Raw genomic sequence first — 115,343 nt, 5'->3', positions numbered from 1 at the left:
GCCACAGCACGTCACCGATCGCACCCGCTCGGACCGAGCTCTGCAACGCACGGTAACCAAGATCGTCTCGCTGGTCGGGATGGACCGCCAGGATGAGCCCGCGCTCGGCGGCCAGGCCCGTCAGCTCGTCGACTTCCCGAGTGGTCAGGCAGAACGGGTGCTCGACCACGACGTGCTTGCCGGCCTCGAGCGCCCGCACCGCCCACTCCGTGTGGGTGTGCGTCGGAGTGGCGATGATCATCAGATCGATCTCGGAGTCGTTCACCAGGTCCGCCGGATTGGCGATCCGGCGGACGGCGCGGTCCCCGCCGCGTCCCGGCGGGCGCGACGCGCCATCACAGATCGCGGCCATCTCCAGGCCTTCGGTGACGTCGACGGCCATGTGGTGGAAGGCGGCGGACTCGGCCGTCCCGAGCAGCCCCACCCGTACCGGCGGCGCGTCCCGCAYGCCGAGGGCGTGACGCAGCCAGCGTCCGATCAGACGGTGGTAGGCGGGATCGGCCAGCGTCCGGTCACCCGAACCGAGCGTGAGCATGCCCAGGCCCGTTGACGGACGCCAGGTGCACACCGGATGCACGGTCAGCTCGTGACGCACCATCAGCAGCTGTTCCACGTCGTCGGCGAGCTTGTCGGGCACGACCCACTGGTCGACCGGCCGGAAGTCACCGAGCCGGGTGGTGAACTCCGCGCCGTCCGGGCCCGGCAACAGCCACAGTTCGTGGACCGGCGTCACCTGGCCCGGCACCAGCCCGGACGCCTCCACCAGCGGGCTGTCCGGCGGCAGCGACCGCAGGGTGGGGCCGGCGAGCAGCACCGGGACGGACTGGCGGGCACGGTCGAGCACGTCCTGCTCGCCGCTGTCCAACGGTCGGTCGATGAGGACGAGCAGCGCATCCGCGGACCGCGCGGAGGTGGGCCCGAGCCCCGCACCCCTGAGATGGTCACCGAGTGCGCTGGCGCCGGGAAGGTTCGAGACCAGGTGAATCCGGGGCACGCAGGCACTGTAGTGAATTAGCCCACCGGCAAAGCGACGGGGGTCCGCTCAGGAAACACGGACGGCAAAGAGGATCAACGCAGGAGGACCAGCGTGGGAGGATCTGTGTGGGAGGCTCAGCGCGGCGGCGTACCCGTCGGATCACAGCCACCGGCCGGCGCGCCCGTCCACAAACCCCGCACCCACAGCCACAATCCGTGCCAGGTCGGTACGGGTAACCGATGTCGGTTACGACATGTCCGGACGTAGACGGCGGCGGCGATCCGGCCGGGCAATCGGCGGCGGAGCAGATTTCCCAACAGCCGCCAGGGCTGCCCGGAGATGGCCAGCCACGTGGCCACCGCCTGCGCACCCGAGCACGCCGTACCGTCCACCGTGCCGTCTGGCTTGCCGTCCGCCTCGCAGCCCGTGCGGTTGCCCACGTCGCCGTTCAYGTCGCCGTTCGTGTCGACCCACCAGACGGCCTCCCGCGCCTGCCGCTCGGTCAGGCCGAGTCCGCGCAGATCTACCGCCTGCCAGGGCTGGACGTCCGGCACCGGGCTGAGATGGCGGGTGAGAAGGGCGACGGCGGCCTGACAGAAAGCGCAGTCACCGTCCCAGACGAATACCGGGCGCGGGCGCGCGCCCGTCTTCCCGGGCGAATACCGGATGTTCCCGGGCGAATACCGGATGCCGACACCCGTGGACGTCCGGTTTTGACTCACTGGCGGCCTCCCGACCCTCGCGCCAGCGGTCCTTACGACAGCCGGCCCTATCAGCATCCGGCTCTATCAGCATCCGGCCTTATCCGCATCCGGTCCTGTCGACAGCCGGATCTGTCGACAGGTCGGCCGTCCCGACATCTGTGCGCTGTCCCGGCATCACGCTCATCCCGGCCATTCCGGGATGCGGACCGCTGGCCGCGCGAAAAACCATGGTCGCCGCCTCCGGCGGCCCGGCTGCCGTGTCGGCCCGGCCGGCAGGGGCGGCACCGGCCCGCCGGTGTTCGGGCGGACGGCCCCGTCGCGGCGCCGGCCCACCCGTTCATACTGGGATGGGTTCGGATCGACTGGGATGGGGTATGACCCTGCGACGGGTTGGGCACAGGTATGGCCGTGGTGCCGGATTCCGGCGCCATCCACGGGCGCTCTAAGCTGTTGACCGTGGACGCGACCGTCGCAGACCCCGTCATCGGACGGTTGCTGGACGGGCGCTACACCGCGCAGGAACGCATCGCGGTCGGCGGTATGGCGACGGTCTACGTCGCCCACGACAACCGGCTCGACCGGCTGGTCGCCCTGAAGGTCATGCATCCCGCGTTCGCCCACGACGAGGACTACCTCCGCCGCTTCCAGCAGGAGGCCACCGCCGCCGCGCGGCTGAACACCCCGTGCGTCGTCTCCGTTCTCGACCAGGGCCGCGATCACGGTCCCAGCGGCCCGGTGATCTACCTGGTGATGGAGCTGGTGCGGGGCCAGACCCTGCGCCAGCTCATCGGCAGCCGCGGGCGGCTGACCCCCACCGAGGCCATCGAGATCATCGAGCCGGTCCTCGAGGCGCTCGCGGCGGCCCACAACGCGGGGATCATCCACCGCGACATCAAGCCGGAGAACATCCTGCTCGGCCATGACGGCCAGGTGAAGGTCGCCGACTTCGGGCTTKCCCGCCCGCTGAACCAGGCAACCCATGCCATGACACAGGGTGTCGTAATGGGGACCGTTGGCTACTTGGCGCCCGAGCAGGTCAGTGACGGCTCCGCCAGCCCCCGCAGCGACGTCTACGCCGCCGGGGTCGTCCTCTACGAGATGCTCACCGGGGTGCTGCCCCACACCGGCAGCACCCCGATGTCCGTGGCCTACCAGTCGGTGCACGGCGAGGTCCCCGCGCCGTCGGCGGCCGCGGAGGGCATCCCGGCCGAACTGGACGCACTGGTGCTGCACGCCACCGCGCGTGACCTGGACATGCGCCCGGCCGACGGCACCGCCATGCTCGACGAGCTGCACCGCGTCCTGCCCTACCTGCCGGCGCCGGCCGCGGGCGCTGTGCACACCGCGGCGCCCGGCGGCGGGGTGCACAGCGCCCGCGGTGCCGGCGCTCGCCGGCACAGCCGCCCACGGGCGACCGCCGGCTTCGCCCTGGGGAGCCGGCGGTCGCCCGAGTGGCGCTACCGGCTCCTGTCACGCCGGTTCCGCGGCAGAAGGCCGGTGCTGGCGGCCGTGATCGCGGCTGTCGTCCTGCTCTGCGGGATCGTCGTGGCCAGCAGGGCGCTGTCCGGGCCGGGCACGGCGCCGGTCCTCCCGCTGGTGGGCCTCGACCAGGCCGCGGCGGTACAGGCGCTGACCGACGCCGGGTTCACCGTGGCCTACGACGAGGCCGCCACCAGCGACACCATCCCCGCCGGAAAGGTCATGTCGCAGGAGCCGGCCAGCGCCGTCAGGGCGGCGCGCGGCAGCACCGTGCGGATACGTCTGAGCCTGGGCCGGGCGAAGGTCCGGGTGCCGGACGTCGCCACCCTGTCGGTGGCGGAGGCCCAGGYCCGGCTGACCCGCCAGCAGCTCAACCTCTCCACGACGCCACGCACGGAGGCCAACGACACGATCCCGGCCGGCAATGTGATCAGGACGGAGCCCGCCGTCAACACCGAGCTCGCTGCCGGCGCCCAGGTGACACTGATCGTCAGTTCCGGTCCGGCCATGGTGGTCGTCCCCAACGTGATCAATGTACCCATCGCCACGGCTCAGTCCCAGCTCGGCGCTCTCGGCCTGAAGGTGACACGGCTCGACGTCAACGACGAGACCGTCCAGAGCGGGAACGTCATCCGCACCTCCCCCGACCCGGGGCAGCCAGTCGCCCGCGGCTCGGTGGTGACAGTGCTGGTGTCCAAGGGGCCGGTGGACGACGAGGACCGCGGCGACCTGGTCGAGGTGCCCAACGTCATCAATCAGAAATATCAGAACGCGGCCCGCGAACTGCAACGCCGTGGACTGCGGCCCGAGCGCAACGGCTTCGTCTTCTTCGACGACATGGTGGTCAGAAGCACGGATCCGCCCCCTGGTACCAAGGTCAAAAAGGGCACCAAGGTGACCCTCACCGTCGGATAGTCCCGGTAATCGTCACATGGCTGTTCCAGGCGGGCATTTTTCCCGGCATACTTCGGCTGTCCGGACGAATCACCCTCGGCCGTGGGGGCGGGATGCGTGCCCGAACGGGGTGTCCCTGGTCATCATGGGGACCGACGGTGTATCCGGGTGGTAGCGAGCCCCCGGTCGGCACACCGTACTAGGGGGAAACAGGGGGGACTCCGGTGGGAGTACTGCTCACGGGGCGACGAGCCGAGCGTTTCGACCGGCTGGTCGACGGCGGATCGCCGGCCGCTCACCCGGATGACCGCGAGCGGCTGGCCGTGGTCGCGGCGCTGCGCGCCCACGAAACGGTGTCGCCGCGCCCCGAGTTCCGTACGGCGCTGCGCGCCCAGCTGCTCGCCGAGAGCCTGACCGCCGGAACCGGAACTCCGGAGACCGCCGCCGCGGCCTCACCGGCGCCGGGCGCCACGACCCCCGACACCCCGAAAACCCCGGCCTCGACGGCAGACGCGCCATCGGCGAGAGGCCCGGAGTATCTCGTGCGCACGCCCGCCCAGCGGGGCCTGTTCGCCTGGGCCACCGCGTCCCGGACGACCCTCGCCCGGCCCACCGCCGGCCCGCGCCCGATCCTGCTCGGCGCCCTTGCGGCGTCGGTGATGGTGACCGGCGTCGCCGTCGGGACCCATCGGGCGGTCCCCGGCGAGCCGCTGTACGGGCTCAAGCTGCGTGTCGAACACATCCAGCTCGACCTCACCGGCAGCCCGGTCGAAAAAGCCAAGATCCATCTCGGCATCGCCCGTACCAGGCTCAGCGAAATCAATTCGATCATGGACGACGGGCGGCTGCCGAAGAAGACCGTCGAGGTGCGCGACCTGCTGGCGGCCTGGCAGCAGGAGGCGTCCGCCGGCGGGAACGTCCTGGTCACCGAGGCCCGTAACGGCAGCGAGGACGCTTTGCGGACCGTCCAGGACTTCACCGACGACCAGTCGCGGGACCTGCACATCCTGCTGGACAATCTGCCGGACGGCCCCCTGCACACCATGACCGCCGAAGCCCTCGACTACGTGCACGGCGTCCACAACACCCTCGACACCGGCGAGCGCACACCGCCCGCGAAGGACGCCCCCGGCCGGGTGGACGCCTCACGCTCGCCACGACCGGCCCCGTTCTCCGTCTTAACCCCTCCCGTGGCCGCGAGCCCCTCCGCCCGCCCCGGCGGCAGCCCCACGCCGCCGCAGCCGACCCACTCCACGGACGGCGCCCACAGCCCGCAGGCACCGGCCACGCACGCCTCCGAGCAGCCGTCCGCCCCGACCGACGCGACGCCCACCAGCGTGCCCAAGGCGCCGGAGACACCGCTGCCGGCCGATACGGACGAGCCCGTCCAACCGGTCAGCACCGGCACCGGCGGACCGGTCTGAGCACCTGTCGGCCCGGGCATTCCCAGGCGTCCCCGACAGAAGATGATCATTCGGTCTGAACACATGATCATCAGAATCGCGATCATCGGTCGGGGATCGCCTGCCGCGGCCCGGGAGGAACGCCGGCCCGCGGCCACCGCGTGGGATCACCCCGTGGGGATCAGCGGCCCTGTGAACGGGCCACGTTGATCTGCTGCAGCATCTCCGCCACGAGGAAGGCGAGTTCCAGGGCCTGACCGGTGTTCAGCCGCGGGTCGCAGGCGGTCTCGTACCGGCCGGCCAGATCCGCCTCGCCGATGCGCTCCCCACCACCGAGGCACTCGGTGACGTTGTCCCCGGTCAGCTCGATGTGGATCCCCCCGGGATGGGTGCCAAGCTGCCGGTGGACCTCGAAGAAGCCGAGCACCTCGTCCAGGACGTCGTCGAAGTGCCGGGTCTTCACACCGTTGATGTCCCGGGTGTTGCCGTGCATCGGGTCGCACGACCACACCACCGGATGCCCGGCGGAGTTGACCTTCTCGACGATCGCGGGCAGGACGTCCCGGATGCGACCGGCTCCCATCCGGGTGATGAGCGTGAGCCGGCCGGGCACATGGTCGGGGTTGAGCCGGTCGGCGAGGGCCAGCACCTCGTCGGGCGAGGCCTTCGGGCCCACCTTGCAGCCGAGCGGATTGCCGATCCGGGACATCAGGTCCACGTGGGCGCCGTCGAGGTCACGGGTCCGTTCGCCGATCCACAGCAGGTGCGCCGAAAGATCGTAGATCGAGCCGGTGGCGTCCTCCTTGCGGGTGAGCGCCCGTTCGTAGTCCAGCAGCAGCGCCTCGTGGCTGGTGAACAGCTCGACGCCGTGCAGCGTCGGCGTGCGCTCGAGATCGATACCACAGGCGGCCATGAACGACAGGGCCCGCTCGATGTCGGTCGCCATCACCTCGTAACGACGCCCGGCCGCCGAATCCCGCACGAACGCCTTGTTCCATTCGTGCACCTTGGACAGATCGGAGAACCCGCCGGTCGCGAAGGCACGGATGAGGTTCAGCGCGACCGCGCTGGCGTGGTAGGCCTCCAGCATCCGGCCCGGATCGGGCCGGCGGGCCCGCGCCGTGGCGGCGATGTCGTTGACCGCGTCACCGCGGTAGGACGGCAGCCCGGTGCTGGCCTCGATGTCGGCTGAGCGGGGCTTGGCGTACTGGCCGGCGATCCGGGCGACCTTGACCACCGGCACGCTCGCGCCATAGGTGAGCACGATCGCCATCTGCAGCAGCGTCTTCACCTTGTCGCGAATCTTGTTGGCGGTGTTCGCGGCGAAGGTCTCCGCGCAGTCGCCGCCCTGCAGCAGAAATGCCTCACCCCGGGCGACCGCCGCGAGCCGTTCGGTCAGAATCCGCACCTCGGGGGCGACCACCAGCGGTGGCAGTGTCGCCAACCGGTCGCGGACGGCGGCTAGTTCCCCCTGGTCCGGCCAGTTCGGTTGTTGTTTGGCCGGCAGGGCCCGCCAGGCGTCGAGTTCCTCCACAGTGATACAGGGTACGGCCCGGCCATGGGCGCACGTCGCCCAATCCCCGGTGTCACACCGTCCGGTGTCATCCGCCCCGTGCCACCCAACGGCATCCGGCCGGATGCCGGCTTCCCGGCCACTTTCCGGCCGSCCGCCCAGACTCCGCGGCCAATTTCAGCCGGTTCAGCCTGTTCAGCCGGTTTCCCGGCCCTTCGCGGCGGACTTCTCAGCCGAAGAAGACCTCGGCTTCGGCGTAGAGCTCCTCCGGCACCAGTTTGAGCTCCCGGGTCGCCTCCTCCAGCGGCACCCGGTCGATCCGGGTACCGTGCAGCGCCACCATCGTGCCCCAGTCGCCGTCGTGCGCGGCGTCGATGGCGTGCAGGCCGAAGCGGGTCGCCAGCCACCGGTCGAACGCCGTCGGGGTACCACCCCGCTGGACGTGGCCGAGCACGGTCGCGCGGGACTCCCGCCCCGTCCGCCCGCGGATCTCGGTCTCCAGAACGGTGGCGATCCCCTGCAGCCGGACATGGCCGAAGGCGTCGAGCTCCCTGTCCTTGACGACCAGCGAACCGGCCACCGGGACAGCGCCCTCCGCCACCACGATGATCGGCGCGTAGTGGGAGGCGAAGCGGTGCTCGACGAAGGCGCAGACCTTGTCGATGTCGAACGGCCGCTCCGGCAGCAGGATCACGTTGGCCCCGCCGGCCAGCCCGCTGTGCAGCGCTATCCATCCCGCGTGGCGTCCCATCACCTCGACGATGAGGACGCGGTGGTGGCTCTCGGCGGTGGTGTGCAGCCGGTCGATGGCCTCCATCGCGATGTTGACAGCGGTGTCGAAGCCGAAGGTGTAGTCGGTGGCGGACAGGTCGTTGTCGATGGTCTTGGGCACGCCGACGACCGGGATGCCCTCGTCATGCAGGCGGGCGGCCACCCCCAGGGTGTCCTCCCCGCCGATCGCGATCAGCGCGTCGACCCCGTGCGCAGCCAGGGTCCGCCGGATACGCGCGACACCGCCGTCCTCCTTGTAGGGATTTGTACGGCTGGATCCGAGAATGGTGCCGCCGCGTGGGAGGATTCCTCGTACCGCCTCCACCCCGAGCGGGACGGTGGCATTCTCCAGCGGACCTCGCCAACCGTCCCGGAAGCCGACGAAAGAATATCCGTAGACATCCGTGCCTTTACGGACGACCGCCCGGATGACCGCATTCAGCCCGGGGCAGTCCCCACCACCTGTCAGTACTCCGATCCGCATTCCATGCACCTCCTGGCGGGCCGAAGAAGGCGCGATCTTCCTTTTCTCGCGCCCGGCTCCCCTGATCACCCGATGCTCTTCGACCGGTGACGAGCCGCTCCTGTCAGTCCGGAAGCGTAATCCCACGGAGAGGATCGAAGAAACACATCCGCCGCCCGTGGCGCGGGAAATTCCCCGGCCCGGCGGCCGTACTTCACGGAAGTTTCGCCGCGATCCTCGCCACGATCCTCAGCGCGTGGGGGCCGGGGACGGGCAGGTCCGCAGCGGCGCCAGAACCCGCCAGCGGTCGAGATTGTGCCGGGCGTCGGCGAGCGCGTCGTGGGCGTCGGGCGGCGGGGGCGGCAGCGGTGGCCGGCCGACCTCCTCCCAGAGCTGGCGCAGATCCCGGGTGAAACGAGGAAGGAACCGGGGCAGGTCGGTCATCGTGCCGAAGAGCTGGCAGAGCACCACATGGTCGTAGGCGGCGTACCAGGCCCACAGTTCCGGCGGCCCGGCCGCGCCGAGGAAGGCGACGACGTCGGAGCGGATGCGCGCCCGCGTCCGCCAGCTCGGATCGGACGGCGGCGGAAGCTTGTCCAGGACGTTGCGTCGCACCCACGGCACGGCGAAGGCCGGGTCGAACTCGGTGGACACGGCGTAGTACTCCCGGCTGCCGTCCTCGCTGACGATCCCGATACTCACCAGATCCAGCCAGAGGTGACCCCCCTCCGAGCGCTCGATGAACTCGGTGTCGTAGAGATAGCGGCTGGCCACCGGTCCAGTCTGCCCGCCGGCCGTCCGAAGGGACGCGCTCATTCGCCGCGGGGGGAGGCCGGGCCGTGGCTGTGGTCGCGACGCAGCCTCGACCACAGCCCGGCGAGGACGACCGTCATCCCGGTGGCGCCGGCCAGCGGCAGTGCCCACAGCAGCATGCCGTTGACGTTCTCGTCAGCGCTGCGCCCATCGGCCCGGCCGGTGGCGGCCGGGCCGATGCCACCGCCGGTAGCCCCGGCCGGGGCCGTGGCGGCACCCGGGGCTGTGGTCGTCGCGCCGGCAGCCGGGCACGGATCACCAGGCGGCGGGGCGACCGGCGGGGCGCCGCCAGCGGACGCGGGCTCCACCCGGACGTCCACCCGGGCCGCCGCGGCGTCGGTGACCAGGCAGACCACACCCGCGCCGGGGGCCGAGACGACCGTGGCCCCCGACACCCGCACCAGGTAGCCGTCAGGGTAGGCCTCGGCCGGCACCCGGATCTCGGTCATCGCCCCGGGCCGGAAGACGTTCCCTGCCGGCGACACCGGCAGGTAGGACAGCGCGAGCAGCCGCCCGGACGGGTTGTAGGCCAGGCTCACCGGAACACCCGCGACCGCGGCCGGATAGGGCCTGGCCAGTGCGGCGAGGAGCGGGCCGGTGGGCGGCCGGTCGAAGAACCAGCCGATCTGGGTGCTCTCGGCGGCCGACAGCAGCCGCTGCACGGTCGCCGGATCCCCACCCGCCCAGCCGACCAGCAGCGCGGCCTCGTCGTTGGTCGCCGTGCTCGCGGTCGGGTCGAACAGGGCCGGGCCGCTGCGCCAGAGCAGATGATGGGCGTCCTCGAGCCGCACGGCGCCGGAGAGCAGCGGGGAGTTCGCCGACGCCTGGGCCGCCAGCTCGAAGCCGACCAGGCCGGCGACGTCACGGAAACGGCTCGACAGCCGCCGCAGGCCCGCGGCGAACGCCTCGTCCCCGGCTCGGGCCGCAGTGGCGGTCGGCACAATTTGGATCATTACGCGCAGGCCCTGCCCGGTGACGGTCGCGACGGACGCGGCAAGCCGGTCGAGCCCGTCACCGACAGTTGGACCAGCGCCAGCGGGCGGCCGGGCCTGGCCGGCGGCAGCAGCGGCACCAGCGGCACCAGCGGCCTGGCCGCTGAACGTTCCGTCGGCCTCCATCCGCACGCCGAGGCGTGCCGCGGTGAAGCCGGCGGCGGCCCACCGCGCGACGGTGGCCTGGTCGAGGACGGTGTCGGGGGGCACCGACACGCCGCGTACGAACAGCGTCCGGCCGTCGAGGTCGACGGCGAAGCGCCCCACGCGCAGAACCGTGCCGGCGGGCGGTTCCGGCGCCACCGACCGTACGGGCGCCGGGCTCGCGACACTCGGATCCGGTGCCGGCTGGGCCCAGGCCACGGGTACGGCACCGGCTACCACCTGGATGGCGACCGTGGCGACAGCGGTCGTCAGGGCGAGCCGCCGCGGGGCAGAGCGCGTTCCCGCCGGCCGGGCTGCCCGCGGCCGGCGCCGACGTGACGGATGGTCGAGCGCCGTGAGATCCGCCGATGCGTGCACATCGACCATCCTGCCGTGCCAGAACGACCAGCAGCCGGCTCGGGCCGGCGATCAGCCCGCCTGGCGGGTGTCAGTCTGGTCACCCAGGCCCGAGCGGCCGGCCTTGCGACCGCCCCGCCGGCGGGTCCGCGGGGCACGGGGTGCCGACGGCTTCGTCCTGGCCTTCGCCGACGACCGCTCGACCGTACGACCGGTGGCCTCGCGGCCGGGCTCCCCGTCCCCGCCAGAGGAGCCGTCAGCTCCGATCGCCGCCTCGCCCGTGGCGGCGATCTCGCTTTTGACCCGCTGCGCGTACCTGTCGACGTACTCCTGGCCCGACAACGCCATGAGCTCGTACATGATCTCGTCGGTCATGGACCGGAGCACGAACCGGTCGTCGACCATGCCCTCGTAGCGGCTGAAGTCAAGCGGCCGGCCAATGCGGATGCCGACCCGGCGGATCCTGGGCAGCAGCTTCCCCTGGGGCTGCACCTCGAACGTGCCGATCATCGCGACCGGAATGACCGGAACCTTCGACTCCAGYGCCATCCGGGCAACACCGATCTTGCCTCGGTACAGCCGGCCGTCCGGTGAGCGCGTGCCCTCCGGATAGATCCCMAGCAGTTTGCCGCGTTGGAGCACCTTCACACCGCTGCGCAGCGCCATGTCGCTGGCGGCCCCGCCGCTGCGGTCGATCGGGAGCTGGCCCGCGCTGGTGAAGAACAGCCGCTTCAACCAGCCCTTGAATCCCGATCCGGTGAAGTAGTCGCTCTTGRCCAGGAAGGTGACCCGGCGCGGCACGACCAACGGGAGGAACAGGTGGTCGGAGAAGGACAGGTGGTTGCCGGCGAGGATGGCGGGGCCCCGTTCCGGGATGTTTTCCAGTCCCTCCACCCACGGCCGCCAGAACAGCCGCAGGACAGGGGTGAGAAATGCCTTGACGACCCAGTACAACACGTCAGCTCCCGGTGTGGTCGCCCACCAACATCGTCTCGACACGCATCGGCCCGACACGCCCGCACACGGTGGCCGGGACAACCCTATGGAACCGGGGTGGCTCCGTCCACCACGGGGACCGTCGCGGACGGCCTGCCCGCCCACGGCGGCTCGGGGCCGGCGCGAACGCGGGATGCGGCGCAGCCGGCCCCGAACACGGCACCACCGAACACCGCACCATGGAACACCGCACCATGGAACGCGGCACCACCGAACATGGCACCGCTGAACACGGCATCGTGAAGAGCATGGCCTCTACCCGCCCGGCATGCGAGCATGCTGCGGAACCGGTTCGCGCGACGAAAACAGAACAATCCTCCGTCTCCACGGAGTGCGGCCGATCGCGCGCAAGTAACGAGAGGGCGGACACCATGGCAGGCGTACCACGGCGTTCGGTCACACCGGGTACTTCGGTCGTACCCGGCGCGGAGCCGTTCGAACACGACGGYGGCGACACCGGGGTGCTGCTGATCCACGGATTCACGGGCACACCTCAGAGCATGCGCCCCTGGGGCACGTTCCTCGCGGAGGCGGGCCTGACGGTCTGTTGCCCGCTGCTGCCGGGCCACGGCACCCGCTGGCAGGAGATGAACGGCACGACCTGGCACGACTGGTTCGGAGCGGCCGAGGACGCCTTCATCCGCCTGCGGGAACGCTGCTCGACCGTCTTCGTCATGGGGCTGTCCATGGGCGGCACCCTGACCCTGCGGCTGGCGGAGGTGTACGGCCCGGCGTTGGCCGGGGTGGTCACGGTCAACCCCAGCCTCGGCACCGACCGGAAGGTGGYCGCGCTCGCCCCGGCGCTCTCACGCGTGATCCCCTGCGTGGTCGGGGTGGGCAGCGACATCAAGGCCGCGGGTACGGCGGAGGTCGCCTACCGGCGCCTGCCCCTGCGGGCCTTCGTCTCCCTGCGCGAACTGTGGGCGGTGACAGTGGCGGACCTGGGGCGTGTCACCAGCCCGATCCTGACCTTCCGCAGCCGCGTCGACCACGTCGTCGAGGCCACCTCCGGACGGATCCTGCTGGCGGGCGMGACATCGTCCACCGTTTCCGAGCGCATCCTGGAGAACAGTTACCACGTCGCGACCCTCGACAACGACAGACACACAATTTTCGAGGGAAGCCTCCAGTTCGTCGACACGCACACGGTTGTCTCGGGGTGATCGAGGTGAGTCGTGCCTGACCTGCCACCATCTGCCGGTGGCCCGCCGCCGGACGCGGGTGGAGCGTCCGGCGGCCCGGCGTACGGACAGCCGCCGCAGGCCGGCCCGCCCGACGCCGAGGCGGGCGGCGCCAGCGCGCCCGGCCCCACCGACCACCGTGGGATACGCCGCGGCGATCCGCCACCCGGGGACGACGGCAGGTCGAAGGAGGATGCGACCGTTGCCGAGCCGCCGGTTACGGCCGCGGACGCCTCCGGCGGGGACAGCGACGGCGGCGATGCGGAAACGGATCAGGACACCGACCAGGACGCGGTCTTCGCCTCGCTCGTGGCCCGTTTCAACGCCGAGCCCGTGGAGCGGACCTGGCCATCCAGCGAGGACGTCACGACGCGCAGAGAGGACGTCACGGTGCACACGGAGCCTCCGGGCGCGATCGTGCGCCCGGTCTGGCGCTTACCTCTCGACCCGGGCCAGCAGAAAGATCATATTCTCTTTCCCGTGGACGACAGTGCGGCCACCGGTCCGGCCGGTGACGGGCCGAAGATCGATCCGCCGGGCATCCCGGATGATGCCGACGGCTACGACGGCCCCGATGATCCGCCCGATGACCCGTCCGACCACTACGACCCACCACCCCCACCGCCAGCACCTCGCATGAAACCCACCACCCGGTGGGCGTTGTGTTCCATCGCCGTCGGCGTCGCGATCCTGTTGGTCCCCACGATTGCCGGGATCGACCATGGCAGGCCCTATGACGTCGGAGGAGTCATGCTTGTGCTGGGCGGAGTCGCCACACTGGTGTTCCGAATGGCGGATCGGCCGCCCACCGACTCGGCGGACGGTGACGATGGCGCGGTCGTCTGATCCGGATTCGCCGGCAGGCGGACCGGGCACCCGCGTCAGGGCAGGGAAGGGGCGGCTGCGTGGAGTTCCACGAGAAKGTCGAGATACACGGTCACCTGATGGACACCGGCATTCTCGCCCGGGTGCTCGACGACGTTCTCAGTTACGGGGGCGACTACGAGATCAGGAGCATCGATCTCGGCGCGACCCACGATGACGAGTCGCACGCGACGATCGTCGTCGGGGCCGACTCGGCGGAGCAGCTGACCCGCATTCTCATGCGGATCAAGGCCTATGGCGTCAACAGTGTGGAGCCGGGTACCGCGCTGCTGCGGGCGGCCGACCACGACGGGGTCTTCCCCCCCGACTTCTACTCGACCACCAACCTGGAAACCGTGGTCCGCCTCGGCGGCCACTGGGTGCCGGTGGAACATCCCGAGATGGACTGCGGCCTTGTCGTCTCCGACGGGCGGGTACGCACCATCCCGGTCTCCGACGTCCGGGCCGGCGACATGATCGTGTGCGGCGTGTCCGGGGTGAAGGCCGTCCTGCCGGTGACCGACCACTCGACCCGGCTGTACGGCACCTTCCAGGCCCTGTCGTCGCAGTCCGTCTCGTCGTCCACCACCCTGCTGGCGCCGCAGCGGCAGGCCGTGCTGGTCCGCGCGATCGCCCGCCAGATCCGTGAGCTCAAGGCGGAGGGCTTCGGGGTGCTGTGGGTGGCCGGGCCCGCCGTCGTGCACTCCGGCGCCACCCCGGCCATGGTCGCGCTGATCGAGGCCGGCTATGTCGACGTGCTCTTCTCCGGCAACGCCTTCGCCGCCATCGACATCGAAGCGGCACTGTACGGGTCGGCGTTCGGCAACGAGCCGAGCCGCGGCAAGGGCGCCGAGCGCGGGCACGAGCAGTACATCCGGGCGATCAACACGATCCGGCGCGCCGGATCCATCGTCGCCGCCGTCGACGACGGCATCCTGACCAGCGGGATCATGCATGCCATCGTCAAGGCGAACAAGAAGTTCGTCCTGGTCGGCTCGGTGCGTGACGACGGCCCGCTGCCGGACGTCCACACCGACGTGCTGGCCGGCCAGCGGGCCATGCGCGAGGCCCTGCGCGGGATCGGGCTCGCGATAATGATCGCCTCGATGCTGCACTCGGTGGCGACGGGCAACATCCTGCCGGCGTCCATCCCGGTGGCCTGTGTGGACATCGATCCCAGCAGCGTCAGCAGGATCGCCGACCGCGGGTTCTCCCAGGCGGTCGGTGTGGTCACGGATGCCGGGCTGTTCCTGGAGCAGCTGGCCCAGGAACTGGTCGCCGACTACCGCCCGGACACCATCCGCTGATCGAGCTGGCCGCGCCGGCCCGGCAAGGCCGTCCGCGTCGCCGTCCAGCTCGATGACGAACCATCCAGTGACATATTGAATTCTTTCAACAACACAAAGTATTGCAGTGACGTTCAGCTACGGGCCAGGTCGGCGGCGCCGACGATGCCGCCCCAGGCTGCGAGCTGGGCTGTGACGATCCGTGCCTCGGGACGGTGCTGGCGGGCCGACAGGCTGTTCGCGAACTCCGCGCGGGCCGGGGCGAGAAGAAGATCACCAGCCTCCGACACCCCGCCGCCGAGCACGAAGAGACCGGGATCGAGAATCGAGGCCAGGCTGGCCATCGCCCGGCCCAGCCAGGTACCGACGTCCTCGAAGCACTTCACCGCGAGCGGATCGCCCTCCCGGGCGGCCTCGGTGACCGCCGGGCCGCTAAGAGCGCCCACCTCGCCGCCGGCGAGCTCCAGCAGGCGCCGGCCCGCCGTCGGCGAGGTCGTCACCAGCTCACGGGCCTTGCGGACCAGCGCGTTGCCGCTGCCGTACGCCTCCAGGCATCCCCGGTTCCCGCACCCGCACAGACGGCCGCCGGTCACCAACTGCATGTGCCCGATCTCCCCGCCGAGCCCGAACCGCCCCCGGTACAGCCGGCCGTCGAGCACGATCCCGCCGCCGACACCGGTCCCCACCGTCACACACACCAGATCCGGCTCGCCGCGGCCGGCACCGAAGCGGTACTCCCCCCAGGCCATCGCGTTCGCGTCGTTCTCCACGACGACCGGCAGGCCGGTGCGGGCACTCACCTCGTCCCGTAGCGGCTCGTCACGCCAGGCGAGGTTCGGCGCGAACAGCACCCGCGAGCGGTCACGGTCGATCAGGCCCGCCGCCCCGATGCCGACCGCCCGCACCGGCTGCGGCGCCACGGCCGCCCGCAGCTCGCCGACCACCTCGCCGATCAGATCGGCCACCGCGGACGGCTGCTGGCTCGGCGTCGGCCGCCGCAGCGACGACAGAACCGCCCCGGCCCCGTCGACAACACCCGCGGCGACCTTCGTGCCACCGACATCCACGCCGATCACCAGATCGGGCTGTGAGCCGTCCCTACCCGACGTTGTGGGGGTCACTCGACATCGATCCTCTGAACACGCGGCCCAGGCCCCGGCCGCTCGGTTGTCCATCCCCTCACAGCAGTGTCCTCGACGGGGCCGGTACCGGCCGTTGCCGCGCTGCCCGTGCCGGTGTCCGGACGGCCGGCGAGGACCGCCCGCACCGCCGCCGCCAGCGAGGTTGCCGCGGCGAACAGGTGCCCGGCCACCTCCGGTCGGCCCGCGGCCAGGGTGTTGACCAGCCGGCAGAGCGGACACACCTGGCACATGTTCATCGCCGCGGCGTCTGGACGGGCCTCGTGGTGGTCCTCCGGACGCAGGCCGCAGTCGCAACCGGCACCGCCGCCCGCGTCACCGCCGGCGCCGCCGGACGGTGTGGCGGCGCGGCGCCCGGATCCCGTCCGCCCGGGACCGGTACCCCCAGTATGGCCGACATGATCGTTCTTGCCGACGTGGGTGTCGTCACCGGAACGACCGTTGTGATCGGTATAGCCGGTGTGACCGCTATAGCCGGCATGATCGGCATAGCCGGCATGATCGGCATAGCCGGTGTTACCCGCGTGGGCGTGGGCGGTGTAGGCCTGAACCGCCGGATTCGTGAGCAGGAGGTCACGCACGGCCGCGGCGAGCAGGGCGGCTTCCTGGGCGAGCGGGCCCGGCGCCGGCGCGGTCATGTGCGCACCCACAGGTCTGGGTCGGGTACAAAGGACACCACCAGCCGATCGTCTCGCAGCACCGCGCCGGTGACGTCACACCGTCGCAGCGCGGACGGCAGGGTGAGCATCCGCCGCTGCGAACCGACCGAGACCATCAGCTCGTCCGCGCCGACCCGGGCAAGGGTGATCTCGGAACGCTCCACGAACGGCAGGGCGATCGAGATCGCGAAGCCGTTCCCGGCCCGTTCGACCCGCGGCGGGCCGATCCCGGTCCGCCCGCCGCCCCCGAGGACGGCGACCGGGTCGAGGGCCGAATAGGTGCCCGCGGCAAAGGCCGCGAGCTCCTCCAGGCCGACCGGCTCCCCTGCTCGATAGGCCGCGCGCAGGACCGGGATCGGCGCGAAGGACAGCTCGACGGCCGCCAGCTGGTCACGGTGGACGGCCGCCCAGCCAGCCCGCCAGGCATCGCCCCCGGCGGCGGTGTGCACCCGGTTGGCCACCATGGCGTCCACCCCGAACCCGTGCAGCGCCAGCGCGCCCACCGCCGCCCTGGTCCGGGAGACCACGACGGTCTCGGGGGTCAGCACGAGCCGCACGCTGGAGCGCGCCGGGTCGGACAGGACGTCACGGACCTCGTCCATGATCTGCTGAAGCCGCGCGGCGGCCCCGGCGAGCGGTCCGGCCACGGAGTCCGGCCAGGTGGGACGACCCAGCCGCCACGGGCTGCCGCGCAGCAGGTGGGCGAGCCGGCCGTCGATCGGGACGACCCGGCGCAGATACCACAGCAGCGTTTCCGGCAGGGTCAGCAGGCGCAGTAAACGGGCGATCGGGCCGGCGTCGACCACGACGACGTCGTAGTCCCCGGATCTGAGCTGGTCGAGTAGGTACACCAGGGCCAGTACCTCGCCGGCGCCGGGCAGCACCGTCAGCTCACCGGGCTCGATCGGATCCGCTCCGGTGGCCTCCCACAGCCGGCCCAGGGCAGCCCGTATCGTCCACCAGCGGTCCTCGAAGGCGCRCTGGGTGTCCACATGCTGGGCGAACAGGCCGGTTTCGATCTCGATGGGAGCCGTGTCCAGCGGATGGTCAAGAACCGCCGYGAGACCTCCCGCCGGGTCCGCGGACATCACCAGCGTCCGGTTACCGCRCTGGGCGGCCAGCGTGGCCGTCGCAGCGGCGACCGTGGTCGTCCCGACGCCCCCCTTGCCCGCGAAGAGCACGCATCGCACGCGTGGTCAGCTCTCGAGGTGTTTCTTGAGATCCCTCAGCGCGGCGTCGACGACACCGTTCTGCACCTTGCGCCGGATCAGGCTCGGAATCTTGACCTTCAGTTCGACGGTGAGATCGTAGGTGACCTCGGTCCGGCCGTCACCGAGGTCGCGCAGAACGTAGCTGCCGTTCTGCGCGACCAGGTTTTTTCCCTCGACGAGGGTCCAGCTCACCGAATCGTCACCGCACCAGGTGTACTCCGTGACGAATTCCTCCTTCGCCACCACCGCGTTGACCAGGAAACGGGCCCGTTGGGGACGGCCGTCCGGGCCGGGCGCGACGACCTCGGCCCGTTCCACCGGCCCTGACCAGGTCGAATATGCACCTATATCGGCAATCGCTGCCATCACAGCCGCAGGCTTGGCATTGATCGTGGTGCTGGCTCGGGCGTGCTCCGCCATTGGTGACACTGCCTCCACAACTCGCCCGGGCATACCCGACACTGCTGGCATCCCGGTTGCATCCTGGCTACTGAGACATCCAGGATCTCTCCACACGCCAGGATAATCATCCTGACCAGTCGACGAGGCTACCGGACCGGCCACGGACACGGTGGGTTACCACCGGGCGTGTCCGTGGCCGGCGGGTCGTCCGCAGGCCATCCCCAGGCCATCCACGGGCCATGTGCAGGCCATCCATGGGTCGTTGACAAATCGCCGGAGATCGTCAACAAGCTGCCGATCACATGGCCCGACACCCGGACGACCAGCGCCTGCGGCAGGCCGCCCACCGCTCGAGCACCCGCGGCGGGCCTCCTACCACTCGAGTACGAACGGCGTCCCCCGGGCTACCACTCGAGTACGAACGGCGTCCCCCGGGCGTTGAAATGCCCGACGTTGACGCAGCGCGTCGACCCGATGTCGAGCACATCACGGTACGGTTGGTGAACATGTCCAAACAGAACGTAACGAGGCTTCATGTCGTGAATGGCCTCCAGCACCGCGACGCTGCCCCGTTCGTAACGCCGGGCCACCGTGTCGTACACAAGCTCGGGCAGGTGCGGCGGAATGTGGCAGCACAGCACGTCCACCTCCCCGACCGCCGCGACCTTCGCGGCGTAGGCCTCGTCGTCGATCTCGTACGGGGTGCGCATGGGGGTGCGTAAACCCCCGCCGACGAAACCGAACCGCAGCCCGCCGATCTCGGTCGTCTCGCCGTCGAGCAGCGTGACACCGTCCCGCAGATAGTCCAGGTAGAGATGCGGGAGATCGACGTTGCCATAGGTCAGGAAAGTCGGCGTGGGAAAGGCCGCGAACAACTGTTCGTACTGCCGGCGGATCGCCTGCTCGATGATCGTCTGCCGGTCGTCGCCCAAGGTGGCCCACAACCCGTGGGACCATTCACGGGCTTCGTCGAAACGCTGCTCGGTCCGCAGCCGAATCATTTTCCCGACCGCCTCCGGGCCGAACAGGTCACCCATGATCCCGCGGCGGTGATCCCGGTAGTCCACGTAGAGAAGAAGGTCCCCGAGACAGATGAAGGCGTCGGCCCCCTGCCCGGCGGCGGCAAGCGCGTCTGCGCGGCCATGAACATCACTGACCACATGGACCCTCATACCAGCCAAGCCTACGGTCACYCCGTCCGAAAAACCCACCTGACGCAACCCGGCCCCCACCCGAGAACCCCCGCCCCGTACCCGCGCCCAGATCGACGGGCAAGCCCGCGAACGGAGCGATGACGTAACTTCCGTCTCTTTCCCGCCCCGTTTTCGACGTCACGGCTCCGTTCGCCGGGCCGGTGGATCCCGCGCGGGCGCTGGGCAGGCTTCCCGGGCGGTGCTGGTGGGGCGGTTGCTGGTGGATGTGAGGCTGCCGCTGCCCGGGTGTTCTGTGGGTTCTTGGAGGATCGCGCGGGGGCTGATCCGGGCCACGGGCCGTCGCTCGGTGAAATGCCGGATCGTTGCTCTTCGTGCGCCGTGTCCCTCGGCGGGCTCCAGCACACCGGATGGTCGCCCCGGTGGACGTCCCCAGACGCGCCTCAACGGTGTACGGAGCGCCCTGGGGAATCGGCGGACGGCGCCCGTGGCACAGCAGGCCCCACGGGTTCCGCCGGTTTCACGGAGTGCATGACCGGTTCCGCGGATTCCACGAGTTCCGCGGTGGGCGCCACGGATTCCGCCGGTTCCGCGGACCGTACGACAGGTTCCGCGAACCGCTCGGGTTGCCCGGTGGGTTCCGCCGGCCCCACAGCGGGCCCAGCGGGAGCGGGCCCAGCAGGAGCGGGCCCGGTGGATGCCGCGGGCTGCGGTGAGGGCGCCGCCGCGGGCTCGCCGGGCGCGCGGCCCGCCTCAAGGACGTCCTTGAGCACGTTGAGCTGGCGTTTGGTGTGCAGCGAGCGGTGCTGTGCCCAGCGTGCCGCGGCGCGTGGACGCAGCCGGCGGACCTCGGCCGGCCGCCCCCGGCGGGTGACGTCCGCCCGCAGGAAGACGTGCGCGACGACACCGTCGCCCCACGGCTCGAGCCAGATCTCGCTGGTCCCGACCAGCGCGCCGGTCACCGTGAAGCGCAGCCCCTCGGCGCCACGGTCCTGGAAGACGGTGAGCTCGAGATCCGGCCACAACACGCGCCACCATGCCGGGTCGTGGACCGCCGCGGACACCACAGCCGGGTCGACGGCCAGGAAGACCTCGTCAACGAGGTCGATCTGCACGGGCGAGGGACTCACGTCCGGGATCATGTCAGACAGTGGGCCCCGGCGGGCGGGACACGGCCGCGGCGGCCGTCGCGCACGGCCAGCGCAGTCGCGCACGGCCAGCGCATCGGTCGGGCCCCAGCGGCCGAGCGCCGGTGGACAGGACACGACGCGATCACGCCCGTCGCGATCACGCCTGTGCCGTGCCCGGGAGCAGCAACAGGTCGCGCAGCCTGGCCGCGAGGACGTCCCAGCGCCAGGCCTGCTCGACCCAGGCGCGGCCGGTCGCACCCATGGCCCGGGCCCGGTCGGGGTCGGCCAGCAGACCGCCGACGGCATCGGTCACCTCCCGCAGGTCGCCACCGTCGACGACGGTCCCGGTCCGGCCGTCGAGCACCGCGTCCGGCGCCCCACCGCTGCGCCCGGCGACGACCGGCAGACCCGCGGCCGACGCCTCCAGGTAGACGATCCCGAGGCCTTCGACCTCCAGGCCCGCCCGCCGCGTCCGGCACGGCATCGCGAAGACGTCACCGGCGGCGTAGTGGGCGGGCAGTTCCTCCCAGGGGACCGAACCGGTCATCACCACGTGCTCGGCCACCCCGGCGTCCCGGGCCAGCCGTTGCAGCATCGGCCGGTGCGGGCCCCCGCCGACGAGCAGCAGCGCGGTCCCGGGCACCTGGCGGCGCCAGGCCGGCAGTGCCCTGATCAGCATGTCCTGCCCCTTGCGCTCGACCAGCCTGCTCACACACACCACGACCGGACGGTCGGCGAGGCCGTGTCGCCGGCGGATGTCGTCGCGTCCCACACCCGGCTGGAAGAACCCGGTGTCGACGCCGCCGGGCAGCCGGACGAGGGCCGGCCGGCGGCCGAAGGCCGGCGCGAGCCGCGTCCTGGTGTAGTCGGTCAGGTAGGTGACGGCGTCGACCGTCCGCCCGATGCGGCGCAGCACCTGCCGCGGGCCCGGCAGCACCGCCCAACCCACCTCGTGACCGTGCGTGCTCGCGACGATCCGGCCCATCCCCGGGTCGCGGCGCAGACCGGCCGCGAGCAGGCCCAGCGGCGCGGCCGCCCCGAACCAGACGGCGTCGCACTTCTCCGCGCGGGCGATCGCCCGGGCCCGGCGCAGCACGTCCGGGACCGGCAGCATCAGGGTCGTCGGATGCCGCACCACGGGGAAGGGTGCTGCCGCGTCGAACGCTGACGCTCCCCGCCATGCGGGAGCGTAGACGATCATCTCCGTGGCAGGTAACCGACTGGCGAAGTTGTACACATATGCCTGAATTCCGCCGGGACGTGGCGGAAAGTCATTGCTTACGACCAGTACCCGCATCGGGCCATCCTCCAGCATCCCGCCAGGCCGCCCCGGCAATGGGCAGCCCGCGACAGGAGGTCTCCCGACCGGAGCGGGATGGCTCCCCCGGCGGCCACAAGGGTCAGGGGTGTAACAGCTCGCCCAGATAGGATCTCCACTGCGTGACGAAATCGGCCTCGGTGACGCCCAGGACCGCCCGCAGCGCATCGGCCAGCCGCGTCCGGGGATCGCCGCCGTCGGTCCCGACCTGCCGGTAGAACCTGATCATCCCGTCCAGGCCGACCCGGTCCGCGATCAGCCGGCAGGCCAGCCACGACTCCTGGTAGCGGACGGGGACGCTGCCGTCCGTCGCGGAAAACGCCGCGTCGTCGGGCAACGCGTCCGGTAGCCGGCCCGCGCGCACCTCGGCGGCCAGCTCCGTGGCCGCCCGGGCCACCGCCAGCCGTACGCCGGCATGGCCCACGGTCTCGGCCAGCCCCTCCACCAGCCACGTCGGGGTGCCTGCCCCGGTCACGTCGGCGCTGGCCAGGTGGGTGAACTCATGCCGCAGCACCACCTGCCGGCCCTCGACGCTCAGCCGGTCGTAGACCTCCGGGTTGACGATCACACGACCAACACCTGGCCCGTCACCTCCGATGCCGCTGTCGGTACCACCGGACGACACGCCAGGAGCACATCCACCAGGCGGGCACCCTGGCGACGCGGTGCCGCCGTCAGTGGCGTCCCCGCTGCCGTCACCGGACAGTGCCCTGGCAGCCGCGGACGCTCCGGGCCCCCGGGCCTCCCGCGGAAGCACCGCGACCGCGGCCTCACCGTCGGCGCCTGCCCGTCCTGACGCGGCGCGGAAGCCGGCGCCGCCCGCGGGAACCTCCACCACGACCCGGTCGGCCCACGGCCCGTCCCAGACCGCACGCACATAACGCAGGGCCTCGTCGGCGTCACGACGTATCTCGACCAGCCGTGACGCCGGCGCGTCCCCGACAACCGTCGGAGGCCCAGCAGCCCCCTGCCCAGCCGGCCCTGGCGTGGGCTGTAACCGGGCCGCACCGGCCGCATCCTCATGAGCGGCGTTCCCCTGATCAGCATGTTCCTGACCAGCGCGTTCCTGGCCGGCATAGCTGATGACAGCCAGCCCCACCCCGACAGCGACCACCACGCAGACCGCCAGCGTCACCACTGACGCCGCCAGCACGCGCCGCCGGAGCCACCGCCCGGCCCGACTCATCCGGCCGTGACGCGCCGCCGCTGGGGAAGGCGGTGGGCTAACCGGTCCGGCGGGCGCGTTCACGGGGGCCGTTCACGGGCCGGGGCAGCGGCAGCACCTGCGCCATCGGCACCGGCGCCGCGGGCGCGGCGTTCTCGGCATTCCTGACGTCCCCGGCCTTCCTGGGCGTCGCGGATGTCACCGGGGGGACGAACCGGGACCGCGGAATCAGGCCGCCGTCGGCAAGGGCGTCCATCGCCCGCTGCTCGCTGTCGTCCCAGTCGACGACACCGCCGACGGGCTCCAGCAGAACGTGCACCACGCAGTCCCCGCATGCGACCCCGCGCACCACACAGGTGCCACAGTCGATCAACATCGTCTCCGCCTCCCCGGCCGGAACCGGCCGCCTCGAGCCGACCCGGACGGTCATGACATGACCGCCACGGGTGACGCGACCGCGTCGGGACCCACCGTAGGCACCAGGTCCGACAACTTTTCCGCCCGACGCCATCCGACGACCCACCGAACGGCACGATGACCAGCGCAGAGGCAGGAACGATGCCGGAGCCGCCAAGGGAGCCCAGCGGCCCCGGACCAAGAACAGGACCTGGTCGCCCAGCCCTCGGCCCTGCCAGGAAGCCCGGGCGCGACGTCGCTACAGCCGCGTAAGGTCGATCTTGACACCGAATCCGGCCAGGGCACCGTGACAGTATGACTGGTTATACTCGCATCATGAAGACAGCGATCTCGGTTCCCGATGGCGACTTCGAGCGGTTCGAGCGGGTCGCAGCCCGGCACGGGATGAACCGGTCGGAGTTCTACCGGCTCGCCGCACAGCGGCTCGCCGACGAGMTGGAGGGTGAGGCGGAGCTGACCAGGCTGGCGAACGCGGTGCTCGCGCGTACCGGGCAGCCCTCCGGCGACGGGCTGTTCCTGCGGGAGTCCGAGCGGGTGCTGCGCGAAGGCACCGACTGGTGATCCGTCGCGGCGATGTCGTATGGGTGGACTTCGGCTCGCCACGGGGTTCGGAACCGGCGAAGGTCCGCCCGGCCGTGGTCGTGCAGGAGGACTGGCTGCTGGCCACGGACATCGGCACGGCGCTGGTGGTGCCCCTGACCTCGAACACCACCCTGGAAGCGTTCCCCGGCAACGTGCTCGTGCCCGCCGAGACATCCGGGCTCGACAAGGACTCCGTCGCGGTGGTCGCGCAGCTCGGCCCGGTCAGCCGCGAGTTCCTCGACCCCTATCCTGCCGGTCATGTGCCCGGCTACCTGCTGACCAAGATCGCGGCGGGCGTACGCCTGGTCACCGGCATCTGACCCGGCGCGGGCACTGGGCGCGTCGCGGCGCTCGGCGTCGCCGGGACGCGAAGCGGGCACACCGAATCCGGTCAGGGCACCGTGACGTTCCGGTCGCGCAAGCAGTAACCGCTGATCCGATGGAAGGCGCTTCGAGTGCTACCCAGCCCGCCGGTCTGATCTTTCCAAAGCCAGCGTAACGCCGTCGTCTCGGGTAGCCCGACCAGCCCTCAACGATCATTGCCCCACGGATGAGACGATCTCGGACGCGCTCCCCGTCCATCCGCCCGCCACTAACGATCTCGATGGCGTATTGCAGGCACTGTAGGTAAAATGCAGGCATGACTGCGATCACTATCCGCGACGTCTCCGAGTCGACCCTCGAAGCGTTGAAAATCAAGGCTGCGAAGGGGGGACGCAGCCTACAGACGTACCTGCTCGACCTGGTCACGCGCGACGCACGGACGCCGTCCCTGGCGGACATGATGACCCGCCTCGACCGCGAGACACGGTCCGACGTCAGCACCTCGGACATCCTTGCCGCGATCGACGAGGGCAGGCAACGCCGTTGAGCGGCGTAGCGGCCGTGATCGACTGTTCGGCGTTGGTACGGACGCTGACAGACCAGGGCGCGGGTGGAGTCGCCGTACGCCGCCGGCTCGCCAGCCTCGAGTCGCTCGCGGCACCCGGCCTACTCGACTACGAAATAGTTTCGGCATTGTTCGGGATGCTTCGAGGCAACAAGATCACCAAACGAGAAACGACGAAGGCCGTCGCCGATTACCAGATACTGCCGCTCGTGCGGCACGAGACACTGATCCTCTGGCGGCGGGTCCATGAGCTGCATCACAACCTCAGTGCGTACGACGCGCAGTACGTGGCGCTCGCCGAGGCACTGGGACTGCCCCTGATCACCAGCGATACCCGCATCGCGCGCAGCGGCGCGGCCGCGTGCGCTGTCGAGGTCTTCGCCTGACGTTGCGTCAGAACAGTCATCAGGCTGTGCGTGGACTGTCGAGTGCCGTCAGCAGGCGCTCGCCGAAGGCCGGGGTGCTGTGTGTGCATGTATATGGCGATGTCGTGGGCTGTCATGGCCGGGCCCGACCGTCCGGTCCTGCTGGCGATCGCACGGACGGCGGTGACGACCCGACCCGAGTGAAGATCAAGTTCGTTGAGCAGGAAGTCGTCGAGAGACTGCCGGGTGAGTGGTGCGGGCAGCGCGCTGGGCGGAAAATCCGCAGGGTTGTCGGTGACGATCACGTCGGCTCGGCCGGCCCATGCTGCGGCGGAGGAGACTGGCCAGGTTCACGCGACCGAACAACGGTCGGCGGCCTCGGCTCAGGTTCCGCGGCGTGGGAACGTGGCGACGAGGACGGCGATCTCGGTCTGGCCGGTGGGATGCAGCAGGTGTGCCGTCGCGGGCTCACCGGCCAGGTCGATCGTCGGGTGGCCGAAGGCGCCGACTCCCCGGCAGTTCCACACCGGGCCCAGGGCCGGGTGGTCCGCGCGCAGCAGCGCGCCGATCTCGACGATCCGCGGGTCACCGGCGTGCAGGTCGGCGGCCATGCGGAACTGCCGCGCGACCGGCAGCAGCAGCCCGGCCGCCGCTGGCGCGGCGGCGAGCGACCAGAGCACGTGCCGGCGCGCCGGCTCGTACCCGGCGGGGTCACCCCAGGCCCGGGCCCAGGCCGCGTTGGCGGCGACGATGTCGAGACGGTGGTCGAGCAGCGCGGCCGGGCTGGCCGGCCAACTGTCCAGCAGGGCGCCCAGCTCACGCAGGTGCTCACCGGGTGGAACGACGGCCGGCGGCTCGGGCGCCGAGAGCCGGCGCAGGTGTCGCCGGCCCACCTCGTCGAGCCGCAGCACCCGGCCGACGGCCTCGAGGACCTGCGCCGATGCTGTCGCCCGGCCCTGCTCCAGCCCGGTGTACCAGGTCAGGCTGACTCCGGACAGGGACGCGAGTTCCTCGCGGCGCAACCCCCGGCTGCGCCGGCGCCCACCGGCGGGCAGCCCGACGCTGGCCGGTTCGACCAGCATGCGGTGCGCGCGCAGGCAGGCCCCGAGCTCGCGGCGCCGGGCGGCCGCCGCGGCGGCCCAGGCTGTCACTTCTACTGGCACCATCAGCAGGCTCCTGGTCCGCGTACCCGCTCCCGACCATTCTGGACGTCGTGATCCGTATCGGTGTCAACCTCGCCGCCGGCCTGGGCACTCCCGGTTCCGGCAACCTCATAGACGATCTTGTTTTGACCGCCCGAGCGGTCGCTGGCGCCGGGGTGCCCACCGGCTGGCTGCCGCAGGGCTACGGCTACGACGCCGTCGGCGTGCTGACCGCGGTGGCCCGGGAGGTGCCCGGCATCGAGTTGGGCACCTCCGTCGTTGTCGTCCAGCCGCGTCATCCCCGGGTGCTGGCCGGGCAGGCGCTGACGGCGCAGGCCGCGGCACACGGGCGGTTCACCCTCGGGCTCGGCGTCAGCCACCCCGGCCTGCTGGAGATCTACGGTCAGCCGTTCCACCGGCCGGTCGCGGCGCTGCGCGCCCACCTCGACACCCTGTTGCCGATACTCGACGGACGCCGTGTCCCCGGCGCCACCGGGGTGGGAGCCGACCCCGCCGACAGCGCCGTACCCGGCGCGACGGTCCGCGTCCCGGTGCTGCTCGGCGCTCTTGGCCCGACGATGCTGCGGCTGGCCGGGGAACGCACAGGGGGCACGATCACCTTCCTGGCCGGACCACGCACGATCGGCGACCATGTGGTGCCGCTGATCGGCGCGGCCGCCCGGGGCGTCGGCCGGCCGACGCCCCGCGTCGTCGTGGGGCTGCCGGTGGCGGTGACGTCCACGCCGGACCGTATCCGCGCCGGGCTCAGCGCCGAGTACGCCGGATACGCGAAGCTGCCCTCCTACCGCGCGGCCCTTGACCGCGACGGTTTCACCGAGCCGGGCGCGATCGCCGTCGTGGGGGACGAGGACGCGGTCCTCGGCCAGCTGTCCGCCTACTCCGCGCTCGGCGCCACCGATGTGCTGGTCAGCCTGGTCGGCACGGCCGAGGAACGCGCGCGGACCCTGCGCCTGCTCGGCGCCGGCCAGCCCGCCCGGGAGCGCCCGACGGACGTCGCGACAGCCGAACAAGGTCGATCCTGACGATGAACACACGTTCCGGGGACCTGCTGCCTCCCACATCGCGGAACGAGGGGTGACGCGGACGTCGATGTCGGCATCAGGAGCCTCGGCGAGCCGTTCCAGCGCGGGAGTGTGGGCACTGTCCCACCGGCCTCGAACCGTGCCACCGCCGACATGGCGCCGTCCGGATCGATCATTGTTTGTATATGTCCGATCATGCGGCGCGAGCAATACGATCAACAATACGGGGTCGCTGGAGCGATCAGTGCCCTGACGTCCTCGTGCTCAGGAGCGGTCGAGGCGGGCCAGGAGGGCAGCGGAGGGGATCGGGCGCGCGCCCGAGCGGCGGCTGGTGTCGGCCACCTCGCGGTCCGAGGTGACGACGACGACGGGACGTCCCACCGGCTCGGCCCGCACCAACCGGACGATCTCCTCGTCGGCCAGCTGGCCGGAACGGCTGAAGAGCACCCGCACCCCGCGGGGCGCCGCCACCCCGACCGGCCTGGCGGTGACCGCGGTCGCGTCGAACACGACCGTGATCTCGCTCTCGGACGCGCGGCCGGCCAGCGCGCCGAGCCCGGACAGCAGCCGGGCGCGCTGCGCCTGCAACGTCAACGAGCCGTATCCGCGCTTGGTGACGTTGTAACCGTCCACGATGAGATGCACGCCGGGGACCGCGAGCACCTCGTCGATCACGGCCGGGTCGTCCTCGGCCAGGCCGCGGGCGCTGACCCCGCAGAACGGGTCGAGGGGCGCGGCGTCGTCCTCGCCGCGGCTGACGATGTCCGCCGGGCGCAGCACGGCGGTCGGCAGCGCGAGCTCCTTGCGGAAGCCGTTGGCCGCGGCCATCAGCGTGTCGAGCAGGACCCGCAGGCGCACGTCCTCGGCCGAGCGGGCCTCCCGGCTGCCCCGCCGGGACGCGGTCAGGGCGGCTTCGAGCTCGGCGACCCGCTGTCGCAGCCGCCGGGTCTCGGCTTCGGCGTCCCGGGCGGCGGCGACCGCCTCGTCGCGGGCCTTCTCCGCCGTCTCGACGGCATCGTTCGCCGTGTTCTCGACCCGGCGGAGCCGGTCGGAGGAGGAGCGCAGCCGGCGGCGGGCGTCCTCCACCTCGGAGCGGGCAACTGCCAGCCGCTCCCGCAACTGGTCGTTCTCGACCTTGGCTCCCTGCCGGAGCGTGTCCATCTGTTCACGCAGACGTGTGACCGTCTCGGTGGCGTCGGCCGCGCGGGCCGACGCCGCGGCTTCGGCCACCTCCTGGGCCGCAGCCTCGACCATCCGTTCCCAGCCGGGCAGTCGCAGGACGTAGGCGACGGCCGCGATCTCCTCGGGCGGCGCCGCCTCGGGCGGCCCCCCGTCGGACTCCAGCGACGCCACGAGCTCGGGCAGGGCCAGCCGCAGCCGCTCGGCGACCCGGCCGCGAAAGACCGCGTCGTTGGCCATGGCGGCCGCCAGCGGGGTCGCCCCGAGCCGGGACCGCCGGGACGGGATGAAGCGGCGGACGGCCACGAGCGTGGCCGGCACATCCTGTTCCGGGAGATCGGCAAGGGTGTCGGCCGCGAATGCCACAATCTGTGCCCGGACGCTGGAGGGAAGCGGCTCGCTCACCCGGACGCCAGTGCAAGCTCACGCGGCGCGCCGTCCAGCCTGCCGCCAACCGGCAGGTCACCGCCCGGCCTGCCGCCGGTCGCCGTGGTGCCGTCCGGTACGCCACGCCGACGATGCCGGAAGCCCGCAGCCTCCCCGGCCACCGCCCTTCGTCCCCCGCCCCGGCCGGGGCTGCCGAGACCGGCAGGACCGCCGGGAGCGGTCTGGTCACGGGCCCGCTCCCGGTGCCACAACCTCCCCGTCACGGCGCAACGGAGCGGATCCGCGCGTGTCCCCCACCGCATGCGGGTAGACGGTTCGGGAAGATCGAGGGACACGGCCAGACTCCGGGGCACGTTGGGAACAACGACGACGACACCCCAGCGTATCGGGCCAGCCCGATCCCTCCGGATCGCATGGGTTCTCGGCCGGTTCGTCCAGGTCACAGCGCCCCGGTCAGGACAGGGCCGGCCTGCCGGGAGCTACCGGGCGAGAGCGGCCCGGATGCGTTCGGCCGCGTCGTCGAGCGCGGCCGGGTCGGGGTTGTGATCGGCCGCCTCGAACGAGATGTCAGCCTCGGAGTCGATCGGAATGAGGTGCACGTGCACATGCGGCACCTCCAGCCCGGCGAGCAGCGCGGCCACCCTGCGGGGACGGAAGGCGGTGTCGATGGCCCGCCCGACCAGGGCCGCGGTGCTCCACAGCTCCCGCAGGACGTCGGGCGGCAGGTCGATCCAGTGGTCGACCTCCAGCCGTGGCACCACCAGGGTGTGCCCCGGCCGGATCGGGGCGATGGTCAGGAACGCCGCGCTGTGGTCGTCCTCGTGGACGATCCGCCCGGGCAGCTCCCTCTTGATGATCCGGGTGAAGACGCTGGCCATGCCCGGACAGTACATGTCCGGACGGTGACCTTATCTGGACGGTAACTTTGCCTGGACGGTATCTGTATCCGCACAGTAGCCGGCTGAGACCCACGCTGGCACTCGCGCCGCTCGRCCCCGCCCCGCGCTGGCAGCGTGCTGGTGCCGTGCCGGCAGCACAACGGCGGGTCGACAGCGCGGCCGCGGGCCGGGCAGCGCAACGGTACCGGCACGGCGGCGACGGGGCGCTGCCGTGGACGGGCCGGCGGCCCCAGGGTGACACACCGACACAGACCGGTCAGCCATGCGGAATCATGCGCCTGTGGCCTGGTTTGAAACGAATGGCATCCGCATGGCCCAGGTGGGCCTGGACTGCGTCAACGTGGAGCTGATGGTCGGGTTCTGGTCGTCGGCACTCGGCTACGAGGTTGCGCGGCACGACGGCGACTCGGCCGTCCTACGCCACCCGGCCGGCGCCGGTCCCAAGCTGCGTTTACGGCGCGTGTCCGGGTCGGTGCCGAGCCCGGGCCGGCTGCACCTGGACCTGTACGCGGTGGACGCCGCACGCGTGGTCGGCTGGCTGTCGTCGCTGGGCGCCCGCGAGGTCGGACGCTACACCGACGGCGCCGACAGCGGCTTCATCCTCGCCGACCCGGAGGGCAACGAGTTCCGGGTCACCACGGCGGGTCAGGACGGGTTCGCCCGGCCGTTCGCGTGACAGGCCACCGGCGTCTGGCGGCCAGCCGGTGACCGGCGGGCGCGAGCGGGAACCCGTCCCGGGAACAGGGCCGGAAAACTGTCGTGAGCAGGGACTACCGTACCCGGACATGCGCCGGTTCTTCCCCGCGCCGGGCGGCGGCCACCCGGACGCACCACCCACGCCGCCCGCCGGGCACCAGTCCCCGCTCCATCAGGGCGCCCCGGCGGGCCGCCAGCAGCACGATCATGTTCATCCCGTGTTGCCGGCGGCCCAGCTGCCCGTGCCGCCGGCGGAGCTCGGCCGTCCCCTGCGGGAGGTCACCTTCGTCGTGGTGGACCTGGAGACCACCGGCAGCCGGGCGGCCGACAGCGAGATCACCGAGATCGGCGCGGTGAAGATCCGCGGCGGGGAGGTCCTCGCGGAACTGGCGACGCTGGTGCGGCCGGACGCGCCGATCCCGCCGTTCATCTCGGTCCTCACCGGGATCACCGACGCGATGGTCGCCACCGCGCCCCGCATCGACGCGGCCCTGCCGACCTTCCTGGAGTTCGCCCATGGCAGCGTGCTGGTCGCGCACAACGCGCCCTTCGACCTCGGATTCCTGCGGGAGGCGTGTATACGCTGCGGCCATCCCGTCCCTGACTGGGAGCATCTGGACACACTCCGTATCGCCAGGCAGGTACTGGGCCGAGACGAGACCCCGAACCACAAACTCGCCTCGCTGGCCCGGCTCTTCCCCGCGGACGCCGGGCCCTGCCACCGGGCGCTGGCGGACGCGCGGGCGACCGTCGCCGTGCTGCACGGGCTGTTCGAGCGTCTCGGCGGTTTCGGCGTGACCACGCTGGAGGAACTGCACGGATTCTCCCGCAAGGTCTCCCCCGCCCGGCGGCGCAAGCGGCACCTGGCGGACGACCTGCCGACCGGCCCGGGGGTGTACATCTTCCGGGACAGCAGCGACCGGCCCCTCTATGTCGGGACGTCCCGGTCGGTACGGGCCCGCGTCCGGTCGTACTTCACCGCCGGTGAGCCGCGGCAGCGGATGGCCGCGATGGTCGCGTCGGCCGAGCGGGTGGACGCGATCTCGTGCGCGCACGCGCTGGAGGCGCAGGTCCGGGAGGTCCGGCTGATCGCCGAGCACAAGCCCCCGTACAACCGCCGCTCCCGGAACCCGGAACGGGCGGTCTACCTGAAGATCACCGATGAGCCGTACCCGCGGCTGTCCCGGGTGCGGGCGGCCCGGGACGACGGTACCTACCTCGGCCCGTTCCCCAGCATGGCCGTGGCGGACCTCGCCGCGGCCGCGATCCACGAGGCGATCCCGCTGCGCCAGTGCGCCACCAGGCTGTCACCGCGCCGGCCCACCGCCGCGTGCGCGCTGGTGGAGCTGGGCCGCTGCGGGGCGCCCTGCGACGGCCGGGAGAGCCCGCAGGAGTACGCCCGGCACGTGGCAGCGGCCGTGACCGCCATCACCGCCGACCCGCAGGTGGTCGTGGACGCCGCGCGGGTCCGCATCGCCACCCTCGCCGCCGAGCAGCGCTACGAGGACGCGGCGGTCGTCCGCGACCGGCTGCTGGCCTTCCTGCACGCGTCACAGCGGCTCCAGCGCCTGGCGGCGCTGACCGGCGTGGCCGAGATGACCGCCGCCGCGCCCACCGACGAGGGCGGCTGGGACATCGCGGTGATCCGCCACGGCCGGCTCGCCGGGGCGGCCAGCGCACCGGCGAGCACCGATCCGTGGCCCTGGGTGACGGCGGCCCGGGCCAGCGCCGAGACCGTGCGCCCGGGGCCGGGCCCCACGCCCTGCGCGAGCGCCGAGGAGACCGAACTGATCCACCGCTGGCTGACCGGCGCGGGCGTGCGCCTGGTCGGCCTCGACGGCCGGTGGGCCTCCCCGGTGACCACGGCGGCCAGGCATATCGCCCTGCTGAGCGGCTGACCGCCGCACCGGCCGCGGGGCTCCGGCTGACGCGGCCGGCTGGCCTAGGCTGCCTGGCCGCCAGGCGGCCAGGTGGCCGGATGGCGTCGGCGCCGCTACCGCGCGAGCCGGCCGAGCAGGGCGCTCGCCGCCAGGATCGTCACCCCGGCGGAGCCGATCAGGACGACGAAGTCGAGCGGCAGGTGGGAATGCGTGCCGATCAGCAGGCCGCGCAGCGCGTCGACCAGATAGCTCAACGGGTTGAGATAGCTGACCACCCGTACCCAGGACGGCATGATGTCGACCGGGTAGAGGGCGTTGCTGGCGAAGAACATCGGCATCATGATTGCCTGGCCGATGCCCATCAGCCGGTCCCGGGAGAGCACCAGCCCCGCGATCACGATGGACAGGCAGGCGAAGAACGCCGCGCCGATCACCACCGCCACCGCGGCGCCCACCAGCTTCAGCGGGTTGGCGGTCAGCCCGACGCCGAGCACCGCCGCGAGCAGCACGACGACGAACACCTGGATCAGCGCGCGCACCCCGGCGGCGAACGCCTTGCCCGTGACCAGCGCGGTGCGCGGTGTGGGCGTGACCATGAGCTTGGCCAGCACGCCCGCGTCCCGGTCCCAGATGATCTGGATGCCGTAGAAGATCGAGATGAACAGCGCGGACTGGGCGAGGATCCCCGGTGCCAGGTAGTCCAGGTACGGGACGGATCCGGTCGGGATGGCGTGGACGCGGTTGAACGTCACACCGAAGACCAGCAGCCACAGCGCGGGCTGGACGGCTCTGGTGTAGAGCTCCACCCGGTCGTGGCGCAGCTTCTGCAGCTCCACCAGGGACAGCGTGGCCAGCCGGCGCAGCAGCAGCCGGGCCGCGCCCAGCCGGCTGGTGTCGAAGTCGTCGTCGACGAGGCCGCCGGGCCAGGCCCTGTCGGCCGCGTTCCCGGCGGTCCGGGGATCCCGCTCCCCCGGAGCGCTAGCCAACCCGGCGGGCGGCACGGCGGGTGTGCTGGACGCCACGGAAATCACCTGCCTCGTTGCCGTTGCCGGCGAGCGCATCGCCGGTGTGGTGCCGGAACACGTCCTCCAGGCTGGCCCGCGCGCCCAGCGCGGCCTTCAGCTCGCCGGGCACGCCGATGACCTGCACCCGGCCGGCGTGCATCAGCGCGACCCGGTCGCAGAGGACGTCGGCCTCCTCCATGTAGTGGGTGGTCAGCAGTACCGCCATGCCGTGCTCCTCGCGCAGGCGCAGGACGTGCTCCCAGACGCTGTCGCGGGCGATCGGGTCGAGCCCGACGGTCGGCTCGTCGAGGATGAGCAGCCGTGGCGCGTTGACCAGGGCCTGGGCCAGTTCCAGACGGCGGACCATCCCGCCCGAGTAGGTGCGTGCCAGCCGGTCGGCGACGTCGGTCAGGCCCATGGCCGCCAGCGCCTGGTCGACCCGGGCCCGTCGCTGCCGGCGCGGGACGTCGAACAGGCCGGCGAACAGCGCGACGTTCTCGCGTCCGGTCAGCCCGCTGTCCGCGGAGAGCATCTGCGGTACGTAGCCGATCAGCCGCCGGGTCCGGATCGGCTGGCGGGCCGCGTCCACCCCGAAGACGAGAACCGAGCCGGCCGCCGGCCGCAGCAGCGTCACGATGACGCGGATCGCCGTGGTCTTGCCGGCACCGTTCGGCCCGAGCAGGCCGACGATCTCCCCGGGGGCGAGGGTGAGGTCGAGGGAGTCGACCGCGGTCTTCTCGCCGAACCGGTAGGTCAGCCCTCGGACGTCCAGCGCCGGCGAGTCATCCGGGGCTGGCGTGGACGCGGTCGGTGACACGGAATGATCGATGGACATCCGACCTCCATATCTTTTTCTTTCTACAACTAACTATCCACCCCCGCGGTTGTCGCGTCACCTGTCCCGGTCGAACATCCACCCGAACACCCACAAAAGGCCTGGGCCTCCCGCCTCCGGATGACGGAGGTGGAAGGCCCCAGGTAAACCTCGCGGCAAGAAGACCCCAGCCGGTCAGTGCCCGCCCTCGGGATGCTGCGAGGAGGAGCCGGTCGGCTCCGGCTGGCGTTCCTCCTCCTCGACGAAGAAGCCGCTGACAGCCCGGCCCGCGCGACGCACGAGAGCACCCTTGGCATGCCCATCCCCCGCGGACGGCAGGGCCACCCGGTCGGTCGGCACCCGGGGGTGGTCGGGCACCGGCGGCAGCTTCGGCCGGTGCTCCTCCACGAACTCCCCGTTGGGCAGCTGCTGGATGATCCCGGTCTCGATGCCGTGTTCGGCGATCTCGCGGTCACGTTCCTGCAGGTGGATGYACAGCTTCCTGGTGAGGTAGAAGACGATCGGCGGCAGGACGATGGCGCCGACCCGTCCCGCCCAGGTCATCGCGTTCAGCGAGATGTCGAACGTCTTGGCGATGACGTCGTTGCCACCCGAGATCCACAGCACCAGGTAGAACGTGATGGCGAAGGCGCCGAGGCCGGTGCGGGTGGGCGCCTCGCGCGGACGCTGCAGCAGGTTGTGCGACTCCTTGTCGCCGGTGACCTTCGCCTCGATGAACGGGTACACCGCCAGCAGGGTGAACAGGATGCCGGGCAGGATCAGCGTCGGCCAGAACACCGCCGGGACCGTGTGCCCGAGCCCGCGGAACTCCCACGGCGGGAACAGCCGGGTCGACCCGTCGAGGAAGCCGATGTACCAGTCCGGCTGGGATGCGGAGCTGACGTTCGCCGGGTCGTACGGCCCGAAGGCCCAGATCGGGTTGATCTGGGCGAGGCCCCCGAGCAGGGCGARCATCGCGAACACCAGCATGAAGAAGCCGCTGGACTTCGCCGCGAAGACCGGGAAGACCCGGTGTCCGACGACGTTGTGCTCGGTCTTGCCCGGACCGGGGAAGTCGGTGTGCTTCTGGTGCCAGAGGATGCCCAGATGGGCGCCGATCAGCGCCAGCAGGATGCCCGGCACCAGCAGGATGTGGACGACGTACAGCCGGGGAATGAAGTTCTCGCCCGGCCACTCACCGTTGAAGACGAGGAAGGACGCCCAGGTGCCGACGACCGGGATCGACTGCGCGATGGACGAGGCGATCCGCAGCCCGGTACCGGAGAGCAGGTCGTCCGGCAGCGAGTAGCCGGCGAAGCCCTCCAGGATGCCCAGCACGAACAGGCCGACACCGATCAGCCAGTTGACCTCGCGGGGCTTGCGGAAGGCACCGGTGAAGAACACCCGCATCAGGTGCACCAGGATGGACGCGACGAACAGCAGCGCGGCCCAGTGGTGGATCTGGCGGAAGACCAGRCCCGCGCGGGTGTCGAAGCTGATCTCCAGGGTCGACGCGTAGGCGCGGCTCATCTCCACGCCCTTGAGCGGCACGTACGAGCCGTCGTAGACGACCTCGGTGTTGCTCGGGTCGAAGAACAGCGTCAGATAGATGCCGGTCAGCACCAGGATGACGAAGCTGTAGAGGGCGATCTCCCCGATCATGAAGGACCAGTGGTCGGGGAACACCTTGTTCAGGTTGCGCCGCAACGCCCCCTGCGTGCCGAACCGTTCGTCGGCCGCCCGGTTGAGCGCGCGGACGGGACCCGGCCTCTTGACCAGGGGTGGCGGTGGGACGGTGGTCATGAGCGCTCCCAGAAGGCGGGACCGATGGGCTCGGTGAAGTCGCCGTCTCGTGCGATGAAATATCCGTCCGCGTCAACGTCGATCGCCAGTTGTGGCAGGGACCGGCTGGCCGGCCCGAAGATCGCTCGGCATCCGTCCAACACATCGAACACGGACTGGTGACAGGGGCAGAGCAGGTGGTGGGTCTGCGCCTCGTAGAGGCTGACCGGGCAGCCCGCGTGAGTGCAGATCTTGGAGTAGGCGACGTGGCCGTCGTAGGCCCAGTTCTCCCGGCCCGGCCGCGGCCGGTTCTCGTCCGGCCCGAGCCGGATCAGGACGGTGGCGCTGTCGGCCTTCTGGTGCAGGGTGRGCTGGGGCTCGTAACGGACCCTGCCGTCGGGCTCGGTGACCGGGACCGCCGGGAACACCGTCTCGATGCCGCCGATGGAGATGTCACCGAGCCTGACCGGGGTGYCCTCCCCGGTGACCAGCCGGGCGCCCTTCACCCAGTGGGTGTGGCCGAGCTGTTTGCCCGGCTTGCGGTTGGTCAGGTTCAGCAGCGGTACCACCAGCAGGGCGCCGAGCACCGTGCCCGCGCCGAGCAGGGTCCGGCGGATCAGCGGCCGGCGGGCCAGCCCGGTGTCGGCGTAGCCGAGGGCGACCGTCTCCTCGGTGGCGGCGATCTCCTCGTCCGCGGACCTGAAGGGGTGCCGCTCCTGGACGGCCTCCTCGTGCGGCATGAGCCGCTTGGCCCAGATGATGATCCCGAACCCGATGCCGCCCACGGCCAGGGCGAGCGCGGCGCCCAGGGCCGGGGTGTAGTACTCCTTGTGCTTGTCACCGACGAAGTTGGTGACAACGAACCCGACCGTCCCGATGATCGAAATCACGAACCAGAACGCGGCCTGCCGCTCGGCCCGGCGTTCGGCCCGGCGGTCGAGCGCCTCGGCGTGGGGATCACGTACACCCACGCCCCGCTCGGGCGGCTCGGCCAGCAGGACCGTCGACCCCGCGCGGGTCGCGTCGGTCTGGTGCTCAGGGGTACCGAGACGCTCGGGACCGTCGTCGTGGCCCTGACTCAGTTCGGGTCCGCCAGCGCTGACGTCGGACCCGGGTGSGGGCTGCCCTGACGGCTTCACCGGGTGCTTGGCCCTGTCGAAGATGCTGCCGCCGCTGTCGTCGGGCGCGCCCGGGCCGGCGTTGTCGTCGTCCTGCTTGCTCATACCTTCTGCCTCGCTCCGATCCACAGGCACACCGCGAGCAGGCCGCCGATTCCGACCAGCCAGGCCAGCAGCCCCTCAGGAACCGGGCCGTACTTACCAAGACCGTGGCCGCCGGCGGCCGGAGCCTCGCTGACGTGCCGGATGTACTTGGCGATCGCGACCGCGTCGGCCTCGTCGACCTGCCCCGGGCCGAACAGGGGCATCGACTCCGGACCGGTCCGCATCGCCTCGATGATCTGAGTCGGGGTGGCGTGGCTGAGGTCCGGCGCGTACTTGCCGTAGGTCAGCGGCGCGCCCGCACCCGCGGCCTGGTGGCACTGGGCGCAGTTGGCCCGGTACAGCTCCCCGCCGTGGGCCAGGTCGGCGTCGTTCCACTCGGCCTCGTCGATGACCGGCTTCCGCGGGCCGCCGCCGAGGCTGTCGATGTAGGCGGCCAGCTGGTCGATCTGCGTCTGACTGTAGATCGGGTCCTTGCGCTTGGCCTGCGCGCCCGGCGCCGCCAGCGGCATCCGCCCGGTGCTGACCTGGAAGTCGACCGCGGCCGACCCGACGCCGATCAGGCTCGGGGCCTGGTTGCCGCCCTGGCCCTGCAGGCCGTGGCAGCTTGAGCAGCCCTGGAGGTAGAGGGCYCGCCCCGCCCGGACGGCCTCGTTGGTCRCCGCGGTGTCCTCGGCCGTCCCACGCGGAGCGAACGCCGTCCACAACACGCCGGTGGYCGCGAGCGCCACCAGCAGGACCACGGCCGAGGAACGCCGACGCCGGCGTACGGATGCGCGGGCAGCGCCCGTAGATGCAGTCATGTCGCTCACTGGCTCACTGGAGGAGGTAGATGGTCGCGTACAGGCCGATCCAGACGACGTCGACGAAGTGCCAGTAGTACGACGTCACGATCGCGGACGTCGCCTTCTCGGGCGTGAACCTGCCGTAGGTCGACCGGGCCAGCACGATCACGAAGGCGACGAGCCCACCGATGACGTGCAGGCCGTGGAAGCCGGTCGTGAGGTAGTACACGGAGCCGTAGGCATGGGACGAGATCGAGAACTCGTTCTCGCGGAAGTACTCCCACGCCTGGCCGCCGACGAACACCAGACCCATGATCAGGGTGATGACGTACCAGCGGCGCAGCCCGTAGACGTCACCGCGCTCGGCGGCGAACACGCCGAGCTGGCAGGTCAGACTGGAGAGCACCAGGATCGTCGTGAAGAAGAGCGCGAAACCGACGTGCAGGTGGACCGGGCCGTACTCGGACCCCGCGGGAACGCCGGTGGTCGGCGGCCAGTTGTCGCTGTCGACCGATCGGATCGTGTAGTACATCGCGAACAGGGCCGCGAAGAACATCAGCTCCGATGACAGCCACACGATCGTTCCGACCGAAACCATCGAGGGACGGTTGGCCGTCGGATGCGGCGGCGGAGCTTTCTCAAGGACGGAGGCGGAGGCCACGTCGGTCATTCTGGCACGCGATCCGTCAGGCGCCACCGTAGGTTCGACATTCGGTAGGACTACGAGCTGTCGAGGGTTCGACCGAACCCCCGTCCGACCCCGATCGGAGTGAGGTGACAGGGCCTGTGACCAGTCCCGGCGCCCTTGCCACGGCAGGCGCGGGAAGCCTGCTCGCATCGTCCGGGCAGGGAGAACTTCCACCGCCACCGACCGTCGGGCGAATGCTGCTGCACATCTCGCCGGAGCCCGGCCCGTTGCTGCTGGTCGCCCTCATGGGCGGGTTGTACCTGTTTGGAGTGAGCAGACTCACAGATCGTGGAGACGCCTGGAGCCGCTGGCGGACGGCCTCCTGGCTGGCCGGCCTGGTGGTGGTCGCCTACGCGCTCGTCGGTGGGATAGCCGCCTACGACACCGCCCTGTTCAGCGCGCACGCCGTCCAGCACATGCTGCTCGGCACGGTCGCGCCCATCCCGCTCGCGCTGGGCGCCCCCGTGACGCTGGCGCTGCGGGCCCTGCCGCTGCGTCCCCGCCGGCTGCTGGTACGGCTGCTGCACAGCCGGGTGGCGCGGGTGGTCACCTTCCCGCTGGTCGGCTTCGCCGCGTTCATCGTGAGCCTCTACGGGCTGTACTTCACCGGCCTGTACGAGGCGTCGATGCGGCACACGGCGCTCCATCTGTTCCTGCACGTGCACTTCCTGGCCGTCGGCTGCCTGTTCTACTGGCCGATCATCGGACTCGACCCGATGCCGGGACGGCTGCCGTACTGGGGACGGCTGCTCCTGCTGTTCGTGACCTTCCCGATGCACGCGCTGTGGGCGCTGGCGATGTTCACCACCAACGAGGTCTTCGCCGCGGACTGGTATGCCGAGCTCGGCCGGACCTGGGGGTCCAGCCCGCTCGGCGACCAGCAGACCGGCGCCGGGCTGATGTGGGCCGCCGGCGAGGTGGTCGGCGCCATGGTGTTCGTCGCGTTGTTCATCCAGTGGTCACGGGCGGACGGCCGGGAGGCCGCCCGCGAGGACCGCCGCCTGGACCGGCTGCTCGACACCGCCGCGAGCCCCGCCCGAGCACGCCCGGGCACACCCGGGCACCCCGCGACCGAGCGGGACGGGGCAGCCGGACGGCCGCGGGAGACGGAACAGAATGCGGATCGGGAGCTCGGGCCCGTTCCGGAGGCGGATCCGGAAGCCGAGCTGCTCGCCCGGGAGGCCGCCTACAACGCCTGGCTCGCCCGGCTCGCCGCGAACGACACCGCCGCCCCACGGCGGCCCGCGACCGTCCGCGACAGGACACCGGGGACGGAGCAGGGCTGACGAGCCAGGCCAGGCAGGCCGACAGGAAGGCCGGGCCGGAGCGCCGGCAGCCGGCTACGTGGCGGACTACCAGCCGCGTAGGCGGTCAGCCGCGTAGCGCGAGGTCCGCGATCAGGGACGTCCTGGTCGTGCCGGTGATCGGTGTCGCCTCGTTGTAGGCGGGATGGTCGACCACCAGCTCGACCGGCACGGCCGGATCCCGGAAGGCGTCCCGGGTGTCGTCGTTGAGGAGGAACCGCAGCATGTGCACGGACACGGTCTGGCTCGGGACGTCCGGGTCCTCGTCGGGGCCGAGAATCTCCTCGGCCGGCACCGGTACGCCGCCGATCTCCAGCCGGATGCTGCGCTGCACGCCGGCCAGCCGCTCCAGCTCCGCGCGCACGGCGTCCAGGACGTCAAGCTCGATGAACAGGGTGGCGGTCAGCGTGTGGCTGGAGGGCAGCAGGCGGGAATAGATGTCGATCTCGTGGGCGACCTCCGAGGGATCGCGCAGCCGTTCGGTGTAAACCATCTCCTGCACCTGGTAGCGCAGGGTCTGCTCGTTCTCGAACTCGAACAGGAGCATGTCGCCGACCCGGATTCGGCGCTCCGCCCTCACCGGCAGGATGCGGGCGCGCAGGCTCGGCCGTTGGGCGGAGTAGACCTCGGGGTCGGTGATGATGTCGGCGACACTGAGCGCCATCGTTGGGACTCCCTGACGATCATCGAAGGCATGGGCGGCGCGCCGGATGTTACGCCGACATCCGCCAGATCATGAAGCGGCCGGGATGCCGTCCGCCGGGCACACGCCGACAACGTCACGCGCCGACAACGTGTAGTGGCCGGGGCGGACGCGACCTGTGCGTCCACCCCGGCCAGCTACCTTCTCGGCGGCAGGCGGCTCCGCCCTGGTGACAGCCCGAAGCGGTACGGCCTGCCGGAGTTATTCCGCCGCGACTGTGTCCAGCGTGTCCAGGGCCTTCTGGAAGCGGCCGGCGTGGGTCTTCTCGGCCCGCGCGAGGGTGGCGAACCAGTCGGCGATCTCCTCGAAACCCTCCTCACGGGCGGTCTTGGCGAAGCCCGGGTACATCGCGGTGAACTCGTAGGTCTCCCCCGCCACGGCGCTGGCAAGGTTCTTGGCGGTGTCACCGATCGGGCTCCCCGTCGCCGGGTCGCCGACCTTGGCGAGGAAGTCCAGGTGGCCGAAAGCGTGACCGGTCTCACCCTCGGCGGTGTCGCGGAAGAGCGAGCTGACATCGGTCAGGCCCTCGATGTCCGCCACCCGGGCGAAGTAGAGGTAGCGGCGGTTCGCCTGGCTCTCGCCGGCGAACGCCTCCTTGAGGTTGTCGTGCGTCTTCGTGCCGTCAAGCTTGGACATACATGCTCCTTCTTTCGGCTGCGGTCACCTCTGGTGACCTTCTTTCGGGTGCGGTCACCTCTGGTGACCTTCTTCAAGTGCGGTCACCTCTGGTGCGAGGCGACGTCCTTGGGGTGCGGCCGTCCAGGATGGTGACGACCGCTCGGATGAGTGGCTCGCGGCGGCGCGGGAAACCTCGAGTGGGACACCGGCCGCGCGACAGCCGCTGGTGTTCAGGGCTTCCGGTGATCAACCACCCGGTCGACAGGACGGACACAGGCCGCGCAACTGCAGGTCGTAGCCTGTGATCGCGAAGCCGGTGCTGTGCGCGAGCTCGTCGACCATCATCTCCACCGGGCTCGGCAGATCGATGTCCACGGCTTGTCCACAGCGGTCACAGACCAGATGGTCGTGACGGCTGGTGTTCCCGTCGTAGCGGGCGGCCGTACCGTTGCCGAGGCTGAGCTCGAGGGCCTGTCCGGCCTGGACGAGCAGCCCCAGAGACCGGTAGACGGTGGCAGCGCCGATACCTGGCGCGACTTCTCGGACGCGATCGTAGACCTCGGCCGCTGTCGGATGGTTGTGGGCAGTCTGAAGCACCTCCAGCACCGCGCGGCGCTGGGGGGTGAGACGGAGAGCCTGCTGACCGTCCATGTCACATCCGATGTTGTCACGTCCGATGCCGTTGGTAGACGCGCCCCGCCCTGGCCAACCGTCCGCAATTATCTTGTGACGTTTGGTCATGGCTGGCCGCGACTGACTTTGCTGCGCTCGACACCCTTGAGAACGAGTCTCATTCTCTACCAGAGGACGGCGGTCCCGCAAACCCGCCGCGCCCGGCCTGGCGGACCAGGCGATGACACATCGGCATCTCCCCTGCGTGTCCCGCACAGCTCCCGGTGCCGCGACCGTGGGCGTCACCTGTCAGCACGATCGGATACCCTGCGGGCGGGTCCCTCACCATGGGCACACATCACGCCATGGGCGCACACCCACCATGGGCGCACACTGCCGCGGTCGCGGTGTGTGGCTCCTCGACGCTCCCATCGGGCGCCATCCTGCCAACGGCCGCTTCGAGTGAAAGGCCTGCGGTCGCATGAGTACCGTTCTCGTGTACGCGGACAAGCCCGAAGTCCGGGAGCAGGTGAAGCTCGCCATCGGCCCGCTTCCCGACCGCGAACTCGGCATCCTGGAGTTCCTGGACGCCGCGGACGGCCCGTCCGTGATCGACGCGGTCGACCACGGGGAAGCCGACATCTGCGTCCTGGACGCCRAGGCCGCCCCCAGCGGGGGTATGGGCCTGTCCCGGCAGATCAAGAACGAGATCCCCAACCCCCCGCCCACCGTCCTGCTGGTCGCCCGCCGGGACGACCGCTGGCTGGCGAGCTGGTCGCTGGCGGACGCGGTGGTCGCTCACCCGGTCGACCCCGCCGAGCTCACCGAGGTCGTCGTCACGCTGCTGCGCCGCCGGCACGCGCCGGCGCCCCGCGCGCAGTCCTCCCCCGCTCACTGACACGCCCCTTCCCTGCTGACGKCAGTGCCCTGGGGCCAAGGCGCCCAACGCCCGGCCACAGCCCCACCCGGCGCGCCGGCCCGGCCGGTGCGCCAGCCCGGTCGGGCTACCCGCGATCCGTCCGAGAAACAGTCCGCGCGGTACCCGGATGGCCGGACGGCACGAACAGCTCGGCGGTCCGGGAGCAGCCGGGGCGGCGGGAACGACCGGACGCCAGGAACAACCAAGTACGATCACAACGGGGAAGACAGGGATGATGGCCACGCCAACAGGCACGGAGCCAACAGGCACGGACAGGGACGAGCCGGTCGTACCCGTACCCGCCGGCCAGCCGAGCTGGGCCGAACTTCTCACGCTGCTCCTGCGCGGGGACTCGCTACGCGCCGAGGAGGCCGGCTGGGCGATGCGGCAGATCATGTCCGGCGCGGCGTCACCCGCCCGGATCGCCGGCTTCGCGGTGGCGCTACGGGCCAAGGGTGAGACCTCCGAGGAGGTCCGCGGCCTGGTCGAAGCGATGCTCGACCACGCCGCGCCGCTGGAGGTCTCCGACGAGGTCCGGGAACGCGCGGTGGACACCTGCGGCACCGGCGGAGATCGATCACATTCGGTGAACATATCGACCATGGCGGCGCTCGTGGTCGCCGGATCCGGCATCCCCGTGATCAAGCATGGCAACCGGGCCGCGTCCTCGCGCTGCGGCACGGCCGACCTGCTGGAGGAACTCGGCGTCGTCATCGACCTGCCGCCGGCCGCCGTCGGCACCTGCCTGGCCCGGGCGGGTGCGGCCTTCTGTTTCGCCCCGGTCTTCCATCCGGCCATGCGGCACGCGGCCGGGACGCGCCGTGAGCTCGGCGTGCCCACCTTCTTCAACATCCTCGGGCCGCTGACCAACCCGGGCCGGCCCGCCTCCCAGGCCATCGGGGTCGCCGACCCACGGCTGGCCCCGGTCGTCGCGGGCGTGCTCGCCGCGCGCGGCACCCGGGGCCTGGTGTTCCGGGGCGACGACGGCCTCGACGAGCTCACGCCGACGACCACGTCGACGGTATGGGTGGTCAGTGGCGGCACGGTCCGGCAGGAGGCCTTCGACCCACGAACGGTGGGCATCCAGCCCGGCGACCCCGCGGAGCTGCGGGGCGGTGACGCCGCCCACAACGCCGAGGTCGCCCGTGCCCTGCTGGCCGGACGTCGCGGGCTGGTACGCGATGCCGTCCTGCTGGCCGCCGCGACGGCTCTGATCGCCTCCACCGGGCCGACCGCCGCACCGGTGAGCGAGCAGATCCAGCGTCAGCTCAGCCGGGCCGCCTGGTCGCTGGATTCCGGCGCGGCCGAAGCCGCGCTGGGGCGCTGGGTCAGGACGAGCCAGGCGGCTGCCGCCGCCGCGTCCACCGGCGTCTGAGGCCAGGGCAGCACCGGTTCACCCAGAGGCCGGTTTTCACCCAGGACAGATCCGGCCCCTGCCGGAGGACCTGTCACGTACGTCCGTTCGCGTAAGTCCGTACCGATGGGCGCCGACAGACGGAAGTTCCATCCAGAGCAGGTCAGGCCCTGTCTCACCTGGGCTGTCCCGCGCGTGGGCGGCCGGTCCAACCCAGGGCCACCTGTTTCCGGTGGGCCGGCGTCCGGCCCACCGGAAACAGGATCAGTCTTCGGGGACGGGTGGGTGCCACAGGTTCTCGAACAGCAGGCCTGTGACGAAGAACAGCGTCAGGATCCCGCCGATCAGACCGAGCCAGACACCGAAGACGATGCCGAAGACGACCAGGCTGGCGCTGAACGCGATAAAGATCGGATAGTAGCTACCCGGTGTGAAGTGCCCGAGTTCCCCGGCCCCGTCGGCGACCTCGGCGTCGGGCAGGTCCTGTGGCYGCGCTCCGATCCGGCGGGCGGTGAACAGCAGATATCCACCGACCAGCAGGCCGAGGCCGCCGCACAGTGCCAACGCGACGGTGCCGGTCGGATCCTGTGATGTGAACCAGTAGACCACGTCAACCGCCGCGCAGAAGATTGTGAATACGAGGAAGACCACGCCTTCGATCTTCATGGCTACCGCTCCTCCCTTGCGGCCTCCGCCGACGCGAAAAAATCATCGCATCGGCTTCGGCCAGTGCCTCTCTCGGCCTCCGCCGACGCGACAACATCATCGCATCGGCTTCGGCTGGTCTCCTGCCGGCCCACGGGCCGGCTATTTGATTTCAGGCGTGGCGTGGTAGTCCACGCTGCCCGCCGCCTGCGGATAGTGCAGGTCGAAAGCCGGCCGTTCCGAGCGGATACGCGGCAGCGAGCGGAAGTTGTGGCGCGGCGGCGGGCAGGACGTCGCCCATTCCAGGGAGTTCCCGTAGCCCCACGGGTCGTCCACGACAGCCAGCTCGCCCTTCTTGTACGAACGCCAGACGTTGTAGATGAACGGCAGGGTCGAGGTGGCCAACAGGAAGGCGCCGGCCGTGGAGATCGTGTTGTAGGTGGTGAAACCGTCGGTGGGCGAGTAGTCGGCGACCCGGSGCGGCATGCCCTTCACGCCCAGCCAGTGCTGGATCAGGAAGGTCAGGTGGAAGCYGAAGAACAACGCCCAGAAATGGATCTTCCCGAGTTTCTCGTCGAGCAGCCGCCCGGTGACCTTGGGGAACCAGAAGTAGATCCCGGCGTACGCGGCGAAGACCACCGAGCCGAAAACGACATAGTGGAAGTGCGCGACCACGAAGTAGCTGTCACTGACGTGGAAGTCGATCGGCGGGCTGGCCAGCAGCACGCCGGTGAGGCCGCCGAAGAGGAACGTCACGAGAAAGCCCAGCGCGAACAACATGGGCGTCTCGAAGGTGATCTGCCCTCGCCACAGAGTGCCGATCCAGTTGAAGTACTTCATCCCGGTCGGCACCGCGATCAGGAAGGAGAGGAAGGCGAAGAACGGCAGCAGGACGGCCCCGGTGGCGAACATGTGGTGTGCCCACACCGCCACCGACAGCGCGCCGATACCGACCGTCGCGAAGACCAGCCCCTTGTACCCGAACAGCGGCTTGCGGGAGAAGACCGGCAGGACCTCGCTGATGATGCCGAAGAACGGCAGGGCGATGATGTAGACCTCGGGATGGCCGAAGAACCAGAACAGGTGCTGCCACAGGATCGCGCCGCCGTTGGCCGCGTCGAATATGTGCGCGCCCAGTCGGCGGTCCGCCTCAAGCGCGAGCAGCGCGCCGGTGAGGACCGGGAAGGCGATCAGCACCAGGATCGAGGTGATCAGGAAGTTCCAGCAGAAGATGGGCAGCCGGAACATCGTCATACCCGGCGCCCGCAGGCAGAGAATCGTCGTGATCATGTTGACCGCGCCGAGGATGGTACCCAGACCGGACAGCGCCAGGCCGAGAATCCACAGGTCGGCGCCGGCCCCCGGCGAATAGAGCGAGTTGTTCAGCGGCGCGTAGGCGAACCAGCCGAAGTCCGCCGCGCCGTTGGGGGTCAGGAATCCCGTGACGACGGTCAGGCTGCCGAAGAGGAAGAACCAGTAGGACAGCGCGTTCAGCCGGGGGAAGGCCACGTCCGGCGAGCCGATCTGCAGCGGTATCAGGAAGTTCGCGAACGCGAACRCCATGGGCGTGGCGAACATCAGCAGCATCAGCGTGCCGTGCATCGTGAACAGCTGGTTGAACTGTTCGTTCGACACGATCTGCAGACCAGGCCGGGCGAGCTCGATCCGCATCAGCTCGGCCATGATCCCGGCGAAGAGGAAGAAGATGAAGGAGGTCACGCCGTAGAGCAGGGCGATGTCCTTGTGGGACGTCGTCCGCAGGTAGCCGAGCAGGTTCGTCCGCGGCCTGGTGTGGAGATCCTCGACGTGGCCGGCCGGCGGCTCGTGCACCAGTGTCACTGTCGGCTCCCGGAGGTGTTCGGTGCGGCGGATGTCTGCGCGGGCGCCCCGGCGGCGGTGACTGTGGCCGGGGTCACGTCCGAGACCGGACGGGTCCGTTCGGCGATGAACCGGTCGTACTCGTCACCGGGGACCACCTTGACGGAGAAGTTCATCCGGTCGTGGTCGACCCCGCACAGCTCCGCGCAACGGCCCACGAAGGTACCGGTTTTGGTGATCGTGAGCTGGAACTGGTTGATCCGGCCGGGGACCACGTCCCGCTTGAACAGGAAGTCGGGCACCCAGAAGGAGTGGATCACATCCGGCGAGGTCTCGATGAAGCGGATCGTCCGGTTCTGCGGGAGCACCAGGACGGCTGGCTCCCCGGGCCTGCCGGTGACCTCTATCGGGGCGGTGCCGTCGCGGCCGGTGTCGAGATAGCGGAACTGCCAGTTCCAGCGGAAACCGATCACGTTGACGGTGACGTCCGGGTCGGGTGGCAGCCGGTTGATCTCGATCTCGTCGCGGGCCGTGTAGTAGAACAGCCCGGCCACGATGACCAGAGGCACGACGGTGTACAGGATCTCGACCGGCAGGTTGTACCGGACCTGCCGCGGCAGGTCGTCCGACCGCTTCCGGAACACAATGATCGCATAGAAGATCAGGCCCCAGGTGAACACGCCCACGGCGAGCGCCGCGATCGAGGAGCCCTGCCACAGGTTCAGAATGCGCGGTGTCTGGTCCGTCACTCCGTCGGGGAAACCGAAGTTGGGAACATCACACCCGGTCGCGGTCATGACGAGCAGCGCGAGCCCGGCCGTCAGGGCCAGGCGGCGCCGCCGCGGCCGGGCGCGGGCGGCGCGGTGATCAGAACCTCGCGCGCGGTTCGTACTCCCCGCCCGGGCAGCGTCGGAGGCGGCCGCTTCCTCGACATCGGCGGGCAACGGCCGAGGTCGGCCGAAGGATCGGGTCACCAGGTCCTGCCTCCCACGAATGCGTCGGCCCGGGCGAACCAACCCGGTCGACGCAGGGCTCTTCGACAAGCTGTAGATGCTGCGGCAGGAGCGTATCCCAGCTACCCGTCCGGCATCACGCCAGAGCCCCGACAGGTGAGCCCTCCCGCCCCGAGAAAGGCATCCCGGGCAACCCGCCGGAGCCCCTTTTCGCCCCGCCGTCGGCTTGCGGCGCGACAGACGACCCGTCGCGACCCGCAGCGACGGGGCCTTCCCGAACCCGTGGCGGGATGACGCCTATGCCTCCACCGCGAGGACGCCGGGAAGATCGGTAAAACGGGCTTTGACGTCGCGGCTGAGGACGATCCGTCCGGTCTCGGCCGCATGGGCCGCGATGATCAGATCGTGGGCGATGAGGATGTTGCTGTCGAGGATCAGGCGGCGGCCCACGGGTCACCCTCGTCCACGGCCAGGTGACCGACCGCCTCCGCGATGTCCRCTTCGAAGGCGTCATCCGGTGGCGCGGTGCCGACAAGCACGGCTCGAAGGTCGACTCCGGTCCGCCGACGCGCCGGCCCAATTTCCGCGATCGAACGGTTACCTCGTGTAATTACAATGGTCTCACCAGCCTCGATCGCGTCAAGCAGGTCCGAGAACCTGCGGGACGCCTCGGTTGCCGTTACAGTAAGCATGATCATCGTCAAATCCGAAAATCAGATACGACACCGACGGCCGGCCCACCGTCGCCGGCCTGCTCGCGCTCGGCGTCCACCCTCAGCAGTGGTTTCCCCGGTACGTCATCCRGGCATCGGCCGAGCCGCTGTCGACCGATCCCGCTGGAACACGCGCCAGGAACMAGGTCACGATCACCGGATCCATTCCACGGATGCTCGACGCCGCGCTGCTGTGGGCCAGACGTACGTTCGACACGTCGATCGTCTCCGAGGCGGACGGTACCGTGCACGACCGTCCCACCTATCCGTTCGTCGCCTTCCGTGAACTGGTCGCCAACGCCCTGGTCCACCGTGACCTCGACCACTGGTCCGCCGGCCTCGCCGTCGAGGTACGGCTGCGGAGGGACCGCCTCGTCGTGGCGAATCCGGGCGGGCTGTACCGCATCACCGTCGACTGMCTCGGCCGGGACRCCGTCACCTCGRCACGCAACGCCAGGCTGGTCGCCATCTGCCAGCACGTCCGCTCCCCGGAGACCGGCGCCCGCGTCATCGAAGCTCTCGCAAGCGGTATCCCGACCATTACCGACGCGCTCGCCGCATACCATCTGCCGCCCGCCCACTACATCGACAGCGGCATCCGGTTCACCGTCGTCCTCCAGCGGAGGACAGCCACGCCGGCCGAGACGGATCTGAACACCACGGAACTGCGGATCCACCAGGCTCTTGCCAAGGGAACGCGGACCGTTTCGGAGCTGGAAAGAGATCTGGGACTGACCGCCCCCACCATCCGCAGGGCACTTCGTCGGCTGCGCGGTCGAGGTCTGATCGTCCAGCTCGGCGGCAGAGGACGCCCCACCGTCTACCAGCGCCTGGACGAAACGTCGTGACCATCCGGATCCATAAGGCGGCTCTCAGGATGTGTCCGGGCAGCCGGACGATACATCGACCGGCAGAACGGCCGTCAACCTGATAGGGGGACGGAAGATGCCGATGGCGGCGGGCTCGGACAGTTCGGGTCAGCTTTTACCCGGCGGAATCCGATCAGTCGGCCCGCGTCCTGACCGCTCTCGGATCCGCCCAGCTCCACGACGATGCAGTCGCCGACACGGAGGGACTGGAGTACGGAGGATTCGGCGGGGAAGCATGCGCCTCCCGCGGCAGGCCGTCCGACACACACCCGGTCCGGCATAACAGAGGTGACCATGCCGACGAAGTCGCCGGCCGGCCCGGAGGAACCGCAGGAAGCTGCCGTCATCGCTCCGAGAAAAACAGCGAAAAGCATGTTCGGCCGCCCGCCGCCGGCTCTTCGAAGCACCGCCCTCATGTCACTCCTCGTTGTCCACGGGCAGCTTCCCGCGTGACGGACGTGTGCCAACCGACCGCCACCGCGGCAACGGGCGGCGACATGACCGACGGTGAGCCGGTTGTGGTCGTCCAGGTGCGCGAGTATGGTCGCTCGGCCGGCCCTGCCTGGTCACCGCGACCGGCGCGCCCCATCCGTCTGTCCGCGCGGTACGACGGGGAGCATCAGCTGTCCGCTCCGGGCCATCCACACGAAGCATGATCCAGGCGAGTTTGTTGTTTTGTACTCTTTTTCGTCAGATCAGCGTACAAAACGGCAAACTTTTGGCGATCTTTCCTGAGGCGGACGGTCATGTCGTGGGTCTCGGACGCCGCTTCGGGCCCGCGGCGGGACGGGCCCGCGCGCCAGCATGGCGTGAACGTGGCGGCATACCGTGGTAGGCGTGCCGGCCTATCTCGATCATGCTTCTACGGCCGTTCTGCATCCGACGGCCCGGGCGGCCCTGCTGGCCGCGATCGACGAGGGGTGGGCCGACCCGGCCCGGCTGTACCGCGACGCCCGGCAGGCCCGCATGCTGCTCGACGCCGCCCGGGAGACGGTTGCCGGGGTGATCGGCGCCCGGCCGGACGAGGTCAGCTTCACCGCCTCGGGCACCCAGGCGGCCCAGCTCGCGCTGCTCGGCGCGGCCCGGGCCCGCCGCCGCGCCGGCAGCCGCATCCTGGTCAGCGCCGTGGAACACTCCTGTGTCCTGCACGCCGCCGAGTGGCACGAGCACGCCGGCGGTCTGGTCGGCACCATCGGGGTGGACAGGTTCGGCCGCGTCGACCCGGTGAGCTTCACCCCCCCGCCGGACACGGCGGTGGCCAGCCTGCAGCACGCCAACCACGAGGTCGCCACCATCCAGCCGGTGGCCGCGGCCGCGGATGTCCTGCACGCCACGGGCGTCCCGCTGCACGTGGACGCGGCCATGTCGCTCGGGCGGATACCGGTGGACGTCACGGCGCTGGGCGCCGACCTGCTCAGCGCCAGCGCGCACAAGTTCGGCGGGCCGGCGGGTGTGGGCATCCTGGTGGTGCGCACCGGACGCCGCTGGGTCAACCCGCTGCCCGCGGACGAGCGCGAGGGCGGGCGGGTCGCCGGCTTCCCCAACGTCGCGGGGATCGTCGCTACGGCCGCGGCCCTGCACGCCCGGGCCAGCGAGATCATCACCGAGGGTCCACGCCTGGCCGGCTATGTGGAGCGGCTACGGGCCCGACTGCCCGAGCTGATAGCGGACGTCGAACTGCTCGGCGACCCCGACCCGGCCGGCCGGCTGCCGCACCTGCTCACCTTCTCCTGCCTCTACGTCGACGGCGAGTCGCTGCTGCACGAGCTGGACCGGGCGGGCATCGCGGTCAGCAGCGGCTCCAGCTGCACCTCCGACACGCTCACCCCGAGCCATGTGCTCGCCGCGATGGGTGCGTTGACGCAGGGGAACATTCGGGTGTCCTTCGGCCGGGAGTCCGGCAGCGCGGACGTCGACGCCCTGCTGGCGGTCCTGCCGGACGCGGTCGCCCGCATCCGCGAACGGGCCGGGGCCGCCGGACTGTGACACACAACCGGCCCGCGATGCACTACCGGACCGTGACAACCGGACCATGACGAACAGTCGGGCTATGACAAACAATATAAATAATATAAACAAAACAGATAATACGGACGACATCCACTGGGACATGGCGGCGTTCACCGTGGACGCGCGGGGCCGGCGATGCCCGCTGCCGATCATCGAACTGGCCCGCCGTATCGGTGAGCTCGACCTCGCCGCCACCCTGGTGCTGTGGGCGGACGACCCGGCCGCGGACCTCGACGTCCCCGCCTGGTGCCGGATGCGCGCTCAGGAGCTGGTCGCGACCCGGGCGCTGCCCACGGGCGGGACGGCCTACCTCGTCCGCCGACTCACCTGAATCCTCGGTCAGGCTGTGGCCCCCCGGGGGTCCTGGTCAGGCCGTGGGCAGGTGCGGTGCGATCTGTGCGGCGGCGTCCGCGCCGTAGGTCTCCGACAGGCGCTTGACCAGTTCGGCCGGAACAGTTTCGTACTCCTGGGTGCCGATGGTCTCCAGCGCCAGCGTGGCGAGCAGGCAGCCGAGCTGCGCGCTGCGCTCCAACGACAGTTCCCAGGCGCGTCCCGCGAAGAAGCCGGCGCGGAAGGCGTCCCCGACACCGGTCGGATCCGGGGTGACCCGGGYGGGCACGACCGGTACCCGGATCGGCGCCTGCCCGACGGCCTCGATGGCGACCCCGTCCGCGCCGTGGGTGGTGATCCGGACGCCCACCCGCTGGAGCACCTGCGTGTCCGACCAGCCGGTCTTGCTCTCCAGCAGGCCCTTCTCGTACTCGTTGCACAACAGCCAGGCCGCGCCGTCGACCAACCGGCGGATCTGCGGGCCGTCCATCCGGGCGAGCTGCTGGGAGGGATCGGCCGCGAACGGGATCGACCGCTCGCGGCACTCGTCGGTGTGGCGGAGCATCGCCTCCGGGTCGTTCGGGCTGATCAGCACCAGGTCCAGGCTGCCCAGGCGGTCGGCGATCGGACGCAGCTCGATCAGCCGGGCGTCGCTCATCGCACCGGGATAGAAGGAGGCGATCTGGCAGAGGGCGTCGTCGGTGGTGCACACGAAACGGGCGGTGTGGGCAATTTCGCTCACATACACCGAGTTCGTGTCGACACCGTTGCGGTCGAGCCAGGACCGGTAGTCGGCGAAATCCTCGCCCACCGCCCCGACGAGAACGGGACGCAGGCCCAGCCGTCCGAGCCCGTAACAGATGTTGGCGGCCGCTCCCCCGCGCCGGATGACCAGGTCGTCGACAAGGAACGACAGGGAGATCCTGTCCAGCTGGTCGGCCAGTAGCTGCTCGGCGAACCGGCCCGGAAAGCGCATGAGATGGTCGGTCGCGATGGAACCCGTAACGGCAATAGGCACGATGCGTGATTCTACCTGGCCATCGTCCGTAACTGCCGGGTCCATCCGACATCTGGACACGGCAGACGTGTGGCCGGCTGGTCGCTCCCAGCCGGCCACACGTCACAACCCACGCCACTATCGACGCCACACCGAACGGACACCGTCGGCAACCCGGCGCTGTCCGGCGCCCCGGACCGGACCCACCGGCTGATGTCGCCTCGGCGACGGACGCCTACCGCCGCCCCGACCATGGCAACACGCCCGGCCGGGCCCCAGAAATCAGCGCCCGACCCCGGAAATCAGCAGGGCGCCAGGGATCACCAGGGATCAGTGGAAGGAGTCGCCGCAGGCACAGGAGCCCGCCGCGTTCGGGTTGTCGATCGTGAAGCCCTGCTTCTCGATCGTGTCGACGAAGTCGATCGTCGCCCCGCCGAGGTACGGGCCGCTCATCCGGTCGACCGCGACCTTGACACCGGAGAAGTCGAGGACGGTGTCGCCGTCAAGCTGCCGCTCGTCGAAGAAGAGCTGGTAGCGCATGCCGGAGCAGCCGCCGGGCTGGACGGCGATCCGCAGCTGGAGGTCCTCACGCCCCTCCTGCTCGAGCAGGCTCTTCACCTTGTGCGCGGCCACGTCGGTCAGGATGACGGTGTTCGGACGAGTCRCTGTGTCCACGCCGGTCGCCGTATCGGTCGTCGTGTCCTGGACTGTCATGGAGGCTGCTCCCTAGTGAATATTCCCTGGGGCGTGGGGAGTCACGACGACAGCCACCGTCGCTCCTCCTTCGGCCGATTGGATACGTGTGCAGGGATGCCAGAGGTATTCGGCTACTCGCAATACGTGCGCATCCAGTACGTGCGCATCACTGTAGGCAACAACATGGGATGCCCGCGACGCCACCCTTCATGCACGGTCGCCGTTCTGCCATCGCGACGGCAGTCGTCCCGTCCTCACCAGTAGTCGTCACCAGCAAGCTCACCAGCGAGCCCACCAGCAAGCCGTTGCACACGCCTGGATGGAACACCGCCCGCCGCGATTGCCTTCCCATCGTACGCAGGTCGTCCGCRCACGACCAAGCACACGACCCGCGGCTGTGATCACGAACTCGTCCCGCGCGGTACGGCAGAAGGTCCCAGACGGTGCGGTACAGGGCCGTGGCGAGTTAGAGTCTTACCGACCATACGTCCCCATGCGTGCGGCCAGGCCACGGACGGCCGGTCGACCTCAGGAGCGAGCATGACGACCCATCCCGCGCTCGAACGCGCCGGCGTCGCGGCGCCGGGAACACCTTCGGTCACACCGCCGGCCCCGCCACGCTCCCGGCCCCTGGCCGGGCCGCTCGAACTGCTGCTGCTCGGACGCGGCTCGGATCCCGACAGCGAACGCGGGGTCGACTGCCCCGGCGCGCTGCCACCCGCGTCCGACCCGACGCTCGTCGAACGGGCGAGAACGGCCAGAGCCGCCCTCGGTGACTCCGTCTTCGTCCTCGGCCACCACTACCAGCGGGACGAGGTCATCGCCTTCGCCGACGTCACCGGCGACTCGTTCAAACTCGCCCAGCAGGCCGCCGCCCGGCCCGAGGCCGGGCACATCGTCTTCTGCGGCGTGCACTTCATGGCGGAGAGCGCCGACATTCTCACCGGCGACCACCAGCAGGTGATCCTGCCCGATCTCGCCGCCGGCTGCTCCATGGCCGACATGGCCACGGCCGAACAGGTCGAACAGGCCTGGGAGACGCTCGCGGACGCCGGCCTCGCCGAGGGCACCGTCCCGGTGAGCTACATGAACTCCTCCGCCGCCATCAAGGCGTTCACCGGACGGCACGGCGGCACCATCTGCACGTCCTCCAACGCCCGCCGAGCGCTGGAATGGGCGTTCGGGCCGGCCCGCCGTGGCGAGCGGGTGCTGTTCCTGCCCGACCAGCATCTCGGCCGCAACACCGCCGTGCTGGAGATGGGGATGTCGCTGGACGACTGCGTCGTCTATAACCCGCACCGCCCCGGCGGCGGCCTCACCCGCGAACAGCTGCGGGACGCCCGGATGATCCTGTGGCAGGGGCACTGCTCGGTGCACGGCCGGTTCAGCCTCGGCTGCGTCGACGAGGTGCGCGCCCGGATACCCGGCGTCACCGTACTGGTGCATCCCGAGTGCCGGCACGAGGTCGTCACCGCCGCGGACCTGGTCGGCTCGACGGAGTACATCATCAAGGCGGTGGACGAAGCCCCGCCCGGCTCCCGGTTCGCCGTCGGCACCGAGCTGAACCTGGTGCAGCGGCTGGCCAACCGGCACCCTGACAAGACCGTCGTCTTCCTGGATCGTACGGTGTGCTACTGCTCCACCATGAACCGTATCGATCTGCCCCACCTCGTGTGGACCCTTGAATCCCTGGTCCGCGGCGAGACGGTCAACCGCATCACGGTCGACCCCGACGTCGYGGCATACGCCCGGAAGGCCCTCGACCAGATGCTGGCGCTGCCCTGATGGCACTGTTGAAACGACGCACGTCCGTCTCCGACGATCCCGCGGACACCGCGGGCACACCGGTGGCCACGGCCGACTCCGCTCCCCCCACCGCCGACACCGAACGTGGGAACCGGCCGGGCAACGGGGTGGGGAAGGGCCGTCCCACCCCGAAGCGCAGCCAGGCGCGGGCGGCGCGCGCCCGCGGCGGCGCCCTGCCCACCCCGACGTCCCGCAAGGAGGCCCGGGCCCACGTCCGCGAGGAGCGCCGCCGGTCGAGCCGGGAGTACCGGGCGGCGATGCTCTCCGGTGATGTCAGCAGGCTGCCGCCGCGCGAGCGCGCCCCCGAGCGGGTGCTCGCCCGGGACTTCGTCGACACCCGCCGCAACATCGGGCCGTTCTTCCTCGCCGCCGCCCTGGTGTACTTCCTCGGTGGCATCGTCCCCAACGCGTACGTGCGGCTGGTCACCACCTCGCTGATGCTGCTGGGCCTGCTCGCGGTGGCCGTCGACTCGGTGGTCCTGGCCCGCCAGGTCAGCCGCCGGGTGGCACGGAAGTACCCGGACTCGCGGGTCCGGGTCCGGGCCTACTCGGTGCAGCGCGCGCTCCTGCCTCCCCGCTGGCGGATGCCCCGGCCCCGGGTGAGCCGTCGGGACGGCCAACGATGAACGTGTGATTTCGCGGCCGGGCGCCTCGGGGCACGGGCGTTCTAAGGTGACTGTGTGGAGCACAGACGACTCGGGCGTAGCGGACTGTCCGTCAGCGAGATCTCATACGGTAACTGGATCACCCATGGTGACCAGGTCGAACGGGAGCAGGYGCTCGCCTGTGTACAGGCCGCTCTCGACGAGGGCATCACCACCTTCGACACGGCCGACGTCTACGCGGGCACCCGCGCCGAGACCGTGCTGGGCGAAGCGCTCGACGGCGTCCGCCGGGAGTCCTACGAGCTGTTCACCAAGGTCTTCTGGCCGACCGGCCCCGGCCCGAACGACCGGGGCCTCGGCCGCAAGCACATCATCGAGTCCTGCCACGCGTCGCTGCGGCGGCTGCGCACCGACTATGTCGATCTCTACCAGGCGCACCGGTACGACCCGACCGTGCCGCTGGAGGAGACCCTGCGGGCCTTCGACGACCTCGTACGGGCCGGCAAGGTCCTCTACGTCGGCGTCTCGGAGTGGAGCGCCGCGCAGATCTCGGACGCGGTGCGGACAGCCGACGAACTGGGCTTCGACCGGATCATCTCCAACCAGCCGCAGTACTCGCTGCTGTGGCGCACGATCGAGGCCGAGGTTATCCCGACCTCACGGGACGCCGGCATCTCCCAGATCGTCTGGTCACCGGTCGCGCAGGGCGTGCTCACCGGCAAGTACCGGCCGGGCCAGCCGCCGCCGGTGGACACCCGCGCCACCAGCACGACCGGCGGGCGCTTCATCCAGCGGCTGCTGGGCGACGACGTCCTCGCCCGGGTGCAGGACCTGCTGCCCGTCGCGGCCGACGCCGGTCTGTCCCCGGCCCAGCTCGCGGTGGCCTGGGTGCTCCAGAACGACAACGTGGCGTCGGCGATCATCGGGGCGTCCCGGCCAGAGCAGGTCCATGAGAACGTCAGGGCGTCCGGAGTGAAGCTCGACCCCGACCTGCTGGCCCGCATCGACTCCGTGCTCGACGGCGTCATCGTCACCGACCCGACAATCGTCGGCTAGCCGCCCGGCCCAGCCAGCCTGGTCAGGCCCGCGGCCGTGGGCCTGACCGGTGGGGTCTACCAGGCATGGGCCGCCGAACGCCCGCAAGACACGATCGGCGCGTTCGGCGGCAGGGCCGCTGGTCGACGCGGCCGCTAGTCGACGGGGCGCAGGCTCATCGGGCCGTAGACCTTGCGATCGCCCTCGTGGAGCACCACCTGTTGGACGCCGGCGGCCAGCAGCTCCTGCCAGATCTCCCCCAGCCAGGTCTCGGCGTCGCCCTGGGTCGGGAACGACTCCGACGGCAACGAGCCGGCGGGATTGACCACCCCACCGTCCTCCGTCTCGAAACGCCAGGTCCAGCTCACCGTTGGCCCCCTTGTCCAGGTCGTCGGTCCTCGTCGCGCTGTCCGTCGGACACCATCCAACACCGACGGTGGGCCCGGAGGAGACGACCGGCGGGTCGGTCTCGCCGCCGACCCAACCCGCGGCCGGCCGGAACACCGGCACCGGGAGCGGGACCGGCACCAGTCCGACCGATGGCGGATCCGGAGCGTGGCCGCTGGTCAGCGGCGGTAGCCGGGCGGACAGGTGGCCGGTGAACGGAAACACCCCATACGATCCGTCGGACGGCCGGGCCAGTCGACACAGAGGAAGGAGACCGTGATCATGGCTTCGCACGGTGTCACGACGTTGCTCGCGGAGGCTACCGCCGAGTCGCACGAGGCGCCCTTGGTCTGGTGGCAGGTCGGGCTGGTCACGATCGGCGCGATCGTGCTCCTCGGCGTCGTGATCGCGCTCATGACGCTGGCCGACCGCAGGCGCCATCCGCACCCGTAGGCGTCCGGGCCGGTGCGCCTGAGGCTGCTGGGCACGGGGTCGGCCGACGGCTGGCCCAACCCGTGGTGTGGGTGTGCGTCCTGCGAGTGGGCCCGCGAACACCAGGTGCGCACCCAGACCGCGGTGCTTGTCGACGACCGCCTGCTCATCGACTGCGGGCCGGACGTGCCGCGCGCCGCCACCAGGTTCGGGGTGCGGCTCGCCGACGTGCGTCACCTGCTGTTCAGCCACGCCCACGGCGATCACACCGGCCCCGCGGCCCTGCTGTGGCGGACGTGGTCGACGGTGGCCACCCGTCCGTTGGACGTCGTCGGGCCGCCCGCCTCGTTGGACGCCTGCCGTCCCTTCGTGGCGCCCCCGGACGGGGACACGGGGGCGCTGCGATTCCGACTGGCACACGCCGGTGACGTCCTGTCACTGGACGGTTTCGAGATCCGCGCGCTGGCGGCCAACCACGGGGCCGCGTTCGTGGGCCCGGCGCTGCTCTACGACATCACGGCCCCTGACGGCGGACGCCTGCTCTACGCCTGCGACACCGCCGCGCCGCTACCACCGGCGACCCTGGACGCGCTGACCGGGCGCGCCTTCGACGTCGTGCTGATGGAGGAGAACAACGGCGACCGGCCCGGCTTCGGCGACCATCTCGACCTGGCGACGTTCGCCGACGTCCTCGCGGAGCTGCGGCGGCGGGGCGCCGTGGTCGGGGCGAGCCGGGTCGTCGCCGTCCATCTCAGCCACCGCAACCCGCCCGGCGACGAGCTCGCCCGGCGGCTGGCGCTGATGGGCGCGCACCTGTATTCCGACGGCGCCGTCATCGACACCGCCACCGGCAACGTCCCCGGCACCACCGACCCCGGTGACGTGCTCGATACCGCTGCCAGCAACGCCCCCGGCAACGTCCTCGATACCGCCGGCGGCGACGTCCTCGGCACCGTCGTAGCCAGCGGCGCGCCCGGCAGCACTACGTCCAATGGCGTGCTCGGGCCAGTCGGCACTGGCACTGGTACCGGCGCTGGTGGCACTGGCACCGCCGGTACCGATGGCGGTGGCCGGCCCGAGCGCACCGTGTTCCGCGGAACACGGCCCCCGGTGGGCCCGCCCCGGCCGTATCGCGTCCTGATCACTGGAGGTGCCCGGTCGGGGAAGTCCGCGGAAGCCGAACGACGGCTCACCGCCTGGCCGGAGGTGGTCTACGTGGCCACGGCGGGCCCGGTCCCGCCGGGCGACTCCGACTGGGCGGCGCGGGTGGCCGCCCACCGCACCCGCCGGCCGTCCCACTGGACGACGCTGGAGACAACCGATCTACCACCGCTGCTGCGCGCGGACGGCCCACCGCTGCTGATCGACTGCCTCACCCTGTGGCTGACCGCCCACCTGAGCGAGGAGCATCCGGACGACGGCCACCAGGCCGGGAACAGCCCGTCCGACGACGGCGCGACCGGCGAAACGGCGGCCGGGGAATGGCCCACCAGGCTCCGGGAGCTGGTGGCTGCCTGGCGGGACACCCGCCGTCACGTGGTCGCGGTGACCAACGAGGTCGGCTCCGGGATCGTGCCGGCAACCGCGGTCGGACGCCGCTTCCGCGATGCCCTCGGCCGCCTCAACGCCGCGGTCGCGGCCGAGTCCGACGAGGTCTGGCACGTCGTCGCCGGCATCCCCACCCGCCTGCGCTGACCCGCGTTTCATCCTGGCGCCAAGCCGCCCGTAGCGAGGCCACCCGCTCAGCCGCGTCCGGATGGCTGGTGTGGGCCGAAGTGGCGGTTGAGCAGCGCATCGCATTCGGCTTTGAGGACTTCGGGGATGACCTCGACGAAGTGGTTCAGTCTCGGGTCACGCACGAGATCCCACTGGGAGCAGACGGCACCGTTGCGTTCGTCCCACGAGCCGATGACCAGCCGCGGCACCCGGGCGAGGACGACGGCGCCGGCAGCCATCACCCCGGGCTCGAGCGTGGTCACCAGGGTGCAGYCGTCGAGTTTCCACGTCCCGAGCGCACGCCCGGCCCGCCGGAGCACGGTGATCTCCGCGTGGGCGGTCGGGTCGGCCGTCCGCTGCCGATCGTGGTGCGCGGCGGTGATCTCCCGTCCGTCCGGGCCGTAGATCACCGCTCCGACGGGCGGATCGCCGGCTCCCGGGTCCGGCAGCGCCCGCGCCATCTCCAGGGCGCGGCGCATCCACGGCTCGTACTTCGCCACGGCCGCCCCCAGCCGCGTCGCCCCCAGCCGCGCCGGGCCCGGCCACACAGGATCCGGCCGCACAGGATCCGGCTGTACAGCATCTGGCTGTACCGGATCTGGCCGCACGAGAGCTGATTGTCCTCCCCACGCCGAGCCGCCAGCCCGCCGCACGCACCTGCTCCCGCAGGTATGCCGCTACCCGGCCCTTGCGGCCCTGGCCGGCCTCACCCAGGCCGGGGCGAAGCGCGCGCTCGACCTGCTCGTCCCAAACCGGCCCGTCCGTGGCTCCAGCAGCGGGCGCAACACCCACTACATCGTGGCGCGAACACAMACGGAAGCGGTACGAACACATGCGGAAGTGACGAGGACGCAGAGGGAATAAATGAAAGACGTGCCGTCGCGCGACGGACGGGCGTGGATACACGGTCCCGCGCGGGCGGCCGCGGCAATCCCGTGAGCCGGCATCATTGCGCCGCGCGCGACCCTCGGCTACGGTCTAGTTGTGGCACTGAAGAGTGCATGTGCAGTGACGTGTGCAGCGAAAAGTACGCGGGCGGTGAAAAGCGCGGGAGCGGTGACGAGCATGCCGGCGTTGAAGAGCGCGTCGGCGCGGGGAACGTTCGTCACCCGCAGGTACCTCGACCTCTCTCGTCTCGCGAGCTCTCTCTGTTGTCGTTGACGGAGCGTCAGCCGGTCCACCTGCCAGTGCGGTACGACGATGTCAGGCCTGTATACATGCCGTTCACGTCGTTCATGCCGTCCCGCTTTCCCAGCGGCCGTGTTCCGATTTCCCGTATCTGACACCTGTTGACCAGCGGCGTCGGCGAGGAAAGGCAGCGACTGCGATCCGGAAGGTAACCCGGGCCCGGAAGCAAAAAGATCCGACCGTGCTGCCGGCGGCCTGCCGAGATGAGCGGACACCGATCGACACCCCGTGTCGGACGCCGTTTCGATGCCATTGCATCGGCCGTTTCCCACGCCGTCACGGAACCCTGCCGGCCGACGAGACACACCCGGCACCCGGGAAGCACCCAGGAAACACCCGAGAAGTAAAAAAGAGAAAAAGAAGAGAAGGGGACAACACGTCTGATGCCCGCGCTCTTTCCACTTCATCTCGCCGTCGCGCTGGACGGTACCGGCTGGCATCCCGCGGCCTGGCGGGAGCCGCGGGCGCGCCCGCTCGAGCTGTTCACCCCGCGCTACTGGGTCGACCTGGTCGCCGAGGCCCAGCGCGGGCTGCTGGACTTCGTCACCATCGAGGACGCCCTTGGCGTGCAGTCCTCCCGCTATGACGGGCCGGACGGGCGGACCGACCAGGTGCGCGGGCGCCTGGACGCGCTGCTGATCGCCTCCCGGGTCGCGCCGCTGACCGCACACATCGGGCTCGTCCCGACCGCGACCGTCACCCACACCGAGCCGTTCCACGTCTCGAAGGCGGTAGCGACCCTGGACTACGTCAGCACCGGCCGGGCCGGCTGGCGGGCGCAGCTGTCGCGTCCCAGCGAGAACTCCCATTTCGGCCGCCGCGACATCCCCCGCCTGCGGCTCGAGGACTACGCGACACCCGAGGGCCAGGCGCTGGTCGCCGAGCACTTCGAGGAGGCCGGCGACTTCGTCGAGGTGGTCCGCCGGCTGTGGGACAGCTGGGAGGACGACGCGGAGATCCGCGACGCCGCCACCGGTCGGTTCATCGACCGCGAGAAACTGCACTACATCGATTTCAAGGGCAGGTGGTTCAGCGTCCGCGGCCCGTCGATCGTGCCGCGGCCACCGCAGGGGCAGCCGCTGGTCACCGCGCTCGCGCACAGCACGCTGCCCTACCGGTTCGGTGCCCGCTCGGCCGACGTCGTCTACGTGACCCCGCGGGACACCTACGACGCGCGCGCGATCGTCGAGGAGATCCGGGCCGAGCAGCACTCCGCCGGACGGACGGAGAACGTGCACGTCTTCGGTGATCTCGTCGTCTTCCTCGACACCGCCGCGACAGCGGCGAACGACCGCCGCAGGCGCCTGGACGAGCTGGCCGGCAGCGAGTACGGCAGCGACGCGCTGGTGTTCACCGGCACCCCCGCCGAACTCGCCGACCTGCTGCGGGACTGGCAGCGCGCGGGCCTGTCCGGCTTCCGGCTGCGGCCCGGGGCGATCCCGCACGACCTGGAGGCGATCACCCGCGCGCTGGTCCCGGAACTACAGCAGCGCGGCCTGTTCCGCACCGCCTACGAGGCGGACACGCTGCGCGGCCTGCTCGGGCTGCCCAGGCCTGCCAACCGCTACGCCGCCGCCTGACGACCACCGGCCGGCCCGCCGGCCGATATCGAGCGCCTGGAGCGTTACGCATGAGCAAGCCCCGCAAGCAGATCATCCTCGGTGCCTACCTCGGTGGCGTGAACCACCACACGGTGTGGTCCGACCCGGCCGCCGGCAGCCAGATCGCGTTCTCCTCGTTCCAGCACCTGGCCCGGACCGCCGAACGCGGCAGGTTCGACTTCTTCTTCCTCGCCGAGGGCCTGATCCTGCGTGAACGGCTCGGCCTGATCTTCGACCAGGACATCGTCGGCCGGCCGGACACCCTGCCGGTGCTCGCCGCGCTGGCCGCGGTGACCGAACACCTCGGCCTGATCGGCACCATCAACGCCACCTTCAACGAGCCGTACGAACTGGCCCGGCAGCTCGCCTCGCTGGACCACCTCTCCGGCGGACGGGCCGGCTGGAACGTGGTGACCTCCTTCGGCGCCTTCACCGGGCAGAACTTCCGCCGCGGCGGCTTCCTGCACCGCGACGACCGCTACGTCCGCGCGGGCGAGTTCCTCGCCACCGCCCGGAAGCTCTGGGACTCCTGGCCCGCCGACGCCGTGGTGGCCGACAGGAGCAGCGGGCGGTTCGTCCGCGACGACAGCGTGGGCGCGTTCAGCCAGCACGGCGAGCAGTTCGACATCTCCGGGCGCTTCAACGTCCCCCGCAGCCCCCAGGGCCGTCCGGTCGTCCTGCAGGCCGGGGTGTCCCCGCAGGGCCGGGACTTCGCGGCCGGCAGCGCGGACGCGATCTTCTCCCCCTACCGCCACCTGCCCGAGGCGCGCGAGTTCTACCAGGACATCCAGGCTCGGGCGCTGCGCCAGGGCCGCCCGGCCGGCTCGGTCAGGCTGCTGCCCTCGGCGTCGTTCGTGCTCGGCGACACCGAGGCCGAAGCCGTCGAACGGCACCGGGAGATCACCCGGACGCAGGTCAGCGGCCGGACGGCGCAGATCCTGCTCGAGACCGTCTGGAACCGTGACCTCTCCGGCTACGACCCCGACGGCCCGCTGCCTGATGTCGACCCCGACCCGGACGCCCCCCTGGTGATCCAGGGCCGGGCGCGCCTGGCCCAGGACCCGCACGAGACGGTGGCCAACTGGCGGGCGCTGGCCGAGGCGAACAACTACTCGCTGCGCGAGCTGGCCATCCACGTCTTCAGCCGCACCGAGTTCATCGGCACACCGGCGCAGGTGGCCGAACGCATCGACTCCTTCGTCCAGAACGACGGCTCGGACGGCTTCATCCTCGGCTCCCACCTGACCCCCACCGGCCTGGACGAGTTCGTCGACAAGGTGGTGCCACTCCTGCAGGAACGCGGCTCCCTACGCGCCGAATACACCGGCACGACCCTGCGCGACAACCTCGGCCTCCCCACCCCCAACACCCCCGCCTCCGCCGCCGCCTGAAACCACGAGCCCTTCATCGAAGGTGCGACCAACAACCCGCCGGACCACCACATCTTCGCCGCGATGGTCCGCGCCAACGCTGAATTCGTCGCCACCTTTGCCAGCTATACAGAGCTGGCGGACGGTGCAGAGATGAGTTCTTCGGCGCGGCCGAGAAATTCTCGGACCGCCGGTTTCCGGCTGTGCGGCGCAAGATGGGTGGTCAGACGGGTGATGTGACCGACGCATCGGGCCGAATCGACCTCCTCGGTGAGGAGGTCGATAGTAGCGGTACCGAGAGCCAGGGCGCGATCAAGATCGGGTGGGTCCTGCCTGGCATAGGCGCTGGAGGCGATCACCCGCGCGCTGGTCCCCGAACTCCAGCAACCGTGGCGTGTTCCGCACCGCCTACGAGGCTGAAACGCTGCGTGGCCTTCTCAGGCTGGCCCAGACCCGCCAACCGCTACGCCGCCGCCTGAGACGCCCGAACAGCCGAGACACGGAAAAGCGGCGCTGGAGCGCACCGCTTTCAGCGACGCTCCGCTGACGCCCTGTCTCCGCCATGGCTCGCGACTCGCGCAGGCCGCGGAACGGTGCGCCCACCCCGATCCCCCGCCGACACTCACCAGCCGTAGGTGGAAACCGCTGTAGCAGCCACGGTTTTCACCTACAGGCGCGGAGGCCGTGGGCGGAAAACCGTCGCCATAACCACGATTTTCACCTACGGGCGCGGCTGTACACACACGAAGGCGGACGACCCAGCAGCGTGGGCGTGGGACGGCGTGGGGAACGGCGCTCCCTGGCCCGATAGCCCCGCCCTGCCGCAGCCCAGCCCGCCGCCAACGTACGCCAGAACACCAGATGACCCGACACTCCCGGACGGAGGCAGTCTCCGAAGCTCACGGCAGCGCCCACTCAAGATCTTTATTGCCTTCAGATGCCCTTTGACCGCGTCGATGACCCTCAGCCCCGCCTACGACATGGTGCCGCAGGCACACCAGTCCAACGACGGAGAAGTCGCTCTTGCCGTTGCCGGCGAATACCGCCACGCCGCCATCGCCCTCGACCATCTCGTGAAAGAGGGCCGCGCATGGGGCCTCGCCACGGCCGCCGACCTCGTCGAGGAGACCCTGGCCACGGTCCTTCATCTGACGAGATCAGAGACTCCACACCCACGCGCGGACCCCGGGCTCGCCCACAACATCGCCCGGTTCACCTCCAACCTCCTCACCGGCCACACCATCGGCGGTGAGTAGCCAGACCCCAGAAAACCATGGGGAATCACCCGCTACGTCAGAGGCTGTCAGAAGATCTTCAGCTGGCCGCCAGGGCAGCAGCCTTGACCTGCAGAAACAGCCCCCGTGCTGGCCGATGCACCGTTCTGCCGGCAGGCCCGTTCGATTCCGGCCAACTGAGAAGAGCCCGATTCCCTGAGTGACCSCATTCCATGACTCCTGTCGACTGATTATCAATCAACCAGGATGCTAAGTGGCACCTGCTGAAGCGTCAATGCACAAGACACGACGGGGCGAGACACCGCCACGTGCAGTCCGTCGAGCCGCACCGGAAAGAGGAACCCTGCTGTGAGAACTCACGACCCCGTTGCCGGAAGGCGTGTGCTGCTGACCGGAGCGTGCAGCGGCATCGGACGATCCCTGGCCACACAGCTCGCGGCCAAGGGCGCACACCTCGCACTCGTGGCTCGACGCACCCACCTGCTCGACGGGCTCGCCGTGGAGATCTCCGCGACGGGCGCCGCGCCCCCGGTCGTCCTGACCGCCGACCTCRCCTCGGCCGAATCGGCGACCGACGTGGCGCACCGCGCGCTCGGGGAGCTCGGTGCGGTCGACGTCCTGATCAACAATGCGGGGACGAGYCTGACCGGCGCGCTCAGCCTGCACTCCGATACCGAGGCCGCCCGCGCTGTCTTCGAGACGAACTTCTGGGCGCCGATCGCACTCAGTGCCGCGCTGATCCCCGCGATGCGCGCCCAAGGACGTGGCACCGTTGTCAACGTCACCTCGACGATTCAGTCGGTTCCCCTGCCGCTGCTGGGGTACTACGCGTCATCGAAGGCCGCCCTCGGGCAGGCGACGCGATCGCTGCGCGAGGAGCTCGCCACCACGCCGATCCGTGTGCTCGAGGTGATCCCGGGCGGCACTGACACGGCTCTCCGCGACGTGGACGAGCTCCCGTGGCGCGGCAGCGTCCCGAAGACGATTCCACCGGTCTCGGCGGACTCGATGGCGGCCGCGATCGTGCGGGCCCTTGAGCGCGGAAGCAAGCGGCTGGTCTATCCGCCCTACGCGCTGGTCCCCCTGGAACTTCCTGTCACCGGTCGCGTGGTCGCCCACCTCGCCGGACGCCGAATCGACACGGCCAACGCCCTGCCCAGCGAGCCCTGAGGAAATGCCACCATGCCTATCGTCGCCTATCGTCCTGGCCCGGCCTACCGTCCTGGCCCGGCGCCACGAACGTGCTGGCGCCCTCGCCGCTTTCGCTCACGTCGGCACAGCACCCGTCGCACACTTCGCCGTCCCGAAGTCGCTGGAGACGAAGCTCGGCCTGGTCGCCGCCCCCTGGTTCCGGCGGGAGACGGGGACCGCCAACGCGGGCCACGCGTACGGTGCGCTGCGGCTCTACCACGGCCATCGGCCGGTATCTCCATGGCCGCCGTAAGGGCCGTAGCGACGCTACGCGGCCACCGGAGCGGACCGTTAGCCACTTGGTGGATGAAGGCCCATAACCCGTCAACTAGCGTTTGCCCACCATGACCAGCAATGTGGGTGCGACTGCGGACCGTCGTCGGCTGCTCCTCGAGGCAGCGCGTCAGCTCTTCGGCACGAGGTCGTACGACGACGTCACCACCACCGAGATCGCGAAGAAGGCGGGGGTCTCCTACGGACTCATCGCGCACCACTTCGGGAACAAGCGTGGGCTGTACCTGGCCGTGATGGACGACATCCGGAACGAGCTCGCCGCCGAGCAGGACAGCCCAGTCGAKGGCGAAACACTCACTGAACAACTCCACAACGCGCTTCGCCGCCACGTCGACTACATCGATTCTCACCGGTCAGGGTTCCTCGCCCTGCTCCGAGGCGACCTCGGCGCAGACCCGGGCATGCGCGCGATGTTCGATGAGCTTCGTTGGAGCGGCGCCAGCCGAAYCCTGCATCGGATCGGTGTCCATGGTGAGCCACCCCCGGTCCTGCGCGCCGCCATGCGAAGCTGGGTCGCCCAGTTCGATGAGCTGATGCTCGATCGCCTCGACCACGGCGACACGTCCGTCGACACGATCGTCGCGCTGGCCGCCAACGCGCTGATCGCGGCCCTGGGCACCGTACTTTCACTCGATCAGAACATCGAACTCGACCCGGAAGTCCTGGCCCAGCTCGGAAGCTGTCAAGTCACGTGAGACAGTTGGTCGTGACCCGATTGGCTGTTGGCTGTGGGATTGGCTGGTTGATCCACACGGTCTCGGGCAAGCAGGGTGGCTGCGGTCCGCGGGCCTCTGCCGGTGACACAGCACCACAGCGTGGCGCCGTTCGCGGCACGGATTGTCGTCTCCACCGCCGAACCATAACAACGACAGCGCATCCCMCTCACCACAGGCAGCCGGGACCACACCGCACGCCTGTGGGACACCGCCACCGGGCGTCTGCCCGCGACCCGCTGTCCCCTCCCAGATGGCGAGTGGGTCACCGTCCTGGYGGATGGGAGGTACAAGAACTCCGGGGGGCGACGTCCGTTCGCCGCTGTGGCGGTCGGTCGGGCTACGCCGATTCGAGCCTGACGATCTTGGCAGGCCGGACCCCGGCTACCAGCCGCCCGACCCGGCCGCGCCCATCCCCGAGCTGGATCGAATCCCCCTCGACGCGCTGCCGGCGACACAACCGCGAACGCCACCACAGCCGCGGCGGCGAGGGATGACGGGCGGGCAACACCACCGATCTTCCGCCTGATTACAGCACCATTACGACGCCGGTAGGACATACCGGAGAACTACCTGTGGGGGACGCCCGGGACCGGATTTTGTGCGGGGCTGATGTGGGTGCGACCTCCTGGGACGGGGCGGGGACGGCGCGGCGGGGGCGCTGGGGATGGGGTGGGTCGGAGGGCGTTACAGCGAGGAGCCGATAATTCGTTAGCGGCGGCGACCTCCGGCACCTGACCCGCGACCGAGCCGACATGATCACAGCCTGTCACGGTCATGTTTTCGCGCGTCATGCGACAGCCGGGCCCCCGGAAGGGCGGAACGGGAGCCCGGAAGCGCGACAGGAGACCCGGGAACGCGCGAGGGAACCCGGGAGCACACCGGAAACTCGGGCCGCGTCGGCGGCCCCCACTGACATGACGGGGAGTGAGAGGCATCGGCACGGCCGGGATGTTGACACAACCGGGCCATCGACATGATCCCGACAACGTCGGAGACTGGGGCTGTCAGGCGGACATCGCGAACATCTGGAGTCGCGTATGGGCGTCGATCGGCGCAGGCTCGGGGTGGTCGCCGGGCTCGTCGCGGCGGGACAGCTGGTGAGCGCCTTCCCCGGGCGCGCCCGGGTCGCGCAGGACCTGACCGGGCTTACCACCGCCATGCGGGCGTTGGTCGGCGGCTACGGKTCCACCGCCCCGGCGCAGACGGCCCTGCAGGCGTGGAACCTGGGCCGCCACATCGCCGCGTCCCAGGCGGGGGCGGTCCGTACCAGGCACGACTGGCAGGCTCTGCACTCCCGCACCCTCGTGCTGGAGGGCAACGCGCTCATCGACGCCGGTGACATCTGCTCCGGGCTGCGCGCGCTGACCCAGGCCGAGTCGGTCGCCGCGAGTATCGGGGACTGGCCGACGATCGCGCACGCCCACGCCGTGCGGGCGATGGCCGCGCGGGGGCTGCAACGCTGGCGGAGCGCGTTGGCGCTCGCCGTGGAGGGGCAGCGGTACGCGGGCAACACCCCCGTCGCCGTGATGCTGGCGGTCGCCGAGGCCGGCGCGCGGGCGCGCCTCGGCGACGCCCTCGGTACCGTCGCCACGATCGGCCGGGCGCAGGAGCTGATGAGCCGGCTACCCGCCGAGAAACACGGTGCCCCCGCCTACTCCCTCGACAGCTACCATCCGGCGCTGTTCGTGACGATGGCCGCCAGCGCCCTCGTCCTGGCCGGGCAGGTCTACGCGGCCGCGCCGTTCCTGGCCGAGGCCCGTGAGCGGGTCGGTGGCGTGGACGGCACCGAGGGCCGGGACCAGGGTGTCGGCTGCCTGGCTCCGCTGGTGCACGTCATCTGCGCGGACGCGGCGCTGCGCCGGGAGCGGCCGGACGTCGATGAGGCCGAGCATCATGTCACCGGCGCGGTGGCCGCCTCGTCCGGCCGGCCGGCGGCCTGGATGAGCAGCGAGGTGGCCCAGCTCGCCGACGGGGCCGCCCGGCACGGCGCCGACTGGTCCGACCTGGTCGCGTTGACCTCGGCCTGGGGCGGTTCCTCGGACGGGGTCCCGGCCTGACGAAATCTGTCGGATATCCGTTGGGACACAGGCATCCGGCGGCGTCCGGTGGCACATCGGGTAATAAAGACGCTGTGCGGATCCCAGCGCTCGACGCCGACGCGATGGCTGCCGCCCGGCAGCGGCAGGCAATGCTGACCAAGCCTCCGGGCGCTCTCGGGCGTCTGGAGGAGATCTCGGTCTGGCTCGCCGGAGTGCAGGGGGTCTGCCCGCCCAGGCCCTTCCGGCGCATCCGGGCTGTGATCATCGCCGGCGATCACGGCATCGCGCGGACGGGTGTCTCGGCCTTCCCACCGGAGGTCACCGCGCAGATGGTGGCGAACTTCGCCGCCGGCGGCGCCGCGGTGAACGTGCTGGCCCGCACGGTCGGCGCGTCCGTGCGGGTCGTGGACGTCAGCGTGGACAGCGACGAGCCGGTGCCGCCCCCGGCCGGCGCAGCGGGCGATACGGCAGCAGCAGGCGATACGGCAGCAGCGGGTACGGAGCCAGCAGCGGGCACGAGCGCGCCGGCGGCCGGCGGCGTGGACGCGGTCAACGTCACCAGCCGCTACCGGGTCCGGCGCGGCAGCGGGCGCATCGACGTCGAGGACGCCCTCACCGCCGAGGAGGCCGCCCGCGCGTTCGACATCGGCCGGACGATCGTCGACGAGGAGGTCGACGCCGGCGCCGACCTGCTGGTCCCCGGCGAGATGGGCATCGGGAACACCACTCCGTCCGCGGCGATCGTCGCCACCCTGCTCGACCGGGAACCGATCGAGACCGTCGGCCGCGGCACCGGCATCGACGACACCCGGTGGATGCTCAAGACCGCGGCGATCCGGGACGCGATGCGCCGCGGCCGGCCGTACGCCGCCGATCCGCTCGCCCTGCTGCGGGTGATCGGCGGCGCCGACCTCGCCGCGCTGGCCGGCCTGCTGGTGCAGGCCGCCGTCCGCCGCACCCCGGTGGTGCTCGACGGGGTCGTGGTCTGCGCCGCGGCGCTGGCCGCCGAGGCGTACGCGCCCGGGTCGAAGACCTGGTGGATCGCGGGCACCCGGTCGACCGAGCCGGCGCAGAAGCTCACGCTGACGTCGCTGGGCTTTGATCCCCTGCTGGACCTCGGCCTGCGCCTCGGCGAGGGCACCGGCGCGCTGCTCGCTGTCCACCTGCTGGTGGCCGCCCAGGCGACACTCGCCGAGATGGCCACGTTCGACCAGGCCGGGGTCAGTGACAAGACCGCCGGGGCAGCTCCCACCGGCCCGCCCCCCAGCGACGCTGCCCTCAGCGGGCCAGCGTCCAACGGCACCGCAGCCGTCCCGAGCGACACGCCCGGGACGGCGGGCGCCTGACGCGGGCGGCCAATGCTCGCCACGCGGACGGTCTTCTCCCTGCTTTCGCTACTGCCCGTCCGGGGACGGGTCGCGCTCGACCGGCCCACCATGGGCCGGGCCATGGCGCTCGCGCCGCTGGTCGGCCTCGTCCTGGGGGGTATCGCCGCCGTCGTCACGGCCGGCTTCCAACTTCTCACGAAGGTGCCCGCGGCGACGCCGGAAGCCCCGGCCGGGCACCTGCTCCCGGCCGCCATCGGGATCGCCGCCCTGGCGCTGCTCACCCGCGGCCTGCACCTGGACGGGCTCGCCGACGTCGCCGACGGCATCGGCGCCGGCCGGGAGCGGGCGCTGGCGGCCATGCGGGACTCGCGGCTGGGCGCGTTCGGCGCGCTGGCGCTGATCTTCGCCGTCCTGGTCCAGGTCGCGGCGCTGTCGCTGGCGATCGGGGAGCACCGGGGCAGCCTGTCGATCCTGGTCGCGGCGATGACCGGACGGCTGGCGGCCACCCTGGCCTGTACCGGCGGCATCCCCGCGGCGCACCCGAACGGGCTCGGCGCCCTCGTCGCCGGTTCCGTGCGGCCGCGACAGGCCGTCTGCTCCGTGCTCGCCGTGCTCACGGTCGCAGCCGGCGCCGGGCTGCTGGGCGTCGACGGCCTGCTCGACGTGGACGTCGACGGTGGTGGCGGCAGCCCCGGCCAGGCCGCGCGCGCGGTGGCCGCGGTGGCCGTGGGCACCGCGGCGGGCTGGCTGCTGCGGCGCTACCTGGTCGGCTATCTCGGCGGCATCACCGGGGACGTGCTCGGCGCCCTCGTCGAGATCACGGCGACTGTCACCCTGGTGTTCATGGCCCTGGGCGTCCCTACGATCTGAGGCACCGCCCCGGCATCATCCAGCCGGTGGTCCAGCGGTATCTCATTCGGCGGTGGTAGTAGGAACACCAGGCCACAGCACCGCTCCAGGGCACTTCAGCCCTCACTTCGGGTTCAGCCCTCACTTCGGGGAGGAGTCGACGAACGGTGGCCGCAGCACGGTCATCGCCGACGGCCGGCCCCGCACGTCCACCCGGACGGTGTCCCCTTCGGCGACGCCGCGGTCGAGCAGGGCGAGGCCGATACCGGTCCGCAACGTCGGCGAGAACGTCCCGCTGGTGACCTCGCCCACCCGCCCGCCGGCCAGGTCGTACACGGCCATGTGCGGCCGTGGGATGCCCCGGTCTGTCGAACGCAGCCCCCACAGCAGCCGCGCCGGGCCCGCGCTCCGCTCCGCCAGCAGCGCGTCCCGGCCCCAGAACCGCGGCTTGTTCCAGCCCACCGCCCAGCCGGCCCGCGCCTGCACCGGGGTGATCGACGGCGAGAGGTCCTGGCCGTGCAGCGGGTAGCCCATCTCGGTCCGCAGGGTGTCGCGGGCGCCGAGACCGCACGGCCGCGCCCCCACGGACGCCCCGGCCGCCAGCAGCGCGTCCCACACCGCCGGGGTGTCCGCCCAGCGCGTCACGAGCTCGAATCCGCGTTCACCGGTGTAGCCCGAACGGCACACGACGATCTCCCCGTGGGTGCCGTCGCCACCACCACCGCCCGCGCTGTCAGGGCCAGCGCCCTTCCAGCCGGCCGACGTGAAGCTCATGTAGGCACCGTCGACCGGCAGGCCGAGCGCGGACACCAGCTCCGGCGCGGCCGGACCCTGGACCGCGATCACGCCGAAGGCCGTGTGCAGGTTCTCGACGGCAACCTCCGGTGGGGACGCCGCCGCGAGCCGGCGGACGACCTCGGCGGTGTTGGCCGCGTTGGGGATCAGGAAGACCTCCGACGCGGAGTACAGGTAGGCGATCAGGTCGTCCACCACCCCGCCGGTCTCCGGATCGCAGCACAGCGTGTACTGGGCCTGCCCCGGGCCGATCCGGGACAGGTCGTTGGTGAGGGCGGAGTCGACGAGGTCCGCGGCGCCGGGGCCGCGCACGCGCGCCTTGCCGAGATGACTGACATCGAAGATCCCGACCGCGGACCGGACCGCCGCGTGTTCCTTGAGCACACCTCCGCCGGGATACTCGATCGGCATCTCCCATCCGCCGAAGTCGGCCAGCTTGGCGCCGAGCGCCACATGCCGGTCGTGCAACGGAGACTGCAACAGCTCACCCATGCCTCGGCAGGCTAGCCCCATGGAGCGGCTCTCGAGCCGCTCCATGGGGACCCCGAGCTCGAGAGCGGGCCACCACGCAGGGGTTTCCAGATCTTCCACCGAAGATCCGGAAACGAACAACACCCCCACCCACGAGCCGCTCCATGGGGACCCCGAGCTCGAGAGCGGGCCACCACGCAGGGGTTTCCAGATCTTCCACCGAAGATCTGAGCGTGCACCCGGCCCGTCGAGACGCCCCGCCCGGGAACACCCCAACCGCCTCGGGACACCTCCTTCGAGCGTTTTTGGATACTCATGACACAGGCCCGTCCTACAGGTTTTTGGAGGCATCCGCACTCAGGCCGCCAACAGATCATCGATCATCGATGGGCGGATGTGGGGCGAGGATGTGGAAGATGTGAACGCGGCGCTGCTCCAACAGCGGTGGATTCACGTCCTTCGCGCTCCTCAGGGTGGCCGGGGCGGTTTGCGGGACTCGGCGTGGTCGGCGGGTGACGCGCGGTCGGGATGCGGATACGGGGCGGGGAACGGCCTCTCGGGGGAACGGCCTCTCCGGGGAAAGGCTGCGGTGATGCTCCGGAGGCGGTTGCGGGAGTGGCTCCCGGGACGGTTCCGGCGTCGGCCGGTCGGTTCCTGGGGCTCGGCTCCCGGGGCTGGGGCTGGCCGGCACCACGGGCGGGGACGGGCGCTGTGGGACGGCGTGGGGGACCCGGCTCTGCATCGTCTCGTGGTGTGTTCCGTAGTCTCTCGACATGACCGTGACTGCCGTGACAACTTCATCCGTACTGGATCTTGACGCTGACGTACTGGTGATCGGTGTCGCGACGGGCAAGGACGGTCCCATCCCACTCGGCGGCACCGAGGAACTGGACACGGCACTCGGCGGCCGGCTCGCGACGGTTCTCGCTGACCTGGGGGCCACTGGCAAGGCCGGCGACCTGGTCCGTTTCGCGACTTTGGGAACCCTGCGCATCCCGACGGTGCTCGCGGTCGGCGTCGGCGCGCCGCCGTCACAGCTGCCGGCGACGGGCCCGTCACCAGCAGGAACATCGGCGGCGGGCGCGGACGCGGCGGCGGCCGACGGCGGCATCGACCACGAGACGCTGCGCCGCGCGGCCGGGGCGGCCGTGCGCGCGCTCGCCGGCACCACCCGGGTGGCCACCACCCTCGCTCTCGTCGCCGGCAGCCCCGGGCCGGCGCGGCTGCGTGCCGTCGCGGAGGGATCGCTGCTCGGCGCCTACGCCTTCCGGGAGTTCCGGACCACGTCCGCGGACGACCACCGCCCACCTGTGAGCGAAATCACATTCGTGGTGGACAGCGCGTCCCGGGCCGCCGCCGACGACGCGGTGCGTCGGGCCGGTGTCGTGGCGGACTCCGTGGCCCTCGTCCGCGACCTCGTCAACACCCCGCCCGGGCATCTGCCGCCGGCAGCGTTCGCCGAGATCGCGGCCCGGCGCGCGGGCGAGGTGGGCGTCACCGTCGACGTGCTCGACGAGCAGGCGCTGGCCGACGGCGAGTTCGGCGGCATCCTCGGAGTGGGCCAGGGCTCGGCGAACACACCCCGCCTCGTCCGCCTGGAGTGGCGCCCGGCCGGTTCGCCGGCCACCGGGGGGCCCGCGCTCACCCTCGTCGGCAAGGGCATCACGTTCGACTCGGGCGGCCTGTCGCTGAAGCCCCCGACCGCGATGGAGTGGATGAAGGCCGACATGGCGGGGGCCGCATCGGTGCTCGCGACGCTCGTCGCGGCGGCCCGGCTGAACCTGCCGGTCCACCTCGCCGGCTGGCTGCCGCTGGCGGAGAACATGCCCTCGGGCGGGGCGATCCGGCCGGGCGACGTCCTGGCCCTGCGCGGCGGCACCCGGGTGGAGGTGCTCAACACCGACGCCGAGGGACGCCTGGTTCTCGGCGACGCCCTCGCCCGCGCCGCCGAGGACTCCCCCGCCCTGATCGTGGACGTCGCCACCCTCACCGGTGCGCAGATCGTCGCCCTGGGGCAGCGCACCGCCGGGGTGATGGGCCGCGGCGGCGCGGTCGACCAGGTCGTCGACGCCGCCCGTGACAGCGGCGAGGCGGTGTGGCCGATGCCGCTGCCGCCGGAGCTGCGCAAGGTGCTCGACTCGACCGTCGCCGACCTGGCCAACGTCGCCGGTGGCGGCGGCCGGGATGGCGGCATGCTCGTCGGCGCCCACTTCCTGAGCACCTTCGTGCCCGAGGACATCCCCTGGGCGCACATCGACATCGCCGGGCCGTCCTGGAACGGCGGCGAACCGTACGGGCACACCCCCAGGGGCGGCACCGGGGCGATCGTCCGGACCCTGCTCCAACTTGCCGAGAACGTTGCCGGCAACCAGCGGCCGGAGGTCCGCTGAACCAACTACCAGCGGGTAACGGGTACCGCACGGAAGTGGTCCGGTGAAATACCGGCGTCATGCACCACAGTCGCAGCGGACCTCCGACGCCGCACTGACGTGACATGAAAGACTGAACGCATCCCAACCAGTCAACGAGAAGGGACACCTGGCGTGGTGGACTCTGCGGCGGGTCCCGTCGACCTGGTCATCCTCGGCGGCGGCAGCGGCGGTTACGCGACGGCTCTGCGTGCCGCAGAGCTCGGCCTGACCGTTTCTCTGATCGAGAAGGACAAGCTGGGGGGAACGTGCCTGCATCGCGGGTGCATTCCGACCAAGGCGCTGCTGCACGCGGCGGAGATCGCGGACAATATTCACGAAAGCGGTAACTTCGGGATTCTGTCGACCCTCGAGGGAATCGACATCGCGAAGGTCAACTCCTACAAGGACTCGGTGGTCAGCAAGCTTTACCGGGGGCTGACCGGCCTGGTGAACACCCGTGGCATCGAACTCGTCGAGGGCTACGGGCGGCTGGTGTCACCGACATCTGTTGCCGTAGGCGACAGGATCATTACTGGTCGTCACGTCGTGCTGGCGACCGGGTCGCAGTCGAAGTCGTTGCCGGGCCTGGAGGTCGACCACCACCAGGTGATCACCAGCGACGACGCCCTCCGGCTCGACCGGGTGCCGGCATCCGCCGTGGTGCTCGGCGCCGGCGCGATCGGCTGCGAGTTCGCCTCGGTGTGGCGCTCCTTCGGCGCCGAGGTGACCATCGTCGAGGCCCTGCCCCACCTGGTGCCGCTGGAGGAGGAGTCCAGCTCCAAGCTGCTGGAGCGGGCCTTCCGTCGGCGCGGCATCAAACAGCACCTCGGCGCCCGGTTCGCCGGTGTGAAGACCACCGACGAGGGCGTCACGGTGACCCTCGAGGACGGCACGACCATCGAGGCCGAGCTGCTGCTGGTGGCGGTCGGGCGCGGGCCGGTGTCGGAGGGGCTGGGCTACGAGGAGGTCGGCATCGCGACGGACCGCGGGTACGTCCTCGTCGACCACCAGCTGCGCACCAACGTGCCGACCGTCTCCGCCATCGGCGACCTGCGCCCCGGCCTCCAGCTCGCCCATGTCGGCTTCGCCGAGGGGATCTTCCTCGCCGAGAGCCTGGCCGGGCTGAACCCGCCGCCGATCAACTACGACAACATCCCGCGGGTCACCTACTCACACCCCGAGGTGGCCTCGGTCGGGCTGACCTCGGCCGCGGCGGCGCAGCGCTACGGGGACGTCGTCACCCAGACCTACGACCTGGCGGGCAACGGCAAGGCGCAGATCCTGCAGACCGCGGGCGCGGTGACGCTCGTGGCCGTGCCCGACGGCCCGGTGGTGGGCGTCCACATCGTCGGCGACCGGGTCGGCGAGCTGATCGCCGAAGCCCAGCTGATCACCAGCTGGGAGGCGCTGCCCGCCGAGGTGGCCCAGCTCATCCACCCGCACCCGACGTTGTCCGAGTCCATCGGTGAGGCGCACCTGGCGCTGGCCGGCAAGCCGCTGCACTCCCACAACTGACAGTCACCACTGACAGCCAACGCCCATACCTGACAGGTAACACAGTCAACCGATCGATCGGGGGCCACGGATGCGCGACGCCGGCCACCGCCGCACACCCCCCGCCCCAGCAGCAGTCACCAGGGCCCGCGGGTACACGACACGCACCATGATCGTGTACCCGCTCGCCCACCAGCCATCAGGGCCTGCGGTGACGCGGCGGCAGGTGCCCGCCGTGTCACCGCGGGCCCTCCGAGTTGCCCAGCACCCATCGCGTTCGTAGCCGTTGCCCGTCGTCCACGGTCGGTCGGACGCCGCAAAGGAGCCCTACCCCATGTCTGTGTCCGTCACGATGCCCCGTCTGGGTGAGAGCGTGTCCGAGGGCACCGTCACCCGCTGGCTGAAGAAGGAAGGCGAGCGCGTCGAGGCCGACGAGCCGCTCCTCGAGGTCAGCACGGACAAGGTCGACACCGAGATCCCCGCACCCGCGTCCGGCGTGATCAGCGCTATCCGGGTGGCCGAGGACGAAACGGTCGAGGTCGGCGTCGAACTCGCCGTCATCGACGAAGGCGGCACGGCGGCGCAGGCCGCTCCGGCCGCCGCCGCCGCACCCGCACCTGCGCCGGCGGCCCCGCCGCCTCCGCCGCCCGCGCCCGCGCCGGTGGCCGCGGCCCCGCCGCCCGCGCCCGCTCCGCCGCCGCCTCCGCCCGCGCCGCCGGCTCCGGCTCCGGTCGCGCCGCCGGTGCCCGCCGCGGCCCAGGCTCCCCCGCCGGCCGTTCCGGCCCAGGAGCTCACACCGTCGGCACCGGCCACCGCCTCCCCGGCCAACGGCAGCGGCTCCCTCGGGGCCTATGTCACCCCGCTGGTCCGGCGGCTCGCCGCCGAGCACGACGTGGACCTCGCCGCGGTGACGGGCACCGGTGTCGGCGGCCGCATCCGCAAGCAGGACGTCATCGACGCGGCACGCACCCCGGCCAGCCCGGCCGCCGCGGCCCCGGCCGCTCCCGCTGCCTCGCCGGTGGCGGTGCCCGCTGCGACACCGGCTGCGCCTGCCGCGCCCGCGGCGGCACCGGTCTCGCTGCGTGGCCGCACCGAGAAGCTGTCGCGGCTACGTTCGGTGATCGCGCAGCGGATGGTCGAGTCCCTCCAGGTCAGCGCGCAGCTCACCACCGTCGTCGAGGCCGACGTCACCCGTATCGCCCGGCTGCGCGACCGCGCGAAGAAGGCGTTCGAGGCGCGGGAGGGCGTCAAGCTGTCGTTCCTGCCGTTCTTCGCGGTCGCGACCTGCGAGGCGCTGCGCGAGCACCCCAACGTCAACGCCAGCGTGGACATCGAACAGGGCACGATCACCTACTACGACGCCGAGCATCTGGGCATCGCCGTGGACACCGACCGGGGGCTGCTCGTCCCGGTCATCCACCACGCCGGTGACCTCAACCTCACCGGGATGGCGCGCAAGATCGACGATCTGGCGACCCGGACGCGGGAGAACCGGGTCACCCCGGACGAGCTCGGCGGCGGCACCTTCACCCTGACCAACACCGGCAGCCGCGGCGCCCTGTTCGACACGCCGATCATCAACCAGCCGCAGGTCGGGATCCTCGGGACCGGCGCGGTGGTCAAGCGGCCCACGGTCGTCGACGACCCCGAGCTCGGCGAGATCATCGCGGTGCGTTCGACCGTGTACCTCGCGCTCACCTACGACCACCGGATCGTCGATGGCGCCGACGCGGCCCGTTTCCTCACCACCCTGCGCAGGCGCCTGGAGGAAGGCTCCTTCGAGGCCGAACTCGGCCTGTGACCATCCGATGACCAGATGATCCACAGCCGGGGCCGGGAGCCGGTACGTGACCGGCGTGTACCCGACCCCCGGTTGATGATCATGTTTGACGGCCGTGGCTGGCGGGCCGGCTCGCCCGCCAGCCATCCAGGGGTGAGGATCAGCCCGTGGACGTCGTTGTCTCCGGCGCATCCGGCCTGATCGGGTCGGCGCTCGTCCCGGCCCTGCGGGCCGACGGGCACACCGTGCGCGCCCTGGTCCGGCGGCCCGTGCGGGACGGCTCGGAGATCCGCTGGGATCCGGCCCGCGGCACGCTCGAGCCGGCCGCCCTGGCCGGGGCCGACGCGGTCGTCCACCTGGCTGGCGCCGGGGTCGGCGACCACCGTTGGACCACCCGTTACAGGCGGCGGATCCGCGACAGCCGGATGTCCGGGACGACCCTGCTGGCCACCGCGGTGGCCGCCACCCACCCGCGGCCGCGGGTGCTGCTGTCCGCGAGCGCGACCGGTTGGTACGGCGACACCGGGGACCGTCCGGTCGACGAGTCCGAGCCCCGTGGGAGCGGTTTCCTCGCCGAGCTGGTGGCCGACTGGGAAGCAGCCACCGCCGCCGCCGAGGAGGCCGGTGTGCGCGTGTGCCACCTGCGTTCGGGGGTCGTCCTCTCGGCGCGCGGCGGCGCGCTGGCCCGGCAGCTCCCGTTGTTTCGGCGCGGGCTCGGTGGCCGGCTGGGCTCGGGCCGGCAGTGGCTGAGCTGGATCACCCTGGCGGACGAGACAGCGGCGATCATCTTTCTGCTGGCCGCGGACGGCCTGCGCGGCCCGGTGAACCTGACCAGTCCGGCGCCGGTCACCAACATCGCCTTCGCCCAGGCTCTCGGCGCGGCGGTGGGCCGGCGGGCGATCCTGCCGGTACCGGCCGCGGCGCTGCGGATCGCCCTCGGCGGTATCGCCGACGACGGCGTGCTCGTCTCCCAGCGCGTCCTGCCRCACCGGCTCCTTGACGCCGGCTTCACCTTCTCCCACCCCGACATCGACACCGCCCTACGCGCGGCGACCACCAGCACAACCCCCGCCGCCCCCTGACCGCCCCCGGCCCGTCAGCCCCTTCCATCCCATCCCGATCAGAAAAGTTTTCGATCAGGCGAACGAGCATGAAAACGGCTGCCACAGCGACCGCCTGTTCCCTCATTTTCATGATCTAGAATGATTGGATCATTTTGGCTTCGGGAGGGGGCGCGTGTTAGCCGGCCGGCGTTTCGGACCCGGGCCGTGGGGATCGTCTCGGGGGCCGGGAAATCGCCTGCGACCGGTGGCGGCGGCCCTGGGCCTGGCCCCGCAGCCGCTCGGGCGGCTGTCCGGGGCGGGTCTCAGCCCGCGGTGTCAGCCCACGAGGCAAGGCGCCACCCCTTGTCGGTCTTCACCACGGTGACGTCGGACGGCCGCCAGTCGCGGCCAGGCTGCTGGGCCAGGACAGTGCCAGCGGCGTCGACGTAGCTGTACGGCGGAATCCGGTAGGTGACCCGCAGCACCGCTTTCTCGCTGCCGTTCTCCCGGACGTCAAGATCGGCGATCTCATGTCGCATACCGGACGGCCGACCGCCGCTGGCCACGATCTGCCGCGTCAGGGCGAGATCCCGCGAGTAGATGAGGCTGTCCAGCGCGTCCGCGTCGAGCAGGGCGACCTCGTCGGCCCGCTCGAAGGCGCGGCTGCGGGCGTCGGTCAGGCTCACCAGGACGTCCCGCCACGCCTGCCCGGGGGCGACCTGAGCCGCCGGCCCCACCAGCCCGTTGGAGTGCGCGGTGACCAGCAGACCGCCGACGGGCAGGCAGACGAACACGATGAACGCGGCCACGACCAGCAGGACGCGCCGCCGGCTGCCGAACAGGGCATGCCCACCGACGAGCCCGGCGGACCTGCCGCCCCGGGCAACAGCCGGTCGTCTGCCCGTGCGGGCACTTCCGGGACGCACACCGCCCACCCGCGCTCTCCCGGTGGGCACACCTCCGGTACGGGACGACGCCGCGCGCGCGGTCACCACCTCCGAGCCACCGGCACCCGGGACCGCGGCACCGGGGGCCCCGACGGTCGGGACCACAGCCGTCGAGGCGACACCGACACGGGCGGGCGCGTTACGGGCAGCCCCGGGGGCATCGGCCGCGGCCCGGCGGCTCGGCCGCGCCGACTCGGACGTCCGCGACGTCCGCGACGCCCGCGATGCCCGCGACGCGCGGGGAAAGCGGGCCGGGCGCGGCCCGGCCGACGGCGCCAGTCGGATCCGGCCGGTCGACCCCGGCCCGGAGGTCGCGTCCAGGCTCGGCGGCAGCGCGGGCAACGGAAGCGCCGTGACCACCTCGCCCGCCGGCCCGGCGCTGCCGCCGCCAGCCGCGGGCAGCACCGTCGGCGGCGGTGTCAGCGGCGGCGGGGTCAGCGGCGGCGGCGTCGGTGGGGGCGGTACAGGGGGCGGCGCGGACAACACGTCCTCACGCCACTTCCGGCCCAGCATCCGCACCGGGGCCGGGTTGCAGCTTCGGGCCAGCGCCGCGGCCAACTCCCCCGCCGTCGGCCGGCGGTCAGGGTCGTCGACCAGGGCGGGCGCGACAGCGACGGCGACCGCGGCCGCGGCCGGCCCGGTGGCGTGCGGCATCGCCGCCAGCAGCAGACCAGCAAGATCACCGACGTCCACCGGTGGGGTGGTGGGCGGGCCGCCAAGGCCGGCGACACCCGTCCCCGCCAGCATCGGCCGGCCGTTCGGCTCGAGCAGGACGTCGGCGAGATCGAGCCGGCCGTGCACCACACCCGCGGCATGCGCCGCGGCCAGCGCCTGGGCCAGCGGCAGCCCGACCGTCACCACCTCACCGGGCTCCAGCCGCTCCCGGACGCCGAGCAGCCGGCCCAGGTTGACCGCCCCGTCGACCGGCTCCGACACCACCGCGATCCCCTCGGACGTGGCGATCACGTCGATGACCGGGACGAGGTGTGGGTGGTCGAGTTCGACCAGCAGACGCGCCGACCTCATGGCGGTTTCGCGACCGGCCGTGCCCGGGGGCAGCCTGACCCGCCGAACCGTGCACTCGACCCCGGTGGCCACGACCCGGCCGGCCCACACGTCCCCGGCGCCGGCATCCCGGACCCGGGCGCGCAGCACCACCCCGGGCACGGGAAAATCGGCCGGATTCTCCCGTCCACCCCGGGAACCGGCTGAATCGTACATCGAGGTCACAAAAAGTGACGGTAAGCCGAAAAAGCCATTCTGTGCAGCCCTCCCCGGCAAACTGTGGATAACTCGCGCCGCAAACAGGTCCGCAAACGGGTCAGGGTACGGTGACCGCGGCGTACAGCGGGCATGCCGCATACGGCACGAACACGGTAGAACACGCAGACGGCAGGAACATGCCCGGGCAGACGGAACAGCCAAGCCCGGACACGGACAGTCACGAATGGACGCGGGCGCCGATGAGCACGGGCACGGACGAACACGGCACGGAGGAGCACGGCACGGAGGCCGGACGATGAACATCCTCGCGACCAGCGGCGGCTTCCTGCCGGACGGACGCTGGGGCGCCCGGGTCGGCCCGCTGATCCAGCACGCGCTGCGCCTGGCCGGGCAGCCGACCCGTCCGAAGCTGTGCCTGCTGGCCACCGCCGTCGGCGACGACCCGGCCGCCTACGCGCGCTACTACGCCGCGCTCGCCCGCGACACCCCACAGGTGCGCGCCTCCCACCTCGCGCTGTTCCCGATGCCGAACATCCCCGACGTCCGCACGCACCTGCTGGGCCAGGACGTGATCTGGGTGGGCGGCGGCAGCGTGGCGAACCTGCTCGCCGTGTGGCGCGCGCACGGCCTCGACACGATCATGCGGGAGGCGTGGGAGGCGGGTGTGGTCCTCGCCGGGGTGTCCGCGGGATCGCTGTGCTGGCACGCGGGAGGCACCACCGACTCGTTCGGGCCGGGCCTGCGGGCGGTCACCGACGGCCTCGGCCTGCTGCCGTTCAGCAACACCCCGCACTACGACTCGGAGCCGGGCCGGCGTCCGCTCTACCAGAAGCTGGTCGCGGACGGGACGCTRCCGGACGGCTGGGCCACCGACGACGGGGTCGGCCTGCACTTCCGGGGAACCGAACTGGTGGAGGCCGTCGCCGACCGGCCGGACGTGTACGCCTGGCGGGTCGAGCGAATCCCGGCCGAGCCGGGCCCGCCCGCGGGCGGCGCCGCCGAAGGCGGTATGACCAGCGATGTGACCAGCGATGGTACGGCGGACGGCGGTACGGTTGCCGGCGGTACGACCGGAGGTGTACGGGAAACGCCGGTCACCCCTCGGCTGCTGTCGGAAGTGTGACGCCCGCGGTGTCCTGCCGCGGGCGCTGGGAGGACACCGCAGGTGAGCGTAGCCTCATTTTCATGGAGGTCATGCGCCCAGGCCTGGTGCCCTACGACGAGGCGTGGCGGTTGCAGCGCGCGTTGGCCGACCGGCGGATCGCCGACGAGGCGACCGACACCCTGATCCTCCTGGAACATCCCAGCGTCTACACCGCCGGCCGGCGCACCCAGCCGTGGGAGCGCCCCTTCGACGGCACCCCGGTGGTGGACGTCGACCGCGGCGGCAAGATCACCTGGCACGGCCCGGGGCAGATCGTGGGCTACCCGGTGCTGCGGCTGCCCCGGCCGCTGGACGTGGTCGCCTACGTCCGCGCCCTCGAGGAGGCCCTGATCGCGATCTGCGCGGAGTTCGGGGTGCCGGCTGTCCGGGTCGCCGGGCGCACCGGGGTGTGGACCGCCGACGGGGAGCACAAGCTCGCGGCGATCGGCGTCCGGGTGCGCTACCTGGTCGCCTACCACGGTTTTTCCCTCAACTGCTGTCCGGACCTCGGCGCCTTCACCAGGATCGTCCCGTGCGGCATCTCCGACGCCGGAGTGAGCAGCCTGAGCCGGGAGCTCGGCCGGGCCGTGACCGTCGAGGAGGCCCTGCCCGTCGTGGAACGCCACATGGTCGGGACGCTGACGGCCTTCACCGCTACCTCACCGACCGTGACCGACCTGCCGGCACCGGGCGCGGACGACCTGCCGGCACCCGACAGCGTGCCGCTGGCGCGGGAGCCGGAGCTGGCCCGATGACCACCGACACCACGGTTACCAGCGCCACGCCGACCAGTACCGCGGTTACTGGCACCGCGGTGGCGGCCCCGGCCCCCGAGGGCCGGAAGATGCTGCGGCTGGAGGTCCGTAACGCGGCCACACCGATCGAACGCAAACCGCCGTGGATCCGCACCCGGATGCGGACCGGGCCGCAGTACTCCGACATCAAGGGGCTCGTTCACGACAAGGGCCTGCACACGGTGTGTGAGGAGGCCGGCTGCCCGAACATCTACGAGTGCTGGGAGGACCGGGAGGCGACCTTCCTCATCGGCGGCGAGGTGTGCACCCGCCGGTGCGACTTCTGCCAGATCGACTCGGGACGCCCCGCAGCCTTCGACGCCGACGAGCCGCGCCGGGTCGCCGAATCGGTGCGGACGATGGGCCTGCGCTACGCGACCGTGACCGGGGTGGCCCGCGACGACCTGCCCGACGGCGGGGCGTGGCTGTACGCGCAGACGGTCCGTGAGATCCACACGTCCTGCCCGGGCACCCGCGTCGAACTGCTCATCCCCGACTTCCACGCCCGTCCGGAGCAGCTCGCCGAGGTCTTCGGGGCGGCGCCCGAGGTGCTGGCCCACAACATCGAGACAGTGCCGCGGGTGTTCCGGCGGATCCGGCCCGGGTTCCGCTACGAGCGGTCGCTGGAGGTGCTCCGGCGGGCCCGGGACGCGGGCCTGGTGACCAAGTCCAACCTGATCCTGGGGCTCGGCGAGGAGCCCGCGGAGATCCTGTCGGCCATGGCCGATCTGCTCGCCGCCGGCTGTGAACTGCTGACCATCACCCAGTACCTGCGCCCCAGCCCCCGCCACCATCCGGTGGAGCGCTGGGTGCGTCCCGAGGAGTTCGTCGAGCTGCGCGCGCAGGCCGAGCGGATGGGGTTCGTCGGCGTGCTCGCCGGCCCGCTGGTGCGCTCGTCCTACCGCGCCGGCCGGATGTACCAGCAGGCGATCGAGCGTCGCGGCGACCTGGCCGGAGGCGGGGCCGGGAGCGAGGCCACCGCTTCAACCAGCCCCACGACCAGCCCTTCAACAAGCCCTTCAACCAGCCCCGTGGTCGGCCTCACGGCCGGCTCCACGGCCAGCTGCGCGGACGCGGAAGGTGTCAAGGCRGGCATTCCCACCCCTGGCCACTTTAACTACGCAGAGTAATAACCGCGGTGGTGGGCGCGTCGCGGCGGCACTAGTGTCATCCGACAGTAACCACTGCGCAGCGAGCAGAGCAAGAACGAGATCGTGACCGACAGCGCGTCCGACCGGCCTGGGAGATCTACGTGATCCTGCTGAAGTCACTACTGACCGCCGCCGAAGAACTGACTCTCCTCCTCCTCCCACACGGCGGACAGCGGACGGCACGCCGTAACGCCTGGCGTGCCGCCGCCGACCTGCAGGTGGGTGCCGGCCGGCACGGCGAGCCCTCCTGGAAGGTCGTGCGCGCCGTGCCGCCGACCGCGGGACGGGTGGCCATCGCGACCGAACGTTGACCCCCGTCAGCTCGCTGGGCACCACGGATCGAGCTGTACCCGATTCAGGTCGTAGGCTCGCGGTCATGGCGCGCACAAACAGGTCCGGCGGCAGGGCGCCCGCCGCCGCGGGGACCACGGCGGGAAGCGGACGCAGGAAAGGGGCCGAGCGCAGGGCAGCCAGGGCTGGACGCCTCACGCAGCTACGGACGGTGTTCCGGCTCACCCGGCAGCGTGATCCGCATGTGGTGTGGTGGTCGCTGCTCGGCCTGGTGATCCCGGTGGGGATCGTCGGCGTGCTGCTCGGGCTCGTCGTCGGTCCGCTGTGGACGTGGCTGCCGATCGGGATCGTGCTGGGGCTGCTCGGTGCCGTGAACGTCTTCAGCCGCCGGGTCCAGAAGACCGCGTACGCCGAGATGGAGGGCCAGCCCGGCGCCGCCGCCGGGATCATCGAACGGATGCGCGGCGACTGGCGGCTCACCCCCGCCGTGGCGATCAACCGCAACCAGGACGTCGTACACCGTGTGGTGTGCCGCGCCGGCGTGGTGATCATTGCCGAAGGTCGGGGACGCGGCCAGCGCGACCTGCTCGGCACCGAGGTCCGCCGCGTCCGCAAGGTGGTCGGCGAGACACCCATCCACGACATCGTGATCGGCAGCGGCCCCGGCGAGGTGCCCCTGCCGAAACTGCGGCTGACGCTGATGCGGCTGCCCCGCACCCTGCGTCGCGGCGAGGTCGACCCCCTGGCACGACGGCTACGGGCAGTGAGCTCGCCAACCCTCCCCATCCCCAAGGGCCCCATCCCCCGCAACATCCCCCGCGGCAGAAAAATCCGGTAGACCCCAAATTTTCGCCTGGGCGAAAATTTGGGGACCCCTACCTCGAGGGCCGGCCGTCGCATGGGGTTCGCAATCTCCCCCGGAGATCGCGAACAAGAAGCACCCCCACCCTCACCCCAGGCCCTCCCCCACGCGCTCCTTTTCCAGAGCCGCCGCCGGGCCGCCGCCCACCACTGATCGCCGGACCACAGATGCGCGACGGCCCGCGACCGGGCCACCGCGATCATCACAGGACAACCCATCCCGCAAACCATCCCAAACAGCACGAAGGATGTGAATGCGCTGCTGTCGGAGCAGCACCGCATTCACATCCTTCCTGGCGTCCCAGGTTCGTCCCGCGGGCCGCGAGCTATCCGTTGGCGACGATGCGCCGCGGGGTCAGCGTCAGCAGGACGCGGTTGTCGGTTGGCGCTGGGAACGTCTTCAGCGTCTGGCCGTAGTGCGCGAGCAGGCGTTCCAGGAACGACGTGTCGCTGATGTCCTCAAGCGTGACGTCGCCACGCACCTCCAGTGTGCGGAACGGGTTGGTGGGATCGATCAGGAAGAGGGTCGCCTGGGGGTGGTCGACGACGTTGCGGTACTTCTGCCGCGACCGGTGCAGCGACGTGCGCACCACGTCGCCGTCGAGAAGGAACCAGATGGCCGTCGTCTGCGGATAGCCGGCGGCGCCGACGGTCGTGAACGCGGCCGCGCTCGGCGTCTCCAGAAGATCACGATGCGTGGCGGGAATGGAAGTGACCTCGGACATCCTGTCAGCTTGCCTCAGCCACGACTCCTCGTACCAGCGAGACCCGAACCACTCGCGGCCAACCCACCGCCTACACATCCCGACCACTGCAGAACAAGCCCGCCGCATGAACCGGTCCCGAACGGCGCGTACGAACGATGTGAGTTTGCTGCTGTCAGAGCAGCAGTGCATTCACATCCTTCGGGGATTCTCAGGACGGCTGGGGAGGGTGGCAGGTGCGCCCGGGACTGCGGGTGGGAGGCCGCCGCATGCCGGGCCCGCACACGAAGATCGGCTCGTGTGAAGAGCCGCGGAGCCCGCTCCGCGAGAGTGGGCATGGGAGATCCTGCCCTGGGGCAGGTCCCATCGTTGGAGAGTCCGCTCCGCGGGAGCGGGCGTGGGGGCGTTCGTCCGAATCCGGACGAGGGCGACGTCAGCCGGTTCGTCCCACGGGCCGATGCGTCTACTCCGCGGGTCGATGTGTGGGCCTTTGCGCTCCGGGGTCGGGACGACGCCTGGGCCTGGGCTGTGCGGGGTCGGGACGTCCGGGCTTGCTCTGGGCGGGCCTGCGCTGCCCGGGAGCGGGGCGGTCGGCTCCGCCCCGGCCAGGGGTACGTTCGGCTCCGTCGCGGCCGGAGGCGGGGTGGCCGGGCTCGGAGCGRCCGGAGGCGGGACCGCCGGAGGCGGCGCGGGCGGGGTCGCGGATGACCACGGTGCCGGCCGCGCGGTCGTGGGTGCCGCGCAGGTCCCGGTCCCAGATGAAGGCCGGTACGGCCAGGGCCAGCAGTACGGTACGGACCGCGCTCCAGAACCATCCCGCCGGGCGGTGGTCGCGCACCCGGATGACCCGGACACCGAGCATGCGCATCCCGATGGTCTGCCCGTTGACCGCGATCAGGATGAACTCCTCCAGCAGGAAGGCGAGGTAGACGGCGAGCCCCCGGGCGTTGACGGAATACCGCAGCCCGAACAGCACCGGGACGCCGACCAGCAGGTTGGCGATGATGGCGTCCACCGCGAACGCGGCCAGCCGGGGACCAACGCCGACCGCCGAGCCGGGACCGTCCGCCGGCAGGCCGAGGCGGACGCCGGGCGGGGTGTCCCGGGGAAGTTGCGGACCTTCCAGCCAGTTTCCGAGTGCGCGTCCCACGGCGTAAGCCTATGCCCGGTCCCGCTCCCGGCGACCGCCCCGAAAATCCAGTCGCCCAGAGTAACAATTTCCTGCTGTGTTACAGTCGCGAAACGACTTCGTCATGTTTGCGGAACCATGCGGCGTTACGGTCCGCATCGGGGCATGGCGTATCCTTCCTATCCACACGGCCATGAAGCTCCCTTGGAGGGTGGATGTTCACAAACGCCGAGGACGTACTTCGCTACATCGCGGACCAGAACATCGAATTCGTCGACGTTCGCTTCTGTGACCTTCCTGGGATTCTGCAGCACTTTACGATCCCGGTCGAGGTCTTCTCCGCGTCGGTGTTCACCGACGGCCTGATGTTCGACGGGTCCTCGATACGCGGGTTCCAGGCGATCCACGAGTCCGACATGCTGCTGCTGCCGGATCCGACCACGGCCTTCGTCGATCCGTTCCGTGAGCACCCGACGCTCGCGATAACCTTCTTCATCCATGACCCGATCACTCGGGAGGAGTACTCCCGGGACCCGCGCAACACCGCGAGGAAGGCCGAGGCCTACCTGCGGGGCACCGGTTTCGCGGACACCGCCTACTTCGGCCCGGAGGCGGAGTTCTACATATTTGACGACGTACGCTACGACTACAATCCATATGGCTCCCTGCACGCTGTGGACTCCGTCGAGGCGGCCTGGAACACCGCCCGTAAGGAGGAGGGCGGGAACCTCGGCTACAAGCCCAGGTTCAAGGGGGGTTATTTCCCGGTTCCGCCGACCGACCACTTCACCGACCTGCGCTCGGAGATGACCCGGACCCTGATAAGGGCCGGGGTCACCGTCGAGATGCAGCATCACGAGGTGGGCACCGCCGGGCAGGCGGAGATAGACATTCGTTACGACACCCTGCTGCGGACCGCCGACAACCTGATGCTCTACAAGTACATCATTCGTAATGTCGCGGTCGCCCGTGGCAAGACCGTGACCTTCATGCCGAAGCCGCTCTTCGAGGACAACGGCTCGGGGATGCACGTCCACCAGAGCCTGTGGCAGGGTGACGAGCCGCTGTTCTACAGCGAGAGCGGCTACGGCGGCCTGTCGGAGCTCGCCCGCTTCTACATCGGTGGGCTGTTGCACCACGCGCCGGCGCTGCTGGCGTTCACCAATCCGACCACGAACTCCTACCGACGGCTGGTGCCGGGCTATGAGGCACCGGTCAACCTGGTCTATTCGGCGCGTAACCGTTCGGCCAGCTGCCGCATACCGCTCAGCGGCGTCTCGCCCAAGGCGAAGCGGATCGAGTTCCGGGTCCCCGACCCGAGCTGCAACCCGTACCTGGCCTTCGCCGCGATGTTGATGGCCGGCGTGGACGGGATCCGTAACAAGATCGAGCCGCCGGACCCGATCGACAAGGACCTCTACGACCTTCCCCCGGACGAGCTGGCCGCTGTGCCGCAGGTGCCCGGATCGCTGGAGAAGGTACTCGACGCGCTCGAGGCCGACCACGAGTTCCTGACCGAGGGGAACGTCTTCACCCCCGACCTGATCGAGACGTGGATCGACTACAAGCGCAAGAACGAGGTCGACGCGATCCGGCTCCGGCCGCATCCGTACGAGTTCCAGCTCTACTACGACATCTGACGGACGTCTGACGAACATCTGGCGAACGTTGGACCGGACAACCGACCAGACGTCCGACGGGACATCCGACGGGCGGGGCCGGCGGCGGGAACATCCCGCGCCCGCTCCGCCCGTCCGGCGATTCGACCGCCCGCCGCCGCGGCCGGGGCCGGCCGGGCCGCGGCGGTCGGAGCGGCGAAGAACAAACAAAACAAACATGGTCGGAACACCGGCGGCGGGACGTGGGCATGGTCGTGCCGTCGCCGGTCGTCCGGGTGGCGAGAACAGTTCCGGAACACCCGGGAAAACAAATTGACCGGAAATACGTGATTGACCGGAAATTTACCGTGGTGGAACGGCGCGGAAACCGGACCCGGCGAAGATCCGGACGGACCCTCCTGGCACCCGCGGCCCGGGTCGGAACAATCCGCAGGTGCGCGACGAGAAACTCCGCTACGTGCCATGCCAACCACGGGGAGTATGAGTGAGTTACCAGGCCGAGTACATCTGGATCGACGGCACCAGGCCGGAGCCCCTGATGCGGARCAAAACCCGTATCGTTGCCGACGGCAAGGAACCGGACATCTGGGGCTTCGACGGCTCGAGCACAAATCAGGCGCCGGGATCCAACTCGGACTGCGTCCTGCGGCCCGTGTTCACCTGTCCGGATCCCCTGCGCGGCGGGAAGAACGTCCTGGTGCTGTGCGAGGTCGAACTGACCGATTTCACCCCGCACCCGACCAACACCCGCGCGTTCTGCCGCCAGGCCTACGAGAAGTACGCCGACCAGCAGCCGCTGTTCGGTATCGAGCAGGAATACACCTTTTTCCAGCAGGGCCGGCCGTTGGGCTGGCCCGAGGTGGGCTATCCGGCCCCCCAGGGTCCCTACTACTGCGGTGTCGGCGGCGAGAAGATGGTCGGCCGTGCGATTGTCGAGAGACACACGCAGGCGTGCCTCGACGCGGGCCTCGCCATCGAGGGCACCAATGCGGAGGTCATGATGGCCCAGTGGGAGTTCCAGATCGGTGTGCTCCCGCCGCCCGCCATCGGTGACCAGATATGGGTCGGCCGCTGGCTGCTGCACCGGATCGCCGAGGATTTCGACGTCACCGTGTCGTTCGCGGCGAAACCGATTCCCGGCGACTGGAACGGTGCGGGCGCGCACACCAACTTCTCCACCAGGGCCACCATGGAAAGCTGGGACGCCATTGTTACCGTGTGTGAAGCGCTGGGCACTCGCGTCCTGGAGCACGTGAAGAACTACGGGGACGGGATCGAGCAGCGGCTGACCGGTCAGCACGAGACCGCTCCGTACGACAGGTTCTCCTGGGGTGCTTCCGACCGCGGCGCGTCGGTCCGCATTCCGTGGGCGGTGGAGAAGGCCAAGAAGGGCTGGATCGAGGACCGCCGGCCCAACGCCAACATGGACCCCTACCTGGTCACCGGCCTGATCGTCGACACCTGCTGCAGTGCGCTGGCGGGCACCAGGCCGTCCCTGGCCATCCCGGGCCAGAAGGAGTCGCTGAACACGGTCGTCACCGTCTGAGCCGCCGCAGCAGCTTCACAGCAGCCTTACACAGCACAGCCTTACAGCAGCCCCATAACAGCCCGTAGCAACCGACGGCTACCCGTCCGCGCCGGCCGGGTAGCCGTTGTCCAGTTCGCGGGCGAACACCGCTTCCACCACCGCGCGAGCGTGCGCACCACCGCGCCGGTAGTCGCCCATCAGCGTCTCGGCCTGGTCCGCCGGACGGCCCAGCGCGCCTGCGACCTGGGCCAACGCCCGCGGCTGACGGGGCAGCACGTCCCCGGGACGTCCCCGGGCCAGCATGATCGCGTTACGGATGCGGGACGCCGTGGTCCACGCCTGCGTGAGCGTCGCGGCCTCGGCCGGGTCGAGCAGCCCGGCCGAGGCCGCCGCGCGCAGCCCCGCGAGCGTGGACGTCGTACGCAGCGCGGGCACCCGGTGGGCGTGCCGCAGCTGCAGCACCTGCACGGCCCACTCCACGTCGGCGAGACCACCCGGGCCGAGCTTGAGGTGCAGGGTGTGGTCCACGCCCGAGGGGATGCGTTCCGCCTCCATCCGGCCGCGTAACCGGACGAGCTCGGCGACCACACCGGGCCGCAGCGCCGGCGGATAGCGGATCCCGTCCACCCACGCGCAGAACCTCTCACCGAGGGCGACATCCCCCGCGACCGGGCGCGCCCGCAGCAGCGCCTGCGCCTCCCAGCCCTGCGACCAGCGGTTGAAGTAGGCGGCGTAGCTGGCGAGGGTGCGGGTCATTGGCCCGGCCCGCCCCTCCGGGCGCAGCTGCGCGTCCAGGACGAGCGGCGGGTCGGCGCCGGCCGGCAGGGCCAGCAGCCGCAGCAGTTCGGCCACCACCGACCCCGCCGCGGCAGCGACTTCACTGTCCGTGAGTGAACCTCTGCTGTCGTCCACCGGCTCGTGGACGAACACGACGTCCGCGTCACTGCCGTAGGACAGCTCCTCCCCGCCGAGCCGGCCCATCGCGATCACCGCGATCCGCACCGGGAGCGGCCGGCCGGTCTCCTGCTCGAAGCGGCGTTGCGCGACGAACAGGGCCGCCTCGATCGTCGCGGCGGCGGCGTCCGACAGGGCCTGGCCCACCGCGGCGACGTCGAGCAGCCCGAGCAGGTCCGCGCAGGCCACCCGGAGCAGTTCGACCCGGCGCACCGCACGGGCCCGTCCGACCGCCTGCTCCCGGGCCGGGTTGCGGCGGGCGATCGCGATCAGCGCCCGGACGAGCTGCTCGCGGCCGCTGGGCCGCAGGTCGTCGATGGTGCGCAGCAGCCGCACCGACTCCGGGGCGTGCTGCATCAGGTCCGYGACGTAGGTGCTCGCCGCCAGCAGGCGGGCCAGCCGCTCGGCCGCGCCGCCCTCGTCCCGCAGCAGCCGCAGGTACCAGGGGGTGTGCCCGAGCGCCTCGCTGACCCGGCGGTAGGCGAGCAGGCCGGCGTCGGGATCGGCGGCGTCGGCGAACCAGTGCAGCATCGCCGGCAGCAGGCGGCGCTGGATCGTCGCGGTCCGGCTGACACCGCTGGTCAGCGCCTCGATGTGACGCAGCGCACGCCCCGTGTCGGCGAAGCCCAGGGCGGCCAGCCGGTCGCGGGCCTCCGCCGGTGTCAGCCGGACCTCCTCCGCGGACAGCCTGGCCACCGCCTCCAGCAGCGGCTGGTAGAACAACCGCTCGTGCAGCCGGCGGACGAACCGGGCGACCCGGGCGTGCTCGGCCTCCATCCGCTCGGCGGTGGCGAACCCGAGGGAACGGGCCAACCAGCGCATCTCGGCCGGGTCCCGGGGCAGGGTGTGCACCCGGCGCAGGCGCTGCAGCTGCAGGCGGTGCTCGGTGCCGCGCAGGAAGCGGTAGGCGTCGGCGAGGCCGGCGGCGTCCCGGCGTCCCACATAGCCGCCGCGGGCGAGCGCGTCGAGCGCGGACAGCGTCGAGACGGCACGCAGCGTCGGGTCGGCCCGGCCGTGCACCAGCTGGAGCAGCTGGACGGCGAACTCGACGTCGCGCAGCCCGCCGGGGCCGAGCTTGAGATCACGGTCGGCGTCCGCCCTGGGCAGGGAGCGTTCCACCCGGCGGCGCATCGCGCGCACGTCGGCGACGAAACCGGGCCGGGAGGCCGCCGACCAGACCAGCGGCCGCACCGCGGCGCACAGCTGTTCCCCCACCTCCCGGTCGCCGGCGATCGGGCGGGCCTTCAGCAGCGCCTGGAACTCCCAGGTTCGCGCCCAGCGCCGGTAGTAGGCGTCGTGGCTGGCCAGGGTCCGCACCAGCGGGCCGTCGCGCCCCTCCGGCCGCAGCCCCACGTCGACCTGGAACAGCGTCCCCTCGCTGGTGACCGCCCCGCAGGCCCGGACCATGCCCACCGCCAGGGAGGTCGCCGTGCCCAGCGCGGCGGTCCGCGCGGCGCTGGTCGTGGCCGGCCGGCCGTCGTCGCCGGGCTCGGCCACGAACAGTACGTCGACGTCGCTGACGTAGTTCAGCTCCCGGCCGCCGCACTTGCCCATGCCGACGACCGCCAGGCGGGCCGGCGGCGCCGACGGTGACAGCGCCGAGCGCGCGACCGCGAGCGCCGCGTCCAGCGCAGCCGCCGCCAGGTCGGCCAGCTCCGCGGTGGCGTCGTCGAGGGACACCGCGCCGGTCAGGTCGCGCGCAGCCAGAATCATGAGGGATCGGCGGTAGGCGACCCGTAACGCGTCGAGGACCTCGGTGCTGTCGCCGGCGGCCCGGGGCAGCGGCATGTCCGGGTCCGCCCCGACCGCGCGCAGCAGCCGCGCCCGCGTCAGGTCGGCGTCCGGTGGCGTCCGCATCAGGTCGTCGTCGGCGAGCACCCGCCAGTCGGTCGGATGCCGGACCAGATGGTCGCCGAGGGCGGCGCTTGCCCCGAGCACCGCCACCAGCCGGGTGCGCAGGCCGGGCCGGGTACCCAGGACGGTGAGCAGGTCACGTCCGACATCGGCCGGCGCGGTTTCCACGATCCGTTCGAGTGCCGCGAGCGCGAGGTCGGGATTGGCGGCCCTGGCGAGTTCCGCCAGCAGGGCATTCTCGTAAAGATCGCCGGACGGCGCGGCGGCACCGGCGGCACCGGCGGCACCGGCGGCACCGGCGGCACCGGCGGCACCGGCGGCACCGGCGGCACCGGCGGCACCGGACGGATGCTCGTCGTCGTGGTCGACCAGGCCGAGCCGGCGGACCGTGACGGCGAACCTGTCCACGTTGGTGAAGCCCATCCGGGCCAGTTGCGCCTGCACCGAGCTGCCCCGCGGGTGCGTGCTGCCGATGCTGCCGAGGTCGCCGGGCACCCGTGCCACCCCGGTCCGGGAAACGTCGCCCACCCGTCCATCCTGGCCCCAGATTGCCCTGCCGGCGCCCCGGTCTCGGGGCGTCCGCTCAGCGCAGCCAGGACGTCAGGACGGCCCCGATCACGACGACCGTGCCGAGGCCGGCGGCCAGCGCACGCCCCGGGCCGCCTCGCCCGGTGGCGACCGCCGCCCGAACACCCGCGCCGGCCAGCCGCGACAGCAGGAAGACGATGCCGACCGCCGGGAGCACGAGGACGACGACACCCAGCGCATCCGCGATCATGACTGCCGGCTGCCCCGCCCCGGCGGCGTGCGCGACGAGCCCGGCCCGGTCCCGCACCGCGTCCACGGACCGGGCGACCACGCTCGGAGCGATCATGATGATGAGGACGAGGTTGGTGGCCAGCAGCGGCGCCACGACCAGCACCCATACCGTGATCGTCCGTTGCGCCCGGTGGGTGAGCGCCGCCACCCGCGGATCCGGGGCCTGACCGCTGCCCCGCTGCCGGCTCTGGCTCCGAGCACGGTTGTGGGCAGGGTAGCGAGCAGAGTGATGGGCAGGATTGCGGCCACGGGCCAAGCCGCGGATCCGGTCATGGTGACGGCCGCGGCGTCGGTGCCGTCCTCCCTCGGTGTGCGCCCACCGCCGGCAGCGCTCACGCGCCTGGTACAGCCGGGTGGACAGCACCGGCCCGATCCTGGCGAACAGGTCCGGGACCCCGGCGAGATCGCTCAGAATGTAGTACCCGTCCAGCCGGACCACCGGTACGAGCTGCTGGAACGCCTCCAGGTGGACGAGCAGGACGATGACCGCGAGCGTGTCCGCGCCGCTGATCGCGTAGGCGGTCCCGAGGCCGACGATGACGATCGCGTTGAAGTACACCCCGCCGAGGTCGGTGCGCAGCCGGCCGGCGCGGTCCAGCCGGTAGGCGTCGGTGACGTCGGTGTACAGGGCCGGCCACAGCAGGTAGATGCCGCATCCGATCACCCCCGGCCGGCCGCCTCCGTAGTGGCAGGCGGCGGCATGGCCACACTCGTGGAAGATCATGGACGCGAGCGTGCCGCCGAGAACCGTGAGGATGAGCGCCGGGCTGGCCAGCACGTGATGTATCCGCGTGTCGACACCGGAATCAGCGCCGGTGCCGGTGCCGGCCGAGGTGAGCAGCGAGGTGAACAGCCAGGCGTCCACGATGACCAGGGCGGCCAGGACGCCGGTTACGACCACCGGCCGGAACAGCGGCGCGAGCAGGCGCGCGAGCGTGTCCACGGCCGGTTCCGGCACAAGCGTGCGGCGGCCGGCGAGTCCCAGCAGCGGGGTCGCTCGGGGGGTCGCGGTGGCCCCGTGACCGTCCGCGATCACTCCGAGGGGGATCAGTTTCGTCGCCAGCAGGTACACGACGTCGTCCGCGCTGACCGCGCGCCCGCTGACCGCCCGGACCCGCCGCGCGATCGCGGGGATGTCGCGGCTGCCGTCCGCGGCGTCGACGATGTGCCGCAGCAGACCGGTGAGCGTGATGACCTGGCCGTCCCGCCGACGGACCAGGAAGACCTGGCCGCGCAGGCCCGACCCGGTGAACTCGCCGAGCATCCGCAGCCCCCCGGCGGCAACCGGGTGCTGGGGCACGGCCACCGCCGGGACAGTGGTGGCCATCGCGGCGCCGGCCGCCGCTGTCTCGGCGGTGGCCACCAGGGCGTCGGCCGCCGCCGGGGCATCGGCGGCGGCCGGCTGCGCCGTCACCGGGCCGGCCGACGGCGGAGCGTGGGAGAAAAGGACCGCGCCGCCGTCGGCCTGCCGGAAAGCCACTGCTCGGCCACCGGCCCGACGTCCCGTCAGAGCTGGACGAAGAAGGCGCCGCCGACGAAGTCGGCCGTCACGGCGAAGAGACCGCCGAAGAACCCGCCGCTCCAGCCGAGATCGGTGTAGTCCCAGACGGCCATCGCCGAACGCTCCGGAAGCAGCTCGGCGTGTTCCGCCGCGAGCTCGGCGGCGTCCAGGCCAGTTGTAGTCGTCATTGTTCGTTTCCCTTTCGGATGTTATCGTCCGCTGAACGGCCAGTAATGGTCGTACCTGTCCGCGCGCCTGTTTCTCTCGGGCCTGCGCGTCGTTCCGCGGACCTGTTCCGCGACTGTTTCATGTTTCTTCTTCACATATTTTTTTCATATGTGATGAACCGCAGGCGACCGCGCCCGGTGGACGACGGGCCCGGAAGCACGGCCGCATGGCCGACACAGTTCGCCGCATACCGCCGACCAGGTCGCCACAGGCCGCTTTTGCGGTCCATCGGGACTGGACTTTAGAGGCCAGGACGGCGGAGCGCAAGCAACCGGCCACTTCCAGTCGCCATGGGGTCGGATCCGGATTCAGGTGAATCGTTTCACGGTATTTCTCGACAACCGGCCATCGTCCACCCGATATCACCTTTTCAGCGGACCGGATTCGGGCGGCGGACCTTCCCGGCACGGATGCGGGACGGACGGCCGCGTCCCGCTCCCGCTCGCGGCTTCCCCACCACCCCACGCGGCCGGCTCACCCGACGGAACGGCCGGTCACAGAACGGGTCCCGGCCACCGGACGGGGTCGATCACAGGATGGGGCCGATCACAGGATGGGCAGGTACCGGTCGATCTCGAACGGCGTGACCTGGCGACGGTACTCGGCCCACTCGGCCCGTTTGTTCCGCAGGAAGAACTCGAAGAGGTCGGCGCCGAGCGTGTCGCGTACCATCTCCGACCGCTCCATGGTCGCGATCGCCTCCTCCAGCGTGCCGGGCAGCGCCCGGATGCCCCGCTCGTTGCGCTGCGGCTCGGTCAGGGTCCACACGTCGTCGGCCGCCGGCGGCGGCAGCTCGTACCCCTCCTGGATGCCCCGCAGGCCCGCGGCGAGTATCAGCGCGAACGCCAGATAGGGATTGCAGGCGCTGTCCGGCGACCGGAACTCGATCCGGGTCGCGTTCGGCTTGTTCGGCTTGTGCAGCGGTATCCGCACCAGGGCGGAACGGTTGTTGTGCCCCCAGCACACATAGGCGGGCGCCTCCAGCACCTCACCGGCACGCTGGTCGCCGACAATTCGTTTGTAGGAGTTCACCCACTGGTTGGTCACCGCGGTTATCTCGGCCGCGTGGACGAGCAGACCGGCAATGAAGGCCTGTGCGACCTTGGAGAGATGATAGGGGTCGGTCGGGTCGTAGAAGGCGTTCCGGTCACCTTCGAAAAGGCTGAGGTGGGTGTGCATACCCGACCCGGCCTGGTCACTGTACGGCTTCGGCATGAACGTCGCGTAGACACCCTGCCGCAGCGCGACCTCCTTCACCACCTGACGAAATGTCATGATATTGTCGGCGATGGTCAGGGCGTCGGCGTACCGCAGGTCGATCTCCTGCTGGMCGGGCGCCACCTCGTGGTGGCTGAACTCGACGGAAATACCCAGCCGTTCGAGCACCCCGATGGCCTGCTGCCGGAAATCGTGGCTGATGTCGTTCGGCGTGAGGTCGAAATACCCGGAGTCGTCGACCGGCGGCGGCACCGGCGCGCCGCGCTGCGGCGGCTGCCGCAGCAGGAAGAACTCGATCTCGGGATGGGTGTAGAAGGTGAAACCGGCCTCCGCGGCGGTGGCCAGCGTCCGCCGCAGGACCCAGCGGGAATCCGCCGGGGACGGCGCGCCACCCGGCATGACGAGATCGCAGAACATCCGCGCGGTCACCGGGCTGTCCCCACGCCAGGGCAGCACCTGGAAGGTCGACGGATCCGGCTTGACGAGCATGTCCGCCTCGTGGACCCGGGCGAAGCCCTCGATGGACGACCCGTCGAACCCGATGCCCTCGGCGAGTGCCCCCTCCAGTTCGGCCGGCGCGATCTCGACGGACTTCAGCACGCCCAGGACGTCGGTGAACCACAACCGGATGAACCGGATGTCGCGTTCCTCAAGGGTTCGTAGGACGAACTCCTGTTGCTTGTCCATGGCAGCCTCCGCGCTGGAGAGGGCTGGAACGAGGTCGGCTCGCCGTCGCGGGCGGGCAGGTGGTCCAAAGAGCGCCGGTCGGATAGTTCCCAGCCGACCATAGCGACTGGCCTGCCCGAACGTCCCGGCGCGGCATCCCGACAACCAGGCCGGTGACATATCGTCACGGCTGGGTTCGGATCGGTCCCTCCCGGGCCGAAGACGGCGCGATCATCGTTTTCCGCGTCGGCGCGGCCGTGCTCCCCGGGTCACTAGGCTTCGATTCATGACCCAGTTGCGCGTCACGCTTGCCCAGGTCGACACCACCGTCGGCGATCTCGCGGCGAACGCGGACCTGGTGAGCGCCTGGGCGGGACGGGCGGTGCGCGCCGGCGCGCACCTGGTGGCCTTCCCGGAGATGACGCTCACCGGCTATCCGGCCGAGGACCTCGTGCTGCGCCGCTCGTTCGCGCAGGCCTCCCGCGCGGCCGTCGACCGGCTCGCCCGCCGGCTGGCCGACGAGGGCGCCGGCGAGCTGGCCGTCGTCGTCGGCTATCTCGACAGCTCCCGCAACCCCACGCCGCGGCTGGGCCGGCCCGCCGGTGAGCCGCAGAACGCGGCCGCGGTGCTGTGGCGCGGCGAGGTCGTGGCCCGGTACGCCAAGCACCATCTGCCCAACTACGGCGTGTTCGACGAGTTCCGCTACTTCGTGCCCGGCTACGACTTCCCGGTCCTGCGCCTGCACGGGGTGGACGTCGGGCTGACGATCTGCGAGGACCTCTGGCAGGACGGCGGGCCCGTCGCGGTCGCCCGGGCCGCCGCCGTGGGCCTGCTGGTGTGCATCAACGGATCACCGTACGAGCGGGGGAAGGCCTTCCAGCGCGATGAGCTGGCCGCGGCCCGGGCGCGGGAGGCCGGCGCCGCGCTCGCGTACGTCAACCTCGTCGGTGGCCAGGACGAGCTCGTCTTCGACGGCGGGTCGCTGGTGGTGGACGCCGGCGGCCGCACGCTCGCCCGCGCCGAGCAGTTCACCGAGACGCTGCTGACCGTCGACCTCGACCTGCCGGCCGGCGCGCCGGTGGCCGGCCCTGTCGTCACCGGTCCGGTGGACGCGGGCGACGGCACCACGATCGCCGTGTCCCGCGTCGTGCTGGCCGACGAGCCCGTCTCCCCCTTCGAGGCGCGTGAGCCCACGGTGGCCCAGCGGCTGGACTCCGCCGCCGAGCTCTACGCCGCCGTGGTCACCGGCACCCGTGACTACGTCCGCAAGAACGGGTTCGCCTCGGTCGTCCTCGGACTCTCCGGCGGTATCGACTCGGCGTTGGTCGCCACGATCGCCGTGGACGCCCTCGGCGCGGCCCGGGTACACACGGTCGCGATGCCGTCGGTGCACTCCTCGGCCGGTTCCGTGGCCGACGCCGCGGAGCTGGCCCGGCGTACCGGCGTCACGCACACCGTGGTCCCGATCCAGCCCGTGGTGGACGCCTTCCACGAYGCGCTGGCCGGCACCGGCGGCCTTGCCGGCCTGGCCGCCGAGAACCTGCAGGCCCGGGTCCGCGGGACGCTGCTGATGGCGCTGTCGAACGCCCATGGCCATCTTGTTCTCACCACGGGTAACAAGAGCGAGCTCGCCACCGGGTTCTCCACGCTCTACGGCGACAGCGCCGGCGGCTTCGCCCCGATCAAGGACGTGCCCAAGACCCTGGTCTGGGAGCTCGCCCGCTGGCRCAACGCGCAGGCGCTGCGCGACGGCGAGACCCCGCCCATCCCAGAGGAGATCATCATCAAGCCACCGTCCGCCGAACTCGCCCCCGGGCAGCTCGACTCGGACCGGCTGCCCGACTACTCCACGCTGGACGCGGTCCTCGACGACTACGTCGAACGAGACCAGGGCCGCACCGAACTGATCACTGCGGGTCACGACCCCGACACCGTGGAGCGGGTCATCCGCCTGGTGGACCTCGCCGAGTACAAGCGGCGGCAGAACCCCCCGGGGCCCAAGGTGACCTCGAAGGCGTTCGGCCGTGACCGCCGACTGCCGATCACCTCCCACTGGCGCGAGCGGACGGGCCCGCCGCCCGCCGTCGAACCGTCGCCGCACCCCGACAGCGTCACCCCCTGACAGGGTCACCCCCTGACGGCGCTCCGAGGCGGCGCCACACCCGGCCACGTCATCCCCTGGCGGCATCCTGCCCCGGGCCAGTACCGCGCCCCCGACTCAGCACCGCCCCGGAGTGGCACTGCCCTGACGACGGCCATCGCTGAGCAGCCTCCGGACAGCGCCGTCCCCGGGCGGCAYCCGGACGGCATTCGCCCGCCGCCCGCCGCGCGTCCAGGTCGGACGGCGGGTCAACCGGCCGCTGGCATCCCGGCCGTGTCGGATCCGGAGCGCTGGAGGATCCCGCGCAGGACCGTGTCGACCACACCGGTGATCCGGGAACCGGTGACGTCACGCGAATGCCCGGTGTACTGCCAGTAGGCTACGGAACCGATCAGCATGTCGATGATCATTTCGATGTCGATGTCCGGGCTCAGTTCCCCCGAGACGATGCCGCCGCGCAACAGGGCGGCCACCCGGTCCCGCGCCGGGGCCATGACCCGTCTGCGGTAGGCCTCGAACAGGTTGGGGTGCTCCTCCTTCTCGGCCAGCAGTCTGGGCATGATGCGGCCGGCCAGCGTCTGGATGCTGTGCTTGCGCACGGTGTTCAGCCAGGCGACGAGATCGTCGCGCAGCGACCCGGTCTGCGCCCCGCCCGAGAGATCGGCAAGAGTGCCCAGCGCCTCGACGACCAGGGCGTCCTTGGTCGGCCACCGCCGGTAGACCGTTGCCTTGCCAACCCCGGCCCGCGCCGCGACCGCCTCCATCGACAGCCCGGCGAACCCGTAGTCGGCGAGCGTGTGCAGGGTCGCGCTGATGATCGCTTCGTCCCGGCGGGTGTCGCGTGGGCGTCCCGGCGTGCGCATCGGTGGCCGCGCCGGCCGCGCCGGCCCGGGCCCGCGCCGGTCGGCAGGCGGATGGTGCTGCTCGCTGGCCGCCGATCGCGCCGGCCCGGACGCGCGTCCGCTCGACATCGTCACGACGGACGCTCCGCCGCGGCCCCGGCCCGCGGACGGCCGGCCCGGGTACACCCGGTCGAGCCCCATGCCGGAGGCCACCTCGCGGGCCGTCTCGCGGGCCAGGGCAGGCATGCCCCGGGCCCTGTCGAGGACTGTGCCGGCAGCGATGGCGAGAGCCGTCGTCGGCGCCATGTCGGATACCGTGACAGATGCCGTGACGGGCGTCCCGTCGGGCCCGGCACCGGATTCGTCCCCGCATTCGGCAGCGCGTTTGGCAGCGCGTCCGGCGCGGTGTGCCCGTTCATCCGCGGCCACCGCCGCCCATCTCTGTAGTGCTTGCTGTGCCCCATGGATCCCGTCCGTCGAAGTTGTGTCCCGACCGTCAGGTGGCGCCCCCGCATCCAAGATCGAAGCCTACGGTGAGCCAGGCCACGACGCATCTGTTTCCACGGCGGTGGCAGCATGGAGGGGACGCCGGGACGCGCCAGCGCCCGGACGGACCAACAGGAGATCGTATGAACAGGACGGCAGAAGTCTGTTCCGCCTCGCCCGCCGCCGCGGCCGGGGAAGCGACGACGCTGTACGGCGCGTCGACGGCACCGGGCACCCCGGCGGCAGGATCAGGACCCGCGGCCGCGGCCCGTGGCGGCGCGGCCCGCCGCGGCCGGACCACCGTCCGGGAACTCCAGGCGGCCAAGGACCGCGGGGAGAAGTGGGCGATGCTCACCGCCTACGACGCGACCACCGCCCGCATCTTCGACGACGTGGGCGTGCCGGTGCTGCTCGTCGGCGACTCGGCGGCCAACGTCGTCTACGGCTACGAGACCACCGTGCCGGTAACGGTGGAGGAGATGCTGCCGCTGGTGCGCGCGGTCGTCCGCGGAACCACCCACGCACTGGTCGTCGCGGACCTGCCCTTCGGCTCGTACCAGAGGTCGGTGGAGCAGGCGATCGACAACGCGGCACGTTTCATGAAGGACGGCGGCGCCAAGGCGGTCAAGCTCGAAGGGGGCGCCCGGGTGGTCCCGCAGGTCGCCGCGCTGGTGGCGGCCGGTATCCCGGTCATGGCCCACCTCGGGCTGACCCCGCAGAGCGTGAACGTCCTCGGCGGCTACCGGGTGCAGGGCCGCGGCAACGCCGGTGACGCCCTGCTCGCCGACGCGCTCGCGCTGGAGGCGGCCGGGGCGTTCGCCGTCGTGCTCGAGGTGGTCCCGTCCGATCTCGCCGCCCGGGTGAGCAAGGAACTGACCATCCCGGTCGTCGGTATCGGARCCGGCCCGGACTGCGACGCGCAGGTTCTGGTCTGGCAGGACATGGCCGGCCTTTCCGACGCGCACGCCCGGTTCGTCAAGCACTATGCCGATCTGCGCTCCACCCTCGCCGACGCGGCGCTGCGCTTCACCGAGGAGGTCCGCGGCGGCACCTTCCCCACCGTCGAACACAGCTACCACTGACGAACACAGCTACCGCTGAGCACACCCGCCGCCGCTGACCAGCTCCGGCGCCGCCGGGCGGGCCGCCACCACCGGACCTGCCCAGCGGTACGGCCACGGCCGGCCATACCGGCGCCCTCCAMCCACCACCAACGGCCCCGCTGACGACGTTCACCTGAAGGATGTGAATCCGCTGCCGCCATCACGGCACCGCGTTCGCATCCTTCAGAACTGATCAGGGACGTGTCGCGAGCGGAAGGTATTCGCTCGCGACAGCCGTATGCTCGGGAAAGAGCCCGGCGCGGAGCCTACGCCTCGAGCGCGGTGAGGAGAGCGGGCATCGAGGACGAAGGATTGTCCCGAGGAAACACCGTTCCGTTCTTCTCATGTCTGGTCGCCAGCGCCAGCGCCCGTCGCGCGGCGTCCTTCCGGCGTGGTATGTACAACTCCGCGTCGATGCTCTTCCCCGGTCTGCCGTCGAGTAACCGACTCTTACGTTCGACCGCGGCGGTGTCGGCAGACCTGTTGTAGTCCTGGTGGTGCAGGATGAGCCACAGCTCGAAACAGGGGTTGGAAACCGCCAGCCCGATGTCGTGCGCACGGGCGAGGTCGACAGCCTCCGTGAGGTTCGGATGGTTCTTGGGCCATTCGACGTCGAACACGCACCAGCACTCGTCGACCTCCGGGTCCTTCTTCCGTTCGACGGCTCGTCTGACCAGGGTGAGCGGCACTCCCTGGCCGGCATCGATCTCGATGCGGACGGAAGTCCTCCGAGCGACTTCCGGAAGCTTCTTGATGCCTTTTATGTAGTCCGGCTCCGAATTTTTTCCTCGCAGAACACTACGATTGTCCGCAGCTCCGGGCGGGCCGCGGTCCGCCGCTTCAGCGGCTTCGGCGCCCTCGGCCTCGTCGCCACCGCCGTCAGCCGATCAGGCCGAGCGCGCGCAGCAGTTCGGCCTGATCCACGTCGGGCAGCGCGCCGAAACGTCCGTGCAGGTAGGCACGCTCAAGGTTCTGAGATCTCCGCACCCGCTCACCGGCGAACTCGGCAAGCGCGCCGAGCCGTGTCGCCCCGCTGTCGGACTTCTCCGTCAGCCACACCTCRTCACGATTGAGATGGTTCAGTAGGCTGGTGTCGTGCGCGGTGAAGACGAGTTGCGCGCCGCGCGGATTCGTCGCCGGGTTGTGGAAGAGCCCGAGCAGCTGAGCGGACAGTGTCGGGTGCAGGCTCGCGTCCAGTTCGTCGAGCAACAGCAGGGATCCGCTTCGCAGCGCGGTCAGCACCGGGCCGATGAGCCTGAACCAGGTGCGGGTGCCCTCGGACTCGGCCCGGAAATCGAGTGGAACTTTTTCCGTCGCGGCCCGATGGACGAGTCGTACCCGTTTCGGTGGACGGCTGGCACCGGTTTCTGCCGAACGCTGTAGCGTCTTCTCGCCTTCGTCGATCAGAACATCATCAATTCCAAGATCCGCGATCCTGAGTAACGCCAGTGCCTGCTCCCGGTCCGGGCCCGGTGGCGCTCCGGGGGAAGCGACGTCGAAAAGCGCCTCCTGATCACTCTCCGACAGATACTCGAACCACCGGACGGTCGACCGTAGCGCACGATATGGTACTGCCATCTCAATAACTTCGGGAAGACGCTGCCCGGGGCTCATGGCCAGCGTACGAAGAAGCTCCCCGGCGAATTTGGAGACGAGTGGCTCCCGGAAGCGACGAGCCGCGGTCAGTACCAATGTGCGGTCCGTCATCAGTTCGCGCGTCCCGGCGATTCCGCCGAGTCCCCGCTGGAGCTTCAGCTCGCCGCTTTCCCGTTCAAAAACGCGGCGTCGCCTCTTCTCCGGATAATGAAAAAGACCTTCGTAGTGAACGGCCCGGCGGTGCACCTCGAGGACGTATTCGAACCGTATGCCGTCGACAAGCAGCTCGACGATGAACTCGGAGGGCCGGCCGGGGCCRTCCCCGAACGCGAACGGCTCGACCGGGATCTCGTCGTCCCAGGTGCGCAGCGAGTGCTGCACGGCGTCCCGGAGCCAGGTGAACGCCGCGACGATGTTCGACTTCCCGGAGGCGTTGGGGCCGTAGAGCGCCGCCACCGTGAGCAGGCTCTCCCCGAGCGAGGCCGCCTCGCGAGCTTCCACGCGATCGCGATCCACAGCGACCATGGACAGCTCCACGGGCTCCAGTATCGAACGATAGTTCGATACTTCGAAACGTATCAACATGGGCTGCCCTAACGTCGCTGCTTGGCGCTGTTACGAGCCGAATCCTGTCAAATTTTGACGAAACTTGGGCCGAGCATGCGGTAGCAATGTCATCTTAGCCGAAATCGACGATGTTCTTCGTGTCCGCGTGCCTGTGGTGGCGGCGGCCACGCCCTTCCGTTCTCGGAGCACATTGAGGCTGCCTGCCCGGTTCGGCCTGTCGCGCATGCGTATGGGTGCGTACAGAGAACTGCCGGCCACCGGCCGGAAGGACGCGAACGCGATGCCGTGACAGCGGCAGCGCGTTCGCATCGCTCGGAAGAGTGGGCCCTGGAATACAGGGACACCCGCGGGGAGATCCGTGTCGACAGTCCCGACACGGGTGTGGGTGGGACGATCGACCTGGCCATCGCAGTCCGGCGGCGACGGCGGCGCGGGCGTCAGGTGCGGGCGGGGGCGGTGACCGGGTGGGAGAGCTGGGCGTCGAGGACGGCGCGGGCCGACACCAGGGACGGTCCGTACCAGGTCAGATGGCGGCCGGAGACGCACACCACCGGGGTGTCCCCGAACGCCTCCGGGCCGTCGGCAGGGCTGAACGGATACGGCTCGTCGGGCAGCACCACCAGGTCGACGGGCGGCACCTCGTCCAGACGGATCCGGGGATAACGCTGCGAATGGTCGGCGAGCACGTTGTCGATCCCGAGCCGGCGCAGGACGTCACCGGTGAACGTCTCCCGCCCCACCGCCATCCAGGGCCGGCGCCACACCGGGACCAGCGCGCTGCGCCGCGGCCCGCGATACGGGGCCGCCCAGGTCGCGCGGGCGGCGGTCAGCCAGTCCGGCCGGTCGAGGCGGCAGGCGTCACGCAGCATCCGCTCGAGGCTGACCAGGGCGGCGTCCACGGTGGCCGGTGCCRTCACCCACACCGGGATGCCGGCCGCTCGGAGCTGGTCGAGATCGACATCCCGGTTCTCCTCGGCGTTGGCGCAGACCACGTCCGGGGCGAGGGAGACGATCGTGGTGATGTCCGGGTTCTTCGTCCCGCGTACGCGGGCCACGTCGAGGTCGACCGGGCGGGAGCACCAGGCCGTCGCCCCGACCAGCAGGCCGGGCGCGGTGTGCGCGATGGCTTCGGTCAGGCTCGGGACGAGCGAGACCACGCGGGTCACCCGTCGGGGCACCGCCACCCCGTTACCGAGATCGTCGATGCCGGGATCATCCCGGCCGCTCGCCGCCGTCACCGTCACCGTCGCCACCTACCCCGGTCGATTGCCACCTACGCCGGCTGGACCGGACGTCCGTGGTGAAACACCTGATGAAACATTTGCCACGGAATGCCTGTCACAATTTGTTACTATCTGCCGTTACCCGATGTCACTGAACGTCTGTCACGCGTAGCCCCGCGTGGGATTTGTAGCGTCTGTTCACCGAGATCAGGTTCGCGGTCAGCCCCTCGACGGAGGCCGCGTTACGCAGCTTGCCCGCGTAGATCCCGCGGATGCCGGCGATCCTGCCCGCCAGCGCTATGACGGTGTCGGTGGCCTGCCGGTCGTCACCCAGGACGAGAACGTCGGTGTCGATCTCGTTGACCGTCTCGTCCTCCAGCAGCACCGCGCTGACATGGTGGAACGCGGCCACCACGGTGCTCTCCGGCAGCAGCGCCGCGGCCTGCTGTGCCGCGCTGCCCTCGGGTACGGGGAGCACGAACGCGCTGCCCCTGTCGAAGCCGAGCGGGTTGACGCAGTCAACGACGATCTTGCCGGCGAGCTCGGCGCGCAGGCCGGTGAGCAACTCGCCGTGGCCGTCCCAGGGCACGGCGACGATCACGATGTCGCCGGCGGCGGCGGCGGTGGCGTTGTCCGCGCCAGTGACGGCCCAGCCGGCCGCGCCCAGCTTCGCGGCGGCCTCCCCGGCGCGTTCGGCGGAACGCGAGCCCAGCACGACCCGGTTGCCGGCGATGGCGAGACGGCGGCCGAGTCCGCGACCCTGCGGCCCGGTCCCGCCGAGGATGGAGATCGTCAGCAACGAGACGTCAGGTAGATCACCAGGAGAGCCCATGAGCCACATCCTGCCGTATGACCCGTCCACAGGGCATTCTGATCGCCGACGGAACGATCATGCACATCCGCCRCCAGTCGAGGATGCCGGCTCCGAAGGAGCGGCCCCGAAACGCCGAAGCGTCAACATCATCTGGACCGGCGCTGGCCGGCCCGCTCCGGGCGGCCCGCCCTGGCCGCCGCCCCCGATCCTGCCACCCTGAACGCTTCTGGCCGACTCGGAGTGTATCCATACGGTTGGGTTCACCCACGGGCACCCCCGGTCACCCGACCCGGGAGCGAATGCGGGACTATGCCTGAACAACGTGACAGCTACGGGCGTTGATCGCCCCGTAGGACGCTGGCGGACGCCGGGGGGCGGGAGTCTTCTCAACAGACGCGGCCGTACCGATCGGACAGAGGAGCGGCGGAAGGTGAACAACGGAAACAATTCCGTGCTTACAACACTTCGCGATCAAGACATTGCGTTGCGTGACATCCATGGAACGTTGGACAACCCCGGCCGCACGCCGTTCGAGGACGGGTCGTACYGTTCCATTCCACGAACAGCTGCGAGATCCACAGAACCAGGTGGGAGAGGTCGAGCAATGGCGGACGTATCGGTTCGCTTCGCGATGACGAACGACAGCGAAGTGGTGCTCAACCTGTCGCTGCCGCAGGCACTGCGCCTGATGGAGGCGATCGCGCGCAAGGTCGGCGAGACGCTCGCCGAGCGCAGCACGCAGGGCGTCGGAGGTGTCGGAGGCGTCGGAGGGGTACCCACGCCGGCCCCGTCCAACGGCATGCCGAGCCTGGGGCCGTACACCCCGTCCTGAGGCCCGCGACAGYCCGGCGGACGGCCGGCAGGACAGCCCGACAGGCGGGTGGGTTCCCACCATGCGGTGACCCCACCCGACGGCCGGCCATTCCACCGCGGGCAGGCCAGCGGGCGTGCGCGGGAGCGTGTCAGCCCTGGGCCGGCCTGCTGGTGCCCAGCGCCCGGGGATGCGACGTCGCGTACACCTCGCGCAGCCGGTCCACCGTGACCAGCGTGTAGATCTGGGTGGTACTCACCGACGCGTGGCCCAGCAGCTCCTGGACGACCCGCACATCGGCCCCGCCGTCGAGCAGGTGGGTCGCGAAGGAGTGCCGCAGTACGTGCGGTGACACGCCCTCCACGCCGGCCGCCACGGCCGCGGTCCGCAGCACCGTCCAGGCGCTCTGCCGCGACAGCCTGGTCCCCCGCCGGGACAGGAAGACCGCCGGGGACGCCCGCCGGCTCGCCAGCACCGGACGCGCCCGGACCAGGTAGGCGGCCAGCGCCTCGCCGGCGTACCGGCCGAGCGGGACGACCCGGGCCCGGCCGCCCTTGCCAAGCAGCCGCACCGACGCCGCGTCCAGGTCCAGGTCGTCGATATCGAGGCCGACGGCTTCGGAGATGCGCGCGCCGGTCCCGTAGAGCAGTTCCAGCAGCGCGACCGCCCGCAGCTGTCGGCTCCCCTCGGCGGGATCGCCGCCGGGACCGCCGGCGGCGGACGTGGACGCGGCGCGCAGAACGGCCACCACCTGGTCGACGGTAAGCGCCCTGGGCAGCCGGCGCGGCGGGGTCGGCGGGCGTACCGGCCGGGAGACGTCCGAGGTGACCTCGCCCTCCCGCGCCGCGAAGCGATGCAGCGACCGGACCGAGACGAGCATCCGCGCCACCGACGACGCCGCCAGCGGCGGGTGCTCGCCGGCCCCCTCCCGGAGGGTCGCCGCGAACTCGGCCACCTCGGACTCGTCCACGTCGGCCAGGGAGCGCACCCCGCGCAGGCTCAGGTGCTCCAGGTAACGGCGCAGGTCACGCCGGTAGGCGAGGACCGAGTTGCGCGCGAGCCCACGCTCGCCCGCCAGATGGTCGAGGAAGCGCTCGACCACGACGGCCGGGTCCCCGGCCACGGGTTCCGGTTCCGGTTCCGGGTCAGCCGGCATGCTCACGTGCGTACCGTGCGGGCCGCCGGGTAGGCCGGGTAGGCCGGGTAGGCCGCACGGGCCATGCCCGCCGCGCGGGCCCGGTGGGCCGCGGCCACGGCAGGCGGGCGCCGGTCACCGCCAGGGACAGCACGGTCACCGCCAGAGGCGACAACGGACTCGCCGGCCATCAACCCATCCCTACGCCTGCGCTCGTCATCGATGTGCGTGGCTCGCCATCGACGTGAGTGTAGGTGCCCGGCGGACGGCGTCCGCCCATACCGCGCGGATCACACCCGACTACCTGGGACGACACGCCTCTCGGGGCGATTTGCCAACCCCTGTCCGTACGTGTAGAGGACTGCGGCTATCCTCACATCTGATGCGGACAGACAGTGGACCGCCACGACACGCCCGGTATCTGCTGGTCGCCGCCGTCGTCATACTGGCAGTCGGCTGTGGCGGTGGTGCGGCCACCACGGGTGCCCCGGCTCCGCCCAGGGCGCAGGCGTTCGGCCCGACGGGGCAGCCGAGCGGGCCGGTCACCGGCGATCCGCGCCCGGTCGGGTCCGTGTCGCAGGTGGTGGCCACACCGTCCGGGCCGCCGGCCGCCGACCCGACCCGGACGGCGCTGGCAACGGTGCAGGCGTACTTCACGGAGATCAACACAGCCAGTCGGGAGGGACGGGTGGCGGACGTGAGCCTGACAGCCATGCCGGGATGCCAGACGTGCATGCTCGACGTCGGCGTCACCCGCGGTTTCCACGACCAGGGCGGGCACGCCGACGTGGATCCGCTCGCCGTCGGCCCGGTCGTCATGGATCCGCTCGGGGATCGGGCCGCCACCGCGCGGACGACCGTGGCGATCAGAGCCGTCCGGCTGCTCGACGCCGCCGGCAACACCGTCCGGACCTATCCCGCCCAGCCGGCGCGCGCCGCCACCGCGACGCTGGTGCTGAGCTCGGCGGGCTGGCGCATCCAGAACGTCCTGTACGCCACGGGGTCGTCGTGACGCGGGCAGCCCCGTCCCCGCACGCGCATCCGCGCCCCAGGTCGCGGCGGCCGGGGCGGCCGGAAGGACCGGGCGGCCATGACCAGCCGGGCCGCGGTCACGCCGGCGGCCGGAACCTTCTGGGACGGCTGGGCCGCGACCGGCACGGGTGGCTCAGGGGGCGCTGGACGCGCCGGCGGCACGACACCGGCCAGAGCTACGGCCATGGCGCAGGTGCCGGCAGACCGCTGGCGATCGTGCTTCTTGTCGTCACGGCGTCCCTGCTCGGGCTGCTCCCGCCGGTGGTGTCACCCGCCGCCGCGGCACCGGACGGGCGGACCGGCGGCGCCTGCACGGCCCTGTGGGGATACTGCGACACCCGCGCCACCGACAGCGGATACATCTACACCTTCGTCGGCGGACGGCTGCACCGGACGCCCGCGACCGGCGCGGCCCGGCGGGCCGGCGGCGGCTGCGGGGACTGCGTCGTCCCCCTGAACTACTGCAACGTCGGTGACGAGACCACCGACTTCGAGGAACTGCTGTGGGCGACCGCACCGGAGGCGGCCGCCGACACGAACGCGCTGTGCGACCCGCAACCCGGTGCCGCCCCGACCCTCGCGCAGGTGCAGGCAGCGCTCACCAACTACCTGCGGGAACAGGCGCTGCCCAAGCCCACGCTCGTCGTCGCGCCGAGCGGGCGCAGCTTCGCCAACCTGCCGACGGTGGTGTACACGCCGGTCCCGCCGGCCTTCGTCTTCAACGTCGACCAGCCGGTGCTCGCCACGATCACCGCGGTCCCCCACTACCGGTGGGACTTCGGGGACGGCGCGATCGGCCCGGACTCCCCCGGCCGCCCCTTCGACCCGGCGATCTCACCCCGGGAGCATCCCGACGCCTACGTGTCGCACCCCTACCGCCAGCCCGGCACCTACACGATCACACTCACGGTGACCTGGCAGGGGACGTTCGCCGTGCCCGGTGTCGGGCAGGCGTTCCCGCTGGACCCGGTGGTCCTCGCGGCGAACGCCCCCGTCGTCGTGGACGAGGCCGGCAGCGTCCTCACCGGCAACGGCTGAGGTCCCCACCGGCAACGGCTGGCCCGGCTCGCCGGCCGCTGAAGCGCCGGTCGGGCGGCGCGGGCACCATCCGCACAGACACGAATAGTTATGAAACAGGCGCTCCAGGTGTTGGACGGTCCGGCCAGGGGGTGTCCGCGGCGCGCAGGGAGGTGAATCCGCCGGCGCGGGCCGTCGCCGCCGCCAGAATGCCGATCACGGCCATGGCGTTGGTGATCGTCCCGGACAGCACGTCGGCCACCGCCTCGTCGAGATCCACCCGCCGCGTCCGCATGTCGGCCTCCTCGTGGACGCCGACATGCCGCCGCGACGGCGGGATCACCGCCAGCTCACGGGCGAGGAAGACGCGATACGCCTCGTCGGTCATCCCGGGCGAGGCCAGGACGTCGACGAGCAGGTCCCAGCGGGCGGCCGTGAGATGGGCCTCCTCCGCAAGCTCACGGGCGGCGGCGGTCGCCAGCGGCTCCCCGGGGATGTCGAGGATGCCGGCGGGCAGCTCCCACAGGGGACGGCGGACCGGGTGACGGTACTGGTTGACCATCACCACCCGCCCGGACTCGTCCAACGCGACCACACCGACCGCGCCGGGATGCATGATGACGTCACGCTGGGAAACCCCACCGTCCGGCATCCGCACGATGTCCCGGCGGAGCCGGATGATCCGCCCGGTGAAGACGACATCGGACTCCACCACCTCGTAGCGGTGCCCGCTGTCGGAGCGGTAACCCGCCTCCGCGGCCGGCGCGCCAGCCGCGGGCCCCCCGTCCACAGGCACCCCGTTGGTGGGCGCCGCGGACGATTCGGCCGGGGGCGTGTTGTCCGTCTGTGGCCCGGCCGCGGGCACGCTGTCCGCCCGTGCCCCGTCCGGTCCCCGCGCGTCGGGCTCCCCCACCCCGCCGGCTGTCGCACCGCCGGCCGGCGCATGGCCGGCCGCGTTACTGGTTGTCACGTTGCGGGTGGCCATGACGGCACCAGCTCCTCACACTGCACCTCGCCAGCTATCCCCTGGCTGTCCACCATCTCCTGGCCGTCCACGTCCGCGATGCCGTCGGGCAGTTCGACTGGCAGCACCCCGGTGCGTTGCTCGGCGTGCGTGACCGCCGCCGCGGCCAGCGCGCGGAACAGCGGGTGGGCCCGTGTCGGCCGGGAGCGGAACTCCGGATGCGCCTGGGTGCCGACGTAGAACGGATGGACCTCCACCGGCAGTTCGACGACCTCGACGAGCCGGCTGTCCGGCGACGTCCCGGAAATCACCAGCCCGGCCGCGGTGAGCCGGTCGCGGTAGTCGTTGTTGACCTCGTAGCGGTGCCGGTGGCGTTCGTCGACCTCCGCGGCCCCGTACACCCGCCGGGCGACCGTGCCGGGCGCGAGCGTGCACGCGTACAGCCCGAGGCGCATCGTGCCGCCCATGTCCCGCTCCCCGGCGACCACGGCCTGCTGGTCGGCCATTGTGGAGATCACCGGATGCGGCGTCTGCGGGTCGAACTCGGTGGAGTTCGCGTCGGTGAGCCCGGCCATGTTGCGGGCCGCTTCGATGACCATGCACTGGAGGCCCAGACACAGGCCCAGGGCCGGGATCCCGTTCGCCCGCGCGTGCCGGAGCGCTTCGATCTTCCCTTCGATCCCGCGGATGCCGAAGCCGCCGGGCACGAGCACACCGTCCACCCCACCCAGGGCGACCGCGGTGGCCTGCGGGGACGAGCAGGTGTCCGCGGGCACCCAGCGGATCTCCACCCGGGCGTCCACCGCGAACCCGCCCGCCCGCAGCGCCTCGGTGACCGACAGGTAGGCGTCGGGCAGATCGACGTATTTCCCGACGATCGCCACCGTGACCAGGTTGGCCGGGCGGTGGACGCGGCGCAGCAGGGTGTCCCACTCGGTCCAGTCGACGTCCCGGAAGGGCAGGCCCAGGCGGCGGACCGCGTAGGCGTCGAGGCCTTCCCTGTGCAGCACCTTGGGGATGTCGTAGATCGAGGCCGCGTCCGGCGCGCCGACGACGGCCTCGTCGTCCACGTCGCACATCAGAGCGATCTTGCTTTTGAGCGCGGCCGGCAGCGGCCGGTCGGAGCGGCAGACCAGCGCGTCCGGCTGCAGGCCGATGCTGCGCAGCGCCGCCACCGAGTGCTGCGTGGGCTTGGTCTTCAGCTCCCCGGAGGGCGCCAGATAGGGCACCAGGCTGACGTGGACGGTCAGGACGTTGTCCCGTCCGACCTCGTGGCGGACCTGGCGGATCGCCTCCAGGTAGGGCAGCGACTCGATGTCGCCGACGGTGCCGCCCACCTCGGTGATGACCACGTCCCAGGCGTCGGTGGCGAGCCTGCGGATCCGGTCCTTGATCTCGTCGGTGATGTGCGGGACGACCTGCACCGTCTGGCCGAGGTAGCCACCCCGGCGCTCGCGGGCGATCACCTGCGAGTAGACCTGGCCGGTGGTGACGTTGGCGCTGCTGTCGAGGTCGACGTCCAGGAACCGCTCGTAGTGGCCGATGTCGAGGTCGGTCTCGGCGCCGTCGTCGGTGACGAAGACCTCCCCGTGCTGGAACGGGTTCATCGTGCCGGGGTCGACGTTGAGGTAGGGGTCGAGCTTCTGCATGGTGACCCGAAGGCCACGAGCCTTGAGGAGACGACCGAGGCTGGAGGCGGTGAGCCCCTTGCCGAGACTGGAGGCGACCCCTCCGGTCACGAAGATGTGCCTGGTCACGTGCGCCTGCGCCACGCTGGGACCCTTCCGTGGGTTGCGCCGGCCGGACACCCGTACCCGGCCGGTCCACGGGATTTCACGGTAACACCCCCGCCCCGGGTCGGGACACGCACGGGACAACTGCCGCCCGCCCGCCATGATCCAATCGGCCCGCCGTCCCGGGACGCGATCACCATCCAGCCATCACGTAACCGCACGATCACGCAGTCGACCCGTCTCGCCTTCACCCCGGAGCCCTACCGAGCAGAAACCCACAAAAACACGCGAACACAGCTGTCCGTCACCGTTTCTCGGGCTCCGCCGAAGCTCACGCCGGCGACAGCCCCACAAGGATGTGAAGGATGTGAATGCGCTGCTGTTGCAGCAGCACCGCATTCACATCCTTCAGAGCGTGGCCCGGGGGAAGGCTGCGCGGACGGGTGTTCGGAGAACGGGGAGCGGCGGGTGGGCGGGCGACAGGCGACGGCCGGGTGGAAGCGGCTGTCAGAGAGCGGAGATGACCTGGTCGTAGTCCAGGCGGGGGTGCCGGGGACGGAAGGCGTTCTCCCCCGGCCTGCCGATGTTGATTACCGCGAGTGTGCGCAGCGGTTTGTCGGCGAAGAACTCCCTGTCTATGGCGTCGGCGTCAAGCCCCGTCATCGGGCCGGCCGCGAGCCCCGCGGCCCGGATACCCAGAATGAAGTAGCCGATCTGGAGGGCGGCGTTGAACCGCGCGCTGTACTCACGGAAGGCCGGCTCGGCGAAGATGTCCCTGGCCGTCGGCAGATGCGGGAAGACCTGTGGCAGGTTGTCGTGAAAGTCGACGTCCGCAGCGACGATGGCCGCCAGCGGCGCGGACCGCGTCTTCGCCTGGTTACCCGAGCTGAGGTGCGCGACCAGCCGTTCCCGCGCCTCGGGCGAACGGACCAGAACGATCCGCAACGGCTGGGAGTTCATGCTGGTCGGCGCCCATTTGACCAGGTCGTAGATGGCGCGGATCTGCTCGTCGGACACTGGTTCGTCGCTGAAGGTGTTCGCTGTCTGGGCCGTGTGGAACAGCAGGTCCGCGGCAGCGGCGTCCAGCGCCAGGGCGGCGCCGGCGGAGGCGCTGGTGGCGGCGTCGGTGACGGTCATGAAAGTCAGGACTCCTGATGGTCGAGGTCGTCACGGGTCCGGGATCCCGGACCGGAGGGCACGCGATCATCGCTCGTGCCGGGCACCCACCGGCCTCACAGGACACTACTTGAACGCACAACCACATCCGCGACATCCCCACGCCGCTGTGACCCTCACCCCGCGAGCAATCCACCACCCCGCGGGTGGTCCGCGTCGGGTTCGCCCTGCTCCGCGGCGCCTTCATCCCCACGACCGGTTTCCCCACGCTTTCCCCACCCCGATGCCCCACCRGACGCCCCTATCCGAACGTCCCACTCGCTGCGGCCTCACCCTCGTAGCCGGCGGCGGTGCGTGCCTGGYCCGTAGGCAGAAAACGTCACCATGACAACGAAAACCACCTACGGACACGGAAGCCGTAGGTGGAAAGCGCTGCGATGACGGCGGTTTCCACCTACAGCTTCCGCTCCCACTAGGGCCTGTGTCGAAAGTGGATCCTGGGYGTGAGATGATCTTGATTCGTGGCGCGTGGAGATCTGACGGACGAGCAATGGGCCGTGCTGGAGCTGCTGTTGCCGACGGGCAAGAAGCCCGGCCGGCCACCGATATGGACCCGGCGGCAGCTGATCGACGGCATACGGTTCCGGGTTCGTACCGGCATCCCGTGGCGGGACATGCCCGCCGAGTACGGGCCGTGGGGCCGGGCGTACGACCTGTTCCGCCGCTGGCAGCGCAACGGCACCTGGCAGCGCATCTTCACCGAACTTCAGGCCCGGGCCGATGCCAAGGACCTGATCACCTGGGACCTCAACGTCGACTCCACCGTCTGCCGGGCCCACCAGCACGCCGCCGGAGCGAGGAAAAGGGGGACCTGCAGAAGGAGCCGCCCGGCGGTGTCGCAGTCGAGCCCGACGACCACGGCCTCGGACGCTCGCGCGGCGGCCTGACCACCAAGCTGCACCTCGCCGTCGAGCAGGGGCAAAAGCCCATGTCCATCGTGATCACCGCCGGGCAGCGCGGGGACTCCCCGCAGTTCGAGGTTGTCCTGGGCCGCATCAGGG

Annotated in this window: 103 protein-coding genes and 2 pseudogenes (1 of these 105 running past the window's edge); 48 read left to right on the top strand and 57 right to left on the bottom strand. The window is 71.0% G+C overall.

What is annotated here, in order from left to right:
- Together BL254_RS04125 and BL254_RS04120 are read right to left on the bottom strand one after the other, a co-directional pair.
- Positions 1 to 994, bottom strand: partial view of a Gfo/Idh/MocA family protein gene (locus BL254_RS04125; protein WP_076842566.1) — the 5' portion only. 602 nt of this gene lie to the left of the window's left edge; only the first 994 of its 1,596 coding nucleotides appear in the window; it begins with the start codon at positions 992 to 994; its stop codon lies off the left edge, out of view.
- Positions 995 to 1,110: 116 nt separating this feature from the next.
- The gene (locus tag BL254_RS04120; RefSeq protein WP_076842565.1) at positions 1,111 to 1,698 is read right to left on the bottom strand and encodes a DCC1-like thiol-disulfide oxidoreductase family protein; all 588 of its coding nucleotides are present in this window, start codon (positions 1,696 to 1,698) and stop codon (positions 1,111 to 1,113) included.
- Positions 1,699 to 2,136: 438 nt separating this feature from the next.
- On the opposite strand from BL254_RS04120, the gene pknB reads away from it, so the two are divergent.
- Both pknB and BL254_RS04110 read left to right on the top strand, forming a co-directional pair.
- The gene (pknB, locus tag BL254_RS04115; protein WP_076842639.1) at positions 2,137 to 4,074 is read left to right on the top strand and encodes a Stk1 family PASTA domain-containing Ser/Thr kinase; all 1,938 of its coding nucleotides are present in this window, start codon (positions 2,137 to 2,139) and stop codon (positions 4,072 to 4,074) included.
- Positions 4,075 to 4,277: 203 nt separating this feature from the next.
- Positions 4,278 to 5,477, top strand: coding sequence for a DUF5667 domain-containing protein (locus BL254_RS04110; protein WP_047224108.1), 1,200 nt, complete (start codon positions 4,278 to 4,280; stop codon positions 5,475 to 5,477).
- Positions 5,478 to 5,637: 160 nt separating this feature from the next.
- Here BL254_RS04110 and BL254_RS04105 read toward each other — a convergent pair whose 3' ends face one another.
- From BL254_RS04105 to BL254_RS29235, 6 genes are all read right to left on the bottom strand, one after another.
- Positions 5,638 to 6,990, bottom strand: coding sequence for a class II 3-deoxy-7-phosphoheptulonate synthase (locus BL254_RS04105; protein ID WP_235433680.1), 1,353 nt, complete (start codon positions 6,988 to 6,990; stop codon positions 5,638 to 5,640).
- A 208-nt stretch (positions 6,991 to 7,198) separates the two neighbouring features.
- Positions 7,199 to 8,224 (bottom strand): 6-phosphofructokinase, encoded by a 1,026-nt coding sequence (locus BL254_RS04100; RefSeq protein WP_047224106.1) that lies wholly within the window; start codon positions 8,222 to 8,224, stop codon positions 7,199 to 7,201.
- 228 nt (positions 8,225 to 8,452) lie between these two features.
- Positions 8,453 to 9,019, bottom strand: a complete 567-nt coding sequence (locus BL254_RS04095; protein ID WP_047224105.1) for a polyadenylate-specific 3'-exoribonuclease AS — start codon at positions 9,017 to 9,019, stop codon at positions 8,453 to 8,455.
- Positions 9,016 to 10,530 (bottom strand): hypothetical protein, encoded by a 1,515-nt coding sequence (locus BL254_RS04090; RefSeq protein ID WP_139342168.1) that lies wholly within the window; start codon positions 10,528 to 10,530, stop codon positions 9,016 to 9,018. The genes BL254_RS04095 and BL254_RS04090 overlap by 4 nt, the downstream gene beginning before the upstream one ends.
- 51 nt (positions 10,531 to 10,581) lie before the next feature.
- Positions 10,582 to 11,466, bottom strand: a complete 885-nt coding sequence (locus BL254_RS04085; protein WP_076842563.1) for a 1-acyl-sn-glycerol-3-phosphate acyltransferase — start codon at positions 11,464 to 11,466, stop codon at positions 10,582 to 10,584.
- Between the two features lie 83 nt (positions 11,467 to 11,549).
- On the bottom strand, positions 11,550 to 11,783 hold the full coding sequence (locus BL254_RS29235; protein ID WP_371389943.1) for a pentapeptide repeat-containing protein: 234 nt from the start codon (positions 11,781 to 11,783) through the stop codon (positions 11,550 to 11,552).
- Positions 11,784 to 11,876: 93 nt separating this feature from the next.
- On the opposite strand from BL254_RS29235, the gene BL254_RS04075 reads away from it, so the two are divergent.
- The 3 genes from BL254_RS04075 to BL254_RS04065 are packed head-to-tail and all read left to right on the top strand — an operon-like array spanning position 11,877 to position 14,857.
- The gene (locus BL254_RS04075) at positions 11,877 to 12,668 is read left to right on the top strand and encodes a carboxylesterase (protein ID WP_076842562.1); all 792 of its coding nucleotides are present in this window, start codon (positions 11,877 to 11,879) and stop codon (positions 12,666 to 12,668) included.
- A gap of 12 nt (positions 12,669 to 12,680) precedes the next feature.
- Positions 12,681 to 13,532, top strand: a complete 852-nt coding sequence (locus tag BL254_RS04070) for a hypothetical protein (RefSeq protein ID WP_076842561.1) — start codon at positions 12,681 to 12,683, stop codon at positions 13,530 to 13,532.
- Positions 13,533 to 13,591: 59 nt separating this feature from the next.
- Complete coding sequence (locus BL254_RS04065) at positions 13,592 to 14,857, top strand: TIGR00300 family protein (RefSeq protein WP_076842560.1); 1,266 nt, start codon at positions 13,592 to 13,594, stop codon at positions 14,855 to 14,857.
- Positions 14,858 to 14,970: 113 nt separating this feature from the next.
- On the opposite strand, the gene BL254_RS04060 is transcribed toward BL254_RS04065, so the two are convergent.
- From BL254_RS04060 to BL254_RS04020, 9 genes are all read right to left on the bottom strand, one after another.
- A complete protein-coding gene (locus BL254_RS04060; RefSeq protein ID WP_076842559.1) occupies positions 14,971 to 15,957 on the bottom strand; it encodes an ROK family glucokinase in 987 nt (328 codons plus the stop codon).
- Positions 15,954 to 16,613 (bottom strand): hypothetical protein, encoded by a 660-nt coding sequence (locus BL254_RS04055; RefSeq protein WP_139342167.1) that lies wholly within the window; start codon positions 16,611 to 16,613, stop codon positions 15,954 to 15,956. Before BL254_RS04055 ends, BL254_RS04060 begins: the two co-directional genes overlap by 4 nt.
- Positions 16,610 to 17,824 (bottom strand): ArsA family ATPase, encoded by a 1,215-nt coding sequence (locus tag BL254_RS04050; protein WP_076842557.1) that lies wholly within the window; start codon positions 17,822 to 17,824, stop codon positions 16,610 to 16,612. Before BL254_RS04050 ends, BL254_RS04055 begins: the two co-directional genes overlap by 4 nt.
- A 6-nt stretch (positions 17,825 to 17,830) precedes the next feature.
- Positions 17,831 to 18,265 carry an SRPBCC family protein gene (locus BL254_RS04045; protein ID WP_047224100.1) on the bottom strand — a complete coding sequence of 145 codons (435 nt, stop codon included), beginning with the start codon at positions 18,263 to 18,265 and terminating at the stop codon, positions 17,831 to 17,833.
- A gap of 386 nt (positions 18,266 to 18,651) precedes the next feature.
- The gene (locus BL254_RS04040; RefSeq protein ID WP_047224099.1) at positions 18,652 to 19,419 is read right to left on the bottom strand and encodes a metallophosphoesterase; all 768 of its coding nucleotides are present in this window, start codon (positions 19,417 to 19,419) and stop codon (positions 18,652 to 18,654) included.
- A 422-nt stretch (positions 19,420 to 19,841) separates the two neighbouring features.
- Positions 19,842 to 20,528, bottom strand: coding sequence for a hypothetical protein (locus tag BL254_RS27570; protein ID WP_200902482.1), 687 nt, complete (start codon positions 20,526 to 20,528; stop codon positions 19,842 to 19,844).
- Between the two features lie 157 nt (positions 20,529 to 20,685).
- The gene (locus BL254_RS04030; protein WP_047224098.1) at positions 20,686 to 21,825 is read right to left on the bottom strand and encodes a glycosyltransferase family 4 protein; all 1,140 of its coding nucleotides are present in this window, start codon (positions 21,823 to 21,825) and stop codon (positions 20,686 to 20,688) included.
- Between the two features lie 103 nt (positions 21,826 to 21,928).
- On the bottom strand, positions 21,929 to 22,999 hold the full coding sequence (locus BL254_RS04025) for a hypothetical protein (protein ID WP_052914780.1): 1,071 nt from the start codon (positions 22,997 to 22,999) through the stop codon (positions 21,929 to 21,931).
- Between the two features lie 70 nt (positions 23,000 to 23,069).
- Positions 23,070 to 23,387 carry a hypothetical protein gene (locus BL254_RS04020; RefSeq protein ID WP_047224124.1) on the bottom strand — a complete coding sequence of 106 codons (318 nt, stop codon included), beginning with the start codon at positions 23,385 to 23,387 and terminating at the stop codon, positions 23,070 to 23,072.
- Between the two features lie 356 nt (positions 23,388 to 23,743).
- On the opposite strand from BL254_RS04020, the gene BL254_RS04015 reads away from it, so the two are divergent.
- From BL254_RS04015 to BL254_RS04000, 4 genes are all read left to right on the top strand, one after another.
- Positions 23,744 to 23,989 (top strand): CopG family transcriptional regulator, encoded by a 246-nt coding sequence (locus tag BL254_RS04015; RefSeq protein ID WP_076842555.1) that lies wholly within the window; start codon positions 23,744 to 23,746, stop codon positions 23,987 to 23,989.
- Positions 23,986 to 24,330 carry a type II toxin-antitoxin system PemK/MazF family toxin gene (locus BL254_RS04010; protein WP_052914779.1) on the top strand — a complete coding sequence of 115 codons (345 nt, stop codon included), beginning with the start codon at positions 23,986 to 23,988 and terminating at the stop codon, positions 24,328 to 24,330. Before BL254_RS04015 ends, BL254_RS04010 begins: the two co-directional genes overlap by 4 nt.
- A 320-nt stretch (positions 24,331 to 24,650) precedes the next feature.
- Complete coding sequence (locus tag BL254_RS04005) at positions 24,651 to 24,881, top strand: FitA-like ribbon-helix-helix domain-containing protein (RefSeq protein ID WP_013874367.1); 231 nt, start codon at positions 24,651 to 24,653, stop codon at positions 24,879 to 24,881.
- A complete protein-coding gene (locus BL254_RS04000) occupies positions 24,878 to 25,285 on the top strand; it encodes a type II toxin-antitoxin system VapC family toxin (RefSeq protein ID WP_083730819.1) in 408 nt (135 codons plus the stop codon). The genes BL254_RS04005 and BL254_RS04000 overlap by 4 nt, the downstream gene beginning before the upstream one ends.
- A 362-nt stretch (positions 25,286 to 25,647) precedes the next feature.
- On the opposite strand, the gene BL254_RS03995 is transcribed toward BL254_RS04000, so the two are convergent.
- Positions 25,648 to 26,430 (bottom strand): helix-turn-helix domain-containing protein, encoded by a 783-nt coding sequence (locus tag BL254_RS03995; RefSeq protein WP_076842553.1) that lies wholly within the window; start codon positions 26,428 to 26,430, stop codon positions 25,648 to 25,650.
- 47 nt (positions 26,431 to 26,477) lie between these two features.
- Here BL254_RS03995 and BL254_RS03990 point away from each other — a divergent pair, with 47 nt between their 5' ends.
- Positions 26,478 to 27,449 (top strand): TIGR03564 family F420-dependent LLM class oxidoreductase, encoded by a 972-nt coding sequence (locus BL254_RS03990; RefSeq protein ID WP_052914778.1) that lies wholly within the window; start codon positions 26,478 to 26,480, stop codon positions 27,447 to 27,449.
- Between the two features lie 264 nt (positions 27,450 to 27,713).
- Here BL254_RS03990 and BL254_RS03985 read toward each other — a convergent pair whose 3' ends face one another.
- Complete coding sequence (locus BL254_RS03985) at positions 27,714 to 29,033, bottom strand: NYN domain-containing protein (protein ID WP_076842552.1); 1,320 nt, start codon at positions 29,031 to 29,033, stop codon at positions 27,714 to 27,716.
- Positions 29,034 to 29,494: 461 nt separating this feature from the next.
- Entirely contained in the window at positions 29,495 to 29,893 is a 399-nt protein-coding gene (locus BL254_RS03980) for an HIT family protein (RefSeq protein ID WP_043603782.1), read from the bottom strand.
- Between the two features lie 283 nt (positions 29,894 to 30,176).
- On the opposite strand from BL254_RS03980, the gene BL254_RS03975 reads away from it, so the two are divergent.
- Positions 30,177 to 30,590 (top strand): VOC family protein, encoded by a 414-nt coding sequence (locus BL254_RS03975; protein WP_047224091.1) that lies wholly within the window; start codon positions 30,177 to 30,179, stop codon positions 30,588 to 30,590.
- A 94-nt stretch (positions 30,591 to 30,684) separates the two neighbouring features.
- On the opposite strand, the gene BL254_RS28930 is transcribed toward BL254_RS03975, so the two are convergent.
- Positions 30,685 to 30,819, bottom strand: a complete 135-nt coding sequence (locus tag BL254_RS28930; protein WP_256386221.1) for a hypothetical protein — start codon at positions 30,817 to 30,819, stop codon at positions 30,685 to 30,687.
- Between the two features lie 9 nt (positions 30,820 to 30,828).
- On the opposite strand from BL254_RS28930, the gene BL254_RS03970 reads away from it, so the two are divergent.
- Complete coding sequence (locus tag BL254_RS03970) at positions 30,829 to 32,508, top strand: DEDD exonuclease domain-containing protein (protein WP_254857777.1); 1,680 nt, start codon at positions 30,829 to 30,831, stop codon at positions 32,506 to 32,508.
- Between the two features lie 95 nt (positions 32,509 to 32,603).
- Here BL254_RS03970 and BL254_RS03965 read toward each other — a convergent pair whose 3' ends face one another.
- The 6 genes from BL254_RS03965 to BL254_RS03940 all read right to left on the bottom strand — a co-directional run bounded on the left by BL254_RS03965 (position 32,604) and on the right by BL254_RS03940 (position 38,765).
- Positions 32,604 to 33,512 (bottom strand): ABC transporter permease, encoded by a 909-nt coding sequence (locus BL254_RS03965; RefSeq protein WP_013874379.1) that lies wholly within the window; start codon positions 33,510 to 33,512, stop codon positions 32,604 to 32,606.
- Complete coding sequence (locus BL254_RS03960; protein ID WP_076842551.1) at positions 33,469 to 34,329, bottom strand: ABC transporter ATP-binding protein; 861 nt, start codon at positions 34,327 to 34,329, stop codon at positions 33,469 to 33,471. The genes BL254_RS03965 and BL254_RS03960 overlap by 44 nt, the downstream gene beginning before the upstream one ends.
- Positions 34,330 to 34,503: 174 nt before the next feature.
- On the bottom strand, positions 34,504 to 36,111 hold the full coding sequence (locus BL254_RS03955; RefSeq protein WP_076842550.1) for a ubiquinol-cytochrome c reductase cytochrome b subunit: 1,608 nt from the start codon (positions 36,109 to 36,111) through the stop codon (positions 34,504 to 34,506).
- A complete protein-coding gene (locus tag BL254_RS03950) occupies positions 36,108 to 37,313 on the bottom strand; it encodes a ubiquinol-cytochrome c reductase iron-sulfur subunit (protein ID WP_076842549.1) in 1,206 nt (401 codons plus the stop codon). Before BL254_RS03950 ends, BL254_RS03955 begins: the two co-directional genes overlap by 4 nt.
- Complete coding sequence (locus tag BL254_RS03945) at positions 37,310 to 38,113, bottom strand: c-type cytochrome (protein WP_254857775.1); 804 nt, start codon at positions 38,111 to 38,113, stop codon at positions 37,310 to 37,312. The genes BL254_RS03950 and BL254_RS03945 overlap by 4 nt, the downstream gene beginning before the upstream one ends.
- 13 nt (positions 38,114 to 38,126) lie before the next feature.
- The gene (locus BL254_RS03940; RefSeq protein ID WP_013874384.1) at positions 38,127 to 38,765 is read right to left on the bottom strand and encodes a heme-copper oxidase subunit III; all 639 of its coding nucleotides are present in this window, start codon (positions 38,763 to 38,765) and stop codon (positions 38,127 to 38,129) included.
- Positions 38,766 to 38,881: 116 nt separating this feature from the next.
- Here BL254_RS03940 and BL254_RS03935 point away from each other — a divergent pair, with 116 nt between their 5' ends.
- Positions 38,882 to 40,069, top strand: a complete 1,188-nt coding sequence (locus BL254_RS03935; RefSeq protein WP_047224453.1) for a cytochrome c oxidase assembly protein — start codon at positions 38,882 to 38,884, stop codon at positions 40,067 to 40,069.
- Positions 40,070 to 40,154: 85 nt separating this feature from the next.
- Here the strand turns inward: BL254_RS03935 and BL254_RS03930 are convergent, their stop codons facing one another.
- From BL254_RS03930 to BL254_RS03920, 3 genes are all read right to left on the bottom strand, one after another.
- A complete protein-coding gene (locus BL254_RS03930) occupies positions 40,155 to 40,751 on the bottom strand; it encodes a DUF3501 family protein (RefSeq protein ID WP_013874386.1) in 597 nt (198 codons plus the stop codon).
- Positions 40,752 to 40,991: 240 nt separating this feature from the next.
- The gene (locus BL254_RS03925; protein WP_013874387.1) at positions 40,992 to 41,426 is read right to left on the bottom strand and encodes a rubrerythrin family protein; all 435 of its coding nucleotides are present in this window, start codon (positions 41,424 to 41,426) and stop codon (positions 40,992 to 40,994) included.
- Positions 41,427 to 41,654: 228 nt separating this feature from the next.
- Positions 41,655 to 42,059, bottom strand: a complete 405-nt coding sequence (locus tag BL254_RS03920; protein ID WP_043603786.1) for a Fur family transcriptional regulator — start codon at positions 42,057 to 42,059, stop codon at positions 41,655 to 41,657.
- Positions 42,060 to 42,501: 442 nt separating this feature from the next.
- Between BL254_RS03920 and BL254_RS03915 the strand changes: the two genes are divergently transcribed.
- Both BL254_RS03915 and trpD read left to right on the top strand, forming a co-directional pair.
- The gene (locus tag BL254_RS03915) at positions 42,502 to 42,918 is read left to right on the top strand and encodes a response regulator transcription factor (protein ID WP_076842547.1); all 417 of its coding nucleotides are present in this window, start codon (positions 42,502 to 42,504) and stop codon (positions 42,916 to 42,918) included.
- Between the two features lie 253 nt (positions 42,919 to 43,171).
- Entirely contained in the window at positions 43,172 to 44,314 is a 1,143-nt protein-coding gene (gene trpD, locus BL254_RS03910) for an anthranilate phosphoribosyltransferase (RefSeq protein WP_076842546.1), read from the top strand.
- 243 nt (positions 44,315 to 44,557) lie between these two features.
- Here trpD and BL254_RS03905 read toward each other — a convergent pair whose 3' ends face one another.
- The 5 genes and pseudogenes from BL254_RS03905 to BL254_RS28125 all read right to left on the bottom strand — a co-directional run bounded on the left by BL254_RS03905 (position 44,558) and on the right by BL254_RS28125 (position 48,401).
- On the bottom strand, positions 44,558 to 44,959 hold the full coding sequence (locus BL254_RS03905) for a cytochrome c oxidase subunit 4 (protein ID WP_076842545.1): 402 nt from the start codon (positions 44,957 to 44,959) through the stop codon (positions 44,558 to 44,560).
- 141 nt (positions 44,960 to 45,100) lie between these two features.
- A complete protein-coding gene (ctaD, locus tag BL254_RS03900) occupies positions 45,101 to 46,777 on the bottom strand; it encodes a cytochrome c oxidase subunit I (protein ID WP_076842544.1) in 1,677 nt (558 codons plus the stop codon).
- Positions 46,774 to 47,730 carry a cytochrome c oxidase subunit II gene (coxB, locus tag BL254_RS03895; RefSeq protein ID WP_047224449.1) on the bottom strand — a complete coding sequence of 319 codons (957 nt, stop codon included), beginning with the start codon at positions 47,728 to 47,730 and terminating at the stop codon, positions 46,774 to 46,776. Before coxB ends, ctaD begins: the two co-directional genes overlap by 4 nt.
- A gap of 276 nt (positions 47,731 to 48,006) precedes the next feature.
- A pseudogene (locus BL254_RS03890) lies at positions 48,007 to 48,120 on the bottom strand (type II toxin-antitoxin system VapC family toxin); the annotation flags it as partial.
- A 23-nt stretch (positions 48,121 to 48,143) separates the two neighbouring features.
- Positions 48,144 to 48,401, bottom strand: coding sequence for a type II toxin-antitoxin system Phd/YefM family antitoxin (locus BL254_RS28125; protein ID WP_076842637.1), 258 nt, complete (start codon positions 48,399 to 48,401; stop codon positions 48,144 to 48,146).
- A 194-nt stretch (positions 48,402 to 48,595) separates the two neighbouring features.
- Between BL254_RS28125 and BL254_RS28120 the strand changes: the two genes are divergently transcribed.
- The 3 genes from BL254_RS28120 to BL254_RS03870 all read left to right on the top strand — a co-directional run bounded on the left by BL254_RS28120 (position 48,596) and on the right by BL254_RS03870 (position 51,632).
- Entirely contained in the window at positions 48,596 to 49,270 is a 675-nt protein-coding gene (locus tag BL254_RS28120) for an ATP-binding protein (RefSeq protein ID WP_254857771.1), read from the top strand.
- A gap of 858 nt (positions 49,271 to 50,128) precedes the next feature.
- The gene (locus tag BL254_RS03875; RefSeq protein ID WP_047224448.1) at positions 50,129 to 51,277 is read left to right on the top strand and encodes a cysteine desulfurase family protein; all 1,149 of its coding nucleotides are present in this window, start codon (positions 50,129 to 50,131) and stop codon (positions 51,275 to 51,277) included.
- 46 nt (positions 51,278 to 51,323) lie between these two features.
- Positions 51,324 to 51,632: a sulfurtransferase TusA family protein gene (locus BL254_RS03870; protein ID WP_235433728.1), complete on the top strand. Its 309-nt coding sequence runs from the start codon at positions 51,324 to 51,326 to the stop codon at positions 51,630 to 51,632.
- 36 nt (positions 51,633 to 51,668) lie between these two features.
- Here BL254_RS03870 and BL254_RS03865 read toward each other — a convergent pair whose 3' ends face one another.
- Both BL254_RS03865 and BL254_RS03860 read right to left on the bottom strand, forming a co-directional pair.
- Complete coding sequence (locus BL254_RS03865; RefSeq protein WP_076842543.1) at positions 51,669 to 52,649, bottom strand: carbohydrate kinase family protein; 981 nt, start codon at positions 52,647 to 52,649, stop codon at positions 51,669 to 51,671.
- Positions 52,650 to 52,958: 309 nt separating this feature from the next.
- A complete protein-coding gene (locus tag BL254_RS03860; protein WP_076842542.1) occupies positions 52,959 to 53,342 on the bottom strand; it encodes an iron-sulfur cluster assembly accessory protein in 384 nt (127 codons plus the stop codon).
- Positions 53,343 to 53,864: 522 nt separating this feature from the next.
- Here BL254_RS03860 and nadA point away from each other — a divergent pair.
- Genes nadA through BL254_RS03845 form a run of 3 tightly spaced genes read left to right on the top strand, consistent with a single transcriptional unit; the run spans position 53,865 to position 56,791 of the window.
- On the top strand, positions 53,865 to 55,109 hold the full coding sequence (gene nadA / locus BL254_RS03855) for a quinolinate synthase NadA (protein WP_076842541.1): 1,245 nt from the start codon (positions 53,865 to 53,867) through the stop codon (positions 55,107 to 55,109).
- Positions 55,109 to 55,756, top strand: a complete 648-nt coding sequence (locus BL254_RS03850) for a DUF3043 domain-containing protein (RefSeq protein ID WP_047224443.1) — start codon at positions 55,109 to 55,111, stop codon at positions 55,754 to 55,756. The genes nadA and BL254_RS03850 overlap by 1 nt, the downstream gene beginning before the upstream one ends.
- A gap of 54 nt (positions 55,757 to 55,810) precedes the next feature.
- Positions 55,811 to 56,791 carry an aldo/keto reductase family protein gene (locus tag BL254_RS03845; RefSeq protein WP_076842540.1) on the top strand — a complete coding sequence of 327 codons (981 nt, stop codon included), beginning with the start codon at positions 55,811 to 55,813 and terminating at the stop codon, positions 56,789 to 56,791.
- A 134-nt stretch (positions 56,792 to 56,925) separates the two neighbouring features.
- On the opposite strand, the gene BL254_RS03840 is transcribed toward BL254_RS03845, so the two are convergent.
- A complete protein-coding gene (locus tag BL254_RS03840) occupies positions 56,926 to 57,138 on the bottom strand; it encodes a hypothetical protein (RefSeq protein WP_076842539.1) in 213 nt (70 codons plus the stop codon).
- A 301-nt stretch (positions 57,139 to 57,439) separates the two neighbouring features.
- Between BL254_RS03840 and BL254_RS26800 the strand changes: the two genes are divergently transcribed.
- Both BL254_RS26800 and BL254_RS03835 read left to right on the top strand, forming a co-directional pair.
- Entirely contained in the window at positions 57,440 to 57,610 is a 171-nt protein-coding gene (locus tag BL254_RS26800; protein ID WP_175648278.1) for a hypothetical protein, read from the top strand.
- Between the two features lie 12 nt (positions 57,611 to 57,622).
- Complete coding sequence (locus BL254_RS03835; protein WP_076842538.1) at positions 57,623 to 59,284, top strand: bifunctional adenosylcobinamide kinase/adenosylcobinamide-phosphate guanylyltransferase; 1,662 nt, start codon at positions 57,623 to 57,625, stop codon at positions 59,282 to 59,284.
- A 47-nt stretch (positions 59,285 to 59,331) separates the two neighbouring features.
- Here BL254_RS03835 and BL254_RS03830 read toward each other — a convergent pair whose 3' ends face one another.
- A complete protein-coding gene (locus BL254_RS03830) occupies positions 59,332 to 59,805 on the bottom strand; it encodes a nucleoside deaminase (protein ID WP_139342180.1) in 474 nt (157 codons plus the stop codon).
- Positions 59,806 to 60,876: 1,071 nt separating this feature from the next.
- Between BL254_RS03830 and BL254_RS03825 the strand changes: the two genes are divergently transcribed.
- The 8 genes from BL254_RS03825 to BL254_RS03785 all read left to right on the top strand — a co-directional run bounded on the left by BL254_RS03825 (position 60,877) and on the right by BL254_RS03785 (position 71,137).
- Entirely contained in the window at positions 60,877 to 62,073 is a 1,197-nt protein-coding gene (locus tag BL254_RS03825; RefSeq protein ID WP_047224439.1) for an LLM class flavin-dependent oxidoreductase, read from the top strand.
- A gap of 50 nt (positions 62,074 to 62,123) precedes the next feature.
- A complete protein-coding gene (locus BL254_RS03820) occupies positions 62,124 to 63,485 on the top strand; it encodes an NtaA/DmoA family FMN-dependent monooxygenase (protein ID WP_047224438.1) in 1,362 nt (453 codons plus the stop codon).
- A gap of 935 nt (positions 63,486 to 64,420) precedes the next feature.
- On the top strand, positions 64,421 to 64,720 hold the full coding sequence (locus BL254_RS03815; RefSeq protein WP_047224437.1) for a hypothetical protein: 300 nt from the start codon (positions 64,421 to 64,423) through the stop codon (positions 64,718 to 64,720).
- A gap of 327 nt (positions 64,721 to 65,047) precedes the next feature.
- Positions 65,048 to 65,869, top strand: a complete 822-nt coding sequence (locus tag BL254_RS03810; protein WP_076842536.1) for an SDR family oxidoreductase — start codon at positions 65,048 to 65,050, stop codon at positions 65,867 to 65,869.
- 365 nt (positions 65,870 to 66,234) lie between these two features.
- Positions 66,235 to 66,879, top strand: a complete 645-nt coding sequence (locus tag BL254_RS03800) for a TetR/AcrR family transcriptional regulator (protein WP_076842535.1) — start codon at positions 66,235 to 66,237, stop codon at positions 66,877 to 66,879.
- Positions 66,880 to 67,937: 1,058 nt separating this feature from the next.
- On the top strand, positions 67,938 to 68,957 hold the full coding sequence (locus BL254_RS03795) for a hypothetical protein (RefSeq protein WP_047224433.1): 1,020 nt from the start codon (positions 67,938 to 67,940) through the stop codon (positions 68,955 to 68,957).
- A gap of 104 nt (positions 68,958 to 69,061) precedes the next feature.
- A complete protein-coding gene (locus BL254_RS03790) occupies positions 69,062 to 70,285 on the top strand; it encodes a nicotinate-nucleotide--dimethylbenzimidazole phosphoribosyltransferase (protein ID WP_047224457.1) in 1,224 nt (407 codons plus the stop codon).
- 12 nt (positions 70,286 to 70,297) lie between these two features.
- Complete coding sequence (locus tag BL254_RS03785; protein WP_047224432.1) at positions 70,298 to 71,137, top strand: adenosylcobinamide-GDP ribazoletransferase; 840 nt, start codon at positions 70,298 to 70,300, stop codon at positions 71,135 to 71,137.
- Positions 71,138 to 71,257: 120 nt separating this feature from the next.
- On the opposite strand, the gene gcvT is transcribed toward BL254_RS03785, so the two are convergent.
- Positions 71,258 to 72,403 (bottom strand): glycine cleavage system aminomethyltransferase GcvT, encoded by a 1,146-nt coding sequence (gene gcvT, locus BL254_RS03780; protein ID WP_047224431.1) that lies wholly within the window; start codon positions 72,401 to 72,403, stop codon positions 71,258 to 71,260.
- 752 nt (positions 72,404 to 73,155) lie between these two features.
- Here gcvT and BL254_RS03775 point away from each other — a divergent pair.
- The 4 genes from BL254_RS03775 (at position 73,156) to BL254_RS03760 (ending at position 79,149) form a co-directional block, all read left to right on the top strand.
- Positions 73,156 to 74,772, top strand: a complete 1,617-nt coding sequence (locus BL254_RS03775; RefSeq protein WP_076842534.1) for a leucyl aminopeptidase — start codon at positions 73,156 to 73,158, stop codon at positions 74,770 to 74,772.
- 153 nt (positions 74,773 to 74,925) lie between these two features.
- The gene (lpdA, locus tag BL254_RS03770; protein WP_047224429.1) at positions 74,926 to 76,308 is read left to right on the top strand and encodes a dihydrolipoyl dehydrogenase; all 1,383 of its coding nucleotides are present in this window, start codon (positions 74,926 to 74,928) and stop codon (positions 76,306 to 76,308) included.
- Positions 76,309 to 76,621: 313 nt separating this feature from the next.
- Positions 76,622 to 78,088, top strand: a complete 1,467-nt coding sequence (gene sucB / locus BL254_RS03765) for a 2-oxoglutarate dehydrogenase, E2 component, dihydrolipoamide succinyltransferase (RefSeq protein ID WP_076842533.1) — start codon at positions 76,622 to 76,624, stop codon at positions 78,086 to 78,088.
- A gap of 146 nt (positions 78,089 to 78,234) precedes the next feature.
- Positions 78,235 to 79,149, top strand: a complete 915-nt coding sequence (locus BL254_RS03760) for a TIGR01777 family oxidoreductase (protein ID WP_076842532.1) — start codon at positions 78,235 to 78,237, stop codon at positions 79,147 to 79,149.
- A 284-nt stretch (positions 79,150 to 79,433) separates the two neighbouring features.
- Here the strand turns inward: BL254_RS03760 and BL254_RS03755 are convergent, their stop codons facing one another.
- On the bottom strand, positions 79,434 to 81,224 hold the full coding sequence (locus BL254_RS03755; RefSeq protein ID WP_083730815.1) for a protein kinase: 1,791 nt from the start codon (positions 81,222 to 81,224) through the stop codon (positions 79,434 to 79,436).
- Between the two features lie 352 nt (positions 81,225 to 81,576).
- Between BL254_RS03755 and BL254_RS03745 the strand changes: the two genes are divergently transcribed.
- The 5 genes from BL254_RS03745 (at position 81,577) to BL254_RS03725 (ending at position 85,499) form a co-directional block, all read left to right on the top strand.
- Positions 81,577 to 82,404 (top strand): peptidase E, encoded by an 828-nt coding sequence (locus tag BL254_RS03745; protein WP_047224722.1) that lies wholly within the window; start codon positions 81,577 to 81,579, stop codon positions 82,402 to 82,404.
- A 62-nt stretch (positions 82,405 to 82,466) separates the two neighbouring features.
- Positions 82,467 to 83,180 carry a lipoyl(octanoyl) transferase LipB gene (gene lipB / locus BL254_RS03740; protein WP_047224721.1) on the top strand — a complete coding sequence of 238 codons (714 nt, stop codon included), beginning with the start codon at positions 82,467 to 82,469 and terminating at the stop codon, positions 83,178 to 83,180.
- A gap of 89 nt (positions 83,181 to 83,269) precedes the next feature.
- Entirely contained in the window at positions 83,270 to 84,349 is a 1,080-nt protein-coding gene (gene lipA / locus BL254_RS03735) for a lipoyl synthase (RefSeq protein ID WP_371389992.1), read from the top strand.
- A 122-nt stretch (positions 84,350 to 84,471) separates the two neighbouring features.
- On the top strand, positions 84,472 to 84,681 hold the full coding sequence (locus BL254_RS03730) for a hypothetical protein (protein WP_013874426.1): 210 nt from the start codon (positions 84,472 to 84,474) through the stop codon (positions 84,679 to 84,681).
- Between the two features lie 65 nt (positions 84,682 to 84,746).
- Positions 84,747 to 85,499: a DUF4191 domain-containing protein gene (locus tag BL254_RS03725; protein ID WP_076842530.1), complete on the top strand. Its 753-nt coding sequence runs from the start codon at positions 84,747 to 84,749 to the stop codon at positions 85,497 to 85,499.
- A gap of 349 nt (positions 85,500 to 85,848) precedes the next feature.
- Here BL254_RS03725 and BL254_RS03720 read toward each other — a convergent pair whose 3' ends face one another.
- A complete protein-coding gene (locus BL254_RS03720) occupies positions 85,849 to 86,247 on the bottom strand; it encodes a PPOX class F420-dependent oxidoreductase (RefSeq protein WP_047224719.1) in 399 nt (132 codons plus the stop codon).
- 442 nt (positions 86,248 to 86,689) lie between these two features.
- Entirely contained in the window at positions 86,690 to 87,376 is a 687-nt protein-coding gene (locus tag BL254_RS03715; RefSeq protein WP_083730814.1) for an RDD family protein, read from the bottom strand.
- A 194-nt stretch (positions 87,377 to 87,570) separates the two neighbouring features.
- Here BL254_RS03715 and glnA (BL254_RS03710) point away from each other — a divergent pair, with 194 nt between their 5' ends.
- Positions 87,571 to 88,995 carry a type I glutamate--ammonia ligase gene (gene glnA / locus BL254_RS03710; RefSeq protein ID WP_013874430.1) on the top strand — a complete coding sequence of 475 codons (1,425 nt, stop codon included), beginning with the start codon at positions 87,571 to 87,573 and terminating at the stop codon, positions 88,993 to 88,995.
- Positions 88,996 to 89,458: 463 nt separating this feature from the next.
- Positions 89,459 to 90,520, top strand: a complete 1,062-nt coding sequence (glnII, locus tag BL254_RS03705) for a glutamine synthetase GlnII (RefSeq protein WP_076842529.1) — start codon at positions 89,459 to 89,461, stop codon at positions 90,518 to 90,520.
- A 78-nt stretch (positions 90,521 to 90,598) separates the two neighbouring features.
- Here the strand turns inward: glnII and BL254_RS03700 are convergent, their stop codons facing one another.
- The 4 genes from BL254_RS03700 to glnA (BL254_RS03685) all read right to left on the bottom strand — a co-directional run bounded on the left by BL254_RS03700 (position 90,599) and on the right by glnA (BL254_RS03685) (position 97,763).
- Positions 90,599 to 93,838, bottom strand: a complete 3,240-nt coding sequence (locus BL254_RS03700) for a bifunctional [glutamine synthetase] adenylyltransferase/[glutamine synthetase]-adenylyl-L-tyrosine phosphorylase (RefSeq protein ID WP_076842528.1) — start codon at positions 93,836 to 93,838, stop codon at positions 90,599 to 90,601.
- A gap of 55 nt (positions 93,839 to 93,893) precedes the next feature.
- The gene (locus BL254_RS03695) at positions 93,894 to 95,609 is read right to left on the bottom strand and encodes a hypothetical protein (protein WP_076842527.1); all 1,716 of its coding nucleotides are present in this window, start codon (positions 95,607 to 95,609) and stop codon (positions 93,894 to 93,896) included.
- 26 nt (positions 95,610 to 95,635) lie between these two features.
- The gene (locus BL254_RS03690; RefSeq protein ID WP_013874434.1) at positions 95,636 to 95,818 is read right to left on the bottom strand and encodes a hypothetical protein; all 183 of its coding nucleotides are present in this window, start codon (positions 95,816 to 95,818) and stop codon (positions 95,636 to 95,638) included.
- 586 nt (positions 95,819 to 96,404) lie between these two features.
- Positions 96,405 to 97,763, bottom strand: a complete 1,359-nt coding sequence (glnA, locus tag BL254_RS03685) for a type I glutamate--ammonia ligase (RefSeq protein WP_076842526.1) — start codon at positions 97,761 to 97,763, stop codon at positions 96,405 to 96,407.
- A 265-nt stretch (positions 97,764 to 98,028) separates the two neighbouring features.
- Here glnA (BL254_RS03685) and BL254_RS03680 point away from each other — a divergent pair, with 265 nt between their 5' ends.
- The gene (locus tag BL254_RS03680; protein ID WP_076842525.1) at positions 98,029 to 99,864 is read left to right on the top strand and encodes an NAD+ synthase; all 1,836 of its coding nucleotides are present in this window, start codon (positions 98,029 to 98,031) and stop codon (positions 99,862 to 99,864) included.
- Positions 99,865 to 100,091: 227 nt separating this feature from the next.
- Here BL254_RS03680 and BL254_RS03675 read toward each other — a convergent pair whose 3' ends face one another.
- Positions 100,092 to 100,991, bottom strand: coding sequence for a TetR/AcrR family transcriptional regulator (locus BL254_RS03675; RefSeq protein ID WP_076842634.1), 900 nt, complete (start codon positions 100,989 to 100,991; stop codon positions 100,092 to 100,094).
- Between the two features lie 323 nt (positions 100,992 to 101,314).
- On the opposite strand from BL254_RS03675, the gene panB reads away from it, so the two are divergent.
- A complete protein-coding gene (gene panB / locus BL254_RS03670) occupies positions 101,315 to 102,253 on the top strand; it encodes a 3-methyl-2-oxobutanoate hydroxymethyltransferase (RefSeq protein ID WP_076842524.1) in 939 nt (312 codons plus the stop codon).
- Between the two features lie 287 nt (positions 102,254 to 102,540).
- On the opposite strand, the gene BL254_RS03665 is transcribed toward panB, so the two are convergent.
- The 4 genes from BL254_RS03665 to npdG form a co-directional block, all read right to left on the bottom strand.
- Positions 102,541 to 103,029 (bottom strand): RloB family protein, encoded by a 489-nt coding sequence (locus BL254_RS03665; RefSeq protein WP_235433786.1) that lies wholly within the window; start codon positions 103,027 to 103,029, stop codon positions 102,541 to 102,543.
- 124 nt (positions 103,030 to 103,153) lie between these two features.
- The gene (locus BL254_RS03660) at positions 103,154 to 104,395 is read right to left on the bottom strand and encodes an ATP/GTP-binding protein (RefSeq protein WP_235433782.1); all 1,242 of its coding nucleotides are present in this window, start codon (positions 104,393 to 104,395) and stop codon (positions 103,154 to 103,156) included.
- A gap of 479 nt (positions 104,396 to 104,874) precedes the next feature.
- Positions 104,875 to 105,675, bottom strand: coding sequence for a helical backbone metal receptor (locus tag BL254_RS03655; protein WP_076842633.1), 801 nt, complete (start codon positions 105,673 to 105,675; stop codon positions 104,875 to 104,877).
- Positions 105,676 to 105,808: 133 nt separating this feature from the next.
- On the bottom strand, positions 105,809 to 106,492 hold the full coding sequence (gene npdG, locus BL254_RS03650) for an NADPH-dependent F420 reductase (RefSeq protein WP_047224727.1): 684 nt from the start codon (positions 106,490 to 106,492) through the stop codon (positions 105,809 to 105,811).
- Positions 106,493 to 107,078: 586 nt separating this feature from the next.
- On the opposite strand from npdG, the gene BL254_RS03645 reads away from it, so the two are divergent.
- A complete protein-coding gene (locus BL254_RS03645; RefSeq protein WP_047224716.1) occupies positions 107,079 to 107,306 on the top strand; it encodes a hypothetical protein in 228 nt (75 codons plus the stop codon).
- A 130-nt stretch (positions 107,307 to 107,436) separates the two neighbouring features.
- Here the strand turns inward: BL254_RS03645 and BL254_RS03640 are convergent, their stop codons facing one another.
- Both BL254_RS03640 and BL254_RS26795 read right to left on the bottom strand, forming a co-directional pair.
- The gene (locus BL254_RS03640) at positions 107,437 to 108,441 is read right to left on the bottom strand and encodes a site-specific tyrosine recombinase XerD (RefSeq protein ID WP_076842523.1); all 1,005 of its coding nucleotides are present in this window, start codon (positions 108,439 to 108,441) and stop codon (positions 107,437 to 107,439) included.
- Between the two features lie 2 nt (positions 108,442 to 108,443).
- Positions 108,444 to 108,611, bottom strand: a complete 168-nt coding sequence (locus BL254_RS26795; RefSeq protein WP_157180606.1) for a hypothetical protein — start codon at positions 108,609 to 108,611, stop codon at positions 108,444 to 108,446.
- A 191-nt stretch (positions 108,612 to 108,802) separates the two neighbouring features.
- On the opposite strand from BL254_RS26795, the gene BL254_RS28115 reads away from it, so the two are divergent.
- Both BL254_RS28115 and BL254_RS28110 read left to right on the top strand, forming a co-directional pair.
- On the top strand, positions 108,803 to 109,432 hold the full coding sequence (locus tag BL254_RS28115; RefSeq protein ID WP_047224715.1) for a hypothetical protein: 630 nt from the start codon (positions 108,803 to 108,805) through the stop codon (positions 109,430 to 109,432).
- Positions 109,433 to 109,668: 236 nt separating this feature from the next.
- Positions 109,669 to 110,490 carry a PKD domain-containing protein gene (locus BL254_RS28110; protein WP_235433780.1) on the top strand — a complete coding sequence of 274 codons (822 nt, stop codon included), beginning with the start codon at positions 109,669 to 109,671 and terminating at the stop codon, positions 110,488 to 110,490.
- An 88-nt stretch (positions 110,491 to 110,578) separates the two neighbouring features.
- Here BL254_RS28110 and BL254_RS25670 read toward each other — a convergent pair whose 3' ends face one another.
- The 3 genes from BL254_RS25670 to BL254_RS03615 all read right to left on the bottom strand — a co-directional run bounded on the left by BL254_RS25670 (position 110,579) and on the right by BL254_RS03615 (position 114,303).
- Positions 110,579 to 111,184 (bottom strand): NUDIX domain-containing protein, encoded by a 606-nt coding sequence (locus tag BL254_RS25670; protein ID WP_235433785.1) that lies wholly within the window; start codon positions 111,182 to 111,184, stop codon positions 110,579 to 110,581.
- A 251-nt stretch (positions 111,185 to 111,435) separates the two neighbouring features.
- Complete coding sequence (locus tag BL254_RS03620) at positions 111,436 to 113,205, bottom strand: CTP synthase (RefSeq protein ID WP_047224714.1); 1,770 nt, start codon at positions 113,203 to 113,205, stop codon at positions 111,436 to 111,438.
- Positions 113,206 to 113,673: 468 nt separating this feature from the next.
- Entirely contained in the window at positions 113,674 to 114,303 is a 630-nt protein-coding gene (locus BL254_RS03615) for a malonic semialdehyde reductase (RefSeq protein WP_047224713.1), read from the bottom strand.
- A gap of 500 nt (positions 114,304 to 114,803) precedes the next feature.
- Here BL254_RS03615 and BL254_RS03610 point away from each other — a divergent pair.
- Positions 114,804 to 115,343, top strand: a pseudogene (locus BL254_RS03610) (IS5 family transposase); the annotation flags it as partial.

It is taken from the genome of Protofrankia sp. BMG5.30 (assembly GCF_001983005.1).
GTDB classification, from domain to species: domain Bacteria; phylum Actinomycetota; class Actinomycetes; order Frankiales; family Frankiaceae; genus Protofrankia; species Protofrankia coriariae.
This window is presented reverse-complemented; position numbering and strand designations above follow the sequence as displayed.

What these genes read in the sequence shown, in the direction of transcription:
- BL254_RS04100 (WP_047224106.1), bottom strand. Translation starts at nt 8,224, where the DNA reads ATGCGGATCGGAGTACTGACAGGTGGTGGGGACTGCCCCGGGCTGAAT.
- BL254_RS04095 (WP_047224105.1), bottom strand. Translation starts at nt 9,019, where the DNA reads ATGAGCGCGTCCCTTCGGACGGCCGGCGGGCAGACTGGACCGGTGGCC.
- BL254_RS29235 (WP_371389943.1), bottom strand. Translation starts at nt 11,783, where the DNA reads ATGCTCGCATGCCGGGCGGGTAGAGGCCATGCTCTTCACGATGCCGTG.
- BL254_RS04055 (WP_139342167.1), bottom strand. Translation starts at nt 16,613, where the DNA reads ATGACCGCGCCGGCGCCGGGCCCGCTCGCCCAGGAAGCCGCCCTGCTC.
- BL254_RS04045 (WP_047224100.1), bottom strand. Translation starts at nt 18,265, where the DNA reads ATGGCGGAGCACGCCCGAGCCAGCACCACGATCAATGCCAAGCCTGCG.
- BL254_RS04040 (WP_047224099.1), bottom strand. Translation starts at nt 19,419, where the DNA reads ATGAGGGTCCATGTGGTCAGTGATGTTCATGGCCGCGCAGACGCGCTT.
- BL254_RS04030 (WP_047224098.1), bottom strand. Translation starts at nt 21,825, where the DNA reads ATGCGGGTACTGGTCGTAAGCAATGACTTTCCGCCACGTCCCGGCGGA.
- BL254_RS04020 (WP_047224124.1), bottom strand. Translation starts at nt 23,387, where the DNA reads ATGTTGATCGACTGTGGCACCTGTGTGGTGCGCGGGGTCGCATGCGGG.
- BL254_RS04005 (WP_013874367.1), top strand. Translation starts at nt 24,651, where the DNA reads ATGACTGCGATCACTATCCGCGACGTCTCCGAGTCGACCCTCGAAGCG.
- BL254_RS03995 (WP_076842553.1), bottom strand. Translation starts at nt 26,430, where the DNA reads ATGGTGCCAGTAGAAGTGACAGCCTGGGCCGCCGCGGCGGCCGCCCGG.
- BL254_RS03980 (WP_043603782.1), bottom strand. Translation starts at nt 29,893, where the DNA reads ATGGCCAGCGTCTTCACCCGGATCATCAAGAGGGAGCTGCCCGGGCGG.
- BL254_RS03975 (WP_047224091.1), top strand. Translation starts at nt 30,177, where the DNA reads ATGCGGAATCATGCGCCTGTGGCCTGGTTTGAAACGAATGGCATCCGC.
- BL254_RS28930 (WP_256386221.1), bottom strand. Translation starts at nt 30,819, where the DNA reads ATGATCGTGCTGCTGGCGGCCCGCCGGGGCGCCCTGATGGAGCGGGGA.
- BL254_RS03960 (WP_076842551.1), bottom strand. Translation starts at nt 34,329, where the DNA reads ATGTCCATCGATCATTCCGTGTCACCGACCGCGTCCACGCCAGCCCCG.
- BL254_RS03940 (WP_013874384.1), bottom strand. Translation starts at nt 38,765, where the DNA reads ATGACCGACGTGGCCTCCGCCTCCGTCCTTGAGAAAGCTCCGCCGCCG.
- BL254_RS03930 (WP_013874386.1), bottom strand. Translation starts at nt 40,751, where the DNA reads ATGGCGCTCAGTGTCGCCGACATCATCACCGACCCCGAGGTCTACTCC.
- BL254_RS03925 (WP_013874387.1), bottom strand. Translation starts at nt 41,426, where the DNA reads ATGTCCAAGCTTGACGGCACGAAGACGCACGACAACCTCAAGGAGGCG.
- BL254_RS03920 (WP_043603786.1), bottom strand. Translation starts at nt 42,059, where the DNA reads ATGGACGGTCAGCAGGCTCTCCGTCTCACCCCCCAGCGCCGCGCGGTG.
- trpD (WP_076842546.1), top strand. Translation starts at nt 43,172, where the DNA reads ATGATGGCCACGCCAACAGGCACGGAGCCAACAGGCACGGACAGGGAC.
- BL254_RS03870 (WP_235433728.1), top strand. Translation starts at nt 51,324, where the DNA reads ATGACGAACAGTCGGGCTATGACAAACAATATAAATAATATAAACAAA.
- BL254_RS03850 (WP_047224443.1), top strand. Translation starts at nt 55,109, where the DNA reads ATGGCACTGTTGAAACGACGCACGTCCGTCTCCGACGATCCCGCGGAC.
- BL254_RS26800 (WP_175648278.1), top strand. Translation starts at nt 57,440, where the DNA reads ATGGCTTCGCACGGTGTCACGACGTTGCTCGCGGAGGCTACCGCCGAG.
- BL254_RS03825 (WP_047224439.1), top strand. Translation starts at nt 60,877, where the DNA reads ATGCCCGCGCTCTTTCCACTTCATCTCGCCGTCGCGCTGGACGGTACC.
- BL254_RS03820 (WP_047224438.1), top strand. Translation starts at nt 62,124, where the DNA reads ATGAGCAAGCCCCGCAAGCAGATCATCCTCGGTGCCTACCTCGGTGGC.
- BL254_RS03815 (WP_047224437.1), top strand. Translation starts at nt 64,421, where the DNA reads ATGACCCTCAGCCCCGCCTACGACATGGTGCCGCAGGCACACCAGTCC.
- BL254_RS03790 (WP_047224457.1), top strand. Translation starts at nt 69,062, where the DNA reads ATGGCTGCCGCCCGGCAGCGGCAGGCAATGCTGACCAAGCCTCCGGGC.
- BL254_RS03785 (WP_047224432.1), top strand. Translation starts at nt 70,298, where the DNA reads ATGCTCGCCACGCGGACGGTCTTCTCCCTGCTTTCGCTACTGCCCGTC.
- gcvT (WP_047224431.1), bottom strand. Translation starts at nt 72,403, where the DNA reads ATGGGTGAGCTGTTGCAGTCTCCGTTGCACGACCGGCATGTGGCGCTC.
- BL254_RS03775 (WP_076842534.1), top strand. Translation starts at nt 73,156, where the DNA reads ATGACCGTGACTGCCGTGACAACTTCATCCGTACTGGATCTTGACGCT.
- sucB (WP_076842533.1), top strand. Translation starts at nt 76,622, where the DNA reads ATGTCTGTGTCCGTCACGATGCCCCGTCTGGGTGAGAGCGTGTCCGAG.
- lipB (WP_047224721.1), top strand. Translation starts at nt 82,467, where the DNA reads ATGGAGGTCATGCGCCCAGGCCTGGTGCCCTACGACGAGGCGTGGCGG.
- BL254_RS03725 (WP_076842530.1), top strand. Translation starts at nt 84,747, where the DNA reads ATGGCGCGCACAAACAGGTCCGGCGGCAGGGCGCCCGCCGCCGCGGGG.
- BL254_RS03720 (WP_047224719.1), bottom strand. Translation starts at nt 86,247, where the DNA reads ATGTCCGAGGTCACTTCCATTCCCGCCACGCATCGTGATCTTCTGGAG.
- glnA (WP_013874430.1), top strand. Translation starts at nt 87,571, where the DNA reads ATGTTCACAAACGCCGAGGACGTACTTCGCTACATCGCGGACCAGAAC.
- BL254_RS03690 (WP_013874434.1), bottom strand. Translation starts at nt 95,818, where the DNA reads ATGACGACTACAACTGGCCTGGACGCCGCCGAGCTCGCGGCGGAACAC.
- BL254_RS03675 (WP_076842634.1), bottom strand. Translation starts at nt 100,991, where the DNA reads ATGGCGCCGACGACGGCTCTCGCCATCGCTGCCGGCACAGTCCTCGAC.
- npdG (WP_047224727.1), bottom strand. Translation starts at nt 106,492, where the DNA reads ATGGGCTCTCCTGGTGATCTACCTGACGTCTCGTTGCTGACGATCTCC.
- BL254_RS03645 (WP_047224716.1), top strand. Translation starts at nt 107,079, where the DNA reads ATGGCGGACGTATCGGTTCGCTTCGCGATGACGAACGACAGCGAAGTG.
- BL254_RS03640 (WP_076842523.1), bottom strand. Translation starts at nt 108,441, where the DNA reads ATGCCGGCTGACCCGGAACCGGAACCGGAACCCGTGGCCGGGGACCCG.
- BL254_RS26795 (WP_157180606.1), bottom strand. Translation starts at nt 108,611, where the DNA reads ATGGCCGGCGAGTCCGTTGTCGCCTCTGGCGGTGACCGTGCTGTCCCT.
- BL254_RS28115 (WP_047224715.1), top strand. Translation starts at nt 108,803, where the DNA reads ATGCGGACAGACAGTGGACCGCCACGACACGCCCGGTATCTGCTGGTC.
- BL254_RS03615 (WP_047224713.1), bottom strand. Translation starts at nt 114,303, where the DNA reads ATGACCGTCACCGACGCCGCCACCAGCGCCTCCGCCGGCGCCGCCCTG.